Annotated in this window: 92 protein-coding genes and 1 tRNA gene (2 of these 93 only partly in view); 47 read left to right on the forward strand and 46 right to left on the reverse strand. The window is 63.3% G+C overall.

Features of this window, described 5'->3' with window-relative positions:
* From ACAty_RS11065 to ACAty_RS11110, 10 genes are all read left to right on the forward strand, one after another.
* Nucleotides 1–10, forward strand: partial view of a rod shape-determining protein gene (locus ACAty_RS11065; protein WP_004868585.1) — the end only. The gene continues 1,034 nt to the left of window position 1, outside the view; the window shows 10 of its 1,044 coding nt (coding positions 1,035–1,044); its start codon lies beyond the left edge, outside the window; the stop codon is at nucleotides 8–10.
* Nucleotides 11–32: 22 nt separating this feature from the next.
* Complete coding sequence (mreC, locus tag ACAty_RS11070; RefSeq protein WP_004868588.1) at nucleotides 33–863, forward strand: rod shape-determining protein MreC; 831 nt, start codon at nucleotides 33–35, stop codon at nucleotides 861–863.
* Nucleotides 860–1,333 (forward strand): rod shape-determining protein MreD, encoded by a 474-nt coding sequence (gene mreD / locus ACAty_RS11075; RefSeq protein WP_004868590.1) that lies wholly within the window; start codon nucleotides 860–862, stop codon nucleotides 1,331–1,333. The genes mreC and mreD overlap by 4 nt, the downstream gene beginning before the upstream one ends.
* On the forward strand, nucleotides 1,333–3,138 hold the full coding sequence (gene mrdA / locus ACAty_RS11080) for a penicillin-binding protein 2 (RefSeq protein ID WP_004868591.1): 1,806 nt from the start codon (nucleotides 1,333–1,335) through the stop codon (nucleotides 3,136–3,138). Before mreD ends, mrdA begins: the two co-directional genes overlap by 1 nt.
* Nucleotides 3,135–4,232, forward strand: a complete 1,098-nt coding sequence (gene rodA, locus ACAty_RS11085) for a rod shape-determining protein RodA (protein ID WP_004868594.1) — start codon at nucleotides 3,135–3,137, stop codon at nucleotides 4,230–4,232. The genes mrdA and rodA overlap by 4 nt, the downstream gene beginning before the upstream one ends.
* A gap of 35 nt (nucleotides 4,233–4,267) precedes the next feature.
* Complete coding sequence (locus ACAty_RS11090) at nucleotides 4,268–5,434, forward strand: D-alanyl-D-alanine carboxypeptidase family protein (protein ID WP_004868596.1); 1,167 nt, start codon at nucleotides 4,268–4,270, stop codon at nucleotides 5,432–5,434.
* 97 nt (nucleotides 5,435–5,531) lie between these two features.
* Nucleotides 5,532–5,813 (forward strand): DUF493 domain-containing protein, encoded by a 282-nt coding sequence (locus ACAty_RS11095; protein WP_004868597.1) that lies wholly within the window; start codon nucleotides 5,532–5,534, stop codon nucleotides 5,811–5,813.
* A complete protein-coding gene (gene lipB, locus ACAty_RS11100; RefSeq protein WP_004868600.1) occupies nucleotides 5,804–6,448 on the forward strand; it encodes a lipoyl(octanoyl) transferase LipB in 645 nt (214 codons plus the stop codon). The genes ACAty_RS11095 and lipB overlap by 10 nt, the downstream gene beginning before the upstream one ends.
* Nucleotides 6,445–7,410 (forward strand): lipoyl synthase, encoded by a 966-nt coding sequence (lipA, locus tag ACAty_RS11105; protein ID WP_004868601.1) that lies wholly within the window; start codon nucleotides 6,445–6,447, stop codon nucleotides 7,408–7,410. The genes lipB and lipA overlap by 4 nt, the downstream gene beginning before the upstream one ends.
* 7 nt (nucleotides 7,411–7,417) lie before the next feature.
* Complete coding sequence (locus ACAty_RS11110; protein WP_004868604.1) at nucleotides 7,418–8,221, forward strand: YdcF family protein; 804 nt, start codon at nucleotides 7,418–7,420, stop codon at nucleotides 8,219–8,221.
* 5 nt (nucleotides 8,222–8,226) lie between these two features.
* Here the strand turns inward: ACAty_RS11110 and ACAty_RS11115 are convergent, their stop codons facing one another.
* The gene (locus ACAty_RS11115; RefSeq protein ID WP_004868606.1) at nucleotides 8,227–9,303 is read right to left on the reverse strand and encodes a L,D-transpeptidase family protein; all 1,077 of its coding nucleotides are present in this window, start codon (nucleotides 9,301–9,303) and stop codon (nucleotides 8,227–8,229) included.
* Nucleotides 9,304–9,404: 101 nt separating this feature from the next.
* Here ACAty_RS11115 and ACAty_RS11120 point away from each other — a divergent pair, with 101 nt between their 5' ends.
* The 10 genes from ACAty_RS11120 to ACAty_RS11165 all read left to right on the forward strand — a co-directional run bounded on the left by ACAty_RS11120 (nucleotide 9,405) and on the right by ACAty_RS11165 (nucleotide 18,630).
* On the forward strand, nucleotides 9,405–9,857 hold the full coding sequence (locus tag ACAty_RS11120) for a hypothetical protein (RefSeq protein WP_004868608.1): 453 nt from the start codon (nucleotides 9,405–9,407) through the stop codon (nucleotides 9,855–9,857).
* A gap of 66 nt (nucleotides 9,858–9,923) precedes the next feature.
* Nucleotides 9,924–11,444: a type IV pilus assembly protein FimV gene (locus ACAty_RS11125; RefSeq protein ID WP_004868609.1), complete on the forward strand. Its 1,521-nt coding sequence runs from the start codon at nucleotides 9,924–9,926 to the stop codon at nucleotides 11,442–11,444.
* Nucleotides 11,445–11,456: 12 nt separating this feature from the next.
* Nucleotides 11,457–12,641, forward strand: coding sequence for a hypothetical protein (locus ACAty_RS11130; RefSeq protein WP_004868612.1), 1,185 nt, complete (start codon nucleotides 11,457–11,459; stop codon nucleotides 12,639–12,641).
* A 42-nt stretch (nucleotides 12,642–12,683) separates the two neighbouring features.
* The gene (locus ACAty_RS11135) at nucleotides 12,684–13,250 is read left to right on the forward strand and encodes a GTP-binding protein (protein ID WP_004868614.1); all 567 of its coding nucleotides are present in this window, start codon (nucleotides 12,684–12,686) and stop codon (nucleotides 13,248–13,250) included.
* Nucleotides 13,247–13,885, forward strand: coding sequence for a roadblock/LC7 domain-containing protein (locus ACAty_RS11140; RefSeq protein ID WP_004868616.1), 639 nt, complete (start codon nucleotides 13,247–13,249; stop codon nucleotides 13,883–13,885). Before ACAty_RS11135 ends, ACAty_RS11140 begins: the two co-directional genes overlap by 4 nt.
* A 38-nt stretch (nucleotides 13,886–13,923) precedes the next feature.
* Nucleotides 13,924–14,286: a roadblock/LC7 domain-containing protein gene (locus ACAty_RS11145; RefSeq protein WP_004868617.1), complete on the forward strand. Its 363-nt coding sequence runs from the start codon at nucleotides 13,924–13,926 to the stop codon at nucleotides 14,284–14,286.
* 28 nt (nucleotides 14,287–14,314) lie between these two features.
* The gene (gene glyQ, locus ACAty_RS11150; protein WP_215846419.1) at nucleotides 14,315–15,238 is read left to right on the forward strand and encodes a glycine--tRNA ligase subunit alpha; all 924 of its coding nucleotides are present in this window, start codon (nucleotides 14,315–14,317) and stop codon (nucleotides 15,236–15,238) included.
* On the forward strand, nucleotides 15,225–17,312 hold the full coding sequence (gene glyS / locus ACAty_RS11155) for a glycine--tRNA ligase subunit beta (RefSeq protein ID WP_004868622.1): 2,088 nt from the start codon (nucleotides 15,225–15,227) through the stop codon (nucleotides 17,310–17,312). Before glyQ ends, glyS begins: the two co-directional genes overlap by 14 nt.
* On the forward strand, nucleotides 17,309–17,845 hold the full coding sequence (gene gmhB, locus ACAty_RS11160) for a D-glycero-beta-D-manno-heptose 1,7-bisphosphate 7-phosphatase (RefSeq protein WP_004868623.1): 537 nt from the start codon (nucleotides 17,309–17,311) through the stop codon (nucleotides 17,843–17,845). The genes glyS and gmhB overlap by 4 nt, the downstream gene beginning before the upstream one ends.
* Before the next feature lie 5 nt (nucleotides 17,846–17,850).
* Entirely contained in the window at nucleotides 17,851–18,630 is a 780-nt protein-coding gene (locus tag ACAty_RS11165; protein ID WP_064306482.1) for a lysophospholipid acyltransferase family protein, read from the forward strand.
* Here ACAty_RS11165 and ACAty_RS11170 read toward each other — a convergent pair.
* Together ACAty_RS11170 and ACAty_RS11175 are read right to left on the reverse strand one after the other, a co-directional pair.
* Complete coding sequence (locus ACAty_RS11170; protein ID WP_004868625.1) at nucleotides 18,554–19,450, reverse strand: ATP-grasp domain-containing protein; 897 nt, start codon at nucleotides 19,448–19,450, stop codon at nucleotides 18,554–18,556. The genes ACAty_RS11165 and ACAty_RS11170 overlap by 77 nt on opposite strands.
* Nucleotides 19,451–19,455: 5 nt before the next feature.
* Nucleotides 19,456–19,770, reverse strand: a complete 315-nt coding sequence (locus ACAty_RS11175; protein WP_004868627.1) for a hypothetical protein — start codon at nucleotides 19,768–19,770, stop codon at nucleotides 19,456–19,458.
* Nucleotides 19,771–19,922: 152 nt separating this feature from the next.
* On the opposite strand from ACAty_RS11175, the gene ACAty_RS11180 reads away from it, so the two are divergent.
* A complete protein-coding gene (locus ACAty_RS11180; protein ID WP_038472256.1) occupies nucleotides 19,923–21,266 on the forward strand; it encodes a heterodisulfide reductase-related iron-sulfur binding cluster in 1,344 nt (447 codons plus the stop codon).
* 174 nt (nucleotides 21,267–21,440) lie between these two features.
* Entirely contained in the window at nucleotides 21,441–21,737 is a 297-nt protein-coding gene (locus tag ACAty_RS11185) for a hypothetical protein (protein WP_004872502.1), read from the forward strand.
* Here the strand turns inward: ACAty_RS11185 and ACAty_RS11190 are convergent.
* Both ACAty_RS11190 and ACAty_RS11195 read right to left on the reverse strand, forming a co-directional pair.
* A complete protein-coding gene (locus ACAty_RS11190; protein WP_004872504.1) occupies nucleotides 21,731–22,312 on the reverse strand; it encodes a TlpA family protein disulfide reductase in 582 nt (193 codons plus the stop codon). The genes ACAty_RS11185 and ACAty_RS11190 overlap by 7 nt on opposite strands.
* Nucleotides 22,309–22,647, reverse strand: a complete 339-nt coding sequence (locus ACAty_RS11195; protein ID WP_004872506.1) for a 4a-hydroxytetrahydrobiopterin dehydratase — start codon at nucleotides 22,645–22,647, stop codon at nucleotides 22,309–22,311. Before ACAty_RS11195 ends, ACAty_RS11190 begins: the two co-directional genes overlap by 4 nt.
* 78 nt (nucleotides 22,648–22,725) lie before the next feature.
* Here ACAty_RS11195 and ACAty_RS11200 point away from each other — a divergent pair, with 78 nt between their 5' ends.
* Nucleotides 22,726–23,379, forward strand: coding sequence for an epoxyqueuosine reductase QueH (locus tag ACAty_RS11200; protein WP_004872507.1), 654 nt, complete (start codon nucleotides 22,726–22,728; stop codon nucleotides 23,377–23,379).
* Here the strand turns inward: ACAty_RS11200 and ACAty_RS11205 are convergent.
* From ACAty_RS11205 to ACAty_RS11215, 3 genes are read right to left on the reverse strand one after another with little or no spacing between them, the layout of a single operon-like run.
* A complete protein-coding gene (locus tag ACAty_RS11205) occupies nucleotides 23,361–23,951 on the reverse strand; it encodes a hypothetical protein (RefSeq protein ID WP_038472260.1) in 591 nt (196 codons plus the stop codon). The two genes, ACAty_RS11200 and ACAty_RS11205, sit on opposite strands and share 19 nt — an antisense overlap.
* Nucleotides 23,944–24,498: a 1,6-anhydro-N-acetylmuramyl-L-alanine amidase AmpD gene (gene ampD / locus ACAty_RS11210; RefSeq protein ID WP_004867394.1), complete on the reverse strand. Its 555-nt coding sequence runs from the start codon at nucleotides 24,496–24,498 to the stop codon at nucleotides 23,944–23,946. The genes ACAty_RS11205 and ampD overlap by 8 nt, the downstream gene beginning before the upstream one ends.
* Nucleotides 24,495–24,833 (reverse strand): thioredoxin family protein, encoded by a 339-nt coding sequence (locus ACAty_RS11215; RefSeq protein WP_014003405.1) that lies wholly within the window; start codon nucleotides 24,831–24,833, stop codon nucleotides 24,495–24,497. Before ACAty_RS11215 ends, ampD begins: the two co-directional genes overlap by 4 nt.
* 93 nt (nucleotides 24,834–24,926) lie before the next feature.
* Here ACAty_RS11215 and ACAty_RS11220 point away from each other — a divergent pair, with 93 nt between their 5' ends.
* Nucleotides 24,927–25,580 (forward strand): peroxiredoxin, encoded by a 654-nt coding sequence (locus tag ACAty_RS11220; protein ID WP_004868651.1) that lies wholly within the window; start codon nucleotides 24,927–24,929, stop codon nucleotides 25,578–25,580.
* Between the two features lie 114 nt (nucleotides 25,581–25,694).
* Here the strand turns inward: ACAty_RS11220 and ACAty_RS11225 are convergent, their stop codons facing one another.
* Nucleotides 25,695–27,236: a 2-isopropylmalate synthase gene (locus ACAty_RS11225; protein WP_014003406.1), complete on the reverse strand. Its 1,542-nt coding sequence runs from the start codon at nucleotides 27,234–27,236 to the stop codon at nucleotides 25,695–25,697.
* A gap of 169 nt (nucleotides 27,237–27,405) precedes the next feature.
* The gene (gene ppsR, locus ACAty_RS11230; RefSeq protein ID WP_004868660.1) at nucleotides 27,406–28,248 is read right to left on the reverse strand and encodes a pyruvate, phosphate dikinase/phosphoenolpyruvate synthase regulator; all 843 of its coding nucleotides are present in this window, start codon (nucleotides 28,246–28,248) and stop codon (nucleotides 27,406–27,408) included.
* A gap of 609 nt (nucleotides 28,249–28,857) precedes the next feature.
* Here ppsR and ACAty_RS11235 point away from each other — a divergent pair.
* From ACAty_RS11235 to ACAty_RS11245, 3 genes are all read left to right on the forward strand, one after another.
* A complete protein-coding gene (locus tag ACAty_RS11235) occupies nucleotides 28,858–31,158 on the forward strand; it encodes a TonB-dependent receptor domain-containing protein (RefSeq protein ID WP_014003408.1) in 2,301 nt (766 codons plus the stop codon).
* A gap of 580 nt (nucleotides 31,159–31,738) precedes the next feature.
* Nucleotides 31,739–34,399 carry a bifunctional YncE family protein/alkaline phosphatase family protein gene (locus tag ACAty_RS11240; protein WP_238323800.1) on the forward strand — a complete coding sequence of 887 codons (2,661 nt, stop codon included), beginning with the start codon at nucleotides 31,739–31,741 and terminating at the stop codon, nucleotides 34,397–34,399.
* 162 nt (nucleotides 34,400–34,561) lie between these two features.
* On the forward strand, nucleotides 34,562–35,551 hold the full coding sequence (locus ACAty_RS11245; RefSeq protein ID WP_014003410.1) for a DUF4097 family beta strand repeat-containing protein: 990 nt from the start codon (nucleotides 34,562–34,564) through the stop codon (nucleotides 35,549–35,551).
* A 369-nt stretch (nucleotides 35,552–35,920) separates the two neighbouring features.
* Here ACAty_RS11245 and glcF read toward each other — a convergent pair whose 3' ends face one another.
* Genes glcF through ACAty_RS11270 form a run of 5 tightly spaced genes read right to left on the reverse strand, consistent with a single transcriptional unit; the run spans nucleotide 35,921 to nucleotide 43,314 of the window.
* Nucleotides 35,921–37,174 (reverse strand): glycolate oxidase subunit GlcF, encoded by a 1,254-nt coding sequence (glcF, locus tag ACAty_RS11250; RefSeq protein ID WP_004868668.1) that lies wholly within the window; start codon nucleotides 37,172–37,174, stop codon nucleotides 35,921–35,923.
* A 37-nt stretch (nucleotides 37,175–37,211) separates the two neighbouring features.
* Nucleotides 37,212–38,288 carry a glycolate oxidase subunit GlcE gene (gene glcE, locus ACAty_RS11255; RefSeq protein WP_004868670.1) on the reverse strand — a complete coding sequence of 359 codons (1,077 nt, stop codon included), beginning with the start codon at nucleotides 38,286–38,288 and terminating at the stop codon, nucleotides 37,212–37,214.
* Between the two features lies 1 nt (nucleotide 38,289).
* Nucleotides 38,290–39,759 (reverse strand): FAD-linked oxidase C-terminal domain-containing protein, encoded by a 1,470-nt coding sequence (locus tag ACAty_RS11260; protein ID WP_004868672.1) that lies wholly within the window; start codon nucleotides 39,757–39,759, stop codon nucleotides 38,290–38,292.
* Nucleotides 39,756–41,084: a four-carbon acid sugar kinase family protein gene (locus tag ACAty_RS11265; protein WP_004868673.1), complete on the reverse strand. Its 1,329-nt coding sequence runs from the start codon at nucleotides 41,082–41,084 to the stop codon at nucleotides 39,756–39,758. Before ACAty_RS11265 ends, ACAty_RS11260 begins: the two co-directional genes overlap by 4 nt.
* A gap of 1 nt (nucleotide 41,085) precedes the next feature.
* Entirely contained in the window at nucleotides 41,086–43,314 is a 2,229-nt protein-coding gene (locus ACAty_RS11270) for a phosphoketolase family protein (protein WP_004868675.1), read from the reverse strand.
* A gap of 92 nt (nucleotides 43,315–43,406) precedes the next feature.
* Between ACAty_RS11270 and ACAty_RS11275 the strand changes: the two genes are divergently transcribed.
* Both ACAty_RS11275 and ACAty_RS11280 read left to right on the forward strand, forming a co-directional pair.
* Nucleotides 43,407–44,213 (forward strand): IclR family transcriptional regulator, encoded by an 807-nt coding sequence (locus tag ACAty_RS11275; protein ID WP_193787411.1) that lies wholly within the window; start codon nucleotides 43,407–43,409, stop codon nucleotides 44,211–44,213.
* 268 nt (nucleotides 44,214–44,481) lie between these two features.
* Complete coding sequence (locus ACAty_RS11280; protein ID WP_226824470.1) at nucleotides 44,482–45,783, forward strand: MFS transporter; 1,302 nt, start codon at nucleotides 44,482–44,484, stop codon at nucleotides 45,781–45,783.
* Here ACAty_RS11280 and ACAty_RS11285 read toward each other — a convergent pair.
* The 4 genes from ACAty_RS11285 to ACAty_RS11300 form a co-directional block, all read right to left on the reverse strand.
* A complete protein-coding gene (locus ACAty_RS11285; RefSeq protein WP_064306320.1) occupies nucleotides 45,689–46,948 on the reverse strand; it encodes a glycerate kinase in 1,260 nt (419 codons plus the stop codon). The genes ACAty_RS11280 and ACAty_RS11285 overlap by 95 nt on opposite strands.
* A 149-nt stretch (nucleotides 46,949–47,097) precedes the next feature.
* Nucleotides 47,098–47,454: a CZB domain-containing protein gene (locus tag ACAty_RS11290; protein ID WP_004868681.1), complete on the reverse strand. Its 357-nt coding sequence runs from the start codon at nucleotides 47,452–47,454 to the stop codon at nucleotides 47,098–47,100.
* Nucleotides 47,455–47,652: 198 nt separating this feature from the next.
* Nucleotides 47,653–47,728 (reverse strand) — tRNA-Ala (locus tag ACAty_RS11295).
* Between the two features lie 65 nt (nucleotides 47,729–47,793).
* Entirely contained in the window at nucleotides 47,794–49,179 is a 1,386-nt protein-coding gene (locus ACAty_RS11300; RefSeq protein ID WP_004868683.1) for a sigma-54 interaction domain-containing protein, read from the reverse strand.
* Between the two features lie 369 nt (nucleotides 49,180–49,548).
* On the opposite strand from ACAty_RS11300, the gene ACAty_RS11305 reads away from it, so the two are divergent.
* The 5 genes from ACAty_RS11305 (at nucleotide 49,549) to ACAty_RS11325 (ending at nucleotide 53,136) form a co-directional block, all read left to right on the forward strand.
* Nucleotides 49,549–49,935, forward strand: coding sequence for a DsrE/DsrF/DrsH-like family protein (locus tag ACAty_RS11305; protein ID WP_004868685.1), 387 nt, complete (start codon nucleotides 49,549–49,551; stop codon nucleotides 49,933–49,935).
* Between the two features lie 68 nt (nucleotides 49,936–50,003).
* Nucleotides 50,004–50,234 carry a sulfurtransferase TusA family protein gene (locus ACAty_RS11310; protein ID WP_004868686.1) on the forward strand — a complete coding sequence of 77 codons (231 nt, stop codon included), beginning with the start codon at nucleotides 50,004–50,006 and terminating at the stop codon, nucleotides 50,232–50,234.
* A gap of 111 nt (nucleotides 50,235–50,345) precedes the next feature.
* Nucleotides 50,346–51,485: an NAD(P)/FAD-dependent oxidoreductase gene (locus ACAty_RS11315; protein ID WP_004868689.1), complete on the forward strand. Its 1,140-nt coding sequence runs from the start codon at nucleotides 50,346–50,348 to the stop codon at nucleotides 51,483–51,485.
* A gap of 12 nt (nucleotides 51,486–51,497) precedes the next feature.
* Nucleotides 51,498–52,121 carry a helical membrane plugin domain-containing protein gene (locus ACAty_RS11320; RefSeq protein WP_004868691.1) on the forward strand — a complete coding sequence of 208 codons (624 nt, stop codon included), beginning with the start codon at nucleotides 51,498–51,500 and terminating at the stop codon, nucleotides 52,119–52,121.
* Between the two features lie 151 nt (nucleotides 52,122–52,272).
* Entirely contained in the window at nucleotides 52,273–53,136 is an 864-nt protein-coding gene (locus ACAty_RS11325) for a hypothetical protein (protein ID WP_014003422.1), read from the forward strand.
* A gap of 4 nt (nucleotides 53,137–53,140) precedes the next feature.
* Here the strand turns inward: ACAty_RS11325 and def are convergent, their stop codons facing one another.
* Genes def through ACAty_RS11365 form a run of 8 tightly spaced genes read right to left on the reverse strand, consistent with a single transcriptional unit; the run spans nucleotide 53,141 to nucleotide 58,947 of the window.
* Nucleotides 53,141–53,656, reverse strand: coding sequence for a peptide deformylase (gene def / locus ACAty_RS11330; protein WP_004868694.1), 516 nt, complete (start codon nucleotides 53,654–53,656; stop codon nucleotides 53,141–53,143).
* 2 nt (nucleotides 53,657–53,658) lie between these two features.
* A complete protein-coding gene (locus tag ACAty_RS11335; RefSeq protein ID WP_004868696.1) occupies nucleotides 53,659–54,180 on the reverse strand; it encodes a glycine cleavage system transcriptional repressor in 522 nt (173 codons plus the stop codon).
* 1 nt (nucleotide 54,181) lies between these two features.
* The gene (gene mtnB / locus ACAty_RS11340; protein ID WP_004868699.1) at nucleotides 54,182–54,817 is read right to left on the reverse strand and encodes a methylthioribulose 1-phosphate dehydratase; all 636 of its coding nucleotides are present in this window, start codon (nucleotides 54,815–54,817) and stop codon (nucleotides 54,182–54,184) included.
* Entirely contained in the window at nucleotides 54,804–55,445 is a 642-nt protein-coding gene (locus ACAty_RS11345; protein WP_004868700.1) for an HAD-IB family phosphatase, read from the reverse strand. Before ACAty_RS11345 ends, mtnB begins: the two co-directional genes overlap by 14 nt.
* Nucleotides 55,442–56,656, reverse strand: coding sequence for a 2,3-diketo-5-methylthiopentyl-1-phosphate enolase (locus ACAty_RS11350; protein WP_004868702.1), 1,215 nt, complete (start codon nucleotides 56,654–56,656; stop codon nucleotides 55,442–55,444). Before ACAty_RS11350 ends, ACAty_RS11345 begins: the two co-directional genes overlap by 4 nt.
* Nucleotides 56,653–57,201 carry a cupin domain-containing protein gene (locus ACAty_RS11355; protein WP_004868704.1) on the reverse strand — a complete coding sequence of 183 codons (549 nt, stop codon included), beginning with the start codon at nucleotides 57,199–57,201 and terminating at the stop codon, nucleotides 56,653–56,655. The genes ACAty_RS11350 and ACAty_RS11355 overlap by 4 nt, the downstream gene beginning before the upstream one ends.
* Entirely contained in the window at nucleotides 57,198–57,995 is a 798-nt protein-coding gene (gene pgeF / locus ACAty_RS11360) for a peptidoglycan editing factor PgeF (RefSeq protein ID WP_004868706.1), read from the reverse strand. The genes ACAty_RS11355 and pgeF overlap by 4 nt, the downstream gene beginning before the upstream one ends.
* Nucleotides 57,985–58,947, reverse strand: a complete 963-nt coding sequence (locus ACAty_RS11365; protein WP_004868708.1) for an RluA family pseudouridine synthase — start codon at nucleotides 58,945–58,947, stop codon at nucleotides 57,985–57,987. The genes pgeF and ACAty_RS11365 overlap by 11 nt, the downstream gene beginning before the upstream one ends.
* Nucleotides 58,948–58,975: 28 nt before the next feature.
* Here ACAty_RS11365 and ACAty_RS11370 point away from each other — a divergent pair, with 28 nt between their 5' ends.
* On the forward strand, nucleotides 58,976–59,725 hold the full coding sequence (locus tag ACAty_RS11370) for an outer membrane protein assembly factor BamD (protein WP_004868710.1): 750 nt from the start codon (nucleotides 58,976–58,978) through the stop codon (nucleotides 59,723–59,725).
* A gap of 21 nt (nucleotides 59,726–59,746) precedes the next feature.
* On the opposite strand, the gene ACAty_RS11375 is transcribed toward ACAty_RS11370, so the two are convergent.
* Genes ACAty_RS11375 through ACAty_RS11405 form a run of 7 tightly spaced genes read right to left on the reverse strand, consistent with a single transcriptional unit; the run spans nucleotide 59,747 to nucleotide 67,319 of the window.
* The gene (locus ACAty_RS11375) at nucleotides 59,747–60,085 is read right to left on the reverse strand and encodes a P-II family nitrogen regulator (protein WP_004868712.1); all 339 of its coding nucleotides are present in this window, start codon (nucleotides 60,083–60,085) and stop codon (nucleotides 59,747–59,749) included.
* Nucleotides 60,082–61,728: an NAD+ synthase gene (locus tag ACAty_RS11380; protein WP_004868714.1), complete on the reverse strand. Its 1,647-nt coding sequence runs from the start codon at nucleotides 61,726–61,728 to the stop codon at nucleotides 60,082–60,084. The genes ACAty_RS11375 and ACAty_RS11380 overlap by 4 nt, the downstream gene beginning before the upstream one ends.
* Before the next feature lies 1 nt (nucleotide 61,729).
* On the reverse strand, nucleotides 61,730–62,602 hold the full coding sequence (sucD, locus tag ACAty_RS11385; protein ID WP_004868716.1) for a succinate--CoA ligase subunit alpha: 873 nt from the start codon (nucleotides 62,600–62,602) through the stop codon (nucleotides 61,730–61,732).
* Nucleotides 62,599–62,943, reverse strand: a complete 345-nt coding sequence (locus tag ACAty_RS11390; protein ID WP_004868718.1) for a hypothetical protein — start codon at nucleotides 62,941–62,943, stop codon at nucleotides 62,599–62,601. The genes sucD and ACAty_RS11390 overlap by 4 nt, the downstream gene beginning before the upstream one ends.
* 1 nt (nucleotide 62,944) lies before the next feature.
* Entirely contained in the window at nucleotides 62,945–64,108 is a 1,164-nt protein-coding gene (gene sucC, locus ACAty_RS11395; RefSeq protein WP_004868719.1) for an ADP-forming succinate--CoA ligase subunit beta, read from the reverse strand.
* A 2-nt stretch (nucleotides 64,109–64,110) separates the two neighbouring features.
* Entirely contained in the window at nucleotides 64,111–65,385 is a 1,275-nt protein-coding gene (gene icd / locus ACAty_RS11400) for an NADP-dependent isocitrate dehydrogenase (protein ID WP_004868721.1), read from the reverse strand.
* Entirely contained in the window at nucleotides 65,382–67,319 is a 1,938-nt protein-coding gene (locus tag ACAty_RS11405) for an aconitate hydratase (RefSeq protein WP_004868722.1), read from the reverse strand. Before ACAty_RS11405 ends, icd begins: the two co-directional genes overlap by 4 nt.
* Before the next feature lie 190 nt (nucleotides 67,320–67,509).
* Between ACAty_RS11405 and ACAty_RS11410 the strand changes: the two genes are divergently transcribed.
* Complete coding sequence (locus ACAty_RS11410) at nucleotides 67,510–69,312, forward strand: SulP family inorganic anion transporter (protein WP_004868723.1); 1,803 nt, start codon at nucleotides 67,510–67,512, stop codon at nucleotides 69,310–69,312.
* A 4-nt stretch (nucleotides 69,313–69,316) separates the two neighbouring features.
* On the opposite strand, the gene gltX is transcribed toward ACAty_RS11410, so the two are convergent.
* Nucleotides 69,317–70,720: a glutamate--tRNA ligase gene (gene gltX, locus ACAty_RS11415; RefSeq protein ID WP_004868726.1), complete on the reverse strand. Its 1,404-nt coding sequence runs from the start codon at nucleotides 70,718–70,720 to the stop codon at nucleotides 69,317–69,319.
* A 204-nt stretch (nucleotides 70,721–70,924) separates the two neighbouring features.
* Here gltX and ACAty_RS11420 point away from each other — a divergent pair, with 204 nt between their 5' ends.
* Both ACAty_RS11420 and ACAty_RS11425 read left to right on the forward strand, forming a co-directional pair.
* The gene (locus tag ACAty_RS11420; RefSeq protein WP_004868729.1) at nucleotides 70,925–72,820 is read left to right on the forward strand and encodes a LysM peptidoglycan-binding domain-containing protein; all 1,896 of its coding nucleotides are present in this window, start codon (nucleotides 70,925–70,927) and stop codon (nucleotides 72,818–72,820) included.
* A gap of 20 nt (nucleotides 72,821–72,840) precedes the next feature.
* Nucleotides 72,841–73,614, forward strand: coding sequence for an enoyl-ACP reductase FabI (locus tag ACAty_RS11425; RefSeq protein WP_004868730.1), 774 nt, complete (start codon nucleotides 72,841–72,843; stop codon nucleotides 73,612–73,614).
* Between the two features lie 59 nt (nucleotides 73,615–73,673).
* Here the strand turns inward: ACAty_RS11425 and tal are convergent, their stop codons facing one another.
* Nucleotides 73,674–74,768 carry a transaldolase gene (tal, locus tag ACAty_RS11430; protein WP_004868732.1) on the reverse strand — a complete coding sequence of 365 codons (1,095 nt, stop codon included), beginning with the start codon at nucleotides 74,766–74,768 and terminating at the stop codon, nucleotides 73,674–73,676.
* 120 nt (nucleotides 74,769–74,888) lie between these two features.
* On the opposite strand from tal, the gene ACAty_RS11435 reads away from it, so the two are divergent.
* From ACAty_RS11435 to gloA, 8 genes are all read left to right on the forward strand, one after another.
* On the forward strand, nucleotides 74,889–75,104 hold the full coding sequence (locus tag ACAty_RS11435; protein ID WP_004868735.1) for a YgaP family membrane protein: 216 nt from the start codon (nucleotides 74,889–74,891) through the stop codon (nucleotides 75,102–75,104).
* 92 nt (nucleotides 75,105–75,196) lie between these two features.
* Nucleotides 75,197–75,706, forward strand: a complete 510-nt coding sequence (locus tag ACAty_RS11440; RefSeq protein WP_004868738.1) for a peptidylprolyl isomerase — start codon at nucleotides 75,197–75,199, stop codon at nucleotides 75,704–75,706.
* A gap of 4 nt (nucleotides 75,707–75,710) precedes the next feature.
* Nucleotides 75,711–76,517, forward strand: a complete 807-nt coding sequence (locus ACAty_RS11445) for a UDP-2,3-diacylglucosamine diphosphatase (protein WP_004868741.1) — start codon at nucleotides 75,711–75,713, stop codon at nucleotides 76,515–76,517.
* Nucleotides 76,518–76,598: 81 nt separating this feature from the next.
* Complete coding sequence (locus ACAty_RS11450) at nucleotides 76,599–77,825, forward strand: aspartate kinase (RefSeq protein ID WP_014003433.1); 1,227 nt, start codon at nucleotides 76,599–76,601, stop codon at nucleotides 77,823–77,825.
* Nucleotides 77,822–78,988: an aspartate aminotransferase family protein gene (locus tag ACAty_RS11455; protein WP_004868744.1), complete on the forward strand. Its 1,167-nt coding sequence runs from the start codon at nucleotides 77,822–77,824 to the stop codon at nucleotides 78,986–78,988. Before ACAty_RS11450 ends, ACAty_RS11455 begins: the two co-directional genes overlap by 4 nt.
* Nucleotides 78,985–79,926, forward strand: coding sequence for an ornithine carbamoyltransferase (gene argF / locus ACAty_RS11460; protein ID WP_004868745.1), 942 nt, complete (start codon nucleotides 78,985–78,987; stop codon nucleotides 79,924–79,926). Before ACAty_RS11455 ends, argF begins: the two co-directional genes overlap by 4 nt.
* 11 nt (nucleotides 79,927–79,937) lie before the next feature.
* On the forward strand, nucleotides 79,938–81,137 hold the full coding sequence (locus tag ACAty_RS11465) for an argininosuccinate synthase (RefSeq protein ID WP_004868747.1): 1,200 nt from the start codon (nucleotides 79,938–79,940) through the stop codon (nucleotides 81,135–81,137).
* Nucleotides 81,138–81,294: 157 nt separating this feature from the next.
* On the forward strand, nucleotides 81,295–81,678 hold the full coding sequence (gene gloA, locus ACAty_RS11470; RefSeq protein ID WP_004868749.1) for a lactoylglutathione lyase: 384 nt from the start codon (nucleotides 81,295–81,297) through the stop codon (nucleotides 81,676–81,678).
* A 99-nt stretch (nucleotides 81,679–81,777) separates the two neighbouring features.
* Here gloA and dnaQ read toward each other — a convergent pair whose 3' ends face one another.
* From dnaQ to ACAty_RS11485, 3 genes are read right to left on the reverse strand one after another with little or no spacing between them, the layout of a single operon-like run.
* Nucleotides 81,778–82,509 (reverse strand): DNA polymerase III subunit epsilon, encoded by a 732-nt coding sequence (gene dnaQ / locus ACAty_RS11475; protein WP_004868750.1) that lies wholly within the window; start codon nucleotides 82,507–82,509, stop codon nucleotides 81,778–81,780.
* Nucleotides 82,506–82,988 carry a ribonuclease HI gene (rnhA, locus tag ACAty_RS11480; RefSeq protein ID WP_004868752.1) on the reverse strand — a complete coding sequence of 161 codons (483 nt, stop codon included), beginning with the start codon at nucleotides 82,986–82,988 and terminating at the stop codon, nucleotides 82,506–82,508. Before rnhA ends, dnaQ begins: the two co-directional genes overlap by 4 nt.
* Complete coding sequence (locus ACAty_RS11485; protein WP_014003437.1) at nucleotides 82,981–83,754, reverse strand: methyltransferase domain-containing protein; 774 nt, start codon at nucleotides 83,752–83,754, stop codon at nucleotides 82,981–82,983. Before ACAty_RS11485 ends, rnhA begins: the two co-directional genes overlap by 8 nt.
* Nucleotides 83,755–83,818: 64 nt before the next feature.
* Here ACAty_RS11485 and gloB point away from each other — a divergent pair, with 64 nt between their 5' ends.
* Nucleotides 83,819–84,583, forward strand: a complete 765-nt coding sequence (gloB, locus tag ACAty_RS11490) for a hydroxyacylglutathione hydrolase (RefSeq protein ID WP_004868758.1) — start codon at nucleotides 83,819–83,821, stop codon at nucleotides 84,581–84,583.
* Here gloB and ACAty_RS11495 read toward each other — a convergent pair.
* The 7 genes from ACAty_RS11495 to nusA form a co-directional block, all read right to left on the reverse strand.
* Nucleotides 84,508–85,818: a M16 family metallopeptidase gene (locus ACAty_RS11495; RefSeq protein ID WP_004868759.1), complete on the reverse strand. Its 1,311-nt coding sequence runs from the start codon at nucleotides 85,816–85,818 to the stop codon at nucleotides 84,508–84,510. The two genes, gloB and ACAty_RS11495, sit on opposite strands and share 76 nt — an antisense overlap.
* Before the next feature lie 97 nt (nucleotides 85,819–85,915).
* Nucleotides 85,916–87,985 carry a polyribonucleotide nucleotidyltransferase gene (pnp, locus tag ACAty_RS11500; protein ID WP_238323832.1) on the reverse strand — a complete coding sequence of 690 codons (2,070 nt, stop codon included), beginning with the start codon at nucleotides 87,983–87,985 and terminating at the stop codon, nucleotides 85,916–85,918.
* Between the two features lie 60 nt (nucleotides 87,986–88,045).
* Complete coding sequence (rpsO, locus tag ACAty_RS11505; RefSeq protein WP_004868762.1) at nucleotides 88,046–88,315, reverse strand: 30S ribosomal protein S15; 270 nt, start codon at nucleotides 88,313–88,315, stop codon at nucleotides 88,046–88,048.
* Nucleotides 88,316–88,346: 31 nt separating this feature from the next.
* Nucleotides 88,347–89,228 (reverse strand): tRNA pseudouridine(55) synthase TruB, encoded by an 882-nt coding sequence (gene truB, locus ACAty_RS11510; protein WP_004868764.1) that lies wholly within the window; start codon nucleotides 89,226–89,228, stop codon nucleotides 88,347–88,349.
* Nucleotides 89,225–89,608, reverse strand: a complete 384-nt coding sequence (locus ACAty_RS11515) for a ribosome-binding factor A (protein ID WP_004868765.1) — start codon at nucleotides 89,606–89,608, stop codon at nucleotides 89,225–89,227. Before ACAty_RS11515 ends, truB begins: the two co-directional genes overlap by 4 nt.
* A gap of 4 nt (nucleotides 89,609–89,612) precedes the next feature.
* Complete coding sequence (infB, locus tag ACAty_RS11520) at nucleotides 89,613–92,276, reverse strand: translation initiation factor IF-2 (RefSeq protein ID WP_004868767.1); 2,664 nt, start codon at nucleotides 92,274–92,276, stop codon at nucleotides 89,613–89,615.
* 53 nt (nucleotides 92,277–92,329) lie between these two features.
* Nucleotides 92,330–93,407 carry the 3' portion of a transcription termination factor NusA gene (nusA, locus tag ACAty_RS11525; RefSeq protein WP_004868769.1) on the reverse strand. It continues 404 nt past the right edge of the window, so only the last 1,078 of its 1,482 coding nucleotides appear in the window; the start codon falls outside the window, past its right edge — the gene reads right to left on this strand; its stop codon occupies nucleotides 92,330–92,332.

The raw sequence follows: 93,407 nt of genomic DNA on the forward strand, positions 1-93,407 counted from the left end.
GGACGACTGATACCTTCCGGGTCTAGTCGGTCATGGTCGGCCTTTTCTTCCGCCGCCCTCTGCCATCCCTGCTGCGTGTCGGCATACTGGCGATACTGAGCCTTGCCCTGAGCTTCTACAGCACTACCCACCCCAACAGCAGGAATATCGGGCTCTACCTCGCAAGCCCGGTGCTGGCGATGGACCATGCCTTCGTCCGCTTATGGCGTGAGGGCCGGGACTATCTCCGCAGCCGCGATGCGCTTCTGCGCGAAAACGCCCGCTTGCGCGAAGCGCTTGCCAAGGCACAGCAAGAGCTTGTGAGCCTCCCCCTGGTTCGCAGTGAAAACCGGCAGTTGCTGGCCCTATTGGACAGCTTTCCCGTACCTCCCGGTCGGGTGACCGTGGCCAGCGTGGTGGCCCAGGACCTCAGCCCCAGCAATCAAAGTATCGTCATCGATCTTGGCAGTCGCGCAGGTATCCGCATCGGCCAGCCCGTGCTGGCCCCTGGTGGTGTAGTGGGACAGGTGGTGGCCGTCAGCACCTGGGATGCGCGGGTTGCGCTGCTGTCGGATCTGGACAGTAGCCTGCCGGTCCGTCCGGAGCACGGCAACCTCCCCTTGTTGCTGGATGGGACTGGGAATCTGCAGGAGTTGCGCGTGCCCTTTCAGGCTCGGGATACGGAACTGAAACCCGGCACCCTGCTGGTCACGTCGGGCCTGGGTGGACGCTTTCCGGCCGGCCTGCCGGCGGGACGCATCACCTCGGTGGAGCGCTCGACGGATGCAGCTTTTGCGGTGATTCGCGTGCGTCCCCTGGTTCAGTTGGGGCAGCTCAATACCGTGCTCCTGCTCTGGCCAGGTACGCGTCATCCGGAATCGTGACGATCCTGACCTGGATTCTGGCCTTCCTCGCTGCTTTCGTGGCGACGACCCTGCCCTTTGGGCCGGTATACGCCAGTCTGCACCCCGATTTCGTCGCACTGCTGGTGCTGTACTGGGCCATCGGCGGAAACGGGAGTCTGGGCTACACTCTCGTCTGGGGGATCGGCCTGCTTCAGGATCTGATTCTCGGTGACGTTCTGGGAGCCCATGCCATGGGACTGGTGGTCATGCTATACCTGCTCTACCTGGGGCTGACGCGGGTACGTCGTCTGCCCCCCTGGGAGCAACTGTTCTTCATCTTCCTGTTGCTCCTGACGGAGCGTCTGGTGGTGTGGCTGTGGCAGGGGTGGACGACGCCGCCACGCTGGCACTGGGCGCTGTTGGTGGGACCGGCATTTGGGGCGGCGCTCTGGCCCTTGTGGACCTACCTCCTGGATGTGGTCTTTCGCCGGCAGATAGGACGTTCCTGATGGTGCCGATCCATGGGCGGGAGCGCGCCTTCTTCACCTCGCGGCTGCTGTTCATCGCCGTCCTCATCGGATTGATGAGCACCGTTTTGCTTGGCCGCATCTTGCACCTGCAGGTACAGGCCCACGAGCGCTACCTCCTGCAGTCGGATCGCAATACCCTGGCAGTGTTGCCGCTGGCACCGGTACGCGGCCGGATTCTCGACCGCCACGGTCGGGTACTGGCCGACAATCGACAGGAATACATACTGACCCTGATCCCCGAAGCCGTCGACGATATTGCAAGAACCGTCTCGGCGCTGCGGGCGGTGTTGCCCATATCGGAGGAAGACTACCAGGCTTTCCTGCGCAACCGCCGCGGCACCCACCCCTATCAGGCGGTGGTGTTACGCCGCAACCTGAGTGCCACGGAACTGGCACGCTTTGCCCTGGTCAAGGGAGGATTCCCCGGGGTGCGGATCGAGACCCGCTGGCAGCGGGTGTATCCCTATGGTCCCCTCTTCGCGCACCTGCTTGGTTACGTTGGTCGGCCCGACGCGCGCGATCTGGCACGGGATTCGACCCTTGTGCGCTCGGGCCTGGATCAGGTGGGGAAAAGCGGGTTGGAGGCAGAGTACGAAACACTCCTGCGCGGCGTCCCTGGGGTACAGGAGGTGGAAGTCAATGCCCGCGGCAACAGCGTTGGCAGCTTTGAAGAGCGTCCTGCTCAGGCTGGCGAGGACCTGCATACTACCCTGGATCTGGATCTCCAGCGCACCGCCGCAGCGGCCATGGCCGGCCACTCGGGTGCGGTGGTGGCCGTTGAGCCGCGCACTGGCGCGGTGCTGGCGGCAGTCTCAGCGCCCAGCTTCGACCCGAACGACTTCGTCCGGGGGCTCGATGGTACCGAGTGGCAGCGCCTGCGAGACGACCCCCTGCACCCCCTGAACAACCGCTTTGCTACAGGAAACTATCCACCGGGCTCCACCATCAAACCCTTCGTGGCGCTGGTGGCGCTGCGGAATGGCGCAATCCGACCCGAGGAAACCCTGGCAGGGGGAAGTTATTTTCAGATTCCCGGCACGACCCATCGCTACTACGATTGGCGGCCAGGTGGGCACGGGCGCCAGGATCTGCGGGCGGCGATTCGCGACTCCAACGATGTGTTTTTCTATCAGCTGGCCCTGCGTCTCGGTCCTACACCTTTGGCACAAGGTCTCCAGGACATGGGTTTTGGGCAGTCCACCGCCATCGATCTGCCCAGCGAGGGCCGCGGCCTGGTGCCGAGCCCCGCCTGGATGAACACCCGGAATGGACGGGAGCGTTGGCACACAGGACAGACGGTGATGATGGGCATAGGTCAAGGCTACATGCTCGCAACTCCCCTACAGCTGGCTCGGGCAACGGCGGCCATTGCCGCCGATGGTCGACTGCCGGACCTGCGTCTACGCGCCGACCGACCGGTGGCGACCCGGGCCATCGGAGTCGCGCCACGGCAGTTACAACTCGTGGACGAGGCGATGCGGGCAGTGGTGCGCCGCGGCACTGCCCACATCCTGGCCGACGATCCCCACGATATCGCCGGCAAGACCGGCACTGCGCAGGTACGCCGCGCCGAACGCGACGTCAATGGCCGCGTCCGCGGCGGCAGCGATAGCCGTCACCTGCGCGACCATGCCTTGTTCATCGCCTACGCGCCGGCCAGTGACCCGCGCATTGCCGTCGCCGTGATCGTTGAGCACGGTGGCCACGGCGGCAGTGCCGCAGCCCCGGTGGCCAAGGCGGTCATCGACCAGTATCTGGACGGCAATTCCGTGGCCCAACCATGAGCGTCTACCCATTTTCGCTACGTCGCGCCCTGAGCCATCTGGATCCTGCACTGATGACGGGGATCTTCCTGCTCATGGGTATCAGCCTTGCCGTGCTCTATAGCGGCAGTCAGGAAAGTATTCGCGTGGTCCTGGCCCAATTGCTGCGTTTTGCCATCGGCCTCGTGGTATTGGTGGGGGTTGCCAACATCCCGCCCGAGCGTCTGCGCGCCTGGGCGCCCGTCCTCTACGGTCTGGGAATCGCGCTCCTTGCCATCACCCTGGTGGCGGGGCGAACCTATCTGGGTGCCAAACGCTGGCTGGGCGTCGGCCCCATCAGCTTTCAACCCTCGGAGCTCGTGAAACTCGCGCTGCCCTTGATGCTCGCCTACTATTACTCCCAGACCGAGAACGTGCAGAGCTGGAAGGCGGCCTTGAGCGGCTTTGCCCTCATTTCCGTGCCCTTCCTGCTCATTGCCAAAGAGCCGGATCTGGGCACGGCGGCCCAGATTGGAGCGGCAGGAATCTTTACCATGTGGCTGGCCGGGGTACGTCGACGCTGGTTCATCGGCCTGATCCTGCTGGCCGTGATCAGCGGTCCGGTGCTCTGGCATTTCCTGCATGGCTACCAGAAGGAGCGTATCCTGACCTTTCTCGATCCCCAGCGAGACCCTTTGGGAGCGGGATATCACATCATCCAGAGCATGATTGCCATCGGGTCCGGCGGAATTTTCGGTAAAGGTTGGTTCAACGGTACCCAGGTGAACCTGGATTTCCTCCCCGAGGCGCAGACGGATTTCGTCTTTGCCGGTTTCGCCGAGGAGTTTGGCCTCGTGGGTGTGCTCTTTCTCATGGCCACCTACCTGCTCATCGTCCTGCGCGGTCTCATCATTGCCTACGAGTGTCGCGACCGCTTCGGTCGCCTCATCGCCGGTACCTTGAGCCTGACTTTCTTTCTGTACGTGTTCATCAACATGGGGATGACGACGGGCATCCTGCCGGTGGTGGGGGTGCCCCTGCCGCTGGTGAGCTACGGCGGCACCGCCATGCTGACCTTTCTCATCGGCTTGGGTATGCTCATGTCCGTACATTCCCACCCTCGTTTCCACGAATAATCCGTCCATACGCTCTTGTCCACCTGAGGAATCCCATGTCCGTTCCGTTCCGTCGCGCAGCCATCGCGCTCCTCACCATCTGGATCACGCTCTTTGCCAGAATCTCCCTGGCGGCGACGCCAACGCCGCAGATCCCCATTCCCCCGGCGCCGGCCCTGCCCGCCGTGGCCAGCTACGTGCTCATGGATTACGACAGCGGTCAGATCATCGCCGCCAAAGAGGAGAACCTGCACCGCGCACCGGCCAGTCTCACCAAGCTGATGACGGCCTACCTCACCTATCAGGCCATGGCCAACGGCAGCCTGCGACCAGACGAAACGGTGAACGTGTCCAACACCGCCTGGAAGACGGGCGGCTCACGCATGTTCATACAGCCTGGCCTGCCGGTGACGGTGGATCAGCTGCTCCACGGCCTGCTCATCGATTCGGGCAACGACGCCGCCGTGGCTCTGGCCGAGACCGTCGGCGGCAGCCAGGCCGGCTTTGTCACCCTGATGAACGATGCTGCCCGACAATTGCACCTGGACAACACCCACTACAGCAACGTCAACGGTCTTCCCGACAGCAACCTTTATACCACTGCCCTGGATGTGGCCAAGCTCAGTCGTGCCCTGATTCAACAGTATCCCCAGGTGATCGCCATCACCCGGCAAAAATCCTACACCTACAACAAGATCACGCAGCGCAGCTGGAATCCCGTGCTCTTTCGCGACCCCAGCGTCGACGGTCTAAAGACGGGACTCACCGACGAATCCGGCTACTGCATCGACGCTACCGCACAACGCAATGGCCGACGTCTCATTGCCGTGGTCCTGGGCGGGCCAAGTTGGTCTGGCAGCACCAATGCGGTGGAATCCCTGCTCAACTACGGCTACCGCTTTTTTGAGGATCACGAGCTCTACAAACCCATGACCGAGGTGGGCGAGATTCGCGATCCCAACCTGTCGCCCATGCGTGTGCCCGTCGCTGTGGCCACCGAGGTGATCGTCACCGTGCCGCGTGGGCGGCTGGATGAACTGGACAGGCGCATCGTCTGGAAGCCGGCCGGCTCCCTGCCCATAGCCAAGGGCGGCGTCGTTGGCGAAATGATCCTTTCCCTGCACGGTCAGACACTACAGACCGTACCTCTGGTTAGTCTGGTCCCGGTGGATCGGGCCGGCTGGCTCGCGCGACAGTGGTACCGCATACAGAGTGCCCTGTGATGCGGCCAGGGCTTCACCCCCGGACGGTGAAGCTCTACCATGGGGACATGAGGTCGGGCTCGGATCAGAGCCCAGCACAGGTCTATGAGGAGAGCAGATGACCGCGACAGGTTTGGAATCCGGCGACCCCTTTGGCGGGGATTATCCCCACCTCCACCACGTCAAGGTCATTGGTCAGAGCGATGACCTGCTCGCAGCGGTGCGCAGGGCCGTGGCACCACATGCTCCAAGCCTGCCGGACTCGGCCTTTTCGGTACGACCGAGCCGGGCCGGTAACTACCACGCCGTGACCTGTTCTCTGATGGTGGAGAGCGACGACCAGTTACGGGCCGTGTACGCGGCCGTAAGCCATATCGAGGGGGTCATCCTGTGCCTGTGAACTCCCCCATCGCCCTGCGCTGCTGGCCGGGTCTGCTTCCCTACTTCACGGTACTCGATGCCATGCGCGAATTCACGCGCCAACGCGATGCCGTGACCGGCGACCAGATCTGGCTCTTGCAGCATCCGCCCGTCATCACCCTGGGCAGCAATGCCGATCCAACGGATGTCGTCGATCCCGGATCCATTCCCGTCATCCGCAGCGATCGCGGCGGTCAGGTCACCTACCACGGCCCTGGGCAATGGGTCGTCTACACCTTGCTGGATCTCCGGCGTATGGGTATCGGTGTTCGCGATCTCATCAGCGCCCTGGAGAATGCCGTGATCGACCTGCTGGCAGACCATGCCATCGTCGCTACCGCCCGCAGCGAGGCTCCCGGAGTCTACGTCCACGGCGCCAAGATCGCCTCCGTTGGCCTCAAAGTCCACAAGGGCTGCAGCTATCACGGTCTGAGTCTCAACGTGCACATGGACCTCGAGCCCTTCGGGCGGATCACGCCCTGCGGACAGCAAGGCCTCGTGGTGACTCAGATCCATGACCTTGCACCGGACTGGGACGAAGCCAGCATTCCCAAGGCGCTGATGGATGCCCTGGCGCGGCGGCTGGGCCGCCCCATACAGCGGGGTGGGGTATGAGCGCCGCCCACGATGCCGATGGCACGGGGCGGGCGCAACGCGGGCGCGACAAGGTGGCGCGCAACCCCATTCCCATCGTCGCCGAGAGTGTGCCTCGGCAGCGTAAGCCAGACTGGTTCCGGGTGACATCTCCCCTCTCTCCGGAAGTGGACCGCCTCAAGGGTATTCTGCGCGACGCGAAGCTGCATACTGTCTGTGAGGAGGCCTCCTGCCCCAATCTGGGAGAGTGCTTTGGTTCCGGTACGGCCACCTTCATGATCCTGGGGGATCTGTGCACCCGGCGCTGCCCCTTCTGCGATGTGGCCCATGGGCGCCCCGAGGCTCCGGACCCCGAAGAACCGGAGCATCTGGCAGAGACCGTCGCGCGCATGGGGCTGCGTTTCGTGGTCGTCACCTCGGTGGACCGCGACGATCTGAGAGACGGTGGCGCAGCGCACTTTGCCGCCGTCATCGGGGCCCTGCGGGCGCGCTGTCCGCAGTTGCACATCGAGATCCTGGTGCCCGATTTCCGCGGTCGCGCGGCGGTGGCTCTGGATATCCTCGGCGCCACCCCCCCCGACGTCTTCAACCATAATCTCGAGACGGTGCCGCGCCTCTACCCGCGCGCCCGCCCCGGCGCCGATTACCGCCACTCCCTGCAACTGCTGCGGGACTTCAAGGCGCGCCAGCCACAGGTACCCAGCAAGTCGGGCCTGATGCTGGGCCTTGGTGAAAGCCTGGACGAGATTCGGGCTGTCCTTCAGGACTTACGGGCAGCGAACTGCGATCTGTTGACCCTGGGGCAGTATCTTGCCCCCTCCCGGCACCATCTGCCGGTGGAGCGCTATGTGCCGCCCGAGGAATTTGCAGCACTCAGAAACGAGGCCTTGGCCATGGGGTTCAGCCAGGTAGCCGCCGGCCCGCTGGTCCGCTCCTCCTACCACGCCGAACACAGTTTCCGCGAGTGGCGGGCAGACGAATAGGGACACGGTGTTGCCACACACGCTGCTCCTGACGCTGGCATCGGCGATGCTGCAACCGCCGGGTATCTTTCTGGCGCTCGCGCTGCTCGCGGCTGCCCTGCTTGCCCTGGGGGTGCGGGCACTGGGCTGGTCGCTGCTCCTTGCCGCCGGTGTTGGACTCTACCTCAGCGCCACCGGAGTCGGGGCACGCTGGCTGGTACTGCCCCTGGAAAACCGCTACCCGCCCCTGCTGCACCCGCAACCCGGAGTGGGTGCCATCGTCGTTCTGGGAGGCGGTGAGGTGGCGAGGCCGCCGGGGGACGGTGGCGATATGGCCAATGCGCGAACCTTGATGCGCCTGGAGGCCGCTGCCAAGCTCGCAAAACAAAGTGCCTTGCCCATCGTCACCAGCGGTGGCGCGCCGCGCTTCGGTGCGCCCCCGGAGGCCACCACCATGGCGCGGCTGCTGCGGGAGAGCTTTGCCGTCCACAACCCCATCTGGATCGAGGGCAGATCCTTCAACACCGCCGCCAACGCCTTCGATAGCAGCAAGTTGCTGGCGCAAAAAGGCATCCACCGCGTCTATCTGGTGACCTCGGCCCTACACATGCCCAGAGCCATGGCCTGGTTTCGTCGCGCCGGTCTCGATCCCGTGCCTGTGCCCTGCGATTACCGACTCGATCGCGGCCTGACTTCTGGCTACGAGTCCTGGCTGCCGCGCGCTATCTATCTCGAGGCCAGCAGTGAGGCCATCCACGAATATCTGGGCCTATTCTGGCTTCATCTGCAGGAGCGCGGCTGGGTACGCGGTCGAGCCAACGCTGCTCAGTGATCGTGCTAGGCATCGGGGAGCGTGACCTGTACCTGCACCCGCTCCTCCGGCTTGGCCAGGGGCAAGGGTGGCGGTACCGCCGCGCCATTGGCCGAGGGCCCATAGGGCGCGTAGGCGTAGGGTTTGGCCGGCAGCGCTGCCGCCAGCGTTTCGTAACTGGGCGCATGTACGCCGATGGGCAGGGCCACGGTATTGTGCTCGGCCACCATGCGCCGCACCCGCGCCCAATCGATGGCCTCGTGGATGTGGTGCTCTGCCATGAAATCCTTGATGTCCACCACGGCGCGCTGCAGGTCGCTGGGACCAGCCTTGTGGTAGGCATGGAGCGGCTTGAAGGCCTGCAGATAGACCTGGCCGTCGCGCACGCCCACCAGGTAGGGTCGGTCGATGAGGCGCACGGGCGTCCCCACCGGCACCATGGGGAAAAGCTGGGCGATATTCTCCGGATACATCTGGAAGCAGCCCTGACTGGCCCGCATCCCCACACCCCAGGGATGATAGGTTCCGTGGATGAAGATCCCGGACAATCCCGTTTCCATGGCCAGCTCACCCATGGGGTTCTCGGCCCCCGGCGGCCAGTACCAGGGAATATCCATGTGGAACTTTTTTTCGAACCAAGCGTGAATGTTTTTGGGAACATTCCAGGCGGGCATCTTGAATTTCTGGATGATGGAAGTGGTGGTCAGGGATTCCTTCCATCCGGGCAGGAAAACGCCCACGGGATAGGTGAAGACCACGTGGCGGTCTGCCGGGAAGTAGTACAGGCGCCGTGCTGGGATATCGACGACGATACCCGTCCAGGGTTTTGGCGGCAGGATATACTCCGAGGGAATCACCACCTTACGGGCCTGACCCGGCAACCAGGGATTCACACCGGGATTGGCGCCGACGATCTCGTCGTAACCGACATCGTAGAAGCGGCCGATATCCAGCAGGGTATCGTCGCGATGGGTCGTTACGGCCATGAGGCGACCGACGATATTGCCGTGTTGCGGCAAAGTGTAGACACTGGCCTGCGCCACAGGCGCGACGAGTCCGGCGAAAAGGAAAGCCAGAAAGGGACGCAGAATTTTTTTAAGCATTCAAAACCTCGGTTTTGCGGCTGCAGCGCAAGGCACCAATGCGGCGGGCATTGGCAGGCCTGACACTGGGGTGCACAATTGTAACGAAAAAGAGGAAGGCAATGGAATCACCATTTTTACTGGAGCTGCGCGAACACCTGTACGGCACACCCTTGGCCCAGGAGCGCCTTCGCGACGCACTGGGTCGGCTGGAACACCTCGTCGGGCAGCTTGCCCAGGATTTGCAGATTCCGCACCTCGGTCCCAGTGTGGGTATTGGCCGCCAGGGCGATGCTCAGCGTCTGTGCGTGGCGGATCACCACTGGACCGGCGCGGTACACGCCTGGGGGGTTGCCGTCTGCTCCACATCGCCCACGGGGACGCTGCGCGCGGATTGGCATCTGGCCAAGGTGAGTCGAGAGCGTCTGCCGCGGGTGGTCGCCGCCCTTCCCCAATTTTTCCGGGAATACGCCGCCCTCGCTGTCGGGCAGGCCGGCGAACGCGCGAGCAGCCAGCGCCTGCTCAGCATTGCCGAGCTTCTGAACGAGACCACCGGAACCCCACGCAGCCGTTGACAGGGCCATGAAAGCAACTAACTAAGGCCCTATCCAGGCCATCGATAACGGAATCCCGCGGTCCCCATGTCCCTACCCCTGACCAGCCAGATCCTCATCCTCCTCCTCGGCGCCATGCTCGTGGCGGCCGTGCTGTGGAAGTGGCGGCAGAGCCGCGGTTTGCGGCAGGGGAGCAGGCCCGCGAAGGACCGGGGTGTGCGCGAGCCGGCCTCGCCACCACGCACCGCGCCGACACCGGTGCCGATGCCCCAGGCACAACGCGGGTCGGCGCGCGCCGCGCGCGTCGAGGAGGTCTCGCTCTTCGACGAGGTCGAGATCTACCTGTCCTATGGTCACCTGGAACAGGCCGCAACGGCACTGCGCTGGTACGTGGATCATCACCCTGAGGATCGGGCGCAGAGGCGTCGACTGCTGGATATCTATCTCGAGATTCCCGATATCGACGCCTACGCCGAAATCCTGGAGACAGGCCTCGATGCGGGACTCACGCCGCCGGAGGAGTTGCGCGAGCGGATCTTTCTCGGCCTCGAGCGCGATGCGCAGAATCTTGGTCTGCGCGTCCTGGGCGAGTCCACCTTGGGGCTGGACAACGCCGACATCGATCGGGAGCTGCGTCGGCGACGGCCCGAGGATCGGCGCCCAGCAGCCGCGCCGCAAACCAGCGGCAGCCCGCTCCTTGCGGACACGCAGCGTAATCTGGAGCAGATCATCGTCCATCCCGAGCCCCTGTCTCTGCAGGGTATCCTCCTGGATGGCTTTACCCAACGGGAATCGGGACATGCCGACGATCGGCCGGTGCCGCACGAGACCACCGCCGCGCAGCTCGTGCATGGTCCGGCGCAGGTGCTTACCTTGGACGATGCCGAGATCGACATCATCGCCGCCATGGAGTCGCCGCAGCGGGCCGTGGCGCTGCTCCTGCAAGCGGGTGAACGGGCAAAGGCCGAGGCCCTGCTGTGGCGCTGGGTACTGCTGCGACCCCGTCAAATCGGCCTTCAGGTGCAGCTCCTCGAGCTCACCTACCGGCAACGGCGGGCCGAGGATTACGGGCGGGCCCTGGTATTTCTGTACGTAACCCTGTGGGGAGCGGGGCAGGCCCTGCGCCAGCGCCTCCTGCACCTGGGCAGGACCCTGGCCGACCTGCCGCTCTGGGATGCCCTTGCCGCGACGGAAGCAGCCCCCGGACGGCTGGCTGCCCTTGCCGACGAAGGCGGAATCTATCTGCCGACCAAGGCCATCCCCCTCAGCAGTCCGGCGCTGGTTCAAGAGCAACTGCGTCGGGATCACGAGATAGTCAAGGACGACTCCCACAAAGACAGCATTCTCGCGGAATTCAATGCGCTGTTGGAATACGGTCAGGTGGAGGAAGCCGTCACCCTGCTCGAGGGAGCCGTCCTCGCCAAACCCGAGCGCGAGCGCTACTACCCCCTGCTGTTGGAGATGTACGAGCGTATGGAGACTCCGGAGCGATTTGCCCAATTCACCCAGAAGGTCCTTGCCAGTCCGCATCCCCCGGGTGAGGCCGTCGTGCGTCAGATGTATCACCTTGCCGAACGCCTTTCGCGTCGGCAACGCCACACCGTCTAGGAAACTCGAGTAATGAATCCACAGACACCAAAACAGTGCCTGAAAGTGCAAGCCATCGGCATGGACGGACGCAAGTCGGCGGTATTCCGGATGGCGTTCAAGATGTACAGCAAGCGACAGTTCCTGCTGCTGGAGGCGGGGGAAACGGAGCCTGCAGACCTTGCAGTGGCCGATCTGGACAGCCCCGAGGCAGCGGCCCAGCTCGAAGACTTCGTTCGGGAACATCCGGGCGTTCCGGTGCTGTGCACCAGCGTCGATCCGACAACCGCCCAGCCCTGGCCCGTGCTGCGCAAGCCCATCCGGATGGAAACCCTCTTTCCGGCACTGGAAGCGCTGCTCACGCAGACGCAAGCGCCCAAAGCCCCTCCGCAAACACCGAGCGCTGCCACCCACGAGCCGCTGGTGGCGGCGCCGGCGCAACCGGTCGCGCCTGCCGACCCCGCCCACCAGCGTCCGACGCCGCAGACCGTGCCCTCTCCTGCCCGGCAGGACATAGCGGCCAATGAAGTACCACCCCGCCCGGCCCCGCCACCCGTCGTCACCCTGCTGCCCGAGAGCGTGCGCACCTTCGACCCCGAGGTCGGACTCTTGGGTCTGCTCCTGCGTGTGCGCCGGGACAAGATCCCCGCGGCCATCACGCGCGGTCGCGATGACCTCGTTTTCATCCTCGACCCCGAAGCAGACCGGGTGCGCACGACGCTGGGGGATGCGGACATCCAGACCCTGTGTAGCGAGGGTGAGGCGCTGCACCTGCGTGCCCTGAAAACCAGCGATGGGCTGGACCCCCGTGAGGAACGCGAACTCACTCTGCAGGCACTCCTGTGGCAGGTAGCGGCGTGGTCGGCCCGTGGACGCCTCAGCCAGCGCATCCCCCTCAACGGCGTCGTACAGTTACGGCAATGGCCCAACCTCACCCGTCTGCCTGTCCTGCCCGAGTCCCTGCGCCTGTCCGCCTTCTTTGCCCGATCGCCCGCCTCCCCCATCCTCACCGTCAAGATACTGCAGGTACAGCCCTCGGACCTCTTCAATTTCCTGGCGGCTGCCGACAGCCTGGAATTGCTCCGCTATGGCAAAGAAAGCAGCGCAAGCGCCAGCAAGAAGCCGGAAGACGCTGGCGCGAGTGCTGAGGAGAGCGCGAAGGCAACGCCCCGGCGCGGCTTCCTCGGCAGGATTCTGGCCAAGATTGCGGGACTATGAGTCCGGCAGAGGAAATTGGAGCGATGACAGAAAGGAGCTCCCATGAAGGAAGATAACAAGATCGTTTTTACCGGTCCCGTTGGCGTCGGCAAGACTTCGGCCATTGCCGCACTATCCGATGTGCCCATCATCTCCACCGATGCCAGGGCCTCGGACATGACCATCAACCGTAAAGGCCACACCACGGTGGCCATGGATTACGGTATCCTCAATCTCGAGGGTGGCGGCAAGGTCCACCTCTATGGGACGCCGGGGCAGGAACGCTTCGACTTCATGTGGGAGATCCTCACCACGGGTGGCCTCGGTCTCATCCTGATGCTCGACAACACCCGACCGAATCCCAAGAAGGACATGCAGTTCTTCCTCCACGCCTTCCGCGACTATATCGTCGATGTGCCGGTGGTCATCGGCATCTCCAAAACGGATCTGCAAGCCCGACCGAGTCCGCGCGACTATGCCGACATGCTGCCGGAGGTAACGGCGGATCTGCGCATGCTCAATCCCGTCCCGCCCATATTCGAGGTAGACGGCCGCAACAAGGAAGACGTCAAGAATCTGGTGCTTGCCCTGCTCTACTCCATCGATCCGGGCATCGGGGCGGGCAGATGAGCATCGAACTGGCCGTGAGCGCGGATCCTCTTTTTGCCGAGATCACCCCCGCCGGCGTCTTTTATGCCGTCTCCAGCCCCGAGCCCGGTGGCAACCGCAGCATTCTGCTCAATATCCTCCGCGAAGGGAACACCGCCCCCTTCTCCGTGGCGATGGCCCAGCGCTGGACACAGCTTGCCGACGAGGAAGATGCCCTGCGCAGTATCTTTCGCCTCCAGCGCCTGGGGCTCGTGCGCGGCAATCCCGAGGCGCGGCGACCACCGCGGGAGCGCCTGGAGGATCTCCTTCCCCCGCTACTGGGGCAGCTCTCGGACCACGGCAAGGCCCTGCTCGCCGACGAGAATGGCTTTTATCTGGCGACGGCGGGCTTTGCGCACGAATCCGCCGAGGAACTGGCCGGGCTGTCCGCCGACCTCATCAGCCTGCAATCGCGGCACGGGCGCCTGCTGCGCAACAATCTGCGCGTCAACAGCGAAAGTTGGGCTCTGGTGGATCCTGCGGGTAACGCCGAACTGGGTTTCTGGCCACTCTTCGTCGGCCAGCAGCGTTTCATGCTCATCATCGGTGGAACACCCAGACTGCAGGATCAGTCCTTCGTCTATCTCGTCCAGGCCCTCGACACCCGCTATCGCTGATCGCCCCATTCCGTTCCGATTTTTCAAGGAGTCATCCCATGCGTGAAGAAATGCTCAAATCCATCCTCAGCGACCTCAACGGCTCGTCGGCCGATATCGAGGCCTCGGCAGTGATCTCCACCGACGGTCTGACCATCGCCTCCCTGCTCGCCGCCAACATGGACGAGGATCGCGTCGGCGCCATGGCGGCAGCCATGCTCTCCCTGGGCGACCGTACCGCCGCGGAGCTGGCGCGGGGGGAACTGGAACAGGTCATGATCAAGGGCGACAACGGCTACGTCTTGCTCATCCACGCCGGCCACGATGCCGTCCTTACCGTCATCGCCCGCAAGGAGGCCAAGCTCGGCCTCGTCTTCCTGGACGCCAAGCGCGCCGCCGCGGGGATCGCCGAATTGCTCTGAGGCGCGCGACTTTCCAAAGCGCGGGCCCATGGGCCATAATCGGCCCCATTCGCCGCATGGGGTGCTCATGACCTTTCAGGAAATTCTCCGCCGACTGCAAGACTTCTGGGCCCGCCAGGGCTGCGTCATCCTGCAGCCGCTGGACATGCCCGTGGGTGCCGGAACCTTTCATCCGGCCACCTTCCTGCGTGCCATAGGGCCCGAGCCGTGGCGGGCGGCCTACGTCCAGCCCTCTCGTCGTCCGACGGACGGTCGTTACGGCGACAACCCCAACCGGCTTCAGCATTATTATCAGTTTCAGGCGGTCCTCAAGCCCAACCCAGAAGATCTCCAGGAGCTCTATTTGCAGTCTCTGGCAGAGCTCGGCATCGACCCCGCCCTACAGGACATCCGCTTCGTGGAGGACGACTGGGAGTCGCCAACCCTCGGGGCCTGGGGCCTGGGCTGGGAGGTCTGGCTGAACGGCATGGAGGTTACCCAGTTCACCTACTTTCAGCAGGTCGGCGGCCTGGAGTGTCGTCCGGTCATGGGTGAGGTCACCTACGGTGTGGAACGTCTGGCCATGTATTTGCAGGGCGTGGAGAGTGTCTACGACCTCACCTGGACGCCCGGGGTGAGCTACGGCGATGTCTACCACCAGAATGAGGTGGAGCAATCGCGCTACAACTTTGAGCTGGCGCCCGTCGAAGATCTTTTTTACCGCTTCGATCGCAGCGAGGCGGACTGCCGCGCCCTGGTGGCGCAGCGTCTGCCCCTGCCTGCTTACGAGCGGGTGCTGGAGTGCTCGCATACGTTCAACCTGCTGGACGCCCGCCACGCCATCGCCGTCAACGAACGCGCCCGATACATAGGGCGGGTGCGCAATCTGGCGCGTGCCGTCGCCGAAGTCTATGCCGACGCTCGGGCAGAACTGGGGCACCCCTTGCTGCGGAGGACCCATGCGACCGTCTGAGGACCTCCTCCTGGAAATCGGCTGCGAGGAATTACCCGCGCAGGAGCAACCCCGCCTGCTGCAGGCGGCGCCCGAGATTTTTCAGGGCCTTCTGGATGAGGCCGGGATCGCCTTTGGGGTCGTCCACGGCTTCGTGGGACCGCGCCGTCTGGCCCTCCTGGTGGAGGATCTGGCTCTGGAAACCCAGGCCCGCGAAGAATGGCGCCGCGGCCCCAGCCTCGATCGTGCCTTCACCGCAGACGGTCAACCCAGCGCCGCCGCCCTGGGCTTCGCCCGTTCCTGTGGCGTCGCCCCCGACGCGCTCGAGGAGCTGGCCACGGACAAAGGACCGGTGTTGGCCTTTCGCGTCGTCACACCAGCGCAGAGCAGTGCGCGCCTGCTGCCCGGGATCGCCCAACGCTGGTTGCAAACGCTGCCCTTGCGCAAACGCATGCGCTGGGGCGAGCGTGATGACCGGTTTTCCCGTCCCGTGCGCTGGCTGGTCCTACGCCTGGGATCCCAGGTCCTGCCCTGGCAAAGCTTTGGTCTGGAAGCTGGTGCTGCCAGTCGCGGCCACCGCGTGCACCACCCCGAGGCGGTGCCCCTGCCCGTGCTGCGCGACTACCCGACCCTGCTCCGCGAGGCCAAGGTACGGGCAGACTGGCACGAACGGCGCCAGCATATTCTTCGGGAGTTGAGCTGCCTTGCCGAAAAGTTGGGAGCGCAGGCCCTGCTGGACGACGCCCTCGCCGATGAGATCACCGGACTCAATGAGTGGCCCGTTGCCCTGGCCGGCAGCTTCGACCCCGATTATCTTCGGGTTCCCGAGGCCGTACTGCGCACGGTGATGGTACAGCACCAACGCTACGTGCCCCTGCGCGGTGGCGATGGTCGGCTGGCCCCGCACTACCTGTTCATCGCCAACATCGCCAGCCGTGATCCCCAGGTCGTCGTCCGGGGCAACGATCGCGTCCTGCGGGCGCGTCTGGCCGACGCCGCCTTCTTCTGGGATCAGGACCGGCGCCGGTCCCTCGCGAGTCGTCTGCCGGAGCTCGATGCCCTGCTCTTCCAGGATGGGCTCGGCAGCATGGCCGAGAAGAGCCATCGCCTGGAGGCTCTGGCCCGCAGTCTGGCGGTAGCGTTTGGCCTCGATCCCCGGGCGGCAGCGCACGCGGCACGCCTGTGCAAGGCCGACCTGCTGACGGGCATGGTGGGCGAGTTCCCCGAGCTGCAGGGCATCATGGGCGGACATTATGCCCGTCACGACGGCGAGGACGAGGCCATCGCCACGGCCATAGCCGAACAGTATCGTCCCGCCGGTCGCGATGATCCCCTGCCGGAGTCTCCTCTCGGGCGGATTCTGGCCCTTGCGGACAAGGCCGATACCTTGTGGGGATTCTTCGCCATCGGCCAGATCCCGAGCGGCGACCGCGACCCCTTCGGTCTGCGCCGGGCGGCACTGGGGATACTGCGTATCGCCCTGGAGGGCAGCGGGCTGTCGCTACGCCAACTTCTGCGGGCGGCTGCCGATGGCTATGGGGCGTCCCTCCACCTTGCCGATCCCGAAGCGGTAACGGAGTCGGCGTGGGCCTTCGTGCAGGAACGTCTGCGGGTACTGCTGCGCGACGAGGGTTTCGCCGCCGACCAGATTCAGGCCGTCCTCGCCGTTGCCGGCGACGATCCCATCGCCGCCCGGCGGCGCCTCGAGAGCCTTGCCGAATTCCTGCGCCTGCACGAGTCCGCCGATGCCCTCGCGGCCTTGATCAAGCGCATCAACAACCTCTTGCGCAAGGAAGATCTTGGCAGCCTGCCGCAGTGCAACCCCGATCGTCTTCAGGAGCCGGCCGAGATTGCCCTGTGGCGCGAGTATTCGGCACTGCAGGAGGCGCTGATCCCTCTGCTTGCCGCCGGGGATTTTGCCGCCAGCCTGGACCTGCTGGCCGGTCTGCGGTCGGCGGTGGACCGTTTCTTCCAGGAGATCCTCGTCCTCTGTGAGGATGCCCGCCTGCGCGCCAATCGTCTGGCCCTGCTCGCGCAGATCCAGAAAAGCTTCCTACAGATCGCCGATTTCTCCCTGTTGCAGGGCCGTTCGTGAGTCAGCTCATCGTCCTCGATCGCGACGGCGTCATCAACGAGGACAGCGACGCCTACATCAAATCGCCGGCGGAGTGGCGTCCCATACCCGGCAGCCTCGAGGCCATCGCCCGCCTCAAGCGTGCCGGCTACCTGGTAGCCGTCGCCAGCAATCAGTCGGGCATCGGTCGGCGACTCTTCGACATCCGTGCCCTCAATGCCATTCACGCCCGCATGCGACGTGAACTGGCTGCGGTGGGAGGGCGCATAGACGCCATCTTCTATTGTCCCCACCACCCCGAAGCCGGCTGCAGCTGCCGCAAGCCCCTGCCGGGACTTTTTCTGGAAATTGCCGAGCGCTTCCAGATCTCGCTGAGTCAGGTGCCCGCTGTGGGCGACAGCCTGCGCGATCTGCACGCCGCCCGCGCCGCCGGGGCCCGTCCCCTGCTGGTCCTTACGGGCAAGGGGCAAGGGGCCCGGAGCGAGGCCGAGGCCATGGGCGTACCCGTGTATGCCAATCTTGCCGAGGCCGTCGAGTCGATCCTCGGGCACTGAGCGCCGTGGGCCTGTCCATGGTGCTGCGCAGCACACTCTTTTATGTCGGGTTTACCCTCTGGACCCTGGCCTATGCGCCCCTGACGCCACTCGCCTGGCTGCTTCTGAGCCGAACCCAGCGCATTGCCTTCTGTGGTCTCTGGGCTCGGGTTGGGGCTCGCTGGTTATCCTGGAGCTGCGGCATCGGCGTCGACGTCCAAGGTGAGGCGCCCGCCCGGGATCGTCCGGTGGTACTCGTCTGCAATCACCAGTCGGCCCTGGAAACCCTGTTGTTGTGGCGCTATTTTCCGCGCATGGCGGTGGTCCTCAAGGCGGAGCTCCTGCGCCTGCCCGTGATCGGCTGGGCCCTGCCCCTGGCCTGGCCCATCGCCATCCAGCGCGAGGCCGGGCGCAAGGCTCTGGAGCAGGTCCTCAGCGAGGGCCGCAAACGCCTGGAAGCAGGACTGCCCGTACTCATCTTTCCCGAGGGTACCCGCCAGGCCTGTGGCGAGGTGGGCCGCTTCCACCAGAGCGCGGTCCAGCTTGCCCGGACCTGCGGCGTGCCCATTCAGACCATCGCCCTCAACAGCGGTTGCTTCTGGCCCAAGGGACAGTGGCGCAAGTATCCCGGCACGGTCCGGCTGGAGTTTGGCCCCGTCGTGCCCGTGAGCGACTCCAACGCCCGTTTCACGGCACTGCTGGAGGCACGCATTCGCAGCACCGTGGAGGCTATGCCGCGCGGCCCCGGCTTTCCAGTTGCAGATGCATCCAGGCCGCCACGGCGGCGGCGACATCCACCCCAGTAGCTTTCTCGATGCCCTCGAGGCTCGGTACCGGGTTCACCTCCAGTACCCGCAGACTACCGTCAGCGGCACGCATCAGATCCACGCCGGCAAAGTCGAGATCCAGGGCGGCGCTGGCACGCCGGGAGAGCTCCTGTACCTGCGCGTCCAGAACCCCCAGATCCCAGGCGCGCGCCTGACCGCCGCAGTGGAGGTTACTGCGGAAGTCCTGCGCAGACGCCCGGCGCTCCATGGCGGCCAATACCCGATCGCCCAGGACGATGACCCGCAGATCGCTGCGCCCCGGCAGGAACTCCTGCACCATGGCCTCGTGCTGCAGGTGCAACAGGGTATCCAGGAGCGCGCTGGCCACCTCTCGCGACTCCGCGAGGTTTACTCCAACCCCCTGCGAACCCGACAGGAGCTTTACGACCACCGGCGGCGCTAGGGTATCGAGCAGCGCTTCCTTCTGGCTGGCGTGGGCAAAATAGGCGGTTCTGGGCACCGGTAGACCAGCCGCCTGCAGGATCTGCAGAGAGCCGAACTTGTCCCGGGCCGCCAGCAGGGCATCGGCATCGTTCAGACAGTACCTGCCCTGGGCCGCAAAATGGCGGAGAATGCGCGCGCCGAGCTGCGTCAGGGGACTGCCTACCCGCGGCAGGACCGCTGCCACCTCGACCACGCCGACGTCGCGGTGGCGCCAGGTAAATTCCCCATCGAGACCAAGGATGAACTCCTCGGGGGCGAGTCGGAGCACCGCAAAACCACGGTCCTCCAGGGCCTGCTGCAGCCGCCGCGTCGAGTACAGCTCCGGCTGACGCGACAGCAGCGCGACGGTATCCACCCCGCTCACGCAGAAGGACTGGGAGCCGCACGAAAGCGTAGCAGCGGCAACTCACCGTGGGCGATGGAACGACGAATGAAGGCCGCTCGACCAGGCTCTCGTCGCTCCAAGGCTGCCTCTCCCTCCGCGGCGCAGCCCAGCAGAGCGCTGAACAACACCTCCAGCTCCAGCGCATCCACCCGCAAGGACTCCGGCTCAAGCCCCGGACTGCGCCAAAAGAGATTGCTCGCCCAGCCCTTGGCGCGGATGGCGGGCTCCGCGTACCAGCGGGCACAGCGATGCGCTATGGCGGCAAAATCGGCGGGATCCTCGATGGCCATGGACGTACCTCGTGCGTATGCAGACGTGGACGAGCATAGAGCATTGGGTTTGGCAAGGGAACATAAGTGGAGCATAATGATCAACTATAAAAAGGACAGAGCAACCGGTAACGACGATTGGCGACCCGCGGGGTCAGCAAGGAGTGACGGATATGAGTGAGAACACGACGCAGCAAGGGGTGGCTGGGCACGGTGCCTTTTTTCAGGATACGAATCTGAAGGCCGAGGAGGCCGAGGCGGCGACGGCCTGGGTGCGCAGTCACGTGGACCGGCGCACGGTGGATCTGGGCGAGCGCATGGACGACATCCGTGAGCACATGTGGGAGTTGGAGAAGGAGGGCGAGATCATCGTCCACCGCATCACCGATGCCCACAAGCCCGTGGAGGTGGAGACCCTTTTCGGCTGGAAGAAGCGCATTCCCACCAACCAGCTCTGGCACCACAAGAGCTGTGGGCAGTGCGGTAACATCCCGGGCTACCCCACGAGCCTCATGTGGTTCATGAACAAGTTCGGCATCGACTACCTCGACGAGACCGATCAGACCTCCTGTACCGCCTGGAACTACCACGGTTCCGGCATCGGCAATGTCGAGTCCCTGGCGGCGGTCTTTTTGCGCAACTTCCATCAGGCCTACGTCTCGGGCAAGCAGCACGGCTTCGAGAACGGCCACTTCTACCCGCTGGTGCACTGCGGCACCTCCTTTGGCAACTACAAGGAGATTCGCAAGTACCTCATCGAATCCGCCGAACTGCGCGAGAAGGTCAAGAAGATCCTCGGCAAGCTCGGGCGTCTGGTCGACGGCAAGATCGTCATCCCCGAGGAAGTGGTGCACTACAGCGAGTGGCTGCACGTCATGCGCAATCGCATTGCCAGTGAGTTGCAGACCATCGACATGAGCAACATCCGGGTGACGGTGCACGCCGCTTGCCATTACTACAAGATGGTGCACGAAGACGCGGTCTACGATAACACCGTTTTGGGTGGCAACCGCACGGCGGTGGGCACCTCCGTGGCCCAGGCCCTGGGGGCGCAGGTCATCGACTACTCCACCTGGTACGACTGCTGCGGCTTTGGTTTCCGCCACATCATTTCCGAGCGCGAGTTTACCCGCAGCTTCACCATGAACCGCAAGATCAAGGTGGCGCGGGAGGAGGCCAAGGCGGACGTGATGATTGGCATCGACACGGGCTGCATCACCACCATGGACAAGAACCAGTGGATCGGCAAGGCGCACGACATGAACTACTCCGTGCCCATCATTGCCGACGTGCAGTTGGCGGCTCTGGCCTGCGGTGCCGATCCCTTCAAGATCGTGCAGCTGCAGTGGCACGCCTCGCCCTGCGAAGACTTGGTGGAAAAGATGGGCATCAGCTGGGACAAGGCCAAGGCCGACTTCCAGGAATACTTGAAGCAGGTGGAAGCGGGCAACGTGGAGTACCTCTACAACCCCGAACTCGCCACCAATCAGCACATCAATATGAAGACGGGTTCCTGAGCTCCAGTACCCCGGGAAGAGCCCCGCCCCCGGCGGGGCTTTTTTTGTGCGCAAACGAGCTTATTGCGCCATGGAAAGCTTCAATGACCGAAAAACTCCCAGGGCACGGACTTTTTCAGGTATGCTCCAGCAGGTGTCGTTCAAGACCATTCCGAGACCAGAAGGAGAAGTATCGTGGATCATCAGGAACTCAACAAACGGTGTGTGGAACTCTTCCAGAATGCCAACGTCCGTCGGCGGATGTGGGATGCCCGGATGTTCTGGCGAGTCGGAGACCGCATGAATCCCACCCCCGAGGAGTTGACCCAGCCGAAGGTCGATCCCTGCGAGCTGGAGGTCATGCTGGCCACCGCCGCCCTGACGGAATCTCAGTGTGCCCCTGAGTTGGACAAGAAGGAGCCCGGCCGTGCCGCCTTCATCCAGAGGCAGGTGCGCGAGGGCATGCGGCCGCTGCTGCGCCCGGCTCAGTGAAGCACGGGGGCGGGGCCTCGGTTTGCGGACGGCGGCGGCGCCGCCAGTAGGGGTTGGATGCGCCGCTCCCAGGATGCGAAGCTCGCCTCGCCCACCTGCCGGTAGACGATTTTACCCTCTCGATTCACCAAAAAGGTGGTGGGCGTCAGATTGACCTCACCAAAGGCCCGAGCCGCTTGGCCCTGGGCATCGAATAGGAGCGGATACGGTACGTTGTAGTAGGCGGCCACCGTCCGTTCGCCTGCAACGCTGTCACTGGGCAGACCAATACCGACCACCTGCAATCCTTCCTTGCCATAGACCTGCTGCAGGCGGATCAACTCCGGCAGTTCGGCGATGCAACCGGGGCAATCGCTGGCCCAGAAATTCACCAAAAGTACGTGACCGCGGTAGTGGTCAAGGTCCACCCGCCGCTCACCGAGATCAGACAACGCCAGGCTCGGCATGGTCATGCGCAGCCTTCCGCCGGAATCCTGTGGCCACCAGAGCCAAGCCGCAAAGCCCAGCAAGGCCAGCAGTGCGAGTCCGCTGAGAACCAGGCCCAGACGATTGGTTACCGTTGCCGTTTGGTTCATGCGATCAGGGCGTCCACCGCCTGGGCGCAGAGGATGTCGTTCTCCGTAACCCCGCCCACCGAATGGGTCTGAAAACGTACCAGCACGTAGTCGTAACCCACCTGCAGATCGGGATGATGGTCCTCACGCGCCGCAATCCAGGCGATGGCGTTGACGAAGGCCATGCTTTCGTAAAAGTTGCGAAAACGGAAACGGCGCTCAATGCCCGCATCCTTTACCTGCCAATCGGTCAGTGCCGCCAGGGATTGGGTCAAGGCCTCTGGCGACAGGGCCGACACCCCGCCCTCGCAGGCCGCACACCGTCCCGGACGCAGATCGCTCGGTCTTCTTTCCATCGCTTGGTCTCCCCCATTCACGCTCCCATGCTATCCTAAACCCGTTTGCACGGAAGACCAAAAGTTTTCGGAGGTGCCATGGCCGGCAAAAATCCCCAGCTTCTCACTACGCCCGATGGCAGCGACCACGTCTTACTGCACTCGTGCTGCGCGCCCTGCGCGGGGCCCATCATGGACGATATTCTTGGCGCGGGCATCCGTTTTACCGTACTTTTTTACAACCCCAACATCCACCCCAAAGCGGAATACACCCTGCGCAAGGAAGAAAACATCCGTTATGCGCAAAAACTCGGGGTAGACTTCATCGATCTGGATTACGACAAGGACCGCTGGTTCGAACGGGTCCGCGGCCTCGAGTGGGAGCCAGAACGCGGTGCCCGCTGCACGGCCTGTTTCGACATGCGCTTCGAGCGCTCAGCGCTATTCGCCGTGGAACATGGTTTTACGGTTTTCACCAGCACCCTGGGCATCTCCCGCTGGAAGGACATGAACCAGATCAACGCCTGCGGCCACCGCGCGGCGCAACGCTACCCCAATCTCCATTACTGGGACTACAACTGGCGCAAGCAAGGTGGCAGCCAGAGGATGATCGAGATCGCCAAGGCCGAGCAATTCTATCAGCAGGAATACTGCGGTTGCGTCTACTCCCTGCGCGACAGCAACCGCCACCGTCTGGCCCAAGGACGGGGCAAGATCGTCCGCGGGGTAAAGTTCTACGGTCGCGAGTCCTGAGACCCTACTGAACCCGCTGGGCCCGCGCGCAGCGGCATCCACAGTCGGTATTCGTCGCCGGGCCCCAACAACTCCAAGGTCGGATAGTGAATGGTCGTGCCGCTGGCCTTGCCCCAGCGCTCCAGAGCCGCGTAGGCCTTCCAACTGGCCACGGCGGGGTTGGCGCGCACCCGCACAGCCACCACCCGTTGCGCGGGCCAGGTACCGCGCTGCCACCCCGGAGGGGTCGCCTGTGTCGCGGTCACGAGGACTCCCAATTGGGCATCCACCTGCGTGCTGCCGTCGGCGGCACGCCGCTCGGCATCGATGAGGGTCAGCACCGATGCCCCGCGCATGGCCGGCGGCAGGCTCTTGAGGTCATCTCGGCGCGCCTTTTCCATGGCGTGGAAGCTTCCGGAGAATGGTCGGTAGATGTAGCTCAGGGCAGGACTCGTCTCCGTCTGCACTGAGGCGCCATTGAAGACTCCCAGCCACCACAGACTAAAGAGCAAGAGCCCTAGAAACACCAGGAAGGGGCCTCCCCAACCGCTGCGCCAGTCGCGCTTAGGACGCACCCGCGTTGCCTCAGTCATGACGAAAATGCTCCAGACGCTGCCAGTCAAACTGGGGACCGGGATCCCATTTGCGTCCGGGAGCGACCTCGGAGTGTCCGGCAATGGCATCCCCGGCTAGGGTCGGATAGCGCTGGCGCAAGGCGCCCAGAAGCCCATTGAGGCTGTGGTACTGAAGCTCTGCAAAGGGCTCCACGGCGTTACCCTCCAGTTCTATGCCGATACTGAAATCGTTACAGGCGGAGCGGCCACGCCAAGCCGAAACCCCAGCATGCCAAGCCCGCCCATCCGTAGGTACATGCTGCCAGATTTTGCCCGTACGCTCTATGAAAAAGTGCGCGGACACCCGCAGCTCGCGCAGTTGCGCGTAATAAGGGTCCGCCGCAAAGTCCAGGAGCCCCTGAAAGAAGCGTTGCACCTCGCCGGTCCCAAAGCGATCGGGCGGCAGACTGATGGCGTGGATGACGATGAGCTCCACCGCCGACCCCAGAGGGCGATCGTCCCAGTGCGGCGATGGCGCGCGCTGTGCATTGGCCCACCAGCCATCCTCCCAAGGCTCCGCGCTCACGGCAGCTCCTCGGCAGGCCACTGTTCACGGGCCTTGAGCCAGGCGTCGAGGGCGGGAAGCCGAGCCTCCACCTGGATGGGCCGCTGGTAGCGACCGTCCCGAAAGAGGAAAAGGGCCGGTAGATGATAGACCTCGAACTCGCGCGTGAGGCCCATGTCGATGCCGGCGTCCACTTCCCAGACCACCAGGTCCGATCGTTGTCGTTCATATTCCGATAGCAGGCGCCGCCAGTGTTTACAGGAGGCACAGCCCGCTGAACTGAAGAAGAGAATCACCCAGTCGCGGCTCTCGCTCATACGTTGCCAGAAACCGAGCTCCGACACTTTTTGCACCATACCGCCCCTCATAAAAAGACTTGATTATAATTTAGATATAGTCTAATATTCTTCTCGAACCGATTGGGTTCGTACACGACTCAGGAGTCTCTCATGGATAACCCGATGGAAGTAAGCCCCATTCGTACCCCGCGCATTGACGAACCGGCCCCGGAGTTCACGGCCCGCACCACGCACGGCCAGCGGCAACTCAAGGACTATCGTGGCAAGTGGCTGGTCCTCTTCTCCCATCCCGCGGACTTCACGCCAGTGTGCAGCACGGAGTTCATGGCCTTTGCCAAGCGCTATCCGGATTTTCAGGCGATCAACTGCGATCTGCTCGGACTGTCCATCGACAGCGTCCACGCCCACATTGCCTGGATGCGCAACATTCAGGAGAAGTTTGGCATCGAGATCCCCTTCCCCATCATCGACGACATCTCCATGGCCGTGGCCCACGCCTACGGCATGATCCACCCGGGGGCGAGCGACACCTCGGCGGTGCGTGCGACCTTCGTCATCGACGACAAGGGTATTCTTCGGGCCATGATCTACTACCCCATGAAGAACGGACGCTCCATCGACGAGATCCTGCGTCTCGTGAAGGCCCTGCAGACCAGCGATGCCAACGGGGTCGCCACCCCAGAAGGCTGGCAGCCCGGTGATAAGGTCATCGTGCCACCACCGGCAACCGTGGATGCCGCTAACGCTCGCCTGAAGGAAGGCTACGAGTGCACGGACTGGTACTTCTGCAAGAAGGACCTCTGAGGCACCCCGACCGGAGCGACACGACCGCGGGACTCGCCGGGAGTCCCGCGGTTTTTCTTGCTTGGCGCGCCCCACGACGAGACGGCTGCGCGGGTAACGGTCAAGAAACCAGCCTCAAAGCTGGGGGTGTTGGCGATCCGCTGGAGACTGCAAGCGATTCAAGGCGGAAACGTAGGCCTTGGCGCTGGCCACGACGATATCCGTGTCCGCACCCTGCCCGTTCACGGCCCGGCCATCCTTGGCCTGTAGACGCACCGTCACCTCACCCTGGGCATCGGTACCCGTGGTAATGGCGTTGACAGAAAACAGCAAGAGCTTGGCCTCGCTGCGGACGATGCGCTCGATGGCCTGGAAGGTCGCGTCCACTGGTCCGCCACCCACCACGCTTTCGGTCTTGGCCACCCCATCCACCCACAGCTCCACCGTCGCCTCCGGGTGAGCGCCCATTTCGGAGCAGACCCGCAGGTAACCGAGACGATAGCGATCCACCGCCTCTTCCTGCAGTTCATCGCTCACCAGGGATTGCAGATCCTCGTCGAAGATCTCGGCCTTGCGATCCGCCAGATCCTTGAAGCGGGCAAAGACCTGGTTGAGGGCCTCCCCCTCCAGGTGGATACCCAGAGCCTCCAGACGCGCCCGTACTGCCGCCCGTCCCGACAGCTTGCCCAGGGTGATGCGGTTGGTGGACCAGCCCACGTCCTCGGCACGCATGATCTCGTAGGTCTCGCGATGCTTGAGGACGCCGTCCTGGTGTATACCCGACTCGTGAGCAAAGGCGTTGGCACCGACGATCGCCTTGTTGGGCTGCACCGGAAAGCCGGTGATGGTAGACACCAGCTTGCTGGTGGCGAGGATCTGGGTAGTGTCGATGCGGGTACTGCAGGGAAAGACATCGGCCCGGGTGCGCACGGCCATGACGATCTCCTCCAGAGCCGCATTGCCCGCTCGCTCACCGAGGCCGTTGATGGTGCACTCCACCTGCCGCGCGCCGTTTTGTACCGCCGCCAGGGAATTGGCTACGGCCAGCCCAAGGTCGTTGTGGCAATGCACGGAAAAAATCGCCTGGTCGCTGTTGGGAATGCGCTCGCGCAAGGTGGCGATGAGACGGCCAAAGCGATCCGGCAGGTTGTAACCCACGGTGTCCGGGATGTTGATGGTGCGCGCCCCAGCGGCGATGGCCGCTTCGATAACCCGGCAGAGAAAATCCTCTTCCGAACGTCCGGCGTCTTCCGGCGAAAACTCCACGTCATCGCACAGATCCCGCGCCAATTTCACCGCGGCCACGGCCCGCTCGAGCACCTCATCGGGTGTCATACGCAACTTGGCCTGCATGTGCACGGGGCTCGTCGCAATGAAGGTGTGGATACGGCCTGCTGCCGCCGGTCGCAAGGCCTCGCCGGCGCGGCGGATGTCCTCCTCCCGGGCACGGGCCAGACCGCAGACCCGGCTATCCCGAACCGCCTCGGCGATGGCCTGCACCGCCGCGAAGTCCCCGGGGCTCGCCGCCGGAAAACCGGCCTCGATGACATCCACCCGCAGCCGCTCCAGCGCCTTGGCAATACGCAGTTTTTCGTCCCGGGTCATGGCCGCGCCCGGCGACTGCTCGCCATCGCGCAAGGTGGTGTCGAAGATGATCAAATGCTCTTTTTGCTGCATGACTGTCCCTTCCCGCATGGGCAATGGTATCGCAAATCAAAACCAGGAATGTACTGGACCAGAAGGCCGAAAAGAGAGTATTTAGCCCCAGAGGGGCAGCAGCCGTAGCCGCAGGAAGGCGGCGAGGAAGCGGGACGTGGCACGCGAAGGGATCTTCATAGGCGAGAGTCTAGCCCCTTGCGTCGGTCGCTGCAAGTTCCTGGTGATATTTCAGAATGCTGCTGGCCAGCTCCTCCACGGAGGTATTCGTGCTGTCAAAGACGGGTATGCGGGCCTTGCGAAAAATCCGCTCGGCAGCCCGGACTTCTCGGCGGCAGACGGAAAGTGCTGCATAGTGCGGCGAGGCGCGTCGTTTTTCACGAATGGTGTGCAGGGTCTCGGGCTCTATGGTCAGAGCCACCAGTTTATCCCGCCAGGCGACCAGTGGTGCCGGCAGATCGTCGTGCTCGAGATCCGCATCGGTCAGAGGATAATTCCCCACCTTCAGGGAAAAGTTCATGGCAAGGAAAAGCGCTGTCGGTGTCTTGCCACTGCGCGACACGCCCACCAGGATGAGATCGGCATCCGAATAGTGCTCGGGATGGATGCCATCGTCGTGCGCTAGCGCAAATTCCATGGCATCCAGCCAACGCTGATGAACCCCCTCCCCCGGCGGCCGAAACGCCCGCCCAAGCGTGTGTACGGAGGGTTGCGCCAGCTCCTCCTCCAGTGGCCCGATAAAGGCCTCAAAAAGGTTGAGGACAAAGGCGCCGGTACGCACGATTACGCGCTGCGCCGCCTCATCCACCAGGGTACTGAACACGATGGCCCGCTGACCCGTGCGCGCCTGACATTCCTCTATCTCACGCGCGGCCGCCTGGGCCCGTTCGAGACAATCCACAAAGGGGACTGCGCGTGTAGTGAAGCGAATACCCCGAAACTGCGCCAGCAGGCTCTTGCCGTAGGACGATGCGGTGAGCCCGGTGCGATCGGAGACGAAGAAGACCGAACGCTCTCTTTCAGATTCTGACATATCCCATCCTCAACCTGATGACCTCCCTCCACTGACTTGAGCGCTACATTTCTCGAATATCAACGCAACGTAGGCTGACTTATGAGCTATGAGTAGTTGGCACAGGATAGCATAACGCCAAATGTCATGTTTTTGTCATTAAATGTTCACAAAACTGTAACATTGTTCTGATAACCTGTTGCATGGATACCAAGAGAGCGGGCGATGCAACGTTACCTCAGCAGATCGGCGTGGGGGTCTGGATGTACTAGCCTGTGATCGTTGGTGTTTCGTACTCTCGAAGCTCGCTTGGAGACTTGGCATGCCGCAGGACATATCCCAATGTCGATCCATCGCCATCGTTCCGTCACAATGGCGTAAATCCGAGCGCGTCCATTTTAATCGAGATCTATCGTCAAGGGCTCGCTCTGTTGCGGCTTGCGGCTGCCACTCGCGTGCCAAGCAAACTCAAGCGGTATCGATGACCGGGTTTCAGCCCCGGGCGCACCGTACCACCAGATACATGAATGCGATAACGCAGATCGCCGAGGATACCATATCCGTAGTGGCGGTCCGAATTGCTCGACTTCTCAGACCCAATCAACCGCAAACCGTAATGGAGATGACCAGATGAAGAAAACCGCAATGATTCTAGCCCTCGCCGCTGCAGGAGTGGTGGAGGCGCCACTCGTTTTTGGATCCACACCGACCACGGACGACGGCACGGTACAGGTAGGTAAGGTCTCAAAGGTATCAAAGGCCGCGGCAGAGGCCAAAAAACACGCTCCGCTCAAGGCGCCTTACAGCGAGCATGTGATCAGTAAGAAGACGATCCGGAACGCCTCATCCATGGCCAATGCACAAACCATTCTCGCGCGCGAGCCCTCCATTAACGCCAGCTCTGCCGGACCCAATGGTGTACGTAGTACCATCACTTTTCGCGCCTTCAATAGTGGGCAGTTCTCTGAAACCTTTGATGGTATACCACTCAATGGTGCATTCAATGGCGGCGCAACCAACCAGGCTTCTGAGCGGAATGCGGTGCCATTGACACTGAACGATATAAGCTCCATCAACATCTATAATGGCATTAATAACCCGAGCGTGAACTCCTACAACTCTCTGGGCGGTACAATCAACTACCGTCCACGCCAACCCTCTCACAAGTTTGGAGGCTCGGTGGGCATCGGCTATGGAAGCTTCGGAACATTTCACTGGGACGCTTTAATCAATACGGGATCCCTGGATGGCTTCCGATCCCTGTTTGCGTACAACAGGCAAACGTCCAACGGCTGGTTAGCCAATGACGGCGACCAGAACACCAATTACTACTATGCTGGCGTCATGCCCTATAACCAGGACCAGTCCAAGGTCTACGCCTACGTGATCGTCAACAGGAACGTCGGCTATACCCCTCACAGTGTGCCACTCGCTCTAATCAATCAGTACGGTTACAACTATAACTGGCCCTTAAACTATAGCTACTCCTCACAGACGGACACGGAGCTCACAGCAATCCTTGGGGACAAAAGCTTGCTGAATTCCTTTACTCTGTTGAACGCGAAGGTGTACGCACAGAATAATAACTACCACCGCACCTCGTATACAAACCCGGCTTACGATCAGAGTGCCTCTCAGCCTTACTATCTGCCAAATCAGAGCACTGGCTATCCCTTCTGGCTGAGCTATCCGGTACCACCCACCTACGTGCCAGCAAATGTATTCGGCTCAACTCACTATGGTACCGACTACCATCTCTATGAAGAGATACGAAACACCTTGGGTTTCCAACCTTACCTGCGTTTTGCCCTGCCACACAACACGGTGACTGTCGGTGGCAACGTCAACTACAGCATGGAGCACTCGGCAGAATTTTGGTACGGTGCCTACAACATGCCGAAAATCGGCGGGTACAACAATGCCTGGGACGAGCACGACGAGCGGCTCCTGGCATCCGTCTATGTCCAGGATAACATCAGCCTGCTGGGTGGCGCTGTGCACATCACCCCAGGTATCAAGTACCTGTATGGATATACGGTGAGCTCTGACGATATCGGATTTTACTACCCCATCGGCGGCAGCGTCTCGGGATCGTCCGCCTACACATCGCCAACTATCGCCATAAGCTACTCCCCCATCAAGCACGTGAGCGTCTACGCTGCCTACGGCAGAAACATCAAGTTCCCGAACATTGGTGCCTACTACAATAACATTGGTGAGCAGGACAACGCTGGCAACTATGTGGTAGTGCCAGAGAAGGTACAGCCCGAGTACGTATCGGACTATGAAATCGGTGTTCGTTACGCGAATCAGGGGTTGCACGCCTCTGCCGATCTGTATCGGGAGGACTTCAAGAATACCTTCATCAATGTGACCAACGCCCAGGGCCTCAGCGCGACCTTCAACGGCGGCTCGTCCCGTTACGAGGGCGGCGAACTGTCCATTGAGAACAACTTTGGACATCTTCTTTTTGGAGATTGGAAGGCCTTCGCCAACTATTCCTATAACCAAGCCGTGTTTGAGTCCTCCTTCAACTCATCCTACGCCGGGACCGTTGAGGCCGGTCAGCCGCTGGCAAATATTCCCAAAAATATGATCAATGTTGGTGTCGACTTTGCCCGGGGCCGGTTCGGCGCCCAACTGGAAGGCAAATATGTATCCTCCCAGTATGTCAATCAACAGCTTGCGGGAACGCCAGGCAGTCTGCAGATCCCTCCCTACTTCATTCTGAACCTTGGGCTCCAAGACACCATACCGGTCGGCTATGGATACATCAAGAACGTCAAATTGACTCTGGATATCGATAATCTCCTCAATCGCCATTACTATCCCCGTGGCTTTGAGGATACAGACTACTTCGGTAACAACTACCTCTCGGTTCTCAACGGTATGCCGCGGTATGTATTTGGTAGTATAACTGCCCGGTTCTGAAAACCTGACGAGGATGGGGACGGAGCGCGGGTGGCTTTGTCGTGCCACCCGCGGCCTTGTTGCGTCGGCACGAGTTTGGGGACTGCCGGTATTCCGGGCGTCTCAGCTATCCTCGTCGAGCCAAAGCTTACGTTGCATACTAAGGATCCCACGTCATCCGACGGAAACACTTTGGGAATCGCCGGAGACGGGAAAGTCACATTCCTTGTGCTCGTCACATGGGTTGGGCAGCAGGTTGCGTACCGACGTCCAAGTTGGTCAACAATCCCTCGCAAGCTGCAACGAGCGTCGTGAGATGGTCGAAGACCTAACGATCTCGGAATCGTTATCGGATTGGATAGAATATGTAATCGCGAACAACGCTCTCAGCCATCGTCTTCAAGAGAAAAGGAGCCTCATCTTGGATATACGTCGAAAATTACTACCCCGGCCCGTCTTAATCGCTGTTTTGGTGCTTGGCTTGCATGCGCCAGCCGGATTTGCGTCTCCCGTCGTACCAGTCTACCACAATGCCGGTAGCATTTCGGCGCCGACCTCGATTCCCGAGCGGGATACGCGGGATGTTCTGCATCCCATAACCGTGAACGCCACCGACAAAGACTGGGTGACTCACGTCCTGCCGACGGGACGCATCGTGTCGCCAGTAGGTACGGTGGATGGGACACCAAACTTTGCAACGAATGTCGTTGCTCTGGGTCCGGATCACATCGCCGTCCTGGCCAACGGCGCTACACGCGCGCAGACGGTGACGCTCTACGACACCAAGACCCTACGGGCCGTCGCTCAGTTGGCGGCCTACAAGGAGAACGCGGACCCACGCGCTGCGTCATCGACGCTGAGCACCGTAGGCCACCAGAGCCTTTACCAGGGGATCGCAACGGGACCGGATCACACCTTCTTTACGGCGGGCGGTGACAGCAACGACGTTGCCGAGTTTCGCTTTGAGGACGGAAAAATCCATCTGCTGCGCCGCTACCCTTTACAGTGGCAAGCCTTTCCCAAGGATCAGTACCCCTACTACTACCAGGGGGAGCGCAAGCCGGGAAAAGCGCGGCTTTTTTATCCCGATGCCGTAGCTCTCGGGCCGAATCGTCGGCACCTTTTCGTCGCCGGCATGCTCAGTAACAGTGTGGCGCGCATCGACCTCAAAACGGGCCAAACTCAGTACCTCAATGTCGGGCCTTACCCCTTCGCCCTGACCCTGGCCGATGGCGGCAAGCGGCTGGTCGTCAGCCTGTGGGGGGCCGATGCCGTGGCGGTTCTGGATCCCACCGACTTCAAATCCCTAGGCACCGTCGCCGTGGGTCCGCAGACCGGTCCAGATAACCTTGCTGCCGGCGTCCACCCCACGGCTTTGGTGGCGCGGACGGATGGCCCGCAGGTGTACGTTGCTTTGGCCAACACCGACCAGGTGGTGGAGGTCGACAGTCAGACTCTGAAGAGCACGGCGGTGCTCAACGACAGCCCTTACCCCGATGCCCCGCCCGGCTCTTATCCCGACGCTCTGGCCATTGCCGATGGTAAGCTCTTTGTGGCCAATGCCGGCAACAACGATGTGGCCGTCTACGACCTGGCCAGCGGCAAAGCCCTGGGTTTGATCCCCACCGGTTGGTATCCGACAGGGATGACCGTCAGCCAAGACGCGCTCTATGTCGTCGCCGCCAAGGGCCTCGGCACCGGCCCCAATGTCCAACACCAATGGGTTGGCAACATGATGGATGGCCTGGTCCAAAAAATTCCACTGAACGAACTCTCGGAAAAACTTCCGGGATGGACCAAAGCGGCACTCGACAACGATGGCTTTTCCGAGCCACAACGCAGGGCACGGGAAGCGGAAGACCAAAAAGTCACCGGATTTTTACGCAAACACATTCGTTACGTCGTCTTCATCCTCAGGGAGAACAAAACCTTCGATGAGGATTTCGGCGACTACAAGCCCGCGGGCGCCTGGGCCGACTCCAAACTCGATCTGTATGGTCCGAGGCAAGTCCCCAACCTGTACGATCTTGCCCATCATTATACCCTGTTCGTGAATTTCATGGCCGATGGTGAAGTCACCGCTCAGGGACACCAATGGACGACGGCCGCCAGCGATTCGGACTTTGTGCAGCGGACCTGGCCGGAGTACTATTCCGGGCGCGGACTCGTGGGCAACCCCGGCTGGACGCAGCCCCTCATTCCCGTGGGCGCGCCTGGGAAAGCGGATTTCCATCCGAGTTCCGATAATCCCTACTCGGACTATCGGAACCTTTCTGCTTTGGGCAAGTGGACAAATCCCTGGATCAGTTATCCCGAGCGTTTGTTCCTTTTTAACGATCTTCTCAATCACCACGTCTCTTTTGAGGACTTTGGGGAGTTTGTTTCCCGCTCCGAGGCGGGGAATATTTCTGCGGCCATGAAGCAACATTTGGCCACCGGTTTCCCCGGTTGGGATCGGATGATTTTGGATACCTACCGGGAGAAAGTGGCGGAAAACTGGTTGAAAGCCCATCCCGGCGCCAAGTTCCCCCATTTCATCTACATCTGGCTGCCGGACGACCACACCGCTGGGCGCGCGCCCTGTTATTACACGCCGGACTATTATGTGGCCAACAACGATTATGCGACGGCCAAATTCATCCATTATCTCTCGACCACGCCGCAGTGGAAGCACATGGTCGTATTCCTCACCGAGGACGACGCCCAGTCCGGGGCCGATCACATCGACGCCCACCGTACCCTGGCCTTGGCCATGGGTCCCTGGGTGAAACAGGGTTTTCTGGAGACCAATCTCTACTCCCAAGTCAACATCCTCAAAACCACCGAGGCCATTTTCGGCCTACCTCCCATGTCGCAATGGGATCAGAATGCCAGTGTCTTTCGTGGCATATGGACCGATCATCCGGATTTTGCGCCAACGCCCAAACCCACTCCCATCCAGATACCGGTGGCCTTCAACAGCGGTGCGTGCACCAACGTCAAGCTTTTGCGACGTGAGGTCGGCATGACCGGACACTCCCTGAGCGGAAAGTGGTTCAAAGAGCACGAAGATACTCTGGAGGCCAAGCTACCGCCTTTGGCCAAGGACGTGCGCTATAGCCCGACCACACTACTCAAAGTGCCGGGGCCGGAGCAAATGAAGCAGGAGTGGGTCGCAGCCAAAGGGGAGAAGTCCTACGACCAGGTAATGGCCTACCTGCGCCGGATAGCCGCGAAACACCACGCCCCGCTCGCTGCATTCCGCGCCGGGGAGGACGAGTAAGAAATAACCCCCAAGGATCGGTTGATAGTTGCCGACGGAGCGTCTGGCACCACTGGCGGTAAGCCAGATCGGCTATAATCGGTTCATAGTGGAGCGAACGTGCCAGGAAGTCGGTGAACCACAGCCGCCGATTCCTGGGTAACACCGAGGGAGGATACGGACTTGCGATACCTGACGCTGTTTTTCCTGTTCGTTCTATCCTCGACTCCGGCTTTCGGCGGCAGTGCGCCAGCAAAGCAACATACGTGGACGCTCCCAGTCGCTCCCGGACAGAGCCTGCGCATCAAGCTACCCGTCCAGGACTGTACCATCGTATCCACTCCCGGAACCGACTTGAAGGTAGTCTGGCGGTTGTGGGACGAATCCGGTTCTGCCGTACCGGTCACCACCGCGCGCAAGCTCATGATTTCTGTGACAACGGATAGACATGTGGTTCTGGTCCACGGATTGGATGACGCCAACCTGGCATCCAGCAATACTACGTGGGAAGGAATCCCTCAGGGTCTGGATGACATCGTCAACTTGCCAAATACCATACGGATCTGGATGAGCAAGGACACCCCCTCGGACGTCTCCAGCACGGCGCTCTCCACTACCGTTCACGCATCCGTAACCGTATATGTACCCGAGCCTCTTCCGGTGAATGCGCAGCTGGGGGTTGGTAATTTTCGCTTTATGAATCCGCAAGCGACCACGCCAATTACCGTCCACGATGGGGTTGGAGCGGTGGACATCGTTTCGGATTCGAGGACGATTGACGCGTCAACGGGCACGGGCGCTCTCCGTGTGCACCAATATGCCGGCGCACGGACAACGCTGACGACAGGCTCTGGCCCCGTGCATTGGACGGGATCGACGCAACTTTTACGAGTCCGCTCGGGTGTGGGTAATATTGAGCTACGTGCAAGCCCGTTGCCCGCCAACGCCGATATATATGCACAAACCGGAACGGGTAACATTTCTGTCTGCTTTTCCCATAAACAAGCATTGAATGCCAGCATCATTACGGGGCTCAAAGAACCCGATGTCCACTATCCGGTTACCCCCATAAAGATCACTGGGCATGACTACCGATTCGGGCCACAACGCAGCGCCGCGCGAGTTCGCCTCAAAAGCGGGACAGGAAAAGTCGACCTGCGTTTGTGCCCATGATTTTGCGCGAAATCTTGGATGCCTGGGCGATACATTCATCTTTACAAAGACCCTCACACACCCAGATACTGGAAATGGTGGATATCGCCAAGCTGACGGAACCGCTCATACTGCTTTTGGCCTTGGTCAAGTGACCCATTTTACTGGTACAGGGCATGCTTCGGCATGCCGAGCCGGTGTGTCGAGAGCATTCCTTTGAGCGCGCTTCCCTTACAGATCAACTCCCTGGTTTTTCTATTTTAGCTGGTCTTTCCATGACTCTCCGCCACGGTCGCAGTCTTCTTTTCCGTTTGCGAACAGGAAGCCTAAAACCGCACGGGCACGTAATGAGCGCGTAGGTCGCCGAGCTTTGCTCGCACAAGCGACGGACTAAGGCGTACCCACGTCGACGAGCGCCTCGTCCACCAGTTCCAGCCAGTGCACCACTGGTACCCTGGCTTCTTGGGCAAGGTACAACTGGCAGCCGACATTGGCGGTGGCAATACGCTTGGGCTCGTCCTTCTCGAGCCTATCCAGCTTGTTCCGGCGTAACTGCGCGGCAAGCTGTGGTTGCAGTAGGGAATAGCTCCCGGCGGAACCACAGCACAGTTCGGCATCGCCGATCTCACTGAGTTGGTAGCCGAGGCGCGTCAGGATTCCCTCCACGACGCCCGCCAGTCGCTGTCCATGTTGCAAGGAACAGGGGGCGTGAAAGGCGATGCGCCCCCGCGCGATGCCCGGAATGGACCGCGCCCCCAGTTCACGAGCCAACCACTGCGAGGGGTCACAGGCAATTTCGGCGATCCGGGCGGCCTTGGCGGCATAGGCAGGATCGTCCTCCAGGTAGTGGCCATAGTCCTTGACCACACTGCCGCAGCCACTGGCGCTCACGAGAATGGCCTGGGCACCGTCCTCGAGATACGGCCACCAGGCATCGATATTGCCCCGCATGAGGGCCCTGGCCTCATCCCAGGCGTCCAGGTGCAGACTCAGCGCTCCACAGCACGTCGCCGTAGGGGCAGACCTCAAGTCCACACCCAGGCGTTGCAGTATCCGCGCCAGGGCGGCGCGGGTGGCAGGCGTTGCCACGCTTTGAACGCAGCCGTCCAGATGCAGCACGCGCCGGCCGGCGGAGGACGCAACGGCAACTTCCGACCGTGCAGAGTCCGGCGATTCTGCCGGAAGGGGTGGCAAAGTGCGCGCCAGTGATGCCTTCAGCAGGGGTTTGAACACCCGACCAAGGCCAAGGGCAGCGCGAAAGCGCTTGGGCTCGGTGACCACGTAGCGAAGCAGACGACGCTCGAGGGCCGCCCGCGGCGGACGCGGCAACGCTTGGTTCTGTAGGTGGCGGCCGATCTCCAGAAGGCGACCGTAGCGCACGCCCGAAGGGCAGGTGGTCTCACAGGCGCGACAGCCGAGGCAGCGATCCAGGTGCAGGCGGGTCGTCTCCGTCGTCTGCTCCCCTGCCAGCAGGGCCTTGATGAGGTAGATGCGCCCGCGCGGGCCGTCCTGTTCGTCGCCAAGGATGCGGTAGGTGGGACAAGTCGCATTGCAAAAACCGCAATGCACACAATCCCGAAGGATGGACTCGGCTTCGCCGACCAAGGGGTCGGCGCGGTATTGGGGAGCAATCTGGGTTTGCATGGCTTTCCGTCACTATTCGACGTGCATGATCCGGACATCACAATCCGGCATAGAATCGCCCCGGATTGAGGATCCCCTTGGGATCGAAGGCGGCCTTCAGGCGCTGATGCAGGGCAAAGAGTGGCCGGGGTAGCGGCTCGAAGATATCAGTGTCCGCATTCGGCGTTGCGCCCGCGCGAAAGCAGGTTGTGTGTCCGCCCTGACGGTGTGCCCACTGCCGCACGGCCGTGGGATCGGAGACGGCACGTAACCAGCGCTGCTGTCCACCCCATTCCCAGAGGCTGACGCCAAAGTGCTCTGGCTGCGTGGGCGCGGCGGCTGGCAGGGACAAGCGCCAGAGGGAATCGTCCTTCTGGAAAAAATCGAGGCGCTGCTCACGCAAATCCTCCCAAAAGGCCGTACCCGCGTCGTCCTTCAGACTCTCGCCACCAATCGTTTCCGCGAAATTCCGTACCCGATGCTCCTGTCCCGAGAGACGCAGATAAAGGACGCCATCGAGGTAGGCACTGGCGCTGATGGGAGTACTCTGTAGCGCCCAGCGACGCATCGCTTCCAGGGCTCCCGCAGCCGAGCATTCCAGCACCCGCGTGTGCTCCACGGCTGGACGCGGCAAGACTTTCACCGTCACCTCGAGGATGAGGGCGAGACTGCCGAGGGAGCCGGCCATCAAGCGCGCGACGTCGTAACCAGCGACGTTCTTCAATACGGTGCCGCCAAAGCGGAGATCTTCCCCCAACCCATTGAGGACACGCACACCCAGGATGTGATCCTTGACGGCGCCGGCGTAGGGACGACGCGGGCCGGAGAGACCACAGGCGATGGTACCGCCGATGCTGGCGTTCGGGCCAAAGCGGGGGGGCTCGAAGGGGAGCATCTGGCCCCGCTCCGCCAAGGCCGCGTCGATCTCACGCAACGGGGTACCGGCACGGGCGGTGAGGAAGAGCTCGCTGGGCTCGTAGGCCAGGATGCCGCGGTGCCGACCGAGGTCCACGACGCCATCGGCACACACGGGCCGACCATAGAAGGACTTGCTGCCGCTGCCGCGGATCTCGAGGGACTGGCCCTTGGCGAAGGCCTCGCGCACCTGCGCGCGGAGCTCGGCGCTACCATCCATATCAAAAGCGCTCCAGCTCCGGAAAGGGCAGACTACCTGCATGCACATGCATGGCCCCGAGCTCGGCGCAACGGTGCAGCGTGGGGACGGCTTTGCCGGGATTGAGCCGCCCCTCGGGATCGAAGGCGGCCTTGATGCGATGCAGCTGCGCCAGCTCCTCCGGCGTGAACTGCACACACATGCTGTCCAGTTTTTCGACGCCAACACCGTGTTCGCCGGTAATGGTGCCGCCCACCCGCACGCAGAGTTCCAGGATCTCCGCTCCCAGTTGCTCCGCCTGCTGCTGCTGTCCCTCGACATTGGCATCGTAGAGAATGAGGGGATGGAGATTACCATCGCCGGCGTGGAAAACATTGGCGACGGGCAGTCCGAATTTACGGGAAAGCTCAGCGATTTGGGCCAGAACCTCCGCCAGTCGCACCCGGGGAATGGTACCGTCCATACAGTAGTAATCTGGAGCCAGACGGCCGACGGCGGGAAAGGCGGCCTTGCGCCCCTTCCATAGGGCGAGGCGGGTGGCCTCGTCGCGGGCGAGACGCAGGTCTTCCACACCGTGTTCGCGCAGAATGGTCTCCACCCGGGCTTGATCCGCCGCAATCTCCTGCGCATCCCCGTCCAGCTCGCAGAGGAGGATGGCCGCCGCCTCGCGGGGATAGCCGACGTGCACGAAATCCTCGGCGGCGGCGATGGCCAGGCGATCCATCATCTCGAGACCGGCGGGGAGGATACCGGCGGCGATGATGGCGCTGACGGCATCCGCCGCCCGCCCCACATCCCCAAAGGCCGCCAGGAGCAGCACCGTCTCTTCCGGCACCGGCAGCAGGCGCAGCTGGCAGGAGGTCACCACCCCTAGCAGTCCCTCCGAGCCGATGATCAGGGAAAGGAGGTTGTAACCGGGGCTATCGGGCGCGAGGCTTCCGATCTCGAGCCTTTCCCCACGGGCGTCCAGGACCTCCGCCGCCAGCACGTTGTGGGTGGTCAGGCCATATTTGAGGCAATGGACCCCACCGGAGTTTTCCGCCAGGTTGCCGCCAATACTGCAGGCAATCTGCGAGGATGGGTCGGGTGCGTAGAAAAGACCGTGCGGACGCGTTTTTTGGCTGATGGCCAGATTGCGCACTCCCGGGCCGACTCGGATGCAGACATTGGCAAAGTCGATGGCGTCCATATCCCGCAAGCGGGCCAGGGACAAAAGCACCGCCCCAGTGCTGGGTCGCGCACCACCGGACAGGCCGGTGCCCGCCCCGCGCGGCACCACGGCGACGCCATGACGATGGCAGATCGCCAAGACCGCAGCGACCGCCTCGGCCGTCTCCGGGAGGGCAACGCACAGTGGCGTCCCCCGCAGGGCGGACAGGCCGTCGCACTCGTAGGGCCGCATGGATTCAGGCTCGGTGAGGAGAGCTTCGGCGGGCAGGACCGCCGCCAGCGCCTCGATGACACCCACTTGCGGCGTTTTGGCTCGATTCATGCCCGCTCTCCGCGGAGACGGCGGCGTGCCCGCACCAGAGACGTGGCGTCGCCCACATTGCCCGGGAAGATCACCACGGGCAGGCGGGGATAACGGGGATGTTGGTCTGGACAGAGCAACACGGAGCAGCCCGGCAGGATCTGCCCCACCACCCGAGCCGTCGCCAAACCCAAACCAACACTCAGGGTATCGTTGGAGGTAATGCCACCTTTACTGATGAGAAAGGAGATATTTTCCGGCAGGGTTTGCACCAGCTCCATCAAAAAGGCGGAAACCGCCTCACCGAAAGCAAGGCGCTCACTTCGGTCGGCAAAGCGTCTTTCCTCACGGCTCGTAAAAATCACAGGATCCAGGCCGCGGCCAACGATCCCGCGAATCTTCTCTCGACACGCCTCGAGGTGGTCGGCGCGTGCCTCTCCCAGGGTCTGGTCCACTGCCACTTCCACACCCTCGACGCCGGGTTCCTGCAGGAGATGGGCCAGCTGCTCGCTGCTCTTACGCACGTGGGAACCGACCAGAATCACCCCCGGTCCGTCGCCACGGCGGTACTGTCCCATGGCCTCGGCCGCTACGGGTTGGGGCGGCAGATCGGCAAGGGCCGTGAGCAGGCTGGCGGCACTACGGAAGAGAAAACGCTTTCCCGCCGCCGTAGCCTCACGCACGGCCCGGGCAAAGATGGCCAGGTCTTCCGGCACTTCCGCGTCCACCACGACGCAGGCCTGGCCCCCTAGGCCGTGCAGCCGCGCGGGCAAATCGGCGCGTAAGTCTGCCCGGCTGAGGACCTGCACCTCGCGGGCGCGAATCCGACCGCCGGTTTTCTCTTCGACGTAATCCGGGAGATAGCTGTGGTGGAAGGCGAAAACCGAGTCGCGGGCAAACTCCGTCCGATGGACTGGAACGAGTTCGCCATCCTGGTGCAGGTAATGGGTACCGGAACGGGTGATGCGCCCACCCTCAAAAAAGGCCGGAACCAGAAAGAGCGCGTCGAAGGGACCGAGGACCTCTTGGATGACGTCCGTCTCCAGAGGGAAGTGACCGCGCAGGGTGGAATCGGAACGGCTTACCACCAGGCTTGCCGGCGCATTGCCTCGTCCCGCGGCCCGCGCCAGAGCCCCACGCACCGCTACGCTGATCTCGCGTGTGACGCGCGCTGCCTCGGGAGCCGTCAGGGCTCGGGTATTGCTGAGGATGAAAAAGAGCGGTGCGGCGTCGCCCATGGCCGCGTCGAGGGTGTCGTCATCCCAACGGGTCAGCAGCAGACATCCGTGGACGGTCTGCGACCCCGTGGGATCATCATCGATCACGATGATCTTGTCGGTGGCCATCCTAGTGGACCTCGACGCCCCGCGCGCGCAGACGCTCCATCATGCCCGCGCTATCGAGACCATTGAGTTGCAGCAGTTCACCGGTGGAGGCCGTGGTTTCGCCACGCTGCCAGGCGAGGATCTCGAGACTCCCATAGCGGGCCCGCTGTAGGACCGGCTCCAGCGCCGTGGCTGGTCCGCCGCTTACGGCCACCAGAAGATCGCCATCGAAAAGCTCGTGAAAGCGCTCGTCCTCCAGGAAATGCCGGTCGGGTTCCGCCACCGTATCCACGGGCAGATCACCCGGACGATAGAGCGCCCGTGGATTGACCACAGAGACGACGCGCACGCGATAACCGGAGCGGACCAGAGGTTCTTGCAACGCCAGCACGGGTTCCAGAATCATGTCGCCCAAGACCGCAAAAACGATACTGCCTTTGCTGCCAGCGCCGGCCTCGGCCACGGCGATGGCGCCATCGCGCAAAGCGCGCCGGCTCGCTTCCAGGGTCAGCCGTACCGGGAGGGGACTCTTGGAGGCAATGATGGCCATCACCCGATTGTAGCTTGTGGCTGCGTATTCGTAGGCCACCTGGATGCTGTTGGCGTCGCAGGGATAGAGCAGGAAGACGTTGCCATTGCGCATCTGGGCGGCGATATAGGCCTCTATTTCCGGCCGTTGGTGGGTCCAGCCATTGCGTCCCTGCTCCAGAGCACCGGCAGTGAACATGCACACTACCGAGGGCGTGCGCCGGCGCAGTTCCGCCATGGCCTGGCCCACCGTCTGGACGATAGGCCAGCCGTTGATGGCAAAGGATTCGTAGGACAGCCAGAGGGAACGACTGCCAAAAAGGGCCAGCGCTGCCGCCAATCCCGCGCAGGCATCCTCGCTCAAGGGCTCGTAGACCTGGCCATTGGGATCCTGATTGTAGGCGGGATCGGCAATGGGATGCCGGATTTTCAGGGCATCGTTGATGTTCTTCATATTGGATGCTTCGTTGCCGTCGGCATTGCTCACCACCAAGCGTCGATCCTGCTGACCCAGCCACGCCACCAAGGCACCCATGGCGGTGGATGGTACGGCCTTTTCGCCTACGGGAAACTCCTGCAAGGGAAAGTCGCCGAGGGGAGGCAACTCCAAAACCTTTTCAGTCACGACGGTACGTCCCGCGGGTCCGCCGCCGGCCCGGACGCAGTTTTCCCGCACTAACTCCCATGCCTCCGGCGCCAGGGCATGACGTTCCAGGGCGCTGCGGATCGTGGGCGAGTCCAGGGTATCGGCGGGATGCAGGTTGTGCGCCTTGGCCCCGGTGGTATGGACACCGGCACCCTTGAGCTGCTTGATGATGAAGGCCGTGTGGGTACCCGCCAGAGCGCTCTCCGCCGCCTTGGCCACGCCCGCCAAAACGGCGGCGGTGAAGGCCAGGCGCGCCTCTGGCGAGAAACGCGTGGCATCGACAAAAGCTCCCTCCTGCCCGACGTCGTCGTAATCCTTGGCATCCACCAGGATCACCTCGTCAAAATCGTGGGCTCGCCAGTACTCGCGCATCTGCGCGTTGCTCATGCGCGCCACCATGGAGTGGTGCTCCTGACTGAAACCGTTCCACACCAACACCGGCAGGTAATTGGTTACCTGCGGATAGGCGAAATGGAAATGTTTCATGGCGCTGAGCACATAGGGCTCGCCGAGACCGCCGTCGCCAATGGTCACCGGAAAGAGTACGCCGGGGTGAAGCAGCGCCCCCGCCAAGGCAAAATGCTGACCCTGACCCAAAGGCCCGGCCGGGGCAAGGAGTCCCGGGATCGCGCCCGACAGGTGCCCCAAGAGTCCGTGTCGCTCGCGGTAGCGCTGGGCAAAGTCCTCCATGGTGAAGATGCCCATGGCTTCGAGGGAGCGATCCAGAAACATCGCGCTGTAGAAACCCGGGGCGTGATGGCCCACTTCCGTGACGATGTTGGTGTGCCCCAGCATGACCAATGCTGCATAGGCATCGGCGCTGGAGGCAAAGCCGCCGGGATGGCCCGAGGCCTTGGCGGCACAGACCTGCAAGGTGCAGTAACGCAATGCATCGGCCAGGAGTAGACACTGGTAAACGGCCGCAGCGTCGCTGGGGTCTGCAATACGCCCGGACTCCAACTGAACGGCAGGACGCTTTCCGTGGTGCGCGTGCTCGGGCCACAGCGCGCCAAAATAGGACATGCCGTGGGTGAAGGGAGTGGAGGCCTGGGCTGTTGGCTGCTGCACGTTGCTCATGAAAGGGGGTCCTTGTCGGCGGTATTTGTCCTCACTCTAGGAACAAACCTAAGATTTCGCAATGAGGATCTTTTTTACATGGTGAAAACGCGGTGGTCACAAAACGGATGCAGCCGGGTATTCAGGTCATCGATCGCCTCCGCGCGCTCCTAGAGGCCCTGGCGGCGGCCGGCGGTGAAGCAACGCTTAAAACGCTGGCCGCCGACACCGGTCTACCCATATCTACCGCCTTTCGCATCCTGGCAGCGGCCGAGGCCAACGGCATCATCCAGCGCGATGCACGGGGTCACTACGCCTTCGCTCCCCGCCTTGCCGAATGGGCTGAACTCATCGCCGGTCGCAACGATCTGTGCACCCTCGCCAGACCCAGCCTGGTCTGGCTGCGGGATCAGGTTCGCGAGACCGTCAATCTGAGCATCCAGGAGCAGGATGAGGTCCTCTACATCGACCGCGCGACGCCAGCGCGCATGATGCGCGTCGAACAAATCATCGGCATCCGCGCGCCGCTCCACTGCACGGCTGTGGGCAAACTCATGTTGGCGCAGCAGGATCCCGCCGCCATCGCCGCCTACGCACTGCGGACTGGCCTGCGCGCCCTCACGCGCCACAGCATTGCCTCGCAGCCATCGCTGGTGCGGGAGCTGGAGAATATTCGCCGCCTAGGCTACGCCCTGGACAATGAAGAGACCGAAGAGGGCGTGGGTTGTATCGCCGTGCTTCTCGATGCCGATCTACCGTGGACCGTGGGCCTTAGCATATCCGCGCCCATAGAGCGGCGTGAGCTCGCTTGGGTGAAGCCACTGCACGAGACGGTGCGGCGCATCCAGCGCGCCCTGCGCGGACGCAAAGTGACTCTGAATGTGCACTACCCGCAAGTTCCCGCGCAGTCCCGCCCCTGAGTTTCACAGCTCCAGCAGCCATGCCCGAGGATGGCGCAGAAAAGCCTTCAAATCGCGATTTTCACATAGCGAAATAAAACCAGGTGGCGAAACAATTCGGCCTGATCTAGCCTCAATATGTTCCTTCCTCACGTAAAATGGATAAGCATATCACTTCCTTATGAATTACTATTCCGATATCGGCCTGATCGCTTACGTGGACGGGAAGGAATCCAGAAGAATGGCATTGCCATCCTGGGGAATGTTTCCTGCATCCGGAGGCAACATCATGGAAATAAAGGAACAAGCGGAGTACTCTTCACCCTACCGCTGGGTCATGGCAGCAGTGGCAGGTATCATCATGACCACGAGCTTTATGTCGTTGACGGCTTTTGGCGTGGCCGCCCCGGCCATGGCCAAGGCCATGGATATTCCCCCAAGCACCCTCTCGACGGCGGGCATAGACGCTTTTTCTGTGGGTTTGTTCGTCGCCTTTTTTCTGGGACACGGCGGTATCTTCGATACCCGCATCAAACTTGGTGTGCTGTTGGCGCAAGCCTTTCTCATCGTCCCGCAGATACTTCTGCCGCTCCTCATGCCCCTGACCAAATCCTTGACCCTATTGATCGCCTTGCGTTTTTGCCAGGGTCTGATGATCATGATGATCGCCCTCTTTTCCCTACAGCTGGCGGGCTGGTTTCGTTCTAGTCAACGGGGTATATCGCTGGCGGCCATGCTTGGCGCTATCACCCTCGGCGGCGCGGTGGGCGGTATCGTCACCGGCAGTCTCAGCAGACTTGGCTGGCAAAACGTCTATTACATCACCGCGGGAATCATGGTTTTGGGCGCCGTGGTGTATTTTCTCTTTGCCCGCGACGCCGCCGGCCATGCAGCAGATATCCAATTGTCCAAGCAGAACTCCCACCACAAGAGCGTCTGGTCCTACCCCATGACCTGGATCATGGGGATCGTTCAGATACCCAATAATTGGACGCTTTTCACCATTGGTGGATTTCTGCCGCTCTACGCCTACCATTTGGGCTATCAGCCGCAACAGACTGGCAACGTGATGTTTATCTGGGGACTTATGGGCTTCCTGATAGCTATCCTGGGTGCCCTGCTTGGCGATCACTGGGCCAGGCAAGACAACTCCCACCGGAATTTCGTCAATGCCCGCCTGCGGGTCATCACCCTTGCCAACACCTCCGTGATCGTCGGCGCGCTGATGATTCTCTACCTCGCTCCCATCTCCTACGCCTGGTTTCTGGTGTCGGCTCTGGTGGTGGCCTGCACCATGGCAACCCCGCCAAATTACTGGGCCTCCCCCTGCAACTGCTTCGCCGTTGCGAGCATGGGGGCGGGCGCTTTTGCCATCGGCGTCATCTCCAACTCCGTCAGCGCGGTGGGGCCGGTGGCCTCATCGGTCCTCATCGACACCGTAGGTTGGTCCGGAGTCTTCTGGGTCATGGCCATCCTGGCTGCCCTCGGGCTCATGGTCAATGAAATAGCCATGCGCGCCTCGCTGCCCATCGAGACAGAGGCGAATCGGCAGACTGAGCCTCACGGCGACATGGGAGCGGCGCTGGGCTGATGTAGCCCAGGTCGCCAGAGTCGGGTTCCGGGGCCTGGGAGCAGAGGCCCAGGACGGCGGCAATACTCGCCGCCGTCCGTTCCAGGTTTGCTGCTGCCGTCGCCACGATATCTGCTTCGGGCAACACGTCCGACAGCGTTGTGAACAGAGCCGAAGCACCCAGGTTTTGCCAGTCTTCCCTGCCGATGCGTGCCCTGCCGGCAATGACGATGGTGGGTTTGTCGTGCTTTCGCGCCAGCCGCAGAACTCCGGCCACGGTCTTGCCGTGCAGTGTCTGCTCATCGATGCAGCCCTCACCGGTTATGACCAGATCGCTGGCAGCGATGCGGGCCTCGAGATCTACCAGTTCGGCGATGGCCTCTACCCCAGGTCGCAACCGGGCTCCCAAAAAGATGCAGGCAGCACCAAGACCACCCGCCGCACCAGCGCCGGGACTGTGCACCACATCCCGGGGACAATGGCGTTGCAGGTGCCCGGCGTAGCAGCGCATACCCTCCTCGAGAAGGGCCTGCATGGACGTCGTCGCCCCCTTCTGCGGTCCATACACCCACGTTGCCCCCTGAGGACCTAGCAGGGGATTGTCAACATCACAGATCACCTCGAACTGGGTGTGCGCAAGGCGCGGATCCAGACCACTGAGATCCAACTTCCGGATGGCCGCCAGATGCTTGCCAGCGGGCGCGAGTTCCTGTCCACCCGCATCCAGGAAACGGACACCCAGGGCGCAGAGCATACCCATTCCCCCGTCGTTGGTGGCACTACCTCCAATGCCGAGGACGATGCGTTTCACACCCAGATCCAGTGCCGCGCGCAGCAGATCGCCCGTCCCCAGGGTACTGGTTTCCAGTGGATTGCGCTGTGCCGACGATAGGCGCAATAGACCGCTGGCCGTGGCCATTTCCAGAACGGCGGTGCGACTGCAGTCCACCAAGGCCATACGGGCCTGTACCAAGCGTCCCAGAGGATCCCGGACCCTTACTGTCTGAAAGCTTCCGCCAAGCGCAGCGACAACGACCGCCATGGTCCCGTCACCGCCGTCCGCCAGGGGCAATGGGGTACAATGGGCGTGCGGAAGGTAGCGGACGAAGGACGCGCGCACGATCTCCGCCACTTCATGGGCGCGCATGCTACCTTTGAAGTGGTCCGGTGCGATCAATATGCGCATGGGCAGTCTCCCCGTGAAGATCCGGCGCTGATCCTGTTGCCGCGCGCCGCGACACCACACAGTAAAAAAGACGACACCGACAGGATATCGCGAAGTCCCCCTTGGCGGGAGCGCCGGCGCCTTCGTCTCGAGAAGCGGGCTATCCGTGCTTAGGGAGCGATACTCGCGTCATCCAGCTGGAGGATGGCCTGAATGAGGCGGTTGGAATGCTGCATGAGTTCAGTCTCCCAGCGCCTTGCCTCGGCGGTGTTGCCGGCAGCCGAAAGCTCCATGATCTTCTGGGACGCCCCGTGAAAATCCCGGTGTATCCGGTCTATGGAGTCGATGAGCGCCTGGGCCTCCCCAGAAAAATCCGCCTTGCGCGGAAAAACCTCGGCGTACCACCACAAACCGAAATCGCATCGATCGTGGGGTTTGTGGCAGGTGCAGGCTACTTCTTCCGCCAGGCAGGCGCGGACCCGTTTGAGGTAATTGGCGTGGGCAGCGATGGCACGCAGGTGTTGCACCGGGAGTACCTCCTTATGCGCACAACGGGAGTCGTGACACCGGGGCGGCTTTTCAGGCGCTCACGCGCTGGCGACGGGCTGGAGGGTCCATGCGCCCGTTTCGACATTCACCACGTTTTAGTAATTCGCCTACCGGCCAGGATATCGATGCGGCGGTATTTGTGACGTGAAAACCGGATAGGTATGGTCTGAAGATTTTGGTGGAGCCAAGCGGGATCGAACCGCTGACCTCTTGAATGCCATTCAAGCGCTCTCCCAGCTGAGCTATGGCCCCACAGTGTCTGCGCACGATAGCCAAAGCGCTGAATCCTGTCAAGCGCCCAAGCCCGTCATTCCCTTTCAGTCCCTATCCAGGCGCTTCAGCCAGCGATAAACGCTACGCTCGCTCACCCCAAGATATTCCGCTACCTGGCGGCGATTGCCCTGAAAGCGCTCGAGTAGGTCCAGCAGATCCGCGGGGCACTGCCCACGCCCCGGTGCCGGTCGTGGACGCGCCGCCGGTACGCTGGGCATGGCCGAACTCTCGGGCGTGGCGGGGTGGAAAAACTCCAGATGCTTGGCTTCGATGATCGGACCATCGGCCAGAGCCGCCGCTTTCTGGAGTATGTTGCGCAGTTCGCGCACGTTTCCCGGGAAGTTGTAGGCGCACAGCCGCCGCTCGGCTTCCCGGGAGAGCGTCCAATGCCCGCTCCAGTCGCGCCCGATGCGCTCCAGCAGCACCTTGGCAATGCCCGGAATGTCCTCGCGCCGATCGCGTAGTGGCGGCAGATCAATGGTGATGGCCGCCAGACGGTAGTACAGATCCTCTCGAAAATGCCTTTGCGCAGCCATGGCGCGCAAATCGCGATTGGTGGCGGCCACCACCCGCACATCGGCACGAAGATTGTCGTTGCCGCCCAAACGGCGGAAGCTGCCGGTTTCCAATACCCGCAGCAGCTTGGCCTGCATGCCCAGGGGCAACTCTCCCACCTCATCCAGAAAGAGCGTGCCTCCGTGCGCCTGTTCGTACAATCCGAGCTTGCGCCCGACACAGCCGGTAAAGGCGCCGCGTTCATGACCGAAAATCTCGCTCTCAAAGAGATTCTCCGGGAGTGTCGCGCAGTCCACCGTAATCAAGGGGCCGGCGGCTCGGGAAGAAAAGTGGTGGATGGCTTGGGCCGCCAACTCTTTTCCCACCCCACTCTCGCCAAACAGCAGGATGCTCGCATCCGTCCGTGCCGCCATTTCGAGGTGATGCAGACAGCGCAGAAACGCCGGAGATTTGCCCACCATGCGCAGATCGTTGCAGGTGATGGCATCGTCCTGGGGAGGGAGGCGAATGATTTCTTCCCCCAGGTAGGTGCGACCACTCGGGTCGTGCAGGACGTGTCCGCGGATGCGCACGTGCTCGGCGTGATTGTTCTGATCGTAATGGATGTGCCGCACCTCGTGCGCCTGACCGGTACGAAATACCGCTTGGTGGGGGCAATCCTCGCCGCGCATGTGACAGGGGATGGGAGAGTGGTGGGAAATCTCGTGGCAATGCTTGCCGACGATCTCCTCGCGACGCACACCATAGGCCTCCCGGTAGGCGCGATTGGCGGCGACAATGCGGTAATCCCGGTCGATGAGGACCATGGGATTCTGCTGAATGTTCAAGGCCGACTCGAGCTCCAGGGCGGTCTCGGAAACGCTGCTGTCACCGTGCAGTCGCGCCGGGTCCAAGCTATTGCGTAGTTTTTCCATAAGGCACCTGGTGGTAAGTATCCCTGGGTAAAATCCATAACCTGACCAACGTACTCAAGAATCATACGAAACTTTTTTTCTCATGGATGCACTGAATTTTTTTATGATTTCCACCCCCTGTCGGAGCGTGGCAAGTCCTTCCCCCACCTGTCAGTGATAGTCATGACACGTCATGACAAATAAAAAACAACTTTGCCCAGAATTCCGGTCAAGAGCAAACCAAAAAACCATATTATTAGCATAGTTATATATTACGTTTTATTTATTTATCAGCATAATCAGATGGCAAGAGTGTAAGCTCGCAAATTTTGGAAAAGTGGCACGCCATCTGCTATCCGTTAAATAGCGAAGCTCAGATGCGGAGGATTCATGGCGGGTTTATTCATCATTTGCTTGAGCGGTGATCGGGAGCGTTTGCAATTTGCAGCCATGGCGGCTTCGGTGGCGGCGGTATCGGGGACGGAGGTACAGGTGTTTCTGTCCATGAATGCCTTTCCCTATTTCGTCAAGGGCCACGCCAAGGAGGCGCCGGCCGAGGGCGCCGTTGGCCAGGCCATGGAACGGCACCAGGTGCCGCCCTTCTTTCAGATCTTCGAACAGGCGGTGGAACTGGGGGATGCCAAGATCTGGGCCTGTTCCATGGCCATGGACGTCCTGGGGGTGAAGGAAGACGGGCTCGAATCCATCGTCGCCGGCCCCATGGGCTTGACCAAGTTTTTCAGCGATGCCGAAGGCAGCACCGTGCTGACCTTCTGAGCGCACACCGGGGATCGGGGGGCGCCCAGCCTCCGATCGGAGCGAGACGAGAGCCTAAGGAGACAGATATGGCAGAACGGACGGTGGATGCCCGCGGCAGTTTTTGCCCGGGTCCGTTGATGGAACTCATTGCCAACATGAAGAGCATGCAGGTGGGGGATACCTTGGAGTTGCTCTCCACCGACGCCGGTTCGGCGGCGGACGTGCCGGAGTGGGTCAAGAAAGTCGGCCACGAGATGGTGGATACCCAGCAGGACGGTGAGGGTACCTGGCACATCAAGGTACGCAAGGCGAAGTGAGCAGGTTCCGCAGCGCCCAGCCGTGAGGAGGAATCCGGCGACCAGGCGTTGCGGGCGGGATACGGCAGGGAGTCCATGGGGACTCCCGCACACAGATCGAGGAGCGCAGTCATGAGAGTTCTCGTTGTCGGCGGCGGTATGGGCGGTACCATTTTTGCCAATCATTTGGCGCGGCGGATCCACCACGAACTGAAGACGGGCAAGGCCCGCATCACCATGGTGTCGGCCACCCACGAACACGTCTATCAGCCGGGCTGGCTGTACGTGGCCATGGGGCGCGCCACCCCCGATGAGTTGGTGCGCGAGCAGCAGAGTCTGCTCGAACCCGGCATCGATTTCCACGTGGACCCGGTGGAGGAGTTCCACCTTGCCGAGAACCACGTCAAGTGCAAGAGCGGCAAGGTCCACGAGTACGACCTCATCGTCATCTCCACGGGCTCGCGGCCCTTGCCGGAGAATATTCCGGGCCTCAAGGAAAACTCGGTGGACTGCTATTCCGCCGAACGGGCGATGCAGTTCTATGACCGCCTGTCCCAGTTCAAGGGGGGCCGCATCGTCGTTACCGTAGGCCTGCCCCACAAGTGCCCCATGATCCCGCTGGAAGTCACCTTTGCCATGTACGACTTCATCAAGGATCGGGGACTCCTGGACAAGACCGAGTTCTACTACACCTACCCCATCGGTCGGGTGCACAGCTTGGAGAACGTGGCCAAGTGGGCCGCTCCGGAGTTCGACGCCAAGGGCATCAAGTACGAGACCCTCTTCAACATGAAGGAAGTGGATGGCAAGAACGGCTGTGTGCGCAGTGAGGAAGGGGGCGAGGTGAAGTTCGATCTGCTCGTCGGTGTGCCGCCCCACAAGGGTCAGGAAGTCATCGAGAAGAACGGCCTCGGGGAAAACGGCTGGATCCCCACCAACCGCCACAGCCTGCACATGGAAGGGGAGCACGGCAAGAACGTCATCGTCCTCGGCGATACCACCAACCTGCCCATCTCCAAGGCCGGTTCCACGGCCCACTTCGAGGCGGAGACGGCGGCGGAGAACGTGGCGGCGGTGGTGAAGATGGGCCATCCGGTCAAGAGCTACGACGGCAAGGTCTTCTGCTTCATCGAAGCGGGCAAGGACCGCGCCACCTACGCCATGTTCAACTACCAGAACCCGCCCCAGCCCAAGGCGCCCACCGGTGCCGTGCACGCCTTCAAGATGGCGTACAACAAGCTCTACTGGGCGACGGCCCGAGGTCTGCTCTAAAGGAGGTGTCCCATGGCTGCCGTATTGGATACCCAGCACGAGCAGGAACTGCAACAGGCGCAGGAAGCCCTTGTCCACTTGGTGCGCAACGGCGATCTGGAGCGCATCGTCCACCTCGCCCGCCTCTTGGGGGCGGCGGGGGATTCCCTGAGCGACGAGATGGTGGGACGGCTGGCGGAGGTGGCCAGCGATGGCCTCGATCTCCTGGATCGGGTCAACCGCAGCCACATCAAGGAAGCCCTTCCCGCCATCTCTGCCCTGGTGCACAACGGCGACCTCGACCGTATCGTCCACCTTGCGCGGATGATGGGCGCCGCCGGCGACTCCCTCAACGACGAGATGGTGGGACGGCTGGCGGGACTGGCGACGGACGCCCTCTGCCTGCTGGACCGTGCCACGCGCACCGGGGTCATCGATCGGCTCTTACACGTGGCCGAAAAGCTGGATCAACAGCACGTGCTCACGGACTTCATCCAGTGCCTGGAGGGCGCCGCCGAAGAGGCCAGTAAAGCGCCGCCAGCCAAGGGCGGGATTGCCGGTCTCTGGGAGATCATGAAACAACCCGAAACCCAGCAGACCATCCAGTTCCTCATGCTGGTGGGCAAGCACTTCCGCTCCTGCCAGCTCAAGCACTGATTTCCACACCAGTTCTCTCGCCCCGCTTGAAGCCCCAGCCTCGGTCGGGGCTTTTTTGCCTATGGGCTCGCCCACCGGGGAGTGTGCGGAAACATGGCGGAAATATTTGAGCGCTACCGTCTCAGCTCAGCTTGCTTATGGGGAAGCCAGCATGTCCTGTACCTTGAAGAGGATCGTTCCGTTTGTCCTTGGTCTCGCCGTGGCTGGCACGAGCATCGCCGGCGATCCGATGGGAGGGAAGGAGCCCGGTTCCTATCTCGACCTGCTGCCTGTCACGTCCAGCCTGTTCCCCGTGGCGAAAGGATGGGTACTGGCTTCTTACGGACACGTTCAGAGCGGGCGATTCTGGGGGGCACAGTACACCGTCCTTCCGGGAGCCGTTCCTCTGTGCACGGATCGTCAAAACTGCGAAAACTCCGCGGGAGTCGTGAACTTCGAATTGCGCGACGAGGCGCGGCGTTGCAAGCACGAAGCCGCCGTCACCGAAGAACCGGCCAACGGCCCGGCCCGCTTCGGGGTCAGTTATGTCGTTGCTGACGTTACCTGCTCGGACGATTGGGGCGATTGGGCTGACCTTGGCGTGCCTAACTTTTCCGAATTCCGTGGGGCCAGTAAAAACAGCGCCAACACCCTATATGCCTTCCTCTTCACAAAAGACGGGGAGGACGCGGGCTTTCCCGAAGGAAGCTTCGCCCAATTGCGAAACTGGCTTCTAACGCACGGTTGGGAAAGCATTGGGGATGGGAAAAGCAGATACCGCTCGCCCTACTTTGCGGATTCGCGAACCCGGGGAGACCTTGGCGTAGTAAAAATCGAGAGGGAAGCCTTCGCCCATCCCACTCCCACAAAAGGCGTCTGTTTTCTTGAGACCACATTCTCCCTGGCCACCCTGCCGGCCTCGGTACCATTGGCGTCCGCCGGTTTCAAAAGCTGCTGCGGTCCTTTGGGGACGGCAGCGCACCCCGAGGGCTTCTGCGGCTACGCCGTAAAACCGAAGGCCGTAAAACCCAAGTGAGCGTTTAGCCTTTGTCTTTCTGCTGGTAGCGTTTGCGGCGGAAAAGATCGGTCTTGCGCGATACCAGCCGGTCCAGAAAGAGGAAGCCGTCCAGGTGGTCCATCTCGTGCTGGACGGCGCGGGCCTCGAAACCAGCGCACTCAAAGATGCGACTGCGTCCGTCCAGATCCTGAGCCTGCACCTGGATGCGCTCGGCGCGGATGACGTTGCCCGTAAAATCGGGCACGGACATGCAGCCTTCCCGACCCACCGCCATTCCTTCCCAGGCGATGAGTTCGGGGTTGATGAGGCAGAGAAAACCGTGGCAGTCGTCGCCCAGCTTTGGGCGCACGTCCACCAGAACGATGCGCTGCAGGCGATCCACCTGAGGTGCGGCAATACCCACCCCGCCGGGACCGGCGTACATGGTCTCGGTGAGGTCGGCGACGAAGCTGCGCAGCTCCTCGTCGAACTGCTCCACGGGCTCCGCCTTGCGGTGCAGGCGTGGGTCGGGATAGGTGAGAATAGGCAGCACAGCCATGGTCAGAACAGTGCCGTATCGATGGGGTGGACGCCGATCTCGATGGCCTCACGGCTCTTGAGGGGCTCGAGCACCTCGCGCACTTCGGCAATACCCCCGGGCGCCGAGCCCTGGATGACCATGACGTAGATGGGGCGCTCGGGGTTGCCCGATTGTTCGCTCTCCAACTCGACGATATTGAAGCGCACCGAGGCCAGTGCCTGAGTGACGCTGGCGACGATACCGGCGTGATCGGCACCGTAGACCGTCACCCGCACGTTGGGCTCGTCTGCCGCCGCTGGCGCACTGGAGATGGGATCCAGATGGATGCGCAGATTGAGGGCCTTCATGGCCGGGTCCAGGGCCGTCTCTACGGCGCCCAGATCGCGGCTGTAATGGATGATCTGCATGATGGTGAAATACCCGCCAAGGCGCATCATGGAGGCATCGCCGATGGCGCAGTCGGCGGTGTGCAGGGCTTGGGTCACGGCGGCGACGATACCGGGGCGGTCTTCACCGATGACCGTCAAGAGGGCTTGGCTCATATCAATCTCCTAGGGCAAGACTTCGGGCCTGAACCAGATAACGGAAGCAATATTCCAACAGCTCCAGGTGGTGGCGGGCGGCGTGGGCGTCGGGGCCCCAGGCCGTCAGACCGTGGCGGTGGATCAGCGCCCCGGGTACGCGCGGCCGGTGCCGAGCAAACTCTGCATCCATGCGCACCGCTATGGCCGCGACATCCACAAGGTTCGGGAAGACCGGCAGGTCTACCTCGGGCTCGGCATCGGGTACGCCAAGCCCCTTGAGCATTTCCAGGGGCGGCAAACGCAGCGCCCCATCCCGGGCAAAGTGGCCGCAGAGATTGGCTTCCACCGAGTGGACGTGAAAGATCCAACGGGCCTCGGCAAAATGCCGGTAGATCACCCGGTGGATGGCCGTTTCCGCCGAGGGCTTGCGCATTGCCGCCGCCTCCAGCACGCGGCCCTCGTCATCCACCCGCACGAAATCGGTCTCCGTCAGCAAGTCCTTGGGACGACCGCTGGCGGTGATCCAAAAACTGTCGTCTGGGAGCCTCGCCGAGAGATTACCCGCCGTGCCCAGCATCCAGCCGCGACGATAGAACTCGCGCGCGCTGGCGGCGAGCATGGCACGGGGATCCTCGCAAAGTTCAGCGGGCTGCATGGACGGCCTCCAGGGCGGGCAGGATATCGAAAAAAGTCTCGAAGGCTTGCCAGGGGCGCTGCTCCCTTTGCAGGTACTCCGCCAGGCGGTCGCGGGCAAAGACGCGCGGGCACTGACGGGCCAGGGCGAGGTCGGTGACGGAGTCACCAATGCAGATGGCCTGCTCCGGAGCATAGTGGGCGTAGACGGCGGGCTTGCTCACCAGTTCATCGGCACTCTCCCAGGGCGAATAGGGATGCAGAAAGGGGCCGCTACGATCCACTTCCAGGCCATGGACCGCCGAGATGGCGGAGCGGAAGGGAGCCAGCACCAGCTCGGCCATGGCCTGAAAGCCGCCCGTGACCACCAGCAGTGACCAGCCTGCCGCACGGCTAGCCTCGGCAAACTCGGCAAAACCCGCGCGGATATGGGCTGAGCGCACAACAAAGTCCTCCATCTCTGGCCAGGCAGCGCTGGGGATGGTCTCGAGAATACGACGCAGACCATCCCGAAGGCTCACGCGCAAGGCGTAGATCTCCGGCAAGGTGCGGGCCGACTCGACCGGAGCAAAGCGCCGCAGCAGCGCCACGAAGATCTCTTCCTCGACGATGGTGCCGTCGAAATCGCAAAAGATCCAGCGCCCGCTCACCCCCCACCCCACTTTTCCAGGGCTCGGTGCAGGGGCCCCGGGGGAACGGCTTCCAAGCGGAGGGACTCGCCCTGCTGCCAGCGCTCCCAGGCCTCGAAAAAGGCCAGCACCCCGGGCCCGATGCCATCGGGATGATCCATGATGCCTGTGCCGGCGTTGAGGATGACCTCGCAACCGTAGTCACCGAGGATCTGCGCCAGGGTACCCGGATGGACACCGGCAGAGGGTACGGGCGCGACGGCACGTGCCCGCAGGGCAGCGACGATGGCCGTCTCGTCCGCAGCAGAGAAGGGCAGGCTCCCATAGTGCGCTGGATACAGCACGGCATCGGCTCCGGCATGGGCCATGAGGGTACCCAGCACCACACCATAGGCGAGACCATGCTCCGGGGCGCCGCACAGCGCGCCAGCAAAAGCGGGATGGGCGAAGATGGGCACGGCCACCTCCGGGTCCCGGACCAGGGCCTCCAGCACGGCAAATCCATAGGTCAGGACATTGAGCAGCAGGGCATTGGCGCCCTCTGCCACCAAGCGGCGGGCCTGCTCCTGTAGACTGCGGGCGTCGCCCGAGAGATTCACGGCGTAGAGCAGATCGCGACCACTGCGATCGCGCCGGGCCTCGATGATGGGCGCACAGGCACGCCAGCGTTCGAGGACAGGCGCTTCCGCCAGGTCCGGCAGGATCTCGTCGTCCTTGATGATGTCGAGCCCTGCCATGGCCGCCTGGGCAAGAATCTCAGCATGTCCGGCGGCATCGAGGCCCAGGGCCGGCTTGAAAATGGCCATAATGAGGGGGCGTCCGTGGACATCGAGCCGCTGGCGCAGGCCCGGCAGACCGAAGCGCGGCCGCAGTCCGTAATCCGCGGGCAGGCGCAGCGCCAGGATGCGCGCCACCCCACCCAGGGAATACTTGCCGAAGATCATGGTCAGCAGGGCACCCATGGAGCCATCGAGGTTCCCCCGCGGAAAGGCGATGGTGGCCACCGTGCCCCCATCCTCCTGGAGCGCCAAGGACCGGACCTCGCCAAGGTGACTGCGCAACTCTTTTTCCCGGTGACTGTGGCGGGCATGCCAGCTACCCGCCGTCTGTCCCACCGCCAGCATCTGCGCCTGCCGCGCGCCGTCGGCCCCAGGCGGAAAGCGGTAATCCACCTCGATCCAGGAGTGTCCCGCCGGTAAATCCTTGGACCGCTCGTCCTCAGCCGGCATCATGCGTGGGGGAACTGCTGCTGCGGTGTGTCGCTGTAGACGGGTACCCAGCCACCACGGGCACTGAAGTAGCGCACCGCCTTGATCCGCCGCAGTCCATTCAGCCGAAACCAGTGCTCCACACCCGCGGGAATATGTAGATAGTCGCCGGCCTCCACCGTCAGCTCCAGCTGACGACCATCGTCCAGCACAAAGCCAAAGACACCCTCGCCATCGACGATATAGCGGACCTCTTCGTCGTCGTGGCGATGGATACCGCCAAAACGTCGGTCCAGCGTCTCCAGGTCCGGGTGTTCTGGGTAGAGGACCACAAGGTCCCGCTCGCGATAACCACGCTCCGCCTGCAAACGATGAAAAACCGGATCGAGGGCCCGCAACAGGGCCTCCTGCTCTAGCGCGTCCAGAGTCGGACGCGCCAGAAGTGCCAGGGCTTCGGGATGCTCCGGCAAGGCCAAGGCCTCCCAGACCACGCCGAGGTTGGCCAGCAAGGCTACCGGGTCCTCCGCAGCCGTGTGCGTCGAGGCATTTCCCCATTGCACTCCTATCATGTGCCCACCTCCCTCCAGATCAGGCTTGCCATGCGTCCCGTCTGTCCATCCCGACGGTGTGAAAAGAAGCGCGCCGCATCCGTTGCCGTACAGAGCCCGGACGGCGTTACCGAGGTCACTCCCAAAGCCCGCAGACGGTGCCGGGCAAGGCCCGGAAGATCGGCCAAGAAGCGACCTTTGTCCGGCACGGCGCGCGCATCTGCCGCGGGCATGTCCTCGACGGCCCGGAAGAAAGCCCCAGCCCCCGGATCCTGGGCAAGGAAAGCCGCACGAACCTCGGCCCCGACCACGTAGCGCTGCGGCCCGATGGCCGGACCCAAGTATACCAAAATTTCGCGGGCGGCAACGCCCATGGCCGCGATACCTCGCTCCAGCACCCCCGCCAGAAGCCCTCGCCAGCCGGCGTGGAAGGCCCCGATACGCCGTCCGTCCCGGCTACAGGCAAGCACCGGTAGACAGTCGGCGCTGAGAATGGCCAGGACTATTCCGGGGCCTGTACAAACGGCGCCATCCGCTTCCGCTGGCGACCATTGGCGGGCAGGCGTCACCGAGGCATCGACGATGTGCGCGCCATGCACCTGACGCAGCCAGCGGGGTGCGCCGGGCAAGGCGAGACAATCCTGCAGTTGCGCCCGATTCCGGGCGACGCGCTCGGGGTTGTCGCCGACATGATCCCCCAGATTGAAACTGGCGAAGGGTGCCGAGCTGACTCCGCCCGTGCGCAGGCTCACCGCCGCCCGCACGGCCACCGGACGATCCCAGTCGGGAAAAAGGAAATCGGCCTCAGTGACCATTTTGCCCGGCAGAGCGCAAGACCTGCAGAAGTTCGTCCATATCCGTTGGCATGGCCACCTCCCACTGACAGGTGTCGCCGGACTCGGGGTGCTCGAGGATCAGCCGCCAGGCGTGCAGTGCTTGACGCCGAAAGGCCTGCCAGCGGGCAAGACCGGCAGCGCCAAGCCCCGCCGGCAGGATGGGACGACCACCGTAGAGCGGGTCGCCCACCAGAGGATGCCCGAGGTGGCGCATGTGCACCCGGATCTGATGCGTGCGTCCGGTAGCCAGGCGCAGACGCAGCAGACTGTGGCGCGGAAAGCGCTCCACCAGCCGATAGTCGGTTCGGGCGGGGCGGCCATCGCGCCGTACCGTCATGCGCAGTCGGTCCTGGGGGTGACGGCCGATGGGGGCCTCCACATGACCGCCGCCCGTCAAGGCGCCCTGCACCAGGGCCAGGTATTCCCGATGCATGCTGCGATCGGCCAACTGCGCAATGAGGGACTGGCGGGCCAGCTCCGTCTTGGCCACCACCAGAAGGCCACTGGTATCCATATCCAGGCGATGCACGATTCCGGCCCGCGGCAGACGCTCATTGGCCGGGCAGTGGGCCAGGACCGCGTTGGCCAGGGTCCCCCGAGGTCTTCCGGCGCCGGGGTGCGTGGCCAGCCCCGCGGGCTTGTCGATCACCAGGAGTTGCGAATCCTCGTGCACGATGGTGAGATCCATGGCCTCGGCCTGCCAGTGCTCCGCGGGCGTCTGGGGCAGATGCAGGACGACGCCCTCGCCGCCGCGGATACGGTAGCTGGGACGATGCGCGCTCCCATCGACGAGCACGCTGCCCTGCTGCAGGAGCGTCTGCAGGCGGCTGCGGCTAAGCTCAGGCAGCAATTCCTTGAGCACCGCGTCAAGGCGCTGTCCGGCGCCTTCCACTGGCAAAGTCAGAGCAAGTTCCGTACTATCGTCGTCCATGGCTCGCCACTATAGACCATCGTCATCCATGCGCAAACGCATCATTTTTCCCATAGTTGCCCATCTCACGCTCCTCGGCGTCCTGTCCGGCTGCGCCAGCGACGGTGCCAAGGACAGTCTGAAGGAGTCCAGCCATTTGTCGGCGGCGGCCATGTATCGGCCAGCCAAGGCAGCGCAGGATCGGGGCGACTATAGTTCGGCGGTGCGCCTCTACGAGGAGCTGGAGACCCGCTATCCCTACGGCCCCTATGCCGAGCAGGCGCAGCTCAACACGGCCTACTGCTACTACAAGCAGGGGGACTCCGAGGCCGCCGCCGCGGCAGCGGAGCGCTTCATCAAGCTGCACCCCGTCAATCCCTTCGTGGATTATGCCTGGTACCTCAAGGGGATCGCCTACTATCAGGCCATCCAGGGTGCGCAATGGAATCCCAAGCCCCTGGAGGAATCTTTCGCCACCCTCGAAACCCTGGTCAAACGCTGGCCCAACAGCGCCTATGCCGCCGACGCGCGCCTGCGCATGGAAAAGATCATCGATATCCTCGGCCAACGCGAACTGGACATCTGCAAGTTCTATTACATCCGCCACGCCTACGTGGCCGCTGCCAACCGCTGTAACGACGTCGTCACCCGCTACCAGCTGAGTCCGGCCCGGGAAGAGGCGCTCTACTACCTGAGCCTGTCCTACCGCCACATGAACCTGGATGGCCTGGCCAAGACCACGGCGGGCGTGCTCAAGGCCAACTATCCGCAGAGCAAGTACCTCAAGGAACTACCCTGAGGGAAATGGGTGTCCGGGTACTCAGACCGCCTCGTCGCCTTCCTCACCGGTACGGATTCGGATGACCCGCTCCACGGGATAGACAAAGATCTTGCCGTCGCCTATCTTGCCGGTGCGAGCGGCCTCCTGGATGGCGTCGACGGCCCGCTCCGCGAGATCGTCGGGCAGCACCACCTCGATCTTCACCTTGGGCAGGAAATCCACCACGTATTCGGCGCCGCGATACAGCTCCGTGTGCCCCTTCTGGCGGCCAAAGCCCTTGACCTCCGTAACCGTCATGCCGGCAATGCCCAGCTCCTGCAAGGCCTCGCGAACGTCGTCGAGCTTGAACGGCTTGATGATGGCTTCGATCTTTTTCATGGTGACTCCTCCGTGGCACAGTGTGGGGCCCAGGGCCTAAATCCATTGGTTATGGGATAGCGCCTATCCTTGCCGAAGGAAAGCCGGCTGATGCGCACTCCCGGCGCACCCTGACGACGCTTGTACTCCGCCATCTGCACGAGGCGCAGGACGCGCTCCACCGTCGCCGGCGCATGGCCTGCCGCGACGATTTCGGCGAGACTCCGATCCTCTTCCACATAGGCGGTGATGATGGCGTCCAGTTCCGGATAGGGCGGCAGGCTGTCCTGATCCGTTTGTCCCGGTGCCAATTCGGCGGTGGGGGCACGGGTAAGCACCCGCTCCGGAATGGCCGGGCCGCGCCCATTGCGATACCGCGCCAGGGCATAGATCAGGGTCTTTGGGCAGTCCTTGATGAGGGCAAAGCCGCCAGCCATATCGCCGTACAGCGTAGAATAACCCACCGCTGTCTCACTCTTGTTGCCGGTGGTCAGCAGCAGCGGTCCGAACTTGTTGGAAAAGGCCATGAGCAAGGCCGCCCGGATGCGGGCCTGAAGATTCTCCTCCGTGGTGTCGGCAGCGCGCCCGGCAAAGGTCTCCCGCAAGCTGTTCTGGTACTCGGCAAAGAGCCCGTGGATGGGCAGCAGGTGACTGCGTACTCCCAGGGTCGCCGCCTCGGCCCGGGCATCTTCGATGCTCATGTCCGCCGTGTAGGGTGAGGGCATGATGAGGGCATCGACCCGCTCCGGTCCCAGGGCATCGGCGGCGATGGCCAAGGTCAGGGCACTGTCCACTCCTCCGGAAAGTCCCAAGACGACGCCGGGGAAACCGTTTTTTTCCACATAATCGCGCAGGCCGAGCATGAGGGCGCCATAGACCTCGGCCAGATCCTCCAGAGGCGCCGCAGTCACCCCACCGCGCACCACGACCGAGCCGGTGCTGCTGCGCTCCAGATCCAGGAGCAACAGGTCCTCGGAAAACTGGGGCGCCCGTCCACATATCCGGCCCTCGGCATCCACGGCGAAGGAACCACCGTCGAAGACCAGTTCGTCCTGACCGCCCACGGCATTGGCGTACACCAGGGGCAATCGGGCGTGGCGGGCCCGCCGTACCAAAAGCTCCTCGCGCTCGCGCTGCTTGCCGCGGTGGTAGGGCGAGGCGTTGAGCACCACCACGACTTCCGCACCCAGTGCCTGGCACGCCGTGAGGGCGTCCTCATCGCACCAGATGTCCTCGCAGATCAGCACGCCCACCAGGACGCCACCCAGGGGGAGGACGACCGCCTGCTGTCCGGCCCGAAAGTAGCGTAGCTCATCGAATACCCGGTAGTTGGGCAGGCAGTGCTTGTGGTAGCTGGCCACGATCCGCCCCTCCTGGACGAGGCTCGCGGCATTGAACAGTGCGCCGCCATGCCGCTGCGGGTGACCCACCAGCAGCGGCAGCGGAGTACGCCGGGCAAGATCCTCCAACCCCGTAGCGCAGCAGTCCAAGAAGTCGTCGCGCAACAAAAGATCCTCGGGCGGGTACCCGCACAGGGCAAGCTCGGGCGTGATCAGTAACTCCGCGCCGGCCTCCCGTGCCGCACCCGCCTCACGCAGCAGGCGACGCACGTTGCCTGCCACATCTCCAACCCACAGATTGCACTGCGCGATGGCGATGCGCACGCTAGCGCCCCAGGATCTCGGCGGCTTTCTGCCCCATCTGGGCGGGCGAGTCGACGCAGTGAACTCCGGCCTCTGCCAGCACCGCGTATTTCTCCGCCGCCGAGCCGCTGCCACCATCGATGATGGCACCGGCATGGCCCATGCGCTTGCCTTTGGGCGCCGTCGCCCCGGCAATGAAGGCTACCACCGGTTTGCGCATGTGTGCGCGGATGAACGCGGCGGCATCCTCCTCCAGACGACCACCGATCTCGCCCACCATGAGGACGATCTCCGTCTGCGGATCCTCCTCGAAGAGCGCCAGGACATCGACGAAGTTCATACCGATGAGGGGATCGCCGCCGATACCGACACAAGTGCTCTGCCCAAGGCCCAGGCGCGTGGTCTGCTCCACGGCCTCGTAGGTGAGCGTCCCCGAGCGCGAGACGATGCCCACCCGCCCGGGACGGTGGATGGCACCGGGCATGATGCCGATCTTCGACGCTCCCGGCGTGATGATCCCAGGGCAATTGGGTCCGATGAGGCGGGCGTTGCTGCCCGCCAGGTAATGGCGCACCGCCAGCATGTCGTGGATGGGGATTCCCTCGGTAATGCAGACGATGAGTTCGATGCCGGCAGCGGCGGCCTCGACGATGGCATCGGCGGCAAAGGGCGAAGGCACGTAGATGACGCTGGCCGTGGCGCCCGTGGCAGCGACGGCGTCGGCAACGGTATCGAAAACCGGCAGGCCCAGATGTTCGCTGCCGCCCTTGCCCGGCGTCACCCCGCCCACCATGCGCGTGCCGTAGGCCATGGCCTGCTGGGAGTGGAAGCTGCCCTGCTTGCCGGTAAAACCCTGGCACAAGACGGCGGTGTCGCGGTGGAGGAGGATACTCATGGCAGATGGGTCCAAAGCAAGATAACGAAAACCAGGGTCAGCAACTGCCCCAGTACCAGAATGATCAGGTAGGGATTGCGCCGTCGTGGTCCCAGACGAGCCAATTCCTGGCGCAGCGCCTGGATCTCCTGACGCAGGGTCTCCACCTCTTCGGCTTGGGCGAGGCCGCGGAGCCGCTCATCGAGGATCTGATCGAGGATGACGGCCGTCTCCGCCAGGGTCTCGGCAGTCTTCTTGTCCGCACCCCGTTTCACATAGGCATCGGCCAGGCGGGTGATCAATGGTCCAGACTGGCGCAGGAGTGGCCAGAGCCGCTGCAACCAGAGAACGTTGATGCCCACGTCAGCCGGCGGCGGCCGCCACCGCCTTGGCCGCTGCGTCGTCCAGTCCCTCGGCGGTGATGAGGGCCAGGCCACTCTCGCGCAAGAGGGCAAGTCCCTCTTCGCGATTGGTGCCCTCCAGGCGCACCACCACCGGCAGGTGGATACCCACCTCCCGGGCCGCCTGCAGAATACCCTGGGCCAGAAGATCGCAGCGGGTGATTCCGCCGAAGATATTGACGAGGATAGCGCGCACCCGCTGATCCGAGAGGATGAGCTTGAAGGCCTGGGTAACCTTGTCCGCCGCCGCTCCACCGCCCACGTCCAGGAAATTGGCGGGCTCACCACCGTGCAGCTTGATGAGATCCATGGTCGCCATGGCCAACCCCGCGCCATTGACCATGCAACCAATGTTGCCACCCAACGAGATGTAATTGAGGCCGAACTGACGTGCTGTGATCTCGCGCCCATCCTGCTGCGTGGAATCGAAGAGCTCATCGGACTCGGGATGCCGATAGAGGGCGTTGTCGTCCATGCTGATCTTGGCATCGAGAGCGAGGAGCCGACCTTCGGCCGTCAAGGCCAGGGGATTGATTTCGATCATGAGCGCGTCCAGCTGCGGCGCCAGGCGGGCCATGGCCTGCATGGTACGGACCAGTTGCTGGACCGCGGCGGGTTCGAGGCCCCAGGCAAAACCCAGCTGCCGCCCTTGATAGGGCAGAAAACCCACGCGCGGATCGATGGTGATGGAAGCAATGGCCTGGGGCTGCTCCCGGGCAAGCTCCTCGATCTCCACTCCGCCCCGGTCCGAGGCCACGAAACGCATGCGGGCGCTGGCTCGATCCACCACCAAGGCCAGATAGAACTCGCGCAGGAGGACACTGGGCTCCTCGATGAGCAGTGCTGCCACGTGCTGACCTTCCGGTCCGGTCTGTGCCGTCACCAGCGGTTTTCCCAGAAGCGCCTGGGCCGCCTGCTCCACGGCGGCGATGCTGTCCACCACCCGCACACCGCCGGCCTTGCCGCGGCCGCCAGCGTGGACCTGGGCCTTGACCACCCAGCGTGGCCCACCCAACTCACGCGCCTGATTGATGGCTTCCTTCAGGGAAAAGGCGGGGATCCCCCGGGGCACGGTCACCCCGGCCTCTGCCAGCAGACGCTTGGCCTGGTATTCGTGCAGATTCACCGTCAGGCCTCCACCCGCCGACACAGGGCAGCGGTGAATTCGGCGGTGGACAAGGCGGGCACATCGCCGCGCAGGGCCGCCAGATCCGCCGTCACTTCACCGGCGCCGATGGTCGCTTCCATGGCCGCAAGAATGCGCTCGGCTGCCTCCGGCCAGCCGATGTGCTCCAGCAGCATGACCGCCGAGAGGATCAAGGAGCTGGGGTTGGCCCGCCCAAGCCCGGCGATGTCCGGCGCAGTGCCGTGGGTGGCCTCAAAGATGGCGTGGCTGTCGGAAAGGTTGGCCCCCGGCGCCATGCCGATACCGCCCACCTCCGCCGCCAGGGCGTCGGAGAGGTAGTCGCCGTTGAGGTTGAGGGTGGCCACCACCGAGTACAGTTCCGGGCGCAGGAGGATCTGCTGCAGAAAATTGTCGGCGATGACGTCCTTGACGATGAGCTTGCCCGCTGCCACGGCCGCTTTTTCCGCTGCCTCGGCCGCCGCCTTGCCTTCGCTCTTGGCGAGGGCCGTCTTCTGCCGCCAGGTGAACACCTGCTCGCCGAACTCCCGCTCCGCCAGGGCATAGCCCCAGTCGCGGAAGCCGCCCTCCGTGAACTTCATGATGTTGCCCTTGTGCACCAGGGTCACGGAAGGCTTGCCCTGCGCCAAGGCATAGGCGATGGCGCGACGGATGAGGCGCTCCGAACCCTCCCGGGAAACGGGCTTGATTCCGATGGCAGAACTTTCCGGAAAGCGGATCTTCCGCACCCCCATCTCCTCGCGCAGGAAGGCGATGAGGCGGCGGGCTTCCGGACTCTCTGCGGGCCACTCGATGCCCGCATAGATGTCCTCGGAATTTTCCCGAAAGATGACCATGTCGACCTTTTCCGGCTCCCGCAGGGGGCTTGGCGTACCGCGGAAATAGCGCACCGGTCGCTGGCACACGTAGAGGTCCAGTTCCTGGCGCAGGGCCACGTTGAGGCTACGCATGCCGGTACCGACGGGGGTCTCCAGGGGCCCTTTGATGGCGACGTGGTGTTCGCGGATGGCGGCCAGAGTGGCCTCCGGCAGGATCTGATCGGCGCCGAGCTCGGCCACGGCTTTCTGCCCCGCCAGGAGTTCCCTCCAGACGATGGCTCGCGCGCCACCGTAGGCCTTGGCCACCGCCGCATCCACCACCCGACGCATGGCCGGGGTGACATCCACGCCGATACCGTCCCCTTCGATGAAAGGGATGATGGGCCGATCCGGCACCTCCAGGCGTCCCGCCGCCCAGCGGATGAGGCTACCGCCACTCACGCGCTTTTCTCCAACATCTGGCTAGCCCAGCTCAGGGCACCACCGCTGCGGATGAGTTCAAGATCGCGCTCGCTGCCGAGCTGCGGCAGTACCGCAAACTCGAGCCCCCGACTGCGGTCCTGCACCGTCAGGGTCTGTCCCAGGGCAAGCCCGCGGATATCGAGACTCAGCGTATCGCCGACCTGAACCTTCTCGTAATCCTCCGGGTGCACGAAGGTCAAGGGCAGAATGCCGAAGTTGATGAGGTTGGCGAGGTGGATGCGGGCAAAGGACTGCACCAGCACGGCGCGAACGCCCAGGTAGCGCGGCGCCAGGGCGGCGTGCTCCCGACTGGACCCCTGCCCGTAGTTCTGGCCGGCGACGATGAAACCGCCGCCCAGGCGCTTGGCCCGCTCGGCAAAGTCGGCATCCACGGCGTGGAAAACGAACTGGGAAATGGCCGGCAGATTGGAACGCAGCGGCAGCACCTTGGCGCCGGCGGGCATAATGTGGTCGGTGGTGACGTCGTCCCCCAGCCGGATGAGCACGGGACCCTCGATCCGCTCTGGCGGCGGACTGCCCTCGGGCAGAGGGGCGATATTGGGTCCGCGCAGGATCTCGACCTTGGCCCCATCGGCAGCGGGCGGGACGATCATGCGGTCGTCCACCAGGAACTGGCCCGGCAGAGGTACGGAGATGGCGGGCATGCCCAGATCGCGCGGATCCGTGATGACACCCGTCAGGGCACAGGCGGCACAGGTTTCGGGGCTCGCCAGATAGACCGCCGCATCCTTGGTGCCGGAACGCCCCTGGAAATTACGGTTGAAGGAGCGTACCGAAACACCACCGCTGGGCGGCGCAAAACCCATGCCGATGCACGGACCGCAGGCCGACTCCAGGATGCGGGCACCGGCGGCGATGAACTTGAGCAGGCCACCGTCCCGGGTGACCATCTCCATCACCTGCCGCGAACCTGGGGAGATGCCAAGACTCACCCCCTCTGCCACCACCCGACCGTCCAGCATGGTGGCCACGGTCATGAGGTCGGTGTAGGAGGAATTGGTGCAGGAACCGATGGCCACCTGGGCCACGGGCGTGCCTGCCACCTCGCGCACGGTCTTGACGTTGTCGGGGCTGTGCGGACAGGCAATGAGGGGCTCCAGGGCATCCAGATCGATTTCCAGGATCTCGTCGTAACTCGCCCCGTCGTCGGGCAAGAGCTCTACCCAATCCGATTCCCGACCCTGGGCGGCCAGATACTCCCGGGTTACCGCATCGCTGGGGAAGATACTGGTGGTAGCACCCAACTCCGCCCCCATGTTGGTGATGGTGGACCGGGCCGGCACATTGAGACTGGCCACCCCCGGACCGAAGTACTCGAAGACCTTCCCCACCCCGCCCTTGACGGTCTTGCGCCGCAGCACCTCGAGGATGATGTCCTTGGCACTCACGAAAGGCTGCAGGCGGCCGCTGAGACGCACCCCAACCACCGCCGGCATCTTCAGATTGAAGGGCAGCCCGCCCATGGCCAGGGCAATATCGAGGCCGCCAGCGCCAATGGCCAGCATACCGGCACCACCAGAGGTCGGCGTGTGCGAGTCGGAGCCGAGCAAGGTCTTGCCCGGGCGGGAAAAGCGCTCCAGATGCACCTGGTGACAGATACCATTGCCCGGACGGGAAAAATGGATGCCGTACTTGGCCGCGAAACTCTGCAGGAAGCGATGATCGTCGGCATTCTCGAAGCCCGACTGGAGCATGTTGTGATCCACATAGGACACCGACAGCTCCGTCCGCACCCTGGGCAGTTTCAGGGCCTCGAACTGCAGATAGGCCATGGTCCCCGTGGCATCCTGGGTCAGGGTCTGATCGATGCGCAGGGCAATGGGGCTTCCCGGTTCCAGACTACCGCGCACGAGGTGGGCAGCGATGATCTTCTGGGTGACGTTCCGGGGCATGGGCAGACTCCTGTGGGTGGCCAGAGGTGTGAACGGCGATTTTAGTCCGAGCCTCCACATCATCGCAAAATCCCGCCGGCGGCGCCACGTGCGGGGCTTCGTGACAGGCTGCGCCGCTTTGGTTACACTCAGGGCCAAAATATGTCTGCCAGATCGCGGGCTACGCGTCTGGCCTGTGGAAGGAGCGTCCATGTCCCGCACGATGTCGGTCAACCCCCTTTGGCTGTTTCAGATTTTCCCCTGGTTGCGCTGGTGGCCGCGGGTGGGCAGGGATTCCTTGCGTGCCGATCTCATCGCCGGCCTGACAGGGGCGATCATCGTCCTGCCCCAGGGCGTGGCCTTTGCCGTCATCGCCGGCCTGCCGCCGGAATATGGGCTCTACACGGCCATGGTCCCGGCCGTCATCGCCGCCCTCTTCGGCTCTTCCTGGCATCTCGTATCGGGCCCTACCACCGCCATCTCCATCGTCGTCTTCGGTGCGCTCAGCGTGATGGCCGAGCCGGGTACCGCGCACTACATCGAACTGGCCCTGACCCTGACCTTTCTCACGGGTCTGTTTCAACTGGCCATGGGGGTGGCGCGCCTGGGGGCGGTGGTGAACTTCATCTCCCACACCGTCGTCGTCGGATTCACGGCCGGCGCGGCCATCCTCATCGCCAGTAGTCAGATCAAAAACTTCTTTGGCGTCGACCTTCCCCGCGGAGCGGGCTTTGCTGAAACCATCTGGACCTTCGCGCACCGACTGCAAGAGATCAATCCCTACGTGCTCGCCGTGGCCATGGTCACCTTGCTCACCGGCATCCTCATCCGCCGCTACGCGCCGCGTGTGCCCTACATGATTGCGGCCATGCTGGCGGGCAGCCTGGTGGCCTTCCTCCTCAATCATTTTCTGGGCGACAGCCGCACCGGCATCCGCCTGCTGGGAGCGCTGCCGGCACGGTTACCGCCCCTGTCCCTGCCCGATTTCGACCCCAAAGCCCTCAGTCAGCTGGCGCCGGCAGCGCTCGCCGTGGCCATGCTTGGTCTCACGGAGGCCGTCTCCATCGCCAGGGCCGTGGCCGCACGGGCTGAGCAGCGCATCGACGGCAACCAGGAATTCATCGGACAGGGGCTGTCCAACGTCGTCGGCAGTTTCTTCTCCGCTTACGCCTCCAGCGGCTCCTTCAACCGCTCGGGCCTCAATTACGAGGCGGGGGCGCGTACACCGCTGGCGGCGGTCTTCGCGTCCGTTGCGCTGGGCGCCATCCTCCTGCTGGTGGCCCCGCTCATGGCCTTCCTACCCATCGCCTCCATGGCCGCCGTGCTCTTTCTCGTGGCCTATGGACTCATCGATTTTCACCACATCCGCGGAATCCTGCGGGCGAGCAAACGCGAGACGGCCATTTTGCTCACCACCTTTCTGTCGACCCTCTTCGTTCAGTTGGAATTCGCCATCTATCTGGGCGTCATGCTGTCCCTCATCTTCTATCTGCTGCGCACCTCCAAACCCAACGTCGCTTCGGTGACGCCAGATCCCGAGAGCCCCTATCGCCCCCTGGTGGCGCGGCTGGATTTGCCGCAATGCCCACAGGTGCTGATGGTGCGCATCGACGGTTCCTTGTTCTTTGGGGCCGTGAATCACGTCGAACAGCGCCTGGGCGAGTTGGCGCAGCAATTTCCCGAGCGCCGCGTCTTGGTCATCAACGGTCGCAGCATCAATTTCGTCGACATTGCCGGTGCCGAGACCCTGGTGCAGGAAGCCCGGCGTTGGCGCCGTCGTGGCGGGGATCTCTACATCTATGGTCTGAAGCCCGCCGCCATGGCCATTCTCGAGCGTGGACACTTCCTCGATGAGCTGGGTCGAGACCGGGTGCTGAACAACCGCGATGAGGTCATCCGCCGCCTCTACCCGGATCTCGACCCGGAGATCTGCGCCCGCTGCACGGCACGGATCTTTACCGAATGTCGGCAGGGCGAGAGCAAGGTGCATCGCCTCACCAGCGCCGGGACCTAGGTTCTCATTCGGTCCAGGCGAGGGCCCGGCGCAGGCGCGCGAGGCTCTCTTCCCTGCCCAGGATCGCAAGGGTCTGATCCAGGGGCGGCGACACGGCGCAGCCGGCGACGGCGACGCGCAGTGGCTGGGCGATCTTGCCGAGCTTGCCTTCGGATTCTGCAGCGGCAAGGGACTGCAGGGCATCGTGGAGGCTCGTGGCGTCCCAGCTGGGGAGTTCGCCCAAAAGTGCCGCGGCCTTCTGCAAGAGCTCGGCGCGCCCACGCAGGTGCTTGTCCCGGTCGGCTGTCACCGCCTCGGTGGGCGCGCGATAGAAAAACAACGCGCCACGCGCCATCTCCACCAGGGTCTTGGCCCGCTCGCGCAAAGCCAGCACCACCGCTTCCAGATCCGGCCCCGCCTGCAGACAGGCCGCATCGATGCCTTCGCGCAGCAGGTATGGCCGCAAACGCTCGGCGAGCTCCGCAGCAGTCAGGGCCTGAATGTGCTGGGCGTTGAGCCAGAGCAACTTTTCCGGATTGAAGGCAGAGGCCGCCCGATGCACCTCCTCGATACGGAAAAGATCGATCATCTCGGCGATGCTGAACACCTCCTGGTCGCCGTGGGCCCAGCCCAGACGCAGCAGGAAATTGAGCAGGGCCTCGGGCAGATAGCCCTCTTCACGGTACTCCAGCACGCTGACGGCGCCATGACGCTTGGATAACTTCTGCTTGTCCGGCCCAAGGATCATGGGCACGTGGGCGTAGACCGGCGGCGTCGCGCCCAGGGCCTGCAGGATCTGCATCTGCCGCGGCGTGTTGTTGAGGTGGTCATCACCACGGATGACGTGGGTGATGCCCATATCCCAATCGTCCACTACCACACAAAAATTGTAGGTGGGTGTGCCATCGGCGCGGGCGATGATGAGGTCGTCCAGCTCGGCGTTCTGAAAGCGCACCGTACCGTGGATGAGATCCTCTACCACGGTTTCGCCACGGTCGGGACTGCGAAAGCGCACGACTGGCTGTACGCCCGGCCGCGGCTCGTGGCGTGTGCGGCAACGACCGTCGTAGCGCGGTTTCTCCTTCCGCGCGCGCTGCTCCTCGCGCATCGCTTCCAGCTCTTCTTTGCTGCAGTAGCAGTAATAGGCGCTGCCTGCCGCCAGCATCTGCGCCAACACCTCGCGGTAGCGATCCATGCGCTGTGTCTGGTAAAAGGGCCCGGCGTCCCAGTGCAGACCCAACCACTCCATACCCTCGAGAATGGCCGCCGTGGCTTCGGGTGTGGAGCGCTCGAGGTCGGTATCCTCGATGCGCAGCACGAAGCGCCCCTTCAGCCTGCGTGCGTGGAGCCAGGAATAAAGGGCCGTGCGAACGCCACCGATGTGCAGATAACCGGTGGGACTCGGAGCAAAACGCGTACAGACCGTCATGCGTCCTCCTGTAGTCTAAAAACGCAAGCATAACAGCATGTGCCCAGTGCCCGTAAGCGTCCAGAACCGGATTGACGCGAGCAACGTCTTGCGCCTACTATCGAAGGGCGATAAGTCCTCTTAAGGGTCCCCTGTCTTAATTTATATTTCGTCCAGACTTGCCCCAGTTCGGGGAGCAGGTCAGGCCTGTCTGGAAGGAGTCACATGAGAAGACGCTTAATCGTTATTGCGACGGCTTTGGCGTTAGCTGGTAGTCCTATGGCCTGGGCGGCACCTCAAGACATAGGTCTGCACACTACCGAGCCGTCTCAGGGTCTCAGCGCGGCGCTGCAACAGCTGTCCCAGGATGCCGATCCCGGAGCAGCCGGGCCGCAGAATCTGAACCTCACGACGGCGACGGATCCCTCGTTCCAGGGAGGCGACGCCGCCACCACATCCGGCAACGGGTTTGGGTCCGCTACGGGCGGTGGCGGTCTCATGGCTGCGGTGGAGTCCCTGCGTTCCAGTGACCCACTCCTGGAAAAATCCGACGACGGTCGGGTGTGGACGACCATCGTACAGGGTTTTCGTATCAGCAAGGTGTCGCGCAGCGAGGTGGATCAGTGGCGCAGTTGGTTCTTGCAGCATCAGGGCAAACTCGAGCAGATCCTGAACAACTCGCGCCCCTTTCTCTACTATGTGGCCACCGCCGTGGCACAGCGGGGCATGCCCATGGAACTGGCGCTCTTGCCCGCCATCGAGAGTGGCTACAACCCCAAGGCCTTTTCCCCGGCGGCGGCCGCGGGCCTATGGCAGTTCGTGCCGGGAACGGCGCGCAACTTTGGCCTGCAGAATACCCGCTGGGGCGATCCGCGTCTGAGTCTGACGGCCTCTACCAATGCGGCGCTCGATTATCTCTCCTACCTCTACAACTACTTCGGCGGCAACTGGCTGTTGGCCATCGCGGCCTATAACGCCGGACAGGGTACGGTATCGGCGGCCATCCAGCGCAACGTCGCCGCCGGCAAGCCCACGGACTTCTGGAGCCTCAACCTGCCTCAGGAAACCGAAAACTACGTGGCGGAACTGCTCGGGCTCGCCCAGGTCATCGAGAACGCCAAGGCCTACCACGTTCGTTTGCCGGCCATCCCCAACCAGGCGCACATAGCGGTGGTCAACACACCCAAGAGCGTGGCACTCGATGTGGCGGCCAAGCTCATGGACATGCCCGTGAGCGAGCTGCAGCACCTCAATGCCGGCTTGAGCTACGGTGTCGCCCCTGCCGATTATCCGCTGGTGGTACCCAAGAACAAGGCGACGCAGTTCAAGGAAGCGTTATTGACCCTGCCCGAGGCCGCCCCGGCGCCACAACCGGCACCCGTACAGGCTCCGGCGCCCGCCCCGCACTTGCGCTATGTCGCCGTTCGGCCAGGGGACACCCTGTCGGCCCTGGCGCAACGCTACGGGGTTCAGGTCGCCCAGTTGCAGCGCTGGAATCACATTGCCTCGGCGCGCGCCCTACGCGTCGGTCAGCGCCTGGTCGTCTACGGCGGCTCTGTGGCGGTTCCCCAGAGTGCCGGTGGTACCGTGACCGTTCGCCCAGGCGAGAGCCTGTGGCAGATCGCCCAGCGCACCGGAGTGAGTGTGACGGCCTTGGCGCGAGCCAATGGTCTGAGCCAAGCCAGCATGCTGCATCCGGGGCAGGTGTTGCAACTGCCCGGTGGTAGCGCTCCGGCTCAGGCCACCCCCGCCGTCTACACGGCACGTGCCGGGAGCATCACCGTCCGCCCCGGCGAAAGCCTCTGGCAGATCGCCCAGCGCGCCGGTCTCAGTGTCACCGCCCTGGAGCGTGCCAATGGTCTCAACGGTTCCAGCATGTTGCATCCAGGCCAGGTGCTGCGTCTGCCGGTAGCGGATACGGAAGTAGCGGCCATCAGTTCGGCACAGGAACGGGCGGCTACCAGGCCGCATCCCACCACCTATGTGGTGCGTCCCGGGGACAGCGTCTGGCAGATCGCCCAGCGCTTTCACGTCTCGCCCAAGGCGGTGATTCAGTGGAACCGCCTGGCCTCGGCCCAGGACATTCGTCCCGGGACGCATCTCACCATCTACACGCGTTGATTGCAGGAGCAGGATCCATCATGGGTTTTCTCGAGGGGAAAAAGGCTTTGGTGGTGGGTGTGGCCAATGAGCGCTCCATCTGTTGGGGTATCGCCCAGGCCATGGCTCGCCAAGGTGCCGAAGTCTGGTTGAGCTACCAGGGCGAGCGTACCAAAAGTCGCGTCGAGGAGTTGGCGGCGCAGATCCATGCCCCCGCACCCATGCCCCTGGATCTCCTTGCCGCGGACCAACTGGCCCAGGCCGTGGACGTCATCCGCGAGCGCTGGGGCGGTCTCGACATCGGCATCCACGGCGCCGCCTTCGCGCCCAAGCAGGAACTGTCGGGCAACTACGCCGATGTCACCACCCTCGAGGGCTTTCGTATCGCCCACGAGGTGTCCTCCTACAGTTTCACGGCCATGGCCCAGGCTCTGCGTCCCTTGATGCAGGGGCGACGAGGGGCGTTGCTGGCGCTGAGCTACCTTGGAGCCGAGCGGGCCATGGCCAATTACAACGTCATGGGACTCGCCAAGGCCAGTCTGGAAGCCGGTGTGCGCTATCTGGCCCACGCCCTGGGCCCGGAAGACATCCGCGTCAACGCCGTCTCTGCCGGCCCCATTCGTACCCTTGCCGCCAGCGGCATCAGCGATTTCCGCAGTATCCTGGATCACTACGCCGAACATGCACCACTGCGCCGCAATGTGAGCCAGGAAGAGGTGGGCAATGTCGCCGCCTTTCTCTGTTCCGATCTTGCCTCGGGTATCACCGGCGAAATCACCTACGTGGACGCGGGCTACAATATCGTTGGTTTCTAGCGCGAGCTGCGGGCCAGCATGCACCGGGCAGCGGGCGGGGCCCACGGGCAGATAAACCCCTAGCTGCGCAGTTTTTCCACTTCCGCGAGCATCTTGCCGAAACTCTCATCGAAGGCTGCAAGACCCTGAGTCTGCAGGGTCTGCGCCACGTCCCCATCCATGTCGATACCCAGCTCTGCCAGGGTGTCGAGGGTGGCCTGGGCTTCCTCGAGACCGCCTTCCAGCTGCGCCTGTAGGCGCCCGTGGTCGCGGAGCTTTTCCAGCGTATCGTCGGGCAGGGTGTTGATGGTCTCCGGCCCCAGAAGCGGTTCTACGTAGAGCAGGTCGGAGTAGGCCGGATTCTTGGTGCTGGTGCTGGCCCAGAGGAGATACTGCGGTCGCCCCCCGAGACCGGCAAGGCGGGCGAAGCTGTCACCGTGAAAGGTCTCGCGATAGATGCCGTAGGCCACCTTGGCCATGGCCACGGCCGTCTTACCGCGCAGAGCCATGGCCTGCGCCGTGCCCATCTGGGTCAGGCGCTCATCCACCAGGGTATCGACACGGGACAGAAACAGACTGGCCACCGCCTTGACCTTGGTGGGATCGCCGCCCTTGTCGATCCACTGCGCAAGGCCCGCGCAGTAGGCATCGAAGACGGCGCGGACGTGCGCCAGCCCAAACATCAACGTGACATTCACGGAGATACCGCGCCCTATGAGGGTGGTGAGGGCGCGGATCCCGGCGGGCGTGGCCGGCACCTTGATGAGGAGGTTGTCGCGCTGGACGATTTCGCGCAGACGTTGGGCCTCGGCAACCGTGGCTGCCTCGTCTTCGGCCAGGCGCGGCGATTCTTCCCAACTCACCCAGCCATCGTCGCCGTGGCTCTCCCGATGGATGGGGGCGAGCAGATCACAGGCCATCTGCAGATCGGTTTTTACCAGCTGCTCATACAGGTGCTCGGCAGAGTCTGCCTGGATCGTGCGCGCATCCTCGCGGTAGTAGGGGCTGGTGTGGATAGCCTTCTGGAAGATGCTGGGATTGGAGGTGACCCCACTGACACCCATTTCCGCGATGTAGCGGGCGAGTATACCGTCGTGGATCAGGGTGCGGGACAGGTTGTCCAGCCACAGACTTTGCCCCAGCTCTCTGCGCACGCGTCTCAGATCGTTGCTCATGGTGTACTCCCGATGGCCTCACTGCCTAGAGTGTAGTCGCTGTCCGCCAAACTTGCAGGGGTGTGGGTAGCGGACTAGACTCATCGTATCTGTTCATCCGAATAAAAGGAGGGGTGGACCATGCATTGGACAAAAAACATGCTTCCCGTGGAACGCTGGTTGCGTCTGTATTTTGGCTTGATCCTCATCGCCATCTATTTCATAACGCCCTTTCCCTACAAGCAGTGGACCTGGTCCGGGCTGCTGCTGATCCTTACCGCCATCACCGGCTACTGCCCCATCTACGTCATGCTGCGGAAGGACCCATCCGCCGGGACGGACTCCAAGGACTCCTGACGCAACCCCCCAAACCACCGGGTCAGCCCCTTGCCTCGCCCTCGACAAGCGCAGACGGGGGCTTTACCCTTGACCTTTTCGGGGGAGGCTTCATGGACGGAACACAGGTCGTTTTGCACACCAACCACGGCGACATCACCATTGCCCTGGCGGCGGATGAAGCGCCGCAGACGGTGGCCAACTTTTTGCGCTATGTGGACGACGGTTTTTTTGACGAAACCATTTTCCATCGTGTTATCCCGGGCTTCATGATCCAGGGCGGGGGCTTTACCGCGGACATGATCCAGAAGCGCACCCACGAGCCCATTCGCAACGAGGCCGACAATGGGCTCAAGAACGCCCGTGGCACGCTGGCCATGGCACGCACCAGCGATCCCCACTCGGCCACGGCCCAATTCTTCATCAACCTCACGGACAACGAGTTCCTGGACTTCAAGTCCGCCTCGGGCAACGGCTGGGGATATGCGGTCTTTGGTCGGGTCGTGGACGGCATGGACGTGGTGGATGCCATTGCCAAGGTCGCCACGGGCAATCGCGGCATGCATCAGGACGTTCCCAAGGAAAGCGTGATCATCACCAAGGCCGAACGGGTAAACGCCTGAGACCATGCCGCCTCGCCTCGAAGGTGCATGGACGGAGCAGCCGCTCTTTTTCGTCTCCGACCTGCACCTCAGTGGAACAGCGCCGGGGCGCACACAAACCTTCCTCCACTTTTGTGCCAGTCTGGCGCGGGGCACAGGGGCACTGTTCGTCCTCGGTGATCTCTTCGACTACTGGATCCATTGGCGGCAACTCGAGGAATCGCCCGCTACGGAGGTCCTCCCTGCGCTGGCCGAACTCACTCGGCGCGGTATCCGGGTCTACTGCATGCCGGGGAATCGCGACTTTGCCCTCACCGCCTCCGTGTTGGAACGCTTCGGTATAGAGGCACTGGCCGACCCCAGCATCCTGCTGGTGGCGCGGGAGGCGGTGCTCCTCACCCACGGCGATCTGCTCTGCACCGACGATGCTGCCTACCTGCGCTTTCGCCGCGTCATCCGCAACCCGCTGCTGCTGGGCTTCCTGCGCGCTCTCCCTTACCCCGTGCTGCAGGGCCTCGCGCGCGGGCTGCGCCGGCGCAGCCGACGCGCGGTGGCGCAAAAGGATCTGCGTGTCACCGATGCCAGTGCGGAAGGTCTGCGCCAGGCCTTTCTTGGGCAGGGCCCTTTTGCAGCCGCCGAGGCACCCTTCACCCGCCTCATCCACGGCCACACCCATCGCCCAGGCCAGCAAGACCTGCCGGGTCTTGGCCGACGTCTGGTCCTGGGCGACTGGCGCGACGACGGGGCCTGCCTGGTCCGCCACGATCACCTGGGCTGGCATCTATGGCATTTTCCAACGGGTGTGGACTGTACCGACAGCAGTGCCCCGTGATTTCCCCAACGCCCTCGGTCCTCCTGTACAGGACCGATGCCGCCCCTTATCATTGGCCCCTTGTTTGGAAAGATTGCGGTCATGACTCTCATCGTTCAGAAATATGGCGGCACCTCCGTCGGCAGTGTCGAGCGCATCCAGGCCGTGGCAGAACGGGTTCTGGCCAGCCACCGAGCTGGTCAGCAGGTGGTGGTCGTGGTCTCGGCCATGTCCGGAGAGACCGATCGCCTGCTCCAACTCGCCCGCGCCATGGATTCCCGACCGAGCCCGCGGGAGCTGGATACCCTTCTCAGCACCGGCGAACAGGTAACCATTGCCCTCCTCAGCATGGCCCTGCAGGCGCGGGGGCAGGCGGCCATCTCCTTCACGGGCGGGCAGGTACCCATCACCACCGACTCCGCCCACAACAAGGCACGCATCGAGCACATAGAGGCCAGCCGCATCCGCAACGCGCTGGCGTCGGGGGCAGTGGTCATCGTCGCCGGCTTTCAGGGAGTCGATGGCCAGGGCAACATCACGACCCTGGGGCGAGGCGGCTCGGACACCACCGCCGTCGCCCTGGCCGCTGCACTCCGGGCAGATGAGTGTCAGATCTATACCGATGTCGACGGTATCTACACCACCGACCCCCGGGTGGAGCCCAGGGCACGACGGCTGGATCGCATCACCTTCGAGGAGATGCTGGAAATGGCGAGCCTCGGTGCCAAGGTGCTACAGACGCGCTCCGTCGAATTCGCCATGAATTATCGGGTACCGGTTCGGGTGCTCTCGTCGTTCACGGACGGGCCCGGTACCTTGGTCACCGAAGAGGAAAATGCCATGGAAGCTCCCCGCGTATCAGGAATCGCCTTTTCCCGTAACGAGGCCAAGGTCACCGTGAGCGGCGTGCCCGATCGCCCGGGTATCGCCCACGCCATCCTCGGACCCATATCGGCCGCCAACATCAATGTGGACGTGATCCTCCAGAACGTATCCGCCGCTGGACGCACCGACTTTACCTTTACGGTGGAGCGCGGCGATTTTGACCGCACTATGGAGATCCTGCGAGGAGTCGCCGAGCAATTGCAGGCGGAGGGCGTGCGCGGCGACACGGGCATCGCCAAGGTGTCGGCGGTGGGCGTAGGGATGCGCTCCCACGCCGGAATCGCCGCCTCGATGTTTGCGGCCCTGAGCAAGGAGAACATCAACATCCAGATGATCTCCACGTCCGAGATCAAGATTTCGGTGGTCATCGACGAAAAATATCTGGAACTTGCGGTGCGCACCCTGCACGAGGCCTTTGGCCTGGAGCGCGGAGACACGCCATGACCCTCATGGCCACCTACGCGCGCCTGCCCGTCGCTTTTGTCCGCGGTGAAGGGGTCTGGTTGTACGACAGCGACGGCCGGGCGTACCTCGACGCCCTGGCGGGCATCGCCGTCTGTGGCCTGGGTCACGCCCATCCGGCGGTGACCCGCGCCATCCAGGAACAGGCCGGCCACCTGATCCACACCTCCAATCTCTATCGGGTGCCCTTGCAAGAGGCCTTGGGCGAGCGCCTCTGCCGTCTCAGCGGCCTGGACGCCGCCTTCTTTTGCAATAGTGGTGCCGAGGCCAACGAAGCAGCCATCAAACTGGCCCGCCTCTACGGCCATCAACGTGGGGTTGCCGAACCCAAGATTCTGGTCTTCAGCCAGGCTTTCCACGGGCGGACGCTGGCCGCGTTGACGGCCACCGGTAATTTCCGCATCCAGGAGGGTTTCGGACCGCTGGTATCCGGTTTCGTGCGCGTACCCTACGGAGATCTCGCGGCCGCGCGCGCGGCCTTGGCGGCGGACCCCGCCATTGTCGCGGTGCTCGCAGAGCCCATTCAGGGAGAAGGCGGTGTGCGCCCGGCACCGGCGGGCTTTCTGCGCGGATTACGCACCCTGTGCGATGAACACGCCGCCCTGCTCATGTTCGACGAGGTGCAGACGGGCATCGGACGCAGCGGCAAATTTCTGGCCTATCAGCACGAGGAAGGCCTCCTGCCCGATGTCTTGAGTCTAGCCAAAGGCCTCGGCAACGGCGTTCCCATCGGCGCGCTCCTCGCCCGGGCGCCGGTGGCTGCCCTCTTTGGTCCGGGCAAGCACGGCACCACCTTCGGCGGCGGTCCGCTGGTCTGCGCCGCTGCCCTGGCGGTACTCGAGACCATGGAGGCGGAAGATATCCCCACCCAGGCAGCGCAGCAGGGACAACGACTGCGTGAGCACCTGCAGCGCAGGCTCGGCGGGCATCCGCTGGTGGAGGAAATCCGCGGTCTGGGCCTGATGCTGGGCGTCGTCCTGCGGCGCAAGCCCGAACGCCTCGTGGAGAGGGCCCTGGATGCCGGACTCCTCATCAACGTGACGGCGGAGCGGGTGATTCGTTTGCTCCCCCCCTTGATCATCCGTGAGGTGGAGATCGCCCTCCTCACGGATATACTGAGCACTCTGCTGGAGGACGAGTCGTGACCACCCCACGCCATTTTCTCCGTCTGCAGGATCTGAGCCGGGCCGAATTGACCGCACTGCTGCACCGTGCGGCGGAGCTCAAGCGCCAGACCCGGGCGGGCGAGGTCCACGCCCCGCTGCGGGGCAAGACCCTGGCCATGATCTTCGAGAAATCCTCGACTCGCACCCGGGTATCCTTCGAGGTGGGCATGGCGCAGTTGGGCGGTCACGCCCTTTTTCTCTCGCCGCGGGATACCCAGCTGGGTCGCGGTGAGAGCATCGAGGACACGGCGCGCGTCCTGTCGCGGATGGTGGATCTGGTCATGATCCGGACTTTCGGCCACGACAATCTCCTGCGCTTTGCCGCGGCCAGCCGCGTGCCCGTCATCAATGGCCTGTCCGACGATCACCACCCCTGCCAGCTGCTCGCCGATCTGCTCACGGCGCAGGAGCTTTGGGGTGACCTGCGCGGTCGGCGGATCGCTTTCATCGGCGATGGCAGCAACAACATGGCGCGCTCCTGGATGGAGGCAGCGGATCTGCTGGACTTTGAACTGCGCATCGGAGCCCCACGGGCCTTCTGGCCGAGCGCGGAGCTGCGTGCGGCCCACGCCGGGCACAGCCACTTTTTCGACAGCGCCGCGGCAGCAGCCGAAGGCGCCGGAATGCTGGTGACGGACGTCTGGACCAGTATGGGACAGGAAGCGGAACAGGCTGCGCGCAAGGCCACCTTCGGTCCTTTCCAGGTCAATGCCGAGCTCATGGCCAAGGCGGCACCGGGCGCCGTATTCATGCACTGTCTGCCGGCCCACCGCGGTGAAGAAGTGACGGCCGAGGTCCTCGAAGGACCACGCTCCCTGGTCTGGGACGAGGCCGAAAACCGGCTCCACGCACAAAAGGCACTCATGGAATTTCTCTCCGGTCACGGACCCGTGGCGGAGCTGGACGGGCAAGGATAAGGAGCCAAGGCATGGTCAAGAGAGTCGTACTCGCCTATTCCGGAGGTCTGGATACCTCGGTCATCCTCAAATGGCTGCAGGATCAGTATCAGTGCGAGGTGGTGACCTTCACTGCCGACATCGGCCAGGGTGAGGAACTGGAGCCAGCACGACGCAAGGCGGAGCAGCTGGGTGCGCGCGAGGTGTTCATCGACGACCTGCGCCAGGAGTTCGTGCGCGACTACGTCTTCCCGATGTTTCGGGCCAACACGGTGTACGAGGGCGAGTATCTCCTGGGTACCTCCATCGCCCGCCCCCTCATCGCCAAACGCATGGTGGAAATTGCCGCCGAGGTGGGTGCCGATGCCGTGGCCCACGGTGCCACGGGTAAGGGTAACGATCAGGTGCGTTTCGAGATTGGCGCCTACGCCCTCAACCCGGATATCCGCGTGATCGCTCCCTGGCGGGAGTGGGATCTCAACTCCCGGGAGAAGCTCCTGGCCTATGCCGAGGCGCACCAGATCCCCATCGAGCGCCACGGCAACAAGTCGCCCTACTCCATGGACGCCAATCTCCTGCACATTTCCTATGAAGGCGGTATCCTGGAAGACCCTTGGGCAGAACCAGAAGAGAGCATGTGGCGCTGGACCACCGCACCGGAAAAAGCCCCGGATCAGCCCCGTTATATCGACATCCAGTTTGCGCACGGCGATCCCGTGGCCATCGATGGCGAGGCCCTGCCTCCGGCAGCCCTGCTGGCCCACCTCAACACCCTGGGCGGCGAGCACGGTATCGGGCGCCTGGACATCGTCGAGAATCGCTACGTTGGCATGAAGTCCCGCGGCTGCTACGAGACCCCAGGGGGGAGCATCCTGCTCAAGGCCCATCGTGCGCTGGAGTCCATTACCCTGGATCGGGAAGTGGCCCATCTCAAGGACGAACTCATGCCGCGCTACGCCTCCATCGTCTACAACGGCTACTGGTGGAGCCCGGAGCGGCGCGCCCTGCAAACGCTCATCGATCAGACCCAGCGTTTGGTGACGGGTGTGGTGCGCCTGAAACTCTACAAAGGCAACTGCACGGTGGTGGGTCGCCGCTCCGAGGAGAGTCTCTTCGATCCGCGCATCGCCACCTTCGAGGACGATGCCGGCGCCTATCGGCAGCAGGACGCCGAGGGGTTCATCAAACTCAACGCCCTGCGTCTACGCATCGAAAAACGCTTGCAGGGCTGATGCCGCCGTTGGAAGGTTCCACCCGCCCCACCTCCCCCCTTGCACTGCCTGAGGCTCGCGTCTAGCCTTAGGCAGCGGGTTTCCCTTCCACGGCAGAATCCTCAGTAGCTGCGGGCCTCGGTAGCTGCGGGCTGCCCCACATCCAGGAGACACTCCCATGCGCATACTGCACACCATGATCCGCGTCGGTCATCTCGAACGTTCCCTGGCCTTTTACACGGAAGTCCTCGGCATGCGCCTGTTGCGCCAGAAGGACTATCCCGAGGGGCGCTTCACCCTGGCTTTCGTCGGCTACCAGGATGAGTCCGAGGGCGCCGTCATCGAGCTCACCTACAACTGGGATCGCGACCACTACGATCTGGGTGATGCCTTCGGTCACATCGCCATCGCCGTGGATGACGCGGCCGCTGCCTGCGACGCCATCCGCGCGCGCGGCGGCAAGGTGGTGCGGGAAGCCGGTCCCATGAAGCACGGCAAGACCGTCATCGCCTTTGTCGAGGACCCTGACGGCTACCGCATCGAACTGATCCAGCGCGCCTGACCCTCGTCAGCGCGGCGCAGGCTCCCCGCCGAGGATTGCGCCGCTATCCCGAGCGAACGGGCGATGGTCGTGGCGACCATACGGCTCTGCGTGGCTGGGTCACGTCTGCTCGCCAGGGCTTTCCTCACGCCACAGAGCCTTGCCCCCAAGACCGCGCAGATAGGCTTCGTGTGCCGCGAGCTCCGCGGCGTCGGCGCGCCTGAGCCGCAAAGGACGTCGGCGATCCGCTGCCTGCGCGTGGGCCTGGAATGGCGCGCCCGCCTGACCCTCCTCCGCTACGCTGGGGCCCTGCGCTTCACGATCTGCCGCCAGGCGCATTCCCAGCTGGCCACCGCTCATGCGCAGATAGACTTCGGCCAGGATCTCGCAGTCCAGGAGCGCTCCATGCTGCTGACGTCGGCTGTTGTCGACACCGTAGCGGCGACAGAGCGCGTCCAGATCGTTCTTCTGGCCTGGGTGCCGACGCCTGGCTTCCACCAGGGTATCGCGCACGGGATTTTGCAGTGCCGGACGTCCCACACGCTCCAGTTCGGCATTGAGAAAGGCGAGATCGAAGGGGGCGTTATGGATGATCAGCTCAGCATCCCCGAGGAAGGCCAGAAAGTCCTCGACGATGTCGGCAAAGTCGGGCTGGTCCGCGAGAAAGTCATCGCGGATGCCGTGCACACGCAAGGCTTCCGGGTCGCTGCTACGCCCTGGATTGAGATACTGCTGATAGCGCCCCTCGGTAATCTCCCGGTCCACGAGTTCCACGGCACCGATCTCGATGACCCGATGCCCTTGGCGCGGATCGATACCCGTGGTTTCCGTATCGAGAACGACCTGTCTCACAGCCAACCCTCCCCTTCGCGGACCTCGGTTTCCGTCCCAAAACGATCCAGAACCCGGTTGATGAGCGCGTCCACGGCCTCGTTCTCGGGGTGTCCCGCGTGTCCCCGTACCCACTGCCAGTGCAGTTCGTGGCCAGCGGCGGCCTCCTGCAGCGCCTGCCACAGATCCCGATTCTTGACCGCTGCCCCGGCGGCGCTGCGCCAGCCGCGCCGCAGCCAGCCCGGCAGCCACTGGGTCATGCCGTCCACAAGATAGCGCGAATCCGTGACGATCTGCACCCTGCTTGGACGCCGCAAGACCTGCAGACCGCGCAACACCGCCGTCATCTCCATGCGATTGTTGGTCGTCTCCGGCACATAGCCCCACAGTACCCGCTCGCGTCCGGCAGCGCGCAGGCACACGCCCCAGGCTCCTCTGCCCGGATTGCCACGGCAGGCGCCGTCGCTGAAGAGTTCCACCTGGGCCAGCGCCTCAGGCATCGTCGTCCCGTAATCGCTGGGCCGCCGGCGCCTGCGCCCGCAGTTTGCGCCGGCGCCGCTGGCGAAAGGCCGGTTCCACGAGGCCAACCAAGGGCTGTTCGGCATCTCGCCGCTGCGCCAGAAGCATGTAGGCATTGGCCCCCGCCGGCCACCATCGGTCTCCCACGAGCTCCAGCCACTGGGCATTGCGCCCAAGGCCAGGTAGGGTGTACTGAAAATATCGTCCTTCACGGATCATCAGATCTTCCTGGTCGAGCAGCCGGCGCAATTGCCCCAGGGACAGGAAGGGTCGCCGCCAAGGCCAGCTGCGATCGCGGCGCCAGACGTGCCAGCGGCGGAGCATCCCCAGACTTCCGCTCGGGTTGAAGTCCAGCACCAGCACGTGTCCCTCGGGCCGCAGCACGCGCCGACATTCCGCCAAAACGGCTGCCGGATCGCTCACCCGGCTGAGACAGAAGGGCAGGATCACCAGATCGAAGCGCATGGCGGCGAAGGGTAGGTTCTCGCAATTTCCCAGAGTCTGCAGGTAGGCCGTGTTGACGCAGACGGAGCCCTCATTGAGCAGCACCCAGATGGCTTTACTCTCGGGTGGCTTCGACCAGAGCAAGGGCTGTCCCACTTGCAGGACGGTCTCCGGTCGTAATTTTTCCAACCAGGCTGGAACGAAACTCGCCGCCCGCTCCAGCAGGAGTCGGCCAGTGCGTCCACTCCACCACAGGGTCGTACGGCGCAGCGGGATCGATCTGCGCCCGCGGGGTCTAGGCATGGGCGCCGTCCTGTGTTGAGATCATGGACGGCATCTTACCCTGCAGCAAAGGCACTGCCCAGACATGTCCCTGACCCTCATCCCGGCATTTCGCGACAATTATATCTATCTGCTCACCCTGCCGCAGGAATCCGCAGTCTGGATCGTCGATCCCGGCGCTGCCGCACCCGTATCCGCCGAGTTGTCCCGCCGTGGTCTGCGTCCCAGCGCCATTCTGTGTACCCATCACCACGCCGACCACATTGGCGGCGTAGCGGAGCTGGCCACCGCCTACGGCTGTCCCGTGTACGGCCCCGGCAATAGCACCATTCCCGCACGCACCAACCCCCTTCGCGAGGGGACCGCCCACGTCGATGGGCGTGAGATCCGGGTGCTGGAGGTGCCGGGACACACACTCGATCATCTCGCCTTTTACTGGGAGGACCTGCTTTTCTGTGGCGACACCCTGTTTGCCGGAGGCTGTGGCCGGATCTTCGAGGGCGACGCCGCCATGCTCTTTGCCAGTCTGCAGAAGCTCGCGCGGTTGCCCGATAGCACCCGGGTCTGCTGCGCGCACGAGTATACCCTCGCCAATCTGCGCTTTGCCGCTGTGGTGGAGCCCGACAACCGCATTCTCGGCGAACGGCTGGAGCGCGTCCGTCGGCAGCGGGAGGCGGGACAGCCCAGCCTGCCCTCTACCCTGGGCGAGGAGCGGCAAAGCAATCCCTTCCTGCGCTGCCACCTCCCCTCGGTTCAGCACGCGGTGCGCGCCGTCTATCCGGAGACGGCGGCGGAACCCGTCGCCATCTTCGCTGCCTTACGGCGCTGGAAGGATGGCTTCCGCGGCTGAGCTGTGCTCGGCTGGCACGACCACTCCAATTGTCGCTGCCACCGAGCGAAGGCCGTTTGCAGTTGCTCCTGGCGAATCTGCGCGAGGGCATCCAGACTCTCGGCCTCATCGAGACAACGGCCCAGATACAGGGCCTGTCGTGTCAAGCGAGCCATACGAATCTCCAGATCCCCCTGCCCCAGGAGCCACTGTACCCGCAGGCTGTGCCGCGCCCACTGGAACTCTTCCGGCGTGGGTCCGGCATCCTGCAGTTCGCGCAGGATCCGGTGTACCTCGCGGCGGGTGACGCCCCATGCGCCGGGCGGAACCGCGCAGTAGATGCTCCACTCTCCCGTATCGCTCAGGGCCTCCACCTGCGAGTATACCTGATAGGCAAGCCCAAGCCGGTCCCGCAGATTCCGGAAGAGGCGCGATGCGCTGCCGCCACCGAGGATGAGATTGGCCAGGAGTTCAGGTAGATGCTCGGGAGCTGCAAAGGGGGCCGCTTCCGTCAGCCACAGCGCATGGACCTGCTGCGCCTCGGGGCGCCGGCTCACCCCTCGGGCGTAGCTGGGCTGAGGCGGGATGGTCGGCAAGGAACGGCGTGGCGGCAAGCTTTCGAGAGGCTTGGCCCAGGCGCGCAAGGTATCGTGGCTTATGGCGCCCACCGCGGTGACGACGATGGGGGCGTTGGCCAGCATGGCCGCATGATACTGCCGCAGGCGTGCGGCGCTGGCCCGACGAATGGCGGTAGCACGACCCAGCACGGGCCAGGCCAAAGGCGAGTCCGACCAGAATCGGGTGATGGCCCGCTCACTCAGCCAGTCCTCCAGATCTTCGGCAACCATGGCCGCTTCCTGCGCCACAACGCCGCGCTCGGCGACGAGATCCCGAGCCGTCCATTGCGGATGCAGTAACATATCGCACAGCAGAGTGAAGGCCTTCTGCCCATCCTCGGCCAACACCGTGCCGTGCAGAACGGTGCTCTCCCGGTCCGTAAAGGCGTTTATGCCCCCGCCGAGGAGCTCTATCCGCCGATTGATCTCCTCGCCGGTGAAGCTTTGGCTGCCCTTGAAGAACATGTGCTCCAGGAGGTGGGCAAAGCCGTTCTCGGCCCGCCGCTGATGCCGACTGCCCTGAGCGATGGTGATGGACAAGGCCACCTGCTGGCGCGCCGGCAGCGTCTCGCTAACCAGGATGATCCCGTTGTCCAGGACGGAGCGCGTGGCCTGGGCGGCCGTGACAGCAGGAGTCATCGCGGCAAACCGTCGCCGTGCCAAACCGCCAGCCAAAGGGCACAAGCCCCCACCGGCAGCCCCATCAAGGGGCCGGGGGATACCAGGAATCTACCGTCTATTGGGCGATATCCTTCATGCTGAGCTTGATCTTGCCCTGACGATCCACTTCCAGCACCTTGACCCGCACACTCTGCCCTTCCTTGACGTAGTCGTGCACGTCGTTGACCCGCTCGGTGCTGATCTGGGAGATATGGAGCAGACCATCCCGTCCCGGCAGGATCGTGACGAAGGCGCCGAAATCCATGATCTTGGCCACCTTACCGTCGTAGATCATGCCCACCTCCACATCCGCCGTGAGCAGTTCGATGCGGCGCCGTGCGGCCTCACCGGCCTCGCCGTTGACCGAGGCGATGGTCACGGTGCCATCGTCCTGAATATCGATGCTGGCACCCGTCTCCTCGGTAAGGGCACGGATGACCTTGCCGCCAGGACCGATGACATCGCGGATACGGTCCGGGTGGATACGCATGGAGATGATGCGCGGCGCATAGCCGGACAATTGCGACCGTCCCTGCGCCAGCACCGCATTCATCTTCGAAAGGATGTGCAGACGCCCGGCGTGCGCCTGCTCCAAGGCCGTCGCCATGATCTCCCGGGTGATACCGTCGATCTTGATGTCCATCTGTAGGGCGGTCACCCCATTCTCGGTGCCCGCCACCTTGAAATCCATGTCGCCCAGATGATCCTCATCGCCGAGGATGTCGGTGAGGACGGCGTAGCGCTCCCCGTCCTTGATGAGCCCCATGGCCACTCCCGCCACCGGTGCCTTCAGGGGCACGCCGGCATCCATGAGAGCCAGGGACGCACCACACACCGTCGCCATACTGGAAGAACCATTGGACTCCAGGATCTCGGAGACGATGCGCAGACTGTAGGGAAACTCGGATTCGCTGGGCAGCACCGCCGCCACCGCCCGCTTGGCCAGCCGCCCGTGGCCGATTTCTCGGCGCTTGGGAGAGCCCACCATGCCCGTCTCCCCGGTGGAGAAGGGCGGAAAATTGTAGTGCAGCATGAAGCGGTCGCGGCTTTCCCCCTGCAGGGCGTCGACGATCTGTTCGTCGCCCTTGGTCCCCAAGGTAGCGATGACCAGTGCCTGGGTCTCGCCCCGCGTGAAAAGGGCGGAACCGTGGGTGCGGGGCATGATGCCCACCTCGATCTCTATGGGCCGCACCGTGGTGCGATCCCGTCCGTCGATGCGCGGGGCTCCGTCCAGCACTCGACCACGGACTATCTGCGTCTCCAGTTTCTTGACGACGCCGCGCACCACATCGGCCTGCTCACCGGCGCTGCCCCCGAACTGCTCCAGCAGACTACTGCGAATCTCGTCGAGACGCTTGCTGCGTGCTTGTTTCTCCACGAGACCATAGGCCTCGCGCAAGGGCGCCAACGCCGCCTGCGTAATGGCCTCCTGCAAGGCCGGATCCAGTTCGGGTGCCTGCCATGCCCAGGGGGTCTTGCCCGCCTCGGCTGCCAGTTCCTCGATGCAGGCGATCACGGGTTGGAAGGACTCATGACCGAACATCACCGCCGACAGCATGGTCGCTTCGGGCAGTTCCTGCGCCTCGGACTCCACCATCAGCACCGCCTGGCGCGTTCCCGCCACTACCAGATCCAGTTGCGAGCGGGCGAGGGCCGAAAAACTCGGATTGAGAACGAAATCTCCGTCCACATAGCCCACCCGTGCGGCGCCGATGGGCCCCTGGAAGGGTATGCCGGAGATGGCCAGGGCCGCCGACGCGCCGATCATGGCCGGAATGTCCGGATCGTTTTCCTGATCCACGGACAGTACGGTGGCGATGACCTGCACCTCGTTGAGGAAGCCCTTCGGGAACAGAGGCCGCAGGGGTCGATCTATGAGACGAGAGGTCAGGGTTTCCTTTTCGGTAGGCCGCCCTTCCCGCTTGAAAAACCCCCCGGGAATACGGCCTGCAGCATAGGCCTTTTCCTGATAATTCACGGTCAGCGGAAAGAAATCCTGTCCCGGTTTCAGCTCGCGGCGACCGACGGCGGTGACCAGCACCATGGTCTCTCCAAGGGTGACCAGGACTGCCCCATCCGCCTGGCGTGCCATCCTTCCCGTCTCCAGGTAAAGACGCTGCCCACCGAAATCCACTTCCTTGCGCACTATGCTCAAGCTGTTCTCCTCGACCACCGCCCCTAACTACCGCCCCGGTTTGCGTTGCGATTACTTGCGCAAGCCCAGTCGCTCGATCAGGCTCCGATACCGCTCGAAATCCTGCTTCTTGAGATAATCCAGAAGCTTGCGCCGACGTCCCACCATTTTCAGCAAACCCTGCCGGGAGTGGTGGTCGTGGGTGTGCGCCTTGAAGTGTTCCGTCAGCCCCTCGATACGGGTGGTCAACAGCGCCACCTGCACTTCCGGCGAGCCGGTGTCCCCAGGGTGAGTAGCGTATTGCTGCACCACCCCATCCTTGATTTCGCGATTCAACGCCATGTGCTGCTCCTGATCACCAGATTCAAAAACTTTAGTTTACGCCCATGAGACGCCGAGGCGCCACTTTTCCATCGTCCATGACCTCGCCCAGACCGAGAAACTCCGAATGTGGCCCGTACAGACGAATTCGACCCGGAGGCGGCGCATGGGCAACCACCACCCCCTGACCGCGTTGCAGATAATACGCACTATTTTCCGAGAGATGGACCGCCGGCAACGTACTCAGCGCAAGATCCATGGGCTGCAGCGGACAGTCGCCGGTGGCAAGGCTCGCCTCCAACTGCGCCAGGGTAAGGGCGCTGTCGATGGCGAAGGGTCCCGTCTCCAGACGCCGCAGTTGCACGATGTGGGCGCCGCAGCCCAGCGCTCGTCCCAGATCCTGGGCCAGACTGCGAATGTAGGTGCCTTTGGAGCAGTGGATATCGAGGACCAGATCGCTGCCCGAGCGGGACAGCATCTCCAGTCGATGAATACGCACCGAACGCGGCGCCCGTTCTACCTCCACGCCTTGACGCGCCAGGACATACAAGGGTTTCCCCCCCTGCTTGATGGCCGAGTGCATGGGCGGAATCTGCTGAATATCGCCGCGGAAGGCGGCCAGGGCCGCGGCGATCTCGGCATCGCCCAGATTGACCTCGCGCCGCTGGACGACTTCTCCCTCGCGGTCCCCCGTGCGCGTTTCCACCCCCAGGCGCAGGGTGGCAAGATAGCGCTTGTCGGCATTGAGAATGTAGTCCGATACCTTGGTGGCCTCGCCAAAAAGCAGGACCAAAAGCCCCGTGGCAAAGGGATCGAGGGTTCCCGTATGACCTGCTTTCTTGCTGCCCATGAGGCGCTTGGCGCGCTGCAGGGCGGCATTGGAGGTCAGACCTTCATCCTTGTCCAGCAGCAGTATACCGTGACGACAATTCACGTAGACGCATCCTCTTCGGCAGCAGGGGGCAAGGAAGACAGCAAGCGCGCCATCTCCGCATCGCGGTCAAACCGCGCATCGTAGGTGAAATGCAAGGGGGGTATACGCCGCAGCGCGAGACGCCGACCGAGAATCTGCCGGATCTGTCCCGCCTGTCGATCAAGCTCTGCCGTCACCATCCGAGCCCGCCCGGGGCCATCCATCAGGGCAAAATGCACCCGCGCCCAACGCATGTCCGGGGCCAACTCCACCTCGGTGATGCTGGGCAGAAGCCCCTCCACCTGCAGTCCGTGCAGCTGCGGCAGGATGGCCGCGATCTCGGTCTGCAGCAGGTGCGCCACCCGGCGGGCACGGGGAAAACCGCGTTGGCTTGCAGGCATGGCTTCAGACGGTACGTGCCACTTCAACGGTCTCATAGGCCTCGATGACATCGCCCACCCGGACATCGTTGAAGTTGCGGATGCCGATACCGCACTCGAAACCCTCGCGCACCTCGCGCGCATCGTCCTTGAAGCGGCGCAGCGAATCCATTTCGCCAGTATGGATCACCACCTCCTGACGAATGACCCGAACACGAGCGTTGCGCCGCACGATGCCGTCCGTCACCATACAGCCGGCAATGGTGCCCACCTTGGGCACGCGGAAGGTCTCGCGCACTTCGGCGTGCCCCAGGATCTTCTCGCGAATTTCCGGCGACAACATGCCGCTCATGGCCGCCTTGACCTCGTCCACGGCATCGTAGATGACGCTGTGATAGCGCACGTCCACGCCACTTTGCTCCAGTAGGCGCCGAGCCTGTGCCTCGGTACGCACATTGAAGCCGATGATCACTGCCTTGGAGGCCGCCGCCAGATTGACGTCGGACTCGGTAATGCCACCCACCCCGGAGTGAATGACCCGCACCCGGATCTCCGCTGTACTGAGGCGCTCCAGAGTCTGGCTCAGGGCCTCGGCAGAGCCCTGCACATCGGCCTTGATGAGTAGATTGAGCTGCTGTACCTCGCCCTCGGCCGCGGCTTCGAAGAGGCTCTCCAGGCTCGCCTTCTGACTCTTGGCCAGGCGCACGTCGCGATACTTGCCCTGGCGGAAGAGGGCCACTTCGCGCGCCTTGCGCTCATCGGCCACCACCACCACCTCATCGCCCGCCTGCGGCACATCGCTCAGACCCAGGACCTCCACGGGCAAGCCCGGCGTCACGGTGGCGATGTTCCGGCCGTTGTCGTCGACCAGGGCGCGCACCCGGCCGTACTGGGCCCCGGCGAGCAGCACGTCGCCGCTGTGCAGGGTCCCCTGGCGCACCAGCACCGTCGCCACCGCGCCCCGCCCCCGATCCAGGCGCGACTCGATGACGACCCCCTTGGCGGGACCATTGATCTGCACCTCGAGATCCAGCAGTTCCGCTTGCAGCAGGACGGCGTCCAGCAGGTCATCGATGTGCAGGCCGGTCTTGGCAGAGACGTTGACGAACTGGGTGTCGCCGCCCCACTCCTCCGGCAGTACGTCCTGATTGGCCAACTCCTGACGGATGCGCTCGGGGTCGCCGCCGGGCTTATCGATCTTGTTCACCGCCACCACCATGGGCACACCCGCCGCCTTGGCGTGGTGGATGGCCTCGATGGTCTGGGGCATGACGCCATCGTCGGCGGCTACCACCAGGATGACGATATCCGTTGCCTGGGCGCCGCGTGCACGCATGGCCGTGAAGGCCTCGTGGCCCGGGGTATCGAGAAAGGTGATGACCCCCTTCGGCGTCTCCACGTGGTAGGCGCCGATGTGCTGGGTGATACCACCCGCCTCGCCACTGGCCACCTGGGTCGAACGGATACGATCCAGAAGCGAGGTCTTGCCGTGATCGACGTGCCCCATGACCGTCACCACGGGCGGTCGCCGCGCCAGGATCGGTGCCTCGGTATCGGCCCCCTCCTCCAGCAGGGCCTCGGGGCTGGTGATGGTGACCATCTTCGGCCGATGTCCCATCTCTTCCACGACGATGGCCGCCGTATCCTGATCGATGACCTGATTGATGGTGGCCATCACCCCCATCTTGAACATGGACTTGATGACATCGCTGGCCTTGATGGCCATGCGGTTGGCCAATTCCCCCACCGTGATGGTCTCGGGGATGGCCACCTCACGAATGACGGGAGCTGCGCTGAACTCACCGGCCCCGCCGGATTGCCCCCGGCCCTTGTCACCGCGCCGGTCCGCAGACTTACGCCGCCGCAGGAGACTGTCCACATCGTTACCACCGGCATCGTCGCGCCGGGGATTGCGGCGCCCGCCGCGGCGCGACGCATCGTCGCCGCGCTCGCCTGCTTTTTTGGGTTTGCCCGGAGCCGCAGCAGCCGGGGTCGGACGGGCCGGGGCCGGGGCAGGCCGCGTACTGGGCGCACGGGCCGCCAGCGGACGACGACCCAGCGATTCAGTCGCCGCCCCGCGTCCAGACGAAGCCACCGTCGTGGCGTCGGCGCTGCCCTGCTCTGTCCGCCTCGCTTCTGGCTCCACCGCTTCGGCCTGCGCCGCTTCGGCAGCGACGGAGGGCTCCTCCGCCTCGATCGCCGGAGGCTCCCCTGCCGCCTGTGGAACTTCGCGTTCCGCCGGTGCCGGGGCCTCTGCCGCCGGGACCGCCGCCGAGGCAGCTTTTGAGGCGGATTCCTCCGCCGGTGGTGGACTCTGCGGCGCTTCCGCGGTAGCCGCGGGGGTCTCTACGGCTTCCGCCATGCGCTCCGGAGCCTGCTCCTCCGCAACGGCCTCACGCTTGACGTAGGTGCGCTTGCGCCGGACCTCCACCTGCACCGTCCGAGATTTTCCGGCGCCGATACTCTGCTTGATCTCGCTGGTGCTGGTACGGTTCAAGGTGATGCGCTTCACGCCCCCGGCGCTATCGCCGTGCGCGGCCTGCAGGAATCCCAAAAGCCGCTGCTTGTCTTCCTCGGTGATGGGATCTTCCGCCGTCCGCTTCTTGAGGCCGGCCGCCGCCAACTGCTCCAGGAGCCGAGCGCTGGACAAACCCAATTCTGCAGCAAAGTTTGCGACTGTCACGGTCATACCTATCTAGCCCTCCCAAACACCGGAATCACCACCCACAAAGCCTGCGCAGCTCAGACAAACCAGGGCGCGCGCGCTTTGAGGATCAGGGCCTTGGCCCGTTCCGGCTCGATGTCCACCAATTCACATAGCTCATCCACGGCAAGTTCCGCCAGCGATTCCGCCGTAGTGATACCCTTGCTGGCCAGCAAATGGGCCAGACCCTTGTCCATACCTTCGAGGGCCAGGAGATCCTCGGCGGGTTCACTCAAGACCACCTGCTCTTCCCGGGCGATGGCCTTGTTGAGCAACACATCACGGGCACGTCGGCGCAACTCCGTAACCAGCTCCTCATCCAGCCCCTCGATTTCCAGCATCTCGGCGACGGGCACATAAGCCACCTCCTCGATGGAGGTAAAGCCCTCATTCACGAGCAGGGTGGCGAGATCCTCATCGATACCGAGGTCGTCCATGAACTGCTGCCGAAAACGGGCATCCTCTTCTTCCCGCTTGGCCCGCGCCTCGTCCTCGGTCAGGATATTGATGGTCCAGCCCGTCAGCTGGCTGGCCAGACGCACATTCTGGCCTCCGCGTCCAATGGCCAGGGACAGCTGCTCGGGATCCACGACCACATCCATGCTGTGGGTATTCTCGTCGACGATGATACTCGAGACCTCCGCCGGCGACAGGGCATTGATGACAAAGCTCGCCGGCTCCGGCGACCAAACCACGATGTCCACCCGCTCGCCTTTCAATTCGTTGATGACGGTCTGGACCCGATTGCCGCGCATGCCCACACAGGCTCCCACCGGGTCCACCCGCGGCTCGTTGGAACGTACCGCAAGCTTGGCCCGCAGCCCCGGATCCCGCGCCGCACCCATGATCTCGATCATGCCATTGGCGATTTCCGGCACTTCCTGGGCGAAGAGCTTCATGAGCAGCTCGGGGCTGGTCCGAGAGAGAAAAAGCTGAGGACCGCGCGGTACCCGCCGGACTTCCTTGAGGTGCACCTTGATCCGATCTCCGGGCCGAATGGCCTCCCGAGGAATCATCTCCTCTTTGGGCAGGATCGCCTCGGCGCGACCCATATCGATGATGGCGTTCCCTTTTTCCATACGCTTGACGACACCACTGATGATTTCGCCCTGCCGC

The sequence above is a fragment of the Acidithiobacillus caldus ATCC 51756 genome, assembly GCF_000175575.2.
Taxonomy (GTDB): Bacteria; Pseudomonadota; Gammaproteobacteria; order Acidithiobacillales; family Acidithiobacillaceae; genus Acidithiobacillus_A; species Acidithiobacillus_A caldus.

Coding starts and splice junctions, on each gene's coding strand:
- mreC (WP_004868588.1), top strand. CDS start 33: ATGGTCGGCCTTTTCTTCCGCCGCCCTCTGCCATCCCTGCTGCGTGTC.
- mrdA (WP_004868591.1), top strand. CDS start 1,333: ATGGTGCCGATCCATGGGCGGGAGCGCGCCTTCTTCACCTCGCGGCTG.
- rodA (WP_004868594.1), top strand. CDS start 3,135: ATGAGCGTCTACCCATTTTCGCTACGTCGCGCCCTGAGCCATCTGGAT.
- ACAty_RS11090 (WP_004868596.1), top strand. CDS start 4,268: ATGTCCGTTCCGTTCCGTCGCGCAGCCATCGCGCTCCTCACCATCTGG.
- ACAty_RS11095 (WP_004868597.1), top strand. CDS start 5,532: ATGACCGCGACAGGTTTGGAATCCGGCGACCCCTTTGGCGGGGATTAT.
- lipA (WP_004868601.1), top strand. CDS start 6,445: ATGAGCGCCGCCCACGATGCCGATGGCACGGGGCGGGCGCAACGCGGG.
- ACAty_RS11115 (WP_004868606.1), bottom strand. CDS start 9,303: ATGCTTAAAAAAATTCTGCGTCCCTTTCTGGCTTTCCTTTTCGCCGGA.
- ACAty_RS11120 (WP_004868608.1), top strand. CDS start 9,405: ATGGAATCACCATTTTTACTGGAGCTGCGCGAACACCTGTACGGCACA.
- ACAty_RS11125 (WP_004868609.1), top strand. CDS start 9,924: ATGTCCCTACCCCTGACCAGCCAGATCCTCATCCTCCTCCTCGGCGCC.
- ACAty_RS11130 (WP_004868612.1), top strand. CDS start 11,457: ATGAATCCACAGACACCAAAACAGTGCCTGAAAGTGCAAGCCATCGGC.
- ACAty_RS11135 (WP_004868614.1), top strand. CDS start 12,684: ATGAAGGAAGATAACAAGATCGTTTTTACCGGTCCCGTTGGCGTCGGC.
- ACAty_RS11140 (WP_004868616.1), top strand. CDS start 13,247: ATGAGCATCGAACTGGCCGTGAGCGCGGATCCTCTTTTTGCCGAGATC.
- ACAty_RS11145 (WP_004868617.1), top strand. CDS start 13,924: ATGCGTGAAGAAATGCTCAAATCCATCCTCAGCGACCTCAACGGCTCG.
- glyQ (WP_215846419.1), top strand. CDS start 14,315: ATGGGCCATAATCGGCCCCATTCGCCGCATGGGGTGCTCATGACCTTT.
- glyS (WP_004868622.1), top strand. CDS start 15,225: ATGCGACCGTCTGAGGACCTCCTCCTGGAAATCGGCTGCGAGGAATTA.
- ACAty_RS11175 (WP_004868627.1), bottom strand. CDS start 19,770: ATGGCCATCGAGGATCCCGCCGATTTTGCCGCCATAGCGCATCGCTGT.
- ACAty_RS11180 (WP_038472256.1), top strand. CDS start 19,923: ATGAGTGAGAACACGACGCAGCAAGGGGTGGCTGGGCACGGTGCCTTT.
- ACAty_RS11190 (WP_004872504.1), bottom strand. CDS start 22,312: ATGAACCAAACGGCAACGGTAACCAATCGTCTGGGCCTGGTTCTCAGC.
- ACAty_RS11195 (WP_004872506.1), bottom strand. CDS start 22,647: ATGGAAAGAAGACCGAGCGATCTGCGTCCGGGACGGTGTGCGGCCTGC.
- ACAty_RS11200 (WP_004872507.1), top strand. CDS start 22,726: ATGGCCGGCAAAAATCCCCAGCTTCTCACTACGCCCGATGGCAGCGAC.
- ACAty_RS11205 (WP_038472260.1), bottom strand. CDS start 23,951: ATGACTGAGGCAACGCGGGTGCGTCCTAAGCGCGACTGGCGCAGCGGT.
- ACAty_RS11215 (WP_014003405.1), bottom strand. CDS start 24,833: ATGGTGCAAAAAGTGTCGGAGCTCGGTTTCTGGCAACGTATGAGCGAG.
- ACAty_RS11220 (WP_004868651.1), top strand. CDS start 24,927: ATGGATAACCCGATGGAAGTAAGCCCCATTCGTACCCCGCGCATTGAC.
- ACAty_RS11225 (WP_014003406.1), bottom strand. CDS start 27,236: ATGCAGCAAAAAGAGCATTTGATCATCTTCGACACCACCTTGCGCGAT.
- ppsR (WP_004868660.1), bottom strand. CDS start 28,248: ATGTCAGAATCTGAAAGAGAGCGTTCGGTCTTCTTCGTCTCCGATCGC.
- ACAty_RS11235 (WP_014003408.1), top strand. CDS start 28,858: ATGAAGAAAACCGCAATGATTCTAGCCCTCGCCGCTGCAGGAGTGGTG.
- glcF (WP_004868668.1), bottom strand. CDS start 37,174: ATGCAAACCCAGATTGCTCCCCAATACCGCGCCGACCCCTTGGTCGGC.
- glcE (WP_004868670.1), bottom strand. CDS start 38,288: ATGGATGGTAGCGCCGAGCTCCGCGCGCAGGTGCGCGAGGCCTTCGCC.
- ACAty_RS11260 (WP_004868672.1), bottom strand. CDS start 39,759: ATGAATCGAGCCAAAACGCCGCAAGTGGGTGTCATCGAGGCGCTGGCG.
- ACAty_RS11265 (WP_004868673.1), bottom strand. CDS start 41,084: ATGGCCACCGACAAGATCATCGTGATCGATGATGATCCCACGGGGTCG.
- ACAty_RS11270 (WP_004868675.1), bottom strand. CDS start 43,314: ATGAGCAACGTGCAGCAGCCAACAGCCCAGGCCTCCACTCCCTTCACC.
- ACAty_RS11280 (WP_226824470.1), top strand. CDS start 44,482: ATGGAAATAAAGGAACAAGCGGAGTACTCTTCACCCTACCGCTGGGTC.
- ACAty_RS11285 (WP_064306320.1), bottom strand. CDS start 46,948: ATGCGCATATTGATCGCACCGGACCACTTCAAAGGTAGCATGCGCGCC.
- ACAty_RS11300 (WP_004868683.1), bottom strand. CDS start 49,179: ATGGAAAAACTACGCAATAGCTTGGACCCGGCGCGACTGCACGGTGAC.
- ACAty_RS11305 (WP_004868685.1), top strand. CDS start 49,549: ATGGCGGGTTTATTCATCATTTGCTTGAGCGGTGATCGGGAGCGTTTG.
- ACAty_RS11310 (WP_004868686.1), top strand. CDS start 50,004: ATGGCAGAACGGACGGTGGATGCCCGCGGCAGTTTTTGCCCGGGTCCG.
- ACAty_RS11315 (WP_004868689.1), top strand. CDS start 50,346: ATGAGAGTTCTCGTTGTCGGCGGCGGTATGGGCGGTACCATTTTTGCC.
- ACAty_RS11320 (WP_004868691.1), top strand. CDS start 51,498: ATGGCTGCCGTATTGGATACCCAGCACGAGCAGGAACTGCAACAGGCG.
- ACAty_RS11325 (WP_014003422.1), top strand. CDS start 52,273: ATGTCCTGTACCTTGAAGAGGATCGTTCCGTTTGTCCTTGGTCTCGCC.
- def (WP_004868694.1), bottom strand. CDS start 53,656: ATGGCTGTGCTGCCTATTCTCACCTATCCCGACCCACGCCTGCACCGC.
- ACAty_RS11335 (WP_004868696.1), bottom strand. CDS start 54,180: ATGAGCCAAGCCCTCTTGACGGTCATCGGTGAAGACCGCCCCGGTATC.
- mtnB (WP_004868699.1), bottom strand. CDS start 54,817: ATGCAGCCCGCTGAACTTTGCGAGGATCCCCGTGCCATGCTCGCCGCC.
- ACAty_RS11350 (WP_004868702.1), bottom strand. CDS start 56,656: ATGATGCCGGCTGAGGACGAGCGGTCCAAGGATTTACCGGCGGGACAC.
- ACAty_RS11355 (WP_004868704.1), bottom strand. CDS start 57,201: ATGATAGGAGTGCAATGGGGAAATGCCTCGACGCACACGGCTGCGGAG.
- pgeF (WP_004868706.1), bottom strand. CDS start 57,995: ATGGTCACTGAGGCCGATTTCCTTTTTCCCGACTGGGATCGTCCGGTG.
- ACAty_RS11365 (WP_004868708.1), bottom strand. CDS start 58,947: ATGGACGACGATAGTACGGAACTTGCTCTGACTTTGCCAGTGGAAGGC.
- ACAty_RS11370 (WP_004868710.1), top strand. CDS start 58,976: ATGCGCAAACGCATCATTTTTCCCATAGTTGCCCATCTCACGCTCCTC.
- ACAty_RS11375 (WP_004868712.1), bottom strand. CDS start 60,085: ATGAAAAAGATCGAAGCCATCATCAAGCCGTTCAAGCTCGACGACGTT.
- sucD (WP_004868716.1), bottom strand. CDS start 62,602: ATGAGTATCCTCCTCCACCGCGACACCGCCGTCTTGTGCCAGGGTTTT.
- ACAty_RS11405 (WP_004868722.1), bottom strand. CDS start 67,319: ATGCCCCGGAACGTCACCCAGAAGATCATCGCTGCCCACCTCGTGCGC.
- ACAty_RS11410 (WP_004868723.1), top strand. CDS start 67,510: ATGTCCCGCACGATGTCGGTCAACCCCCTTTGGCTGTTTCAGATTTTC.
- gltX (WP_004868726.1), bottom strand. CDS start 70,720: ATGACGGTCTGTACGCGTTTTGCTCCGAGTCCCACCGGTTATCTGCAC.
- ACAty_RS11420 (WP_004868729.1), top strand. CDS start 70,925: ATGAGAAGACGCTTAATCGTTATTGCGACGGCTTTGGCGTTAGCTGGT.
- ACAty_RS11425 (WP_004868730.1), top strand. CDS start 72,841: ATGGGTTTTCTCGAGGGGAAAAAGGCTTTGGTGGTGGGTGTGGCCAAT.
- tal (WP_004868732.1), bottom strand. CDS start 74,768: ATGAGCAACGATCTGAGACGCGTGCGCAGAGAGCTGGGGCAAAGTCTG.
- ACAty_RS11435 (WP_004868735.1), top strand. CDS start 74,889: ATGCATTGGACAAAAAACATGCTTCCCGTGGAACGCTGGTTGCGTCTG.
- ACAty_RS11440 (WP_004868738.1), top strand. CDS start 75,197: ATGGACGGAACACAGGTCGTTTTGCACACCAACCACGGCGACATCACC.
- ACAty_RS11445 (WP_004868741.1), top strand. CDS start 75,711: ATGCCGCCTCGCCTCGAAGGTGCATGGACGGAGCAGCCGCTCTTTTTC.
- ACAty_RS11450 (WP_014003433.1), top strand. CDS start 76,599: ATGACTCTCATCGTTCAGAAATATGGCGGCACCTCCGTCGGCAGTGTC.
- ACAty_RS11455 (WP_004868744.1), top strand. CDS start 77,822: ATGACCCTCATGGCCACCTACGCGCGCCTGCCCGTCGCTTTTGTCCGC.
- ACAty_RS11465 (WP_004868747.1), top strand. CDS start 79,938: ATGGTCAAGAGAGTCGTACTCGCCTATTCCGGAGGTCTGGATACCTCG.
- gloA (WP_004868749.1), top strand. CDS start 81,295: ATGCGCATACTGCACACCATGATCCGCGTCGGTCATCTCGAACGTTCC.
- rnhA (WP_004868752.1), bottom strand. CDS start 82,988: ATGCCTGAGGCGCTGGCCCAGGTGGAACTCTTCAGCGACGGCGCCTGC.
- ACAty_RS11485 (WP_014003437.1), bottom strand. CDS start 83,754: ATGCCTAGACCCCGCGGGCGCAGATCGATCCCGCTGCGCCGTACGACC.
- gloB (WP_004868758.1), top strand. CDS start 83,819: ATGTCCCTGACCCTCATCCCGGCATTTCGCGACAATTATATCTATCTG.
- ACAty_RS11495 (WP_004868759.1), bottom strand. CDS start 85,818: ATGACTCCTGCTGTCACGGCCGCCCAGGCCACGCGCTCCGTCCTGGAC.
- rpsO (WP_004868762.1), bottom strand. CDS start 88,315: ATGGCGTTGAATCGCGAAATCAAGGATGGGGTGGTGCAGCAATACGCT.
- ACAty_RS11515 (WP_004868765.1), bottom strand. CDS start 89,608: ATGCCTGCAAGCCAACGCGGTTTTCCCCGTGCCCGCCGGGTGGCGCAC.
- infB (WP_004868767.1), bottom strand. CDS start 92,276: ATGACCGTGACAGTCGCAAACTTTGCTGCAGAATTGGGTTTGTCCAGC.